The 115,343-nt window shown below is 55.0% G+C and carries 94 protein-coding genes and 1 riboswitch (2 of these 95 only partly in view); of the genes, 37 read left to right on the forward strand and 57 right to left on the reverse strand.

Annotated features, from left to right (window positions below):
• The 31 genes from ABIB18_RS10355 to wbaP all read right to left on the reverse strand — a co-directional run.
• Positions 1-725, reverse strand: partial view of an ABC transporter permease gene (locus tag ABIB18_RS10355; RefSeq protein WP_354474107.1) — the 5' portion only. The gene continues 76 nt to the left of window position 1, outside the view; 725 of the gene's 801 nt are visible here — the first part of the coding sequence; it begins with the start codon at positions 723-725; its stop codon lies off the left edge, out of view.
• Positions 726-861: 136 nt separating this feature from the next.
• A complete protein-coding gene (locus ABIB18_RS10360; RefSeq protein WP_354474108.1) occupies positions 862-1,182 on the reverse strand; it encodes a hypothetical protein in 321 nt (106 codons plus the stop codon).
• Positions 1,169-1,891 (reverse strand): glycosyltransferase family 2 protein, encoded by a 723-nt coding sequence (locus ABIB18_RS10365; RefSeq protein ID WP_312055501.1) that lies wholly within the window; start codon positions 1,889-1,891, stop codon positions 1,169-1,171. The genes ABIB18_RS10360 and ABIB18_RS10365 overlap by 14 nt, the downstream gene beginning before the upstream one ends.
• Positions 1,888-2,517 carry an HAD family hydrolase gene (locus tag ABIB18_RS10370; RefSeq protein WP_312055500.1) on the reverse strand — a complete coding sequence of 210 codons (630 nt, stop codon included), beginning with the start codon at positions 2,515-2,517 and terminating at the stop codon, positions 1,888-1,890. Before ABIB18_RS10370 ends, ABIB18_RS10365 begins: the two co-directional genes overlap by 4 nt.
• Positions 2,514-3,149: a PI-PLC domain-containing protein gene (locus ABIB18_RS10375; RefSeq protein WP_354474109.1), complete on the reverse strand. Its 636-nt coding sequence runs from the start codon at positions 3,147-3,149 to the stop codon at positions 2,514-2,516. Before ABIB18_RS10375 ends, ABIB18_RS10370 begins: the two co-directional genes overlap by 4 nt.
• Positions 3,136-3,906, reverse strand: coding sequence for a glycosyltransferase family 2 protein (locus ABIB18_RS10380; RefSeq protein ID WP_354474110.1), 771 nt, complete (start codon positions 3,904-3,906; stop codon positions 3,136-3,138). Before ABIB18_RS10380 ends, ABIB18_RS10375 begins: the two co-directional genes overlap by 14 nt.
• An 82-nt stretch (positions 3,907-3,988) precedes the next feature.
• The gene (locus ABIB18_RS10385; RefSeq protein ID WP_354474111.1) at positions 3,989-5,191 is read right to left on the reverse strand and encodes a hypothetical protein; all 1,203 of its coding nucleotides are present in this window, start codon (positions 5,189-5,191) and stop codon (positions 3,989-3,991) included.
• Entirely contained in the window at positions 5,188-6,555 is a 1,368-nt protein-coding gene (locus ABIB18_RS10390) for a glycosyltransferase (protein ID WP_354474112.1), read from the reverse strand. The genes ABIB18_RS10385 and ABIB18_RS10390 overlap by 4 nt, the downstream gene beginning before the upstream one ends.
• A gap of 181 nt (positions 6,556-6,736) precedes the next feature.
• Complete coding sequence (gene gnd / locus ABIB18_RS10395) at positions 6,737-8,146, reverse strand: NADP-dependent phosphogluconate dehydrogenase (protein WP_354474113.1); 1,410 nt, start codon at positions 8,144-8,146, stop codon at positions 6,737-6,739.
• Between the two features lie 134 nt (positions 8,147-8,280).
• Positions 8,281-9,396 carry a glycosyltransferase family 4 protein gene (locus tag ABIB18_RS10400; RefSeq protein WP_354474114.1) on the reverse strand — a complete coding sequence of 372 codons (1,116 nt, stop codon included), beginning with the start codon at positions 9,394-9,396 and terminating at the stop codon, positions 8,281-8,283.
• The gene (locus ABIB18_RS10405; protein ID WP_354474115.1) at positions 9,393-10,556 is read right to left on the reverse strand and encodes a glycosyltransferase family 4 protein; all 1,164 of its coding nucleotides are present in this window, start codon (positions 10,554-10,556) and stop codon (positions 9,393-9,395) included. Before ABIB18_RS10405 ends, ABIB18_RS10400 begins: the two co-directional genes overlap by 4 nt.
• Positions 10,532-11,434, reverse strand: coding sequence for a GDP-mannose 4,6-dehydratase (locus tag ABIB18_RS10410; RefSeq protein WP_354474116.1), 903 nt, complete (start codon positions 11,432-11,434; stop codon positions 10,532-10,534). The genes ABIB18_RS10405 and ABIB18_RS10410 overlap by 25 nt, the downstream gene beginning before the upstream one ends.
• Before the next feature lies 1 nt (position 11,435).
• A complete protein-coding gene (gene gmd / locus ABIB18_RS10415) occupies positions 11,436-12,476 on the reverse strand; it encodes a GDP-mannose 4,6-dehydratase (protein WP_354474117.1) in 1,041 nt (346 codons plus the stop codon).
• A 48-nt stretch (positions 12,477-12,524) separates the two neighbouring features.
• Positions 12,525-13,907: a phosphomannomutase CpsG gene (cpsG, locus tag ABIB18_RS10420; protein WP_354474118.1), complete on the reverse strand. Its 1,383-nt coding sequence runs from the start codon at positions 13,905-13,907 to the stop codon at positions 12,525-12,527.
• 14 nt (positions 13,908-13,921) lie between these two features.
• Positions 13,922-15,337, reverse strand: a complete 1,416-nt coding sequence (locus ABIB18_RS10425; RefSeq protein WP_354474119.1) for a mannose-1-phosphate guanylyltransferase/mannose-6-phosphate isomerase — start codon at positions 15,335-15,337, stop codon at positions 13,922-13,924.
• A 550-nt stretch (positions 15,338-15,887) separates the two neighbouring features.
• Complete coding sequence (gene galE, locus ABIB18_RS10430; RefSeq protein WP_031375338.1) at positions 15,888-16,901, reverse strand: UDP-glucose 4-epimerase GalE; 1,014 nt, start codon at positions 16,899-16,901, stop codon at positions 15,888-15,890.
• 42 nt (positions 16,902-16,943) lie between these two features.
• Positions 16,944-17,846: a UTP--glucose-1-phosphate uridylyltransferase GalF gene (gene galF / locus ABIB18_RS10435; protein ID WP_031375337.1), complete on the reverse strand. Its 903-nt coding sequence runs from the start codon at positions 17,844-17,846 to the stop codon at positions 16,944-16,946.
• 278 nt (positions 17,847-18,124) lie between these two features.
• Positions 18,125-19,465 carry a lipopolysaccharide biosynthesis protein gene (locus ABIB18_RS10440; RefSeq protein ID WP_031375336.1) on the reverse strand — a complete coding sequence of 447 codons (1,341 nt, stop codon included), beginning with the start codon at positions 19,463-19,465 and terminating at the stop codon, positions 18,125-18,127.
• Positions 19,462-20,685, reverse strand: coding sequence for a glycosyltransferase (locus tag ABIB18_RS10445; RefSeq protein ID WP_069729013.1), 1,224 nt, complete (start codon positions 20,683-20,685; stop codon positions 19,462-19,464). Before ABIB18_RS10445 ends, ABIB18_RS10440 begins: the two co-directional genes overlap by 4 nt.
• A 4-nt stretch (positions 20,686-20,689) precedes the next feature.
• A complete protein-coding gene (gene wcaK, locus ABIB18_RS10450) occupies positions 20,690-21,952 on the reverse strand; it encodes a colanic acid biosynthesis pyruvyl transferase WcaK (RefSeq protein WP_031375334.1) in 1,263 nt (420 codons plus the stop codon).
• Positions 21,953-22,126: 174 nt separating this feature from the next.
• Complete coding sequence (locus ABIB18_RS10455) at positions 22,127-24,343, reverse strand: phage tailspike protein (protein ID WP_031375333.1); 2,217 nt, start codon at positions 24,341-24,343, stop codon at positions 22,127-22,129.
• 88 nt (positions 24,344-24,431) lie between these two features.
• Positions 24,432-25,466: a glycosyltransferase gene (locus ABIB18_RS10460; protein WP_069728959.1), complete on the reverse strand. Its 1,035-nt coding sequence runs from the start codon at positions 25,464-25,466 to the stop codon at positions 24,432-24,434.
• Positions 25,467-25,512: 46 nt separating this feature from the next.
• Positions 25,513-26,265 (reverse strand): glycosyltransferase family 2 protein, encoded by a 753-nt coding sequence (locus tag ABIB18_RS10465; protein ID WP_089561739.1) that lies wholly within the window; start codon positions 26,263-26,265, stop codon positions 25,513-25,515.
• A 76-nt stretch (positions 26,266-26,341) separates the two neighbouring features.
• Positions 26,342-27,259 carry a glycosyltransferase family 2 protein gene (locus ABIB18_RS10470; RefSeq protein ID WP_031375330.1) on the reverse strand — a complete coding sequence of 306 codons (918 nt, stop codon included), beginning with the start codon at positions 27,257-27,259 and terminating at the stop codon, positions 26,342-26,344.
• 75 nt (positions 27,260-27,334) lie between these two features.
• On the reverse strand, positions 27,335-28,513 hold the full coding sequence (locus ABIB18_RS10475; RefSeq protein ID WP_046288214.1) for an acyltransferase family protein: 1,179 nt from the start codon (positions 28,511-28,513) through the stop codon (positions 27,335-27,337).
• A 35-nt stretch (positions 28,514-28,548) separates the two neighbouring features.
• Entirely contained in the window at positions 28,549-29,253 is a 705-nt protein-coding gene (locus ABIB18_RS10480; protein WP_031375329.1) for an SGNH/GDSL hydrolase family protein, read from the reverse strand.
• A gap of 17 nt (positions 29,254-29,270) precedes the next feature.
• Positions 29,271-30,410: an EpsG family protein gene (locus tag ABIB18_RS10485; protein WP_031375328.1), complete on the reverse strand. Its 1,140-nt coding sequence runs from the start codon at positions 30,408-30,410 to the stop codon at positions 29,271-29,273.
• A 280-nt stretch (positions 30,411-30,690) separates the two neighbouring features.
• On the reverse strand, positions 30,691-32,868 hold the full coding sequence (gene wzc / locus ABIB18_RS10490) for a tyrosine-protein kinase Wzc (RefSeq protein ID WP_046288213.1): 2,178 nt from the start codon (positions 32,866-32,868) through the stop codon (positions 30,691-30,693).
• A 12-nt stretch (positions 32,869-32,880) separates the two neighbouring features.
• A complete protein-coding gene (locus tag ABIB18_RS10495) occupies positions 32,881-33,315 on the reverse strand; it encodes an arsenate reductase/protein-tyrosine-phosphatase family protein (RefSeq protein ID WP_046288212.1) in 435 nt (144 codons plus the stop codon).
• A 9-nt stretch (positions 33,316-33,324) separates the two neighbouring features.
• A complete protein-coding gene (locus ABIB18_RS10500) occupies positions 33,325-34,464 on the reverse strand; it encodes a polysaccharide export protein (protein ID WP_031375327.1) in 1,140 nt (379 codons plus the stop codon).
• Positions 34,465-34,754: 290 nt separating this feature from the next.
• Positions 34,755-36,188, reverse strand: coding sequence for an undecaprenyl-phosphate galactose phosphotransferase WbaP (wbaP, locus tag ABIB18_RS10505; RefSeq protein ID WP_031375326.1), 1,434 nt, complete (start codon positions 36,186-36,188; stop codon positions 34,755-34,757).
• A 787-nt stretch (positions 36,189-36,975) separates the two neighbouring features.
• Here wbaP and ABIB18_RS10510 point away from each other — a divergent pair.
• Entirely contained in the window at positions 36,976-38,547 is a 1,572-nt protein-coding gene (locus ABIB18_RS10510; protein WP_354474120.1) for a TerC family protein, read from the forward strand.
• A gap of 13 nt (positions 38,548-38,560) precedes the next feature.
• Here ABIB18_RS10510 and asmA read toward each other — a convergent pair whose 3' ends face one another.
• The 3 genes from asmA to udk form a co-directional block, all read right to left on the reverse strand.
• Entirely contained in the window at positions 38,561-40,384 is a 1,824-nt protein-coding gene (gene asmA, locus ABIB18_RS10515) for an outer membrane assembly protein AsmA (RefSeq protein WP_354474121.1), read from the reverse strand.
• 15 nt (positions 40,385-40,399) lie between these two features.
• Positions 40,400-40,981 (reverse strand): dCTP deaminase, encoded by a 582-nt coding sequence (gene dcd / locus ABIB18_RS10520; RefSeq protein ID WP_031375323.1) that lies wholly within the window; start codon positions 40,979-40,981, stop codon positions 40,400-40,402.
• Between the two features lie 83 nt (positions 40,982-41,064).
• Positions 41,065-41,706, reverse strand: coding sequence for a uridine kinase (gene udk / locus ABIB18_RS10525; RefSeq protein WP_031375322.1), 642 nt, complete (start codon positions 41,704-41,706; stop codon positions 41,065-41,067).
• 273 nt (positions 41,707-41,979) lie between these two features.
• Between udk and ABIB18_RS10530 the strand changes: the two genes are divergently transcribed.
• From ABIB18_RS10530 to yegD, 3 genes are all read left to right on the forward strand, one after another.
• Positions 41,980-42,594: a phosphatase PAP2 family protein gene (locus tag ABIB18_RS10530; protein WP_256150927.1), complete on the forward strand. Its 615-nt coding sequence runs from the start codon at positions 41,980-41,982 to the stop codon at positions 42,592-42,594.
• A 155-nt stretch (positions 42,595-42,749) separates the two neighbouring features.
• A complete protein-coding gene (locus ABIB18_RS10535) occupies positions 42,750-46,085 on the forward strand; it encodes a diguanylate cyclase (RefSeq protein ID WP_354474122.1) in 3,336 nt (1,111 codons plus the stop codon).
• A gap of 75 nt (positions 46,086-46,160) precedes the next feature.
• Positions 46,161-47,513, forward strand: coding sequence for a molecular chaperone (gene yegD, locus ABIB18_RS10540; RefSeq protein WP_354474123.1), 1,353 nt, complete (start codon positions 46,161-46,163; stop codon positions 47,511-47,513).
• Positions 47,514-47,573: 60 nt separating this feature from the next.
• On the opposite strand, the gene ABIB18_RS10545 is transcribed toward yegD, so the two are convergent.
• Complete coding sequence (locus ABIB18_RS10545; protein ID WP_031375318.1) at positions 47,574-48,917, reverse strand: carbohydrate porin; 1,344 nt, start codon at positions 48,915-48,917, stop codon at positions 47,574-47,576.
• 210 nt (positions 48,918-49,127) lie between these two features.
• On the reverse strand, positions 49,128-50,087 hold the full coding sequence (locus tag ABIB18_RS10550; RefSeq protein ID WP_089561732.1) for an aldo/keto reductase: 960 nt from the start codon (positions 50,085-50,087) through the stop codon (positions 49,128-49,130).
• A gap of 240 nt (positions 50,088-50,327) precedes the next feature.
• Here ABIB18_RS10550 and ABIB18_RS10555 point away from each other — a divergent pair, with 240 nt between their 5' ends.
• From ABIB18_RS10555 to ABIB18_RS10615, 13 genes are all read left to right on the forward strand, one after another.
• Positions 50,328-51,563, forward strand: a complete 1,236-nt coding sequence (locus tag ABIB18_RS10555; protein WP_354474124.1) for an MdtA/MuxA family multidrug efflux RND transporter periplasmic adaptor subunit — start codon at positions 50,328-50,330, stop codon at positions 51,561-51,563.
• On the forward strand, positions 51,563-54,685 hold the full coding sequence (locus tag ABIB18_RS10560; RefSeq protein WP_354474125.1) for an MdtB/MuxB family multidrug efflux RND transporter permease subunit: 3,123 nt from the start codon (positions 51,563-51,565) through the stop codon (positions 54,683-54,685). The genes ABIB18_RS10555 and ABIB18_RS10560 overlap by 1 nt, the downstream gene beginning before the upstream one ends.
• The gene (mdtC, locus tag ABIB18_RS10565) at positions 54,682-57,756 is read left to right on the forward strand and encodes a multidrug efflux RND transporter permease subunit MdtC (RefSeq protein ID WP_094106146.1); all 3,075 of its coding nucleotides are present in this window, start codon (positions 54,682-54,684) and stop codon (positions 57,754-57,756) included. Before ABIB18_RS10560 ends, mdtC begins: the two co-directional genes overlap by 4 nt.
• A 67-nt stretch (positions 57,757-57,823) precedes the next feature.
• The gene (locus ABIB18_RS10570; protein ID WP_354474170.1) at positions 57,824-59,230 is read left to right on the forward strand and encodes an MFS transporter; all 1,407 of its coding nucleotides are present in this window, start codon (positions 57,824-57,826) and stop codon (positions 59,228-59,230) included.
• Complete coding sequence (gene baeS / locus ABIB18_RS10575; RefSeq protein WP_159223566.1) at positions 59,227-60,615, forward strand: envelope stress sensor histidine kinase BaeS; 1,389 nt, start codon at positions 59,227-59,229, stop codon at positions 60,613-60,615. The genes ABIB18_RS10570 and baeS overlap by 4 nt, the downstream gene beginning before the upstream one ends.
• A gap of 6 nt (positions 60,616-60,621) precedes the next feature.
• Positions 60,622-61,329 carry an envelope stress response regulator BaeR gene (gene baeR, locus ABIB18_RS10580; protein ID WP_031377173.1) on the forward strand — a complete coding sequence of 236 codons (708 nt, stop codon included), beginning with the start codon at positions 60,622-60,624 and terminating at the stop codon, positions 61,327-61,329.
• A gap of 126 nt (positions 61,330-61,455) precedes the next feature.
• On the forward strand, positions 61,456-62,838 hold the full coding sequence (trhP, locus tag ABIB18_RS10585) for a prephenate-dependent tRNA uridine(34) hydroxylase TrhP (protein ID WP_354474126.1): 1,383 nt from the start codon (positions 61,456-61,458) through the stop codon (positions 62,836-62,838).
• Positions 62,839-63,059: 221 nt separating this feature from the next.
• A complete protein-coding gene (gene yegS, locus ABIB18_RS10590) occupies positions 63,060-63,959 on the forward strand; it encodes a lipid kinase YegS (protein ID WP_031377174.1) in 900 nt (299 codons plus the stop codon).
• Positions 63,960-64,104: 145 nt separating this feature from the next.
• Positions 64,105-65,319 carry a D-mannonate dehydratase ManD gene (gene manD, locus ABIB18_RS10595; RefSeq protein WP_031377175.1) on the forward strand — a complete coding sequence of 405 codons (1,215 nt, stop codon included), beginning with the start codon at positions 64,105-64,107 and terminating at the stop codon, positions 65,317-65,319.
• Positions 65,320-65,329: 10 nt separating this feature from the next.
• Positions 65,330-66,340, forward strand: a complete 1,011-nt coding sequence (locus ABIB18_RS10600; protein WP_031377176.1) for a Zn-dependent oxidoreductase — start codon at positions 65,330-65,332, stop codon at positions 66,338-66,340.
• Positions 66,341-66,420: 80 nt separating this feature from the next.
• On the forward strand, positions 66,421-67,704 hold the full coding sequence (locus tag ABIB18_RS10605) for an MFS transporter (RefSeq protein ID WP_031377177.1): 1,284 nt from the start codon (positions 66,421-66,423) through the stop codon (positions 67,702-67,704).
• 67 nt (positions 67,705-67,771) lie between these two features.
• A complete protein-coding gene (locus ABIB18_RS10610) occupies positions 67,772-69,235 on the forward strand; it encodes a mannitol dehydrogenase family protein (RefSeq protein WP_354474127.1) in 1,464 nt (487 codons plus the stop codon).
• A 100-nt stretch (positions 69,236-69,335) separates the two neighbouring features.
• Positions 69,336-70,022, forward strand: a complete 687-nt coding sequence (locus ABIB18_RS10615; protein ID WP_031377179.1) for a GntR family transcriptional regulator — start codon at positions 69,336-69,338, stop codon at positions 70,020-70,022.
• A gap of 51 nt (positions 70,023-70,073) precedes the next feature.
• Here ABIB18_RS10615 and thiD read toward each other — a convergent pair whose 3' ends face one another.
• A complete protein-coding gene (gene thiD, locus ABIB18_RS10620) occupies positions 70,074-70,874 on the reverse strand; it encodes a bifunctional hydroxymethylpyrimidine kinase/phosphomethylpyrimidine kinase (protein ID WP_046288206.1) in 801 nt (266 codons plus the stop codon).
• The gene (gene thiM, locus ABIB18_RS10625; protein WP_089561768.1) at positions 70,861-71,658 is read right to left on the reverse strand and encodes a hydroxyethylthiazole kinase; all 798 of its coding nucleotides are present in this window, start codon (positions 71,656-71,658) and stop codon (positions 70,861-70,863) included. The genes thiD and thiM overlap by 14 nt, the downstream gene beginning before the upstream one ends.
• A gap of 34 nt (positions 71,659-71,692) precedes the next feature.
• Positions 71,693-71,793: riboswitch (TPP riboswitch) on the reverse strand.
• Positions 71,794-72,115: 322 nt separating this feature from the next.
• On the opposite strand from thiM, the gene ABIB18_RS10630 reads away from it, so the two are divergent.
• Positions 72,116-72,313 carry a hypothetical protein gene (locus ABIB18_RS10630; protein WP_031377141.1) on the forward strand — a complete coding sequence of 66 codons (198 nt, stop codon included), beginning with the start codon at positions 72,116-72,118 and terminating at the stop codon, positions 72,311-72,313.
• A gap of 98 nt (positions 72,314-72,411) precedes the next feature.
• Positions 72,412-73,371, forward strand: coding sequence for an AEC family transporter (locus ABIB18_RS10635; RefSeq protein ID WP_316552639.1), 960 nt, complete (start codon positions 72,412-72,414; stop codon positions 73,369-73,371).
• A 53-nt stretch (positions 73,372-73,424) separates the two neighbouring features.
• Here the strand turns inward: ABIB18_RS10635 and ahpF are convergent, their stop codons facing one another.
• Positions 73,425-74,993, reverse strand: coding sequence for an alkyl hydroperoxide reductase subunit F (ahpF, locus tag ABIB18_RS10640; protein ID WP_031377139.1), 1,569 nt, complete (start codon positions 74,991-74,993; stop codon positions 73,425-73,427).
• A gap of 71 nt (positions 74,994-75,064) precedes the next feature.
• Positions 75,065-75,628: an alkyl hydroperoxide reductase subunit C gene (gene ahpC / locus ABIB18_RS10645; RefSeq protein WP_010617942.1), complete on the reverse strand. Its 564-nt coding sequence runs from the start codon at positions 75,626-75,628 to the stop codon at positions 75,065-75,067.
• Between the two features lie 237 nt (positions 75,629-75,865).
• Between ahpC and ABIB18_RS10650 the strand changes: the two genes are divergently transcribed.
• Positions 75,866-76,321, forward strand: coding sequence for a GNAT family N-acetyltransferase (locus ABIB18_RS10650; RefSeq protein ID WP_031377138.1), 456 nt, complete (start codon positions 75,866-75,868; stop codon positions 76,319-76,321).
• Here ABIB18_RS10650 and apbC read toward each other — a convergent pair.
• Positions 76,318-77,430: an iron-sulfur cluster carrier protein ApbC gene (gene apbC, locus ABIB18_RS10655; RefSeq protein ID WP_354474128.1), complete on the reverse strand. Its 1,113-nt coding sequence runs from the start codon at positions 77,428-77,430 to the stop codon at positions 76,318-76,320. The two genes, ABIB18_RS10650 and apbC, sit on opposite strands and share 4 nt — an antisense overlap.
• A gap of 177 nt (positions 77,431-77,607) precedes the next feature.
• On the opposite strand from apbC, the gene metG reads away from it, so the two are divergent.
• From metG to sanA, 6 genes are all read left to right on the forward strand, one after another.
• The gene (gene metG / locus ABIB18_RS10660; RefSeq protein WP_031377137.1) at positions 77,608-79,641 is read left to right on the forward strand and encodes a methionine--tRNA ligase; all 2,034 of its coding nucleotides are present in this window, start codon (positions 77,608-77,610) and stop codon (positions 79,639-79,641) included.
• A 228-nt stretch (positions 79,642-79,869) separates the two neighbouring features.
• A complete protein-coding gene (locus tag ABIB18_RS10665) occupies positions 79,870-80,262 on the forward strand; it encodes a CidA/LrgA family protein (protein WP_031377136.1) in 393 nt (130 codons plus the stop codon).
• Positions 80,255-80,947, forward strand: a complete 693-nt coding sequence (locus tag ABIB18_RS10670) for a CidB/LrgB family autolysis modulator (RefSeq protein ID WP_031377135.1) — start codon at positions 80,255-80,257, stop codon at positions 80,945-80,947. Before ABIB18_RS10665 ends, ABIB18_RS10670 begins: the two co-directional genes overlap by 8 nt.
• Before the next feature lie 120 nt (positions 80,948-81,067).
• Positions 81,068-81,958, forward strand: a complete 891-nt coding sequence (gene cdd / locus ABIB18_RS10675) for a cytidine deaminase (protein WP_354474129.1) — start codon at positions 81,068-81,070, stop codon at positions 81,956-81,958.
• A gap of 269 nt (positions 81,959-82,227) precedes the next feature.
• Positions 82,228-83,925 (forward strand): NAD-dependent malic enzyme, encoded by a 1,698-nt coding sequence (locus ABIB18_RS10680; RefSeq protein ID WP_031377133.1) that lies wholly within the window; start codon positions 82,228-82,230, stop codon positions 83,923-83,925.
• Between the two features lie 134 nt (positions 83,926-84,059).
• On the forward strand, positions 84,060-84,779 hold the full coding sequence (sanA, locus tag ABIB18_RS10685; protein ID WP_354474130.1) for an outer membrane permeability protein SanA: 720 nt from the start codon (positions 84,060-84,062) through the stop codon (positions 84,777-84,779).
• A gap of 299 nt (positions 84,780-85,078) precedes the next feature.
• On the opposite strand, the gene mglC is transcribed toward sanA, so the two are convergent.
• The 7 genes from mglC to ABIB18_RS10720 all read right to left on the reverse strand — a co-directional run bounded on the left by mglC (position 85,079) and on the right by ABIB18_RS10720 (position 93,331).
• Complete coding sequence (gene mglC / locus ABIB18_RS10690) at positions 85,079-86,089, reverse strand: galactose/methyl galactoside ABC transporter permease MglC (protein WP_354474131.1); 1,011 nt, start codon at positions 86,087-86,089, stop codon at positions 85,079-85,081.
• Between the two features lie 19 nt (positions 86,090-86,108).
• Complete coding sequence (mglA, locus tag ABIB18_RS10695) at positions 86,109-87,629, reverse strand: galactose/methyl galactoside ABC transporter ATP-binding protein MglA (protein ID WP_354474132.1); 1,521 nt, start codon at positions 87,627-87,629, stop codon at positions 86,109-86,111.
• A 68-nt stretch (positions 87,630-87,697) separates the two neighbouring features.
• Entirely contained in the window at positions 87,698-88,693 is a 996-nt protein-coding gene (gene mglB, locus ABIB18_RS10700) for a galactose/glucose ABC transporter substrate-binding protein MglB (protein WP_031377130.1), read from the reverse strand.
• A 320-nt stretch (positions 88,694-89,013) separates the two neighbouring features.
• A complete protein-coding gene (gene galS / locus ABIB18_RS10705; protein ID WP_046288200.1) occupies positions 89,014-90,054 on the reverse strand; it encodes an HTH-type transcriptional regulator GalS in 1,041 nt (346 codons plus the stop codon).
• Positions 90,055-90,201: 147 nt separating this feature from the next.
• Positions 90,202-91,362: a DUF418 domain-containing protein YeiB gene (gene yeiB, locus ABIB18_RS10710; RefSeq protein WP_031377129.1), complete on the reverse strand. Its 1,161-nt coding sequence runs from the start codon at positions 91,360-91,362 to the stop codon at positions 90,202-90,204.
• A 50-nt stretch (positions 91,363-91,412) separates the two neighbouring features.
• Positions 91,413-92,078: a GTP cyclohydrolase I FolE gene (gene folE / locus ABIB18_RS10715; RefSeq protein ID WP_031377128.1), complete on the reverse strand. Its 666-nt coding sequence runs from the start codon at positions 92,076-92,078 to the stop codon at positions 91,413-91,415.
• Between the two features lie 125 nt (positions 92,079-92,203).
• Complete coding sequence (locus ABIB18_RS10720; RefSeq protein ID WP_069728971.1) at positions 92,204-93,331, reverse strand: YbfB/YjiJ family MFS transporter; 1,128 nt, start codon at positions 93,329-93,331, stop codon at positions 92,204-92,206.
• Positions 93,332-93,448: 117 nt separating this feature from the next.
• On the opposite strand from ABIB18_RS10720, the gene ptrR reads away from it, so the two are divergent.
• From ptrR to fghA, 3 genes are all read left to right on the forward strand, one after another.
• On the forward strand, positions 93,449-94,360 hold the full coding sequence (gene ptrR / locus ABIB18_RS10725) for a putrescine utilization regulator PtrR (RefSeq protein ID WP_031377126.1): 912 nt from the start codon (positions 93,449-93,451) through the stop codon (positions 94,358-94,360).
• A gap of 225 nt (positions 94,361-94,585) precedes the next feature.
• Positions 94,586-95,710 (forward strand): S-(hydroxymethyl)glutathione dehydrogenase/class III alcohol dehydrogenase, encoded by a 1,125-nt coding sequence (locus ABIB18_RS10730; RefSeq protein ID WP_031377125.1) that lies wholly within the window; start codon positions 94,586-94,588, stop codon positions 95,708-95,710.
• A gap of 12 nt (positions 95,711-95,722) precedes the next feature.
• On the forward strand, positions 95,723-96,568 hold the full coding sequence (gene fghA, locus ABIB18_RS10735; protein ID WP_354474133.1) for an S-formylglutathione hydrolase: 846 nt from the start codon (positions 95,723-95,725) through the stop codon (positions 96,566-96,568).
• A 73-nt stretch (positions 96,569-96,641) separates the two neighbouring features.
• Here the strand turns inward: fghA and ABIB18_RS10740 are convergent, their stop codons facing one another.
• The 5 genes from ABIB18_RS10740 to ABIB18_RS10760 all read right to left on the reverse strand — a co-directional run bounded on the left by ABIB18_RS10740 (position 96,642) and on the right by ABIB18_RS10760 (position 101,696).
• Positions 96,642-97,430, reverse strand: coding sequence for an ABC transporter ATP-binding protein (locus tag ABIB18_RS10740; RefSeq protein ID WP_031377123.1), 789 nt, complete (start codon positions 97,428-97,430; stop codon positions 96,642-96,644).
• Positions 97,430-98,506: a FecCD family ABC transporter permease gene (locus tag ABIB18_RS10745; protein WP_031377122.1), complete on the reverse strand. Its 1,077-nt coding sequence runs from the start codon at positions 98,504-98,506 to the stop codon at positions 97,430-97,432. The genes ABIB18_RS10740 and ABIB18_RS10745 overlap by 1 nt, the downstream gene beginning before the upstream one ends.
• 355 nt (positions 98,507-98,861) lie before the next feature.
• On the reverse strand, positions 98,862-100,328 hold the full coding sequence (locus tag ABIB18_RS10750) for an amino acid permease (protein WP_031377121.1): 1,467 nt from the start codon (positions 100,326-100,328) through the stop codon (positions 98,862-98,864).
• 117 nt (positions 100,329-100,445) lie between these two features.
• Complete coding sequence (gene yieE / locus ABIB18_RS10755; RefSeq protein WP_031377120.1) at positions 100,446-101,312, reverse strand: DNA-binding transcriptional regulator YeiE; 867 nt, start codon at positions 101,310-101,312, stop codon at positions 100,446-100,448.
• A gap of 18 nt (positions 101,313-101,330) precedes the next feature.
• Positions 101,331-101,696 carry a YkvA family protein gene (locus ABIB18_RS10760; RefSeq protein ID WP_069728973.1) on the reverse strand — a complete coding sequence of 122 codons (366 nt, stop codon included), beginning with the start codon at positions 101,694-101,696 and terminating at the stop codon, positions 101,331-101,333.
• 106 nt (positions 101,697-101,802) lie between these two features.
• Between ABIB18_RS10760 and ABIB18_RS10765 the strand changes: the two genes are divergently transcribed.
• Positions 101,803-102,858 carry a YeiH family protein gene (locus ABIB18_RS10765; RefSeq protein ID WP_354474134.1) on the forward strand — a complete coding sequence of 352 codons (1,056 nt, stop codon included), beginning with the start codon at positions 101,803-101,805 and terminating at the stop codon, positions 102,856-102,858.
• Positions 102,859-102,912: 54 nt separating this feature from the next.
• The gene (gene nfo / locus ABIB18_RS10770) at positions 102,913-103,758 is read left to right on the forward strand and encodes a deoxyribonuclease IV (protein WP_031377117.1); all 846 of its coding nucleotides are present in this window, start codon (positions 102,913-102,915) and stop codon (positions 103,756-103,758) included.
• Between the two features lie 667 nt (positions 103,759-104,425).
• Here the strand turns inward: nfo and fruA are convergent.
• The 4 genes from fruA to ABIB18_RS10790 form a co-directional block, all read right to left on the reverse strand.
• Positions 104,426-106,129 (reverse strand): PTS fructose transporter subunit IIBC, encoded by a 1,704-nt coding sequence (gene fruA / locus ABIB18_RS10775; RefSeq protein ID WP_354474135.1) that lies wholly within the window; start codon positions 106,127-106,129, stop codon positions 104,426-104,428.
• Positions 106,130-106,145: 16 nt separating this feature from the next.
• Positions 106,146-107,084, reverse strand: coding sequence for a 1-phosphofructokinase (gene fruK / locus ABIB18_RS10780; protein ID WP_031377223.1), 939 nt, complete (start codon positions 107,082-107,084; stop codon positions 106,146-106,148).
• On the reverse strand, positions 107,081-108,211 hold the full coding sequence (gene fruB, locus ABIB18_RS10785) for a fused PTS fructose transporter subunit IIA/HPr protein (protein WP_031377224.1): 1,131 nt from the start codon (positions 108,209-108,211) through the stop codon (positions 107,081-107,083). The genes fruK and fruB overlap by 4 nt, the downstream gene beginning before the upstream one ends.
• A gap of 271 nt (positions 108,212-108,482) precedes the next feature.
• Positions 108,483-108,737 carry a zinc/iron-chelating domain-containing protein gene (locus ABIB18_RS10790; RefSeq protein WP_031377225.1) on the reverse strand — a complete coding sequence of 85 codons (255 nt, stop codon included), beginning with the start codon at positions 108,735-108,737 and terminating at the stop codon, positions 108,483-108,485.
• 163 nt (positions 108,738-108,900) lie between these two features.
• On the opposite strand from ABIB18_RS10790, the gene yeiP reads away from it, so the two are divergent.
• The 6 genes from yeiP to ABIB18_RS10820 form a co-directional block, all read left to right on the forward strand.
• Positions 108,901-109,473: an elongation factor P-like protein YeiP gene (gene yeiP, locus ABIB18_RS10795; protein WP_031377226.1), complete on the forward strand. Its 573-nt coding sequence runs from the start codon at positions 108,901-108,903 to the stop codon at positions 109,471-109,473.
• 81 nt (positions 109,474-109,554) lie between these two features.
• Positions 109,555-110,529 carry a CobW family GTP-binding protein gene (locus tag ABIB18_RS10800; protein WP_069728975.1) on the forward strand — a complete coding sequence of 325 codons (975 nt, stop codon included), beginning with the start codon at positions 109,555-109,557 and terminating at the stop codon, positions 110,527-110,529.
• Between the two features lie 44 nt (positions 110,530-110,573).
• Positions 110,574-111,281, forward strand: a complete 708-nt coding sequence (locus tag ABIB18_RS10805) for a phosphatase PAP2 family protein (protein ID WP_354474136.1) — start codon at positions 110,574-110,576, stop codon at positions 111,279-111,281.
• 514 nt (positions 111,282-111,795) lie between these two features.
• Positions 111,796-112,371: a bifunctional murein DD-endopeptidase/murein LD-carboxypeptidase gene (gene mepS / locus ABIB18_RS10810; RefSeq protein ID WP_031377229.1), complete on the forward strand. Its 576-nt coding sequence runs from the start codon at positions 111,796-111,798 to the stop codon at positions 112,369-112,371.
• Positions 112,372-112,595: 224 nt separating this feature from the next.
• Positions 112,596-114,158: a cyclic di-3',5'-guanosine monophosphate phosphodiesterase PdeN gene (gene pdeN / locus ABIB18_RS10815; protein WP_354474137.1), complete on the forward strand. Its 1,563-nt coding sequence runs from the start codon at positions 112,596-112,598 to the stop codon at positions 114,156-114,158.
• A gap of 39 nt (positions 114,159-114,197) precedes the next feature.
• Positions 114,198-115,343: the 5' portion of an extracellular solute-binding protein gene (locus ABIB18_RS10820; protein WP_354474171.1), read on the forward strand. The gene runs 663 nt beyond the window's last position; the window shows 1,146 of its 1,809 coding nt (coding positions 1-1,146); it begins with the start codon at positions 114,198-114,200; its stop codon lies off the right edge, out of view.

Raw genomic sequence — 115,343 nt, forward strand, 5'->3', positions numbered from 1 at the left:
ACCAGACAGGTAATCCAGCTGGAGGTGGCTGGAACCTGACCCAGTAAGGGCGCACGGACGATTTCCATTAAGTGGTAAACGGGATTAAGCCCAAGAATATATTCTCCTGCACGCTGAGGCACCAGATGAGGCATCCACATAATCGGTGTAAAATAGAAAATAACATTGATGATGCTGGTAACGATTTGAGGTAAATCTCTGTACCGGGCACAAAGAATGCCCAGCATCAGCGCAATCCAGGAAAGATTTAGCGTTACCAGTAAAAATCCCGGTATGACTAAAAAAATAGTAAGAAAGACAGGTTTTCCTACCGCCAGGAATACAAGAGGTAGAATAATCAGATTGTGGACCAATATAATTATATTTCTCCAGATTATTCTCATGATGTGAACGAAAAGCGGTATAGGTAACTGTTTGATAATGCGTTCTGCATTAATAAAGCCTACACAGCCTTCATTGGTCACGGTTGTAAAGAAAGACCATAAGATCATACCGGAAGCAAGGAACGGCAAAAATTCCTCTAAGGAGGTTTTGAATATTGAACCAAATACTATACCAATTGTACCTATCATTACACCCATGCTGATTGTTAACCAGAATGGGCCTAGAGCTGAGCGACGATAGCGTTGCTTAACGTCCTGCCAGCCCAACATACCAACTAATGAATAACGATTTATTGCCCCGAAAATATCTTTTAAGGCAACTTTAGCTGAACTACCTTGCATTATTTTATTCCATCATTGAAATTCAGACATTCTAGAGCCAAAGAGCTCACAGTCAAGCCCAACTCCAGCTTGTGGCCATCCAAAAGAGTTAAATTCAGACTAGTATGATAATAATGATCCATCATCAGCCTTTTCATTAAACATTATACTTATCGTTCAATGCGCCCGGTAGTTTGACGACGGTTGTAACGGCATCAGTCAGGGCTTCAAACGAAGTAATATCGCCAGGTGATAACACAATAATGTCACCAGCAGTCCAGCGTTTTTCACACATAATGACTTCACCAGAAACAATACAAGTTATTTCAGTAGCAATTTTATGAAAATGCGCGCCCTCTCGGTCCCCTGCTTTATAATGCTTAACGGCAACTTCACAATCTTGTGTACTAAAGGCAGTCGGGTCAAATCCGCCGACAATCCAGCCCCTTTTCATATTAGAGAGTTTATAGCTTTTCATTATTGCCTTTCCGGGTTTCAAATTGTGAAGCAGATTTCAGTGGGTGATACTGAGAGATGTCAATTTTTTGGACAGAAATTTTCATACCGGACAATATAAGTTCATTAAATGAAGGACAAATATAGAACATATCATCAATACGCGCATCCTTCCTGATCATTTGTTTCACCGCCTCGGTGAAAAAGGAGGTTTTCTTGAACCAGTAAACCCCAGCAGTCGCATTACGGCTAATAGGATTTTTTTCAGAAGCTTCTACAACGAGTTCATTTTCTAAAACTACATAAGAGTATCGGGGATGTACAGAATCAAAAATGATTGTGCCAGCATCATGCCCTGAGTTCTGCATATGTGAAGTAAATACCGCGTAGTCTATATCGACATACTGATTTGCACTAACTATCAGTAGCGGCTCATCCTGATTCAGACTAACCACACCGAGCAAAGCGGTACAGGCAGCACCAGCAGTGTTTTCAGGTACAGAAATAGAACTAAAGTTGCCATTAGAGAGCAGACGAACAATATTATCAAGACGATATTTTTTTATATGTTTATCCTGAAAAAGAAAGACGGAATGTCCTTTATTAAAAGCTATTTGCTCAGAAATAAGCTGAATTAAAGGCTTGCCTAAAAACTCAGAGAGACAGAAAGGATAATTTTTATCGTCGCTATCAATGTAATTTTCACCTGCAGCAAGTACTAAAATATTCATGCTTTAGTTTCCTCTACAGATTGAATGAAAGTCTTGATGTTGCGATAAATGACATCATGAACTTCACTAACCGCCAGTACATGCGTACCTGCAGCCTTAGCAGCACGAATACCATTTTCATTATCTTCGACAACTACACACTCTTCCGGTTTTAACCCTAACAGTCCGATAGTTTTTATATACATTTCTGGATCGGGCTTACCTTTTTTTACGTCCTCATTTGAAATCATCAGATCAAGGTAGGGAGTCAGAGCAGCTTTTTCCATCATAGTCGTAACAGTATTTTTGACAGAGTTTGAAGCAACTGCCAACTTGTAACCTTCCATCTTTAATCTGGATAAAGCAAATTCATGAATAAAAAGTGGCTTACATTTCGTATGTACAATTTCCATTGTATAGCTTTGCTTCATTTCATTGATAAATGAATGCAGTTCATAAGGTAAATTGTACTCAGTCGATAAGATATTAAGTTTATCTTTTGTAGGCAGACCATCAAACTTTGTTAGATGATCAAAGCGGCTGATGTTATATCCAAATAAATTTAGTGATTTATTTAAAGCTTCATAGTGCCAGTCTTTTGCTTCAATCAAAACTCCATCCATATCGAAAATGACGGCCTTTATCATTTTTTATCCTCGAAATATCTTTGCGCTTCTTCAGGAACATCGGTGCACAAAATAAGATTTTCATATTGTGTTAAATCAGAGTTTTTAAGCATAGTCCAAAGAGAATGGTAATCCCCACGCTTGTGAAGTTCTGAAGAAACGATACAGACTTTTTTGCCTGCCTGAAGGATATTTTTGATATATTCGGCATCGTACCAGGTTGACTCAAAAGCGTCCAACCAGACGCCATGGCACGATTCATAAAGCGAAATGACGGGTTCATATTCGCTCGCACGAGAGAAAAAATGAATACGACCATCACGAGAGAATGTTATCTGATCCGGAACAGACATATCGAAAACAAAAGCTTTTTTTATATTAAATTTAGCAAGTTGCTCGGCAAGAAGTTTGACTAACCCATCTGATTTGATATTAAGCGCAAGCGAGAAATCTTTCCCTTCAGCTAAGGATAGCAAATCATGCAGGGTCATTTCATGACCAGAAGGAATATCGTGAGATATGACTAATTTGCCATTGTAATCTCTAACATCAGTTTCTGTTCCGAAGCCGAGGTCAAACGATCTTTTAAAAGCAACAGCACTGTTTTTTTCTTCTACTGTATGCCAATAACCACGATGACTAATTATTTCCATTTTGCATTCCTTGCGTAGCGTGTTTAGAGAGCTCAAGGTTTAAGAAAATCTCTAAATCAGCAGGAATACCTAAGCCATACATACCATTAGCTTCAGATCCTATATTGTAAATGCCAATTTTCGCACCTGAAGCAATCAGATAGTTATAGGCAGGTGCGACATAAAACTCGTTATTAACCCTGTCGTTCTTTTCCAGCATCTCTTCGGCTGCGTGTACGAAATCTGAGCCTTTAGCAAAATTATAAATACCAACCGTGGCTTCATCAGAAATGACTTTTTTTTCAACAACCCGGTTAACATTACCATCATCATCAAAGCCGACAAATGACCACTTAGGATCGTTTGCCTTCATAGTCATGATAATGCCCTGGTAGTTATTGTCTTGCATTGTTGCAAGATAGTCATCGATTTGACAATCGACATACTGGTCACTATTTGCAATCATCAGCGGTTCATCATTATCAATTAAATCTTTAGCTAATAGAACGGTACAGGCTGCACCCTCGGTTAGTCCATCTGCATAGACGACTTCACAGGACGGCTCCCATTCTTTAAGCAATGAAGTTAAACCATACGTTTTATCATGAGCGCGCTGGATAATGAATATAAACCTGTGAGGCTGAGTTGGTTTTAAATTATTTATAACCAATTTGACCATGGTGACGCCATGAACTTTTATAAGAGGCTTAGGATCAGCATACCCTGCTTTAGCGAAGCGGCTTCCAGCCCCGGCCATGGGAATTACGATATTCATCATTTAAAACCTCATTAATAACACTTGCAGCCTAAACATCAGGAAAATTAATTAAAAATATTGCATTAATCCTGTCCTTAACGTCCTATCCTGCCCTATTTTTCAATCGATTTTTTATCGTCGAATAAAGTAACAATGGATCTGACAGGAGCAATTTTACATTGCGTTTTAAGAAAGCTCGGTATCTATCAACACGAGCATGTGGCCCCTGGAAAAGATCAATATGATGATAAAAGTTGTTAAGATCTGGTTTTTTAAAGTCAGCGATAATTTCTTTTCTTAACTGAAGAACTCTGGCGATGGTTTTTGTGTTCAGCCGGGGAAGGTAATCAGCTGACATCAGCCGTTGAGAAAGCTCGACATCCTCCGCCATATTCCATGTTCCCAGATCATTAAAGGGGAACGCAGTCAAAACATGCTTCTTGCCGATGACAAGCCCTCCGGGAACATAAAGATAAGGAGAATATTCGCCATAATTCAGCAAATAATTCGCAGTAAGACGCTGATCAGAGGCTTGCGAAACCCAGTCGGGAACTCGCTCGCCCGTGTCATTCAATATCTGCTTAACCACGCAAATATCAAAGTCATGATTAATGCGATCGAATGCCTTGATAAAATTTGCATCTAGTTTATATCTGTTGTGTGCAATGCAAATATTTTCAAATTTAGCCTGGCTTATGATGATATTTTTCTTTCTGGAAATATTGGCATATTTCTCTGTATCGTTGTCAGCCTCTACGATCGTATGATCCAGCGCTATCTCAAAAGTTGGTCGTGGACCACAGATAATTATCTCCGTTAATGCGCCTGAGTTAGCTAAATTCGCTACACTATCAACGTAGCTACGAAGATATTCCTCATTTTTCCCGTCCCATAAAATGCCGAATGACCAGTTTCTGCCAACATCAAAGCGTCGCCGCGTTGCCGTGAAGGTTACGATGAAGCCGTCATTTTTTTCAGCACGCTCAAGGCTTACAAACTCTACGCTACCTGCTGAAAGGTTATGAATTTGCTTATAAAACTTAGGTGTTGAGAAAACAGGTGAGGAAACACGGAAACGAATCTTGAACGTCGTCTTTCCTTTAGATAATTTGAATAACTCGTCAATTATAAATGGCCAGTTGCCATAATTTGATATTGGCGCTTCAGTAAATACTACTTCTGAATATTTGCTGTAATGCTCTGATGATAAACGCGTATCCGGATTGTTAATAAAATGAGTACTTAAACAAGTAAATTTCTCTGGCGCATTCTTTCCAAACCATATAGCTTTATCAGCTTCACTCATTGAATTTCCTCTTCATGAATAAATATTTTCTTTATATCTGTCGAGAAATCCTTCCAGCTGCGAAGTTTGTCCTTATTAGCTGCAATATGATTAACTTGCTCATAATAATAGGCGTCATCGCTCATTAACCTATTGAACTCTAGATTGAATTTTTTATAGTCTGGATAATCTACTGCAACCGTCAAACCATACCCTGCTTCTTTCAAGGAAGACGTATCAAAGTGTAAGCAAGGTTTTCCTAAAGCTAAAGACTCACCTAGCGGCAGACCCCATCCTTCATAATGTGACGGATAAACTGTAAAGCGACAATTACGATAAATCTCGCCGATTTCGGCGTCTGAAGCATCCTGCATAACAATGACGCTGCCAAAAACGTTTCCAGAATGATGTAACTGATGCGCGAATTCTTCAGTATCCCAAAGCCATTTTCCAGCAATAACCAATTTTTGATTTGCATACTCTGGAGAGTTAAAAAATTTAATCCAGGTCAGTATTAAATTAACATGGTTTTTCCTGGACTCAATTGAGCCCACGCAAAATGCGTACTGTTCATTTTTTAATTTTCTTACGCGCAACGGAAATTCATAATCACTTTCTTCCGGTATTTTTGCCGCGCCTTCAGGCAGTTTATGCGATAGATGAACGACCTCGATGACGGGTACGTCCGTGCCTCGCTCAAGGCAATATCTGGTTAGATCGTTTTTACAGCTGTGAGAATTGACGATGATTTTATCTGCATGTTCCAGTACAAAAGGAATATACTTTTTGAACATTGCCTTAAGTTCATCAGGCACATAAGGTGATACGATTGGGATCATATCGTAAACCATAAAAATTTTACGAAGATCGTACCATTTCCTTTCTATCAACTCCTGATACTTGCTCTGAAAATTCCACACACCACCAAATAATGCGACAGAAGCATTATCTTCAAATTTCTCAATTTCAGATACGGAAAGTCCCGGGTAAAGCGCAAGGCGATTTTTTAAATATCTGAAGATGGCTTTATGACTACTCTTTTTAATAACTGGAACTTTCGATAAAAGAAAATAGGTATCGCTAACCACTTTTTTCTTGCGACCAAGCGTCCGGATCTTCTCAAAGTATTTATCTATATTACCGCTAGATTTTGAAATGTAGATATCAGAATAGATCCAAAGGTTAATAAATGGCGTCAAATCATTAAGCTCGATATTTTCCAGCCCGTCGACTTTATAAGTACGGCCAGTAATAGGGCTCATGAAAAATATTGTATAATCACCATCAAGTCCTTTCAGTCCCTCAAGTACAACACGTTGAATCCCGCTAACCTTGGTCGAAAACTTTGAGTGATTAATAATATCGGTAATATCGTAGTAAATCATTTCTCGTCCTTTGCAAGCAATAGTAAGGCTATAACCTTTACTATTACGTTTTATCATCCAAACAGTAGATTCAAAGCATTAATTAAAATGAGGGTTTCGATGGAGAAAAGAATAAAGCACATCATTGATGTGCTTTTCTTTATTCAACGCTAAAATATTTCCCAGATATAATGATTATCGATTAATCAAGCCATTCTGTATGGAACACACCGTCTTTATCAATGCGCTTGTAGGTATGCGCACCAAAGTAGTCACGCTGCGCCTGAATCAGGTTGGCAGGCAGCACTTCTGAACGGTAGCTGTCGTAGTAAGCAATTGCTGCAGAGAAGGTTGGCGTTGGGATACCGTTCTGAATCGCGTAAGAAACAACATCACGCAGCGCCTGCTGATACTGATCGGCGATATCTTTGAAGTACGGTGCCAGCAGCAGGTTAGCGATGCTTGCATCTTCAGTGTAGGCATCGGTAATTTTCTGCAGGAACTGAGCACGGATGATGCAGCCAGCACGGAAGATCTTGGCGATTTCACCGTAGTGCAGATCCCAGTTGTTCTCTTCTGAAGCCGCACGCAATTGTGAGAAGCCCTGCGCATAAGAGACGATTTTACCGAGGTAGAGTGCGCGACGCACTTTTTCGATAAACTCAGCTTTATCACCGGTGAAGGCTTGAGCCTGTGGGCCGCTCAGAACTTTGGAAGCCGCAACACGCTGGGTTTTCAGCGAAGAGAGGTAGCGAGCAAACACTGATTCAGTGATCAGTGAAAGTGGCTCGCCCAGATCCAGTGAACTCTGGCTGGTCCATTTACCGGTACCTTTGTTGGCCGCTTCATCCAGAATCACATCAACCAGATAGTTACCTTCATCATCTTTCTTAGTGAAGATATCTTTGGTGATGTCGATCAGGTAGCTGCTCAGCTCGCCGTTGTTCCACTCGGTGAAGGTTTCTGCCAGCTCTTCGTTGTTCAGACCCAGCGCACCTTTCAGCAACGCATAAGCTTCGGCGATCAGCTGCATATCGCCATATTCGATGCCGTTGTGCACCATCTTCACGTAGTGACCCGCACCGTCCGGACCGATGTAAGCTACGCAGGCTTCGCCATCTTCTGCACGTGCCGCAATCTTGTCCAGAATTGGAGCAACCAGCTCATAGGCTTCTTTCTGGCCGCCCGGCATGATAGATGGGCCTTTCAGCGCGCCCTCTTCACCGCCGGATACGCCGGTACCGATGAAGTTGAAGCCCTGGTCTGACAGCTCTTTGTTACGACGAATGGTGTCTTTATAGAAGGTGTTACCGCCATCGATCAGAATGTCGCCTTTATCGAGGTGTGGCGTCAGTGAGGCGATGGTTTTGTCGGTCGCTTCCCCTGCCTGAACCATCAGCAGGATACGACGTGGTTTTTCCAGCGATTCGACAAACTCTTCAACGGTGTAAAAAGGAGCAAGCTTCTTGCCCTGATTCTCCGCGATGACTTCATCCGTCTTTTCGCGTGAACGGTTAAAGATAGAAACAGTGTAACCGCGGCTCTCAATGTTAAGAGCCAAGTTGCGGCCCATCACTGCCATACCTACAACGCCGATCTGTTGCTTGGACATTACATACTCCTGTCTGTGGTCTCGCATGGTGTTACCAGTAACACCACTTTATAAGTGAACACTATGTTAACTCAGGATAGCTGATAAAAGGTAATGAATGGTGCGATAGTCAGATGAAATTATCTGAAAAAAAATCACATTCTTAACAATGACTTATAAAGATTTGTGTAGCTACTAATCATTTTTTCAGCGGTAAACAGCGACTCGAAACGTTCAAGAGCTGCTGCACCATAACTGCGGGCTAGTGGTGGATTGTTCCATATTTCATCCATCGCTTTACGCAGAGCAACAGGATCTGACGGGGGAACGACTAAACCGGTTATCCGATCAATATTGATAAAGGTTGTACCTGTACCTATCTCGCTTGATATGAGCGGCTTAGAGTACAGAGCCCCTTCCAGTAGCGAGATTCCAAAAGCTTCTGAACGCAAATGTGATGGGAATACCAGACAGGTAGATAGTTGAAGTAAGGCAGACTTTTCACTGTCTTCTAGCGCACCCAGGAAATGGATATTATCTACACCTAACTGTTGTGCCTGAGATTTTAACTCAGCTTCAATCGGACCTGCGCCTACCACTACGATAGGATAACGGCTATTCTTCGCCGCCTCTATCAGGATATGCAGGCCTTTGTAATAACGGAACGTGCCAATGAAAAGAAAGAAGCCGTCAGGAAATTTTGTCTGCCATTTTTGCAATACGGCAGGATCATTATTTTTATAAAACTTTTTATCAAGACCGTACGGGATTACTTCAACTTTATCTTTAAATTGTTGCAGCACCGGGCTACTCTCAACATAGTTTGGAGAAGCAGCAACAATTCTGTCTACACTGGAAAGAAAGCAATTCATTAACGGAGCATAAAGTTTCAATAATAACTTTTGTTTGACAATATCGGAATGATAGCTCACTACTGAAGGTTTTTTTATTCTTGCTGTAAAATGCATCAAATCCATAAAAGGATAAGGAAAATGATAATGGATGATATCTGCTTCCTTTGCCAGCTTTTTGAATTGACTTATTGCTGCAAAAGAAAACGGTGTCGATGCATATTCACACTGCGTTTTGACCCGATAAATAAGATGGTTATCGAGCTGCTTTTTTTTCTCTATAAAATCCGGGCTATGAGTAAAAACCACCGATTGGATATTTTCCTTGATGCCACCTTCCGCGAGCTGGTATATAACTTGTTCAATGCCGCCAAAAGTATCGGGATAGTAGGTTTTATAACAGTGTAAAACTTTAATCATATAAATTTCGCGACCTGCTCGTAAGCATCAATGGTTTTATCTGCACAAAATGACCATGAAAATTGGCGGGCGCGAGCTAGCCCCGTATCTATCATGCGTTGCTTTTCATAAGCATTACCGATCATCATTTGGATAGAAGTGGTTAAGGCATCGACATCTTTTGGATCATGCATTAATGCTGCATCACCTGCAACTTCTGGAAGCGATGTTGCATTAGAGCAAATTACAGGGGTACCTGAGGCCATTGCTTCGAGTACGGGTAAGCCGAATCCTTCATAGATTGAAGGAAAAACAAAACTGGTAGCAGCGCTGAACAAGCAAGGCAGTTCTTTACCCGGCACAAAGCCTAAATATTTTAGCCAGCCCTCTCTTTCACCCTTATCAAAAAGCCTGTACAGTTGCTCGTTTTCCCATCCTTTATAACCGCTGACAACGAGAGGAAAAGTCGCTTTTTCATTAGGGGTTAAACGATCATAAGCTTGCAATAATGTCAGTATGTTTTTTCTGGGTTCTATTGTACCGGTATAAAGTAAATATTGACGCCAGTGAAGATTGTATTTCTCAAGAACGCTTTTGACTTCAATTTCATTCCGTGGATGAAACTCTGCATTGCAGGCCAGAGGGGCCACGGCAATTTTATTATCTTCAATACTAAAGAAATCAATTAACTCGTTCTTAGTATAATAAGAATCAGTGATAAGCATTGATGCTCGAGAAACTGTATTTCTTAACTCTTTTTGCATCAGGTGAACACGGCCAGCCGGATGAAACTGCGGCCAGTGGAATACCGACAGGTCATGAAATGTTGCAACACAGTGGTTCACGCGAGGAGGTAAGTAATAGTTTGGGCTATGATATATATGGTTCTTAAAATTCCTCAACGCCATCATTTTCATCACCGGGAAAGTAAGGCGATATATTTCACTTACAATTTTACTTTTTTGTAATTTGCGTTTAATAGATTGAACTGATTGAGCTGACTCACTGGCAACTGCCAGTGAGTCGCGTATATTAGTACCATGAAGAAACGTCAGCGCGACGTTTTCTCTTTCCTGAAGCTGTTTAGCAAGCTCAAACGCATAACGGCCAATACCGGTTAAAGGATATTTAATACAGTCCGTAGAGTAAACGACGTTTATTGCTTTGCTTCCAGCATCCATTTCAGGGTATCTCTAAGAGGAATTTTAGACGAAGTCTCACCGACTAAGCTACTGAGCAAAGTGATATCGCCACACAGTTCTTTAATTTCATTTGGCCGGACAAAATCAGGATTAACTTCAATCTTAATATCATGGCATGTCAAGGTTTTACAGAGATCAACGACTTCTCTTAATGAGTACATATTACCTGAAGCGACATTGACAGTCTGACCAAATGAGCGGGAATGAAGTAACGCTGAATAACATTTAACGATGTCACGTACATCAGAAAAGTCACGCCATACATCTATGTTTCCCAACTCAATGACTTCTTTTCTCTCACGAAAATGTTTGACGATTTTCGGGATCAGGAAATTTTCTGCCTGACCGACGCCTGTGTAATTGAATGGCCGGGTAATAATAACCGGCAATTTTTCATAAAACAGACTGGTCATATACTCCATGGCCAACTTGCTTACCGCATAGTCATTTGAGGGTCTGGCAGGAACCGACTCTGCTAATTTCCCCGGAGTATTATTACCGTAAACATTAGCACTGCTGGCAATCAAAACTGCATCTGGCATCTTTGCTGATTCGCTAAGAACCTGTAACAGGTTACGCGTACCGCAAAGGTTTACATTATAGAACGCGTTCGGGTCAGCATGCCCAACAAAAGCAATTGCAGCGAGATGAATGACAACGTCGGGTTGAATACTGTCTACAGCATTCTTTACCTGTTGTGCATTAGTCAGATCAACCTGAAAATAGCGTAAGGTATTCTGGGCGAGGGTTGAACCGAAGCCATAAACTTCATATCCGGCAGCGGATAATTCCGCTGCCATATATTGGCCGGTAAAGCCCTTGATCCCAGTGATCAATGCTTTTTTGCCATTATTCATATCAGAAGGAGAATCCTTGTTTATTGCGGCGTAGATCTTCTTCTACCATCATCGCGCACAACTCTTCGAGCGTGGTTTTAGGTTCCCAGCCCAGAATGTCTTTCGCACGCTGTGGGTTTCCAATCAGCAATTCTACTTCAGCAGGACGATAGAACTTAGGATTGACCTTAACAACCACTTTATTAGTGGCTACATCGATTGCAACTTCCTGGTCATCTTTGCCTTCAAAGCGCAGTTCAATGCCAGCCGCTTTGAACGCCATTGAAACGAAGTCGCGGACTGTTTCTGTGCGGTTGGTTGCCAGGACAAAAGTATCTGGCTCATCAGCCTGCAGCATGCGCCACATGCCTTCAACATACTCCTTAGCAAAGCCCCAGTCACGCTTGGCGTCCATGTTACCTAACTCAAGCACATCCAGCTTGCCGAGCTTAATTTTCGCTACTGAATCGGTGATCTTACGGGTTACAAACTCCTGTCCACGCAGTGGTGATTCGTGGTTAAACAGAATGCCGCTTGATGCGAAGATGTTGTAGCTCTCACGGTAGTTAATGGTCATCCAGTGGGCATACAACTTGGCAACGCCATACGGACTACGCGGATAAAATGGCGTGTCTTCTTTCTGTGGGATGGCCTGCACTTTACCAAACATCTCTGAAGTCGATGCCTGATAGAAGCGAATTTTAGGGTTAACAATGCGAATAGCTTCTAACAGGTTTACCGGACCAATACCTGTAATTTCAGCGGTGGTCAGTGGCTGGTCAAAAGAAACACCTACAAAGCTCTGAGCCGCAAGGTTGTAAACTTCGGTCGCTTTGCTTTCCTGAAGTAAACGAATGCTTGATGACAGGTCAGTCAGGTCATATTCGACGAGATGCAAAGAGGGGTTTGATTTGATACCCAACTCTTCAATACGCCAGAAGTTGACCGAACTGGTACGGCGATAGGTTCCATAAACCGTATAGCCTTTATCTAAAAGTAATTCAGCAAGATAAGCGCCATCCTGCCCGGTAATTCCTGTAATAATTGCAATCTTATTCGTCATTCTTAAACCCATCATTTGGAAAATTAATATTATCAACTATAGGTAAAATTAAACTGTCGTAGCTTTAATAACGGAGTCGATTTCTTTCAATATTTTACTTAAGGCTTCAATATTACCTTCAGTTTCGACGTTGAGTCGCAGTAAAGGTTCCGTATTGGAAGTTCTTACATTGAATCTCCAACCCTGGCAGTCAAGGCTAATGCCGTCGGTATTATCTTCGGTTATTGCACTACTAAGATATTTTTCTTTCAACGCCACGATAACTGACCTTGCATCAGACACTTTGTAGTTAATCTCACCACTGCAAGGAAACGCCTTCATTCTTTCCGAAACCAGTCCGGAAAGTGTCTCCCCTTTCACCGCCAGCAGTTCAGCCACCAGCAGCCATGGGATCATGCCGCTATCACAATAGGCAAAGTCTCGGAAATAGTGGTGCGCACTCATCTCGCCGCCATAGACCGCATCTTCTTCACGCATGCGCTCTTTGATAAAAGCGTGGCCGGTTTTGGACATCACCGGAATGCCGCCCGCTTTGGTAACCACATCAATAGTGTTCCAGGTCAGACGTGGATCATGGATAATTTTCGCGCCAGGCTCTTTCTTAAGAAACGCTTCGGCTAACAGGCCAACGATGTAATAGCCTTCGATAAAGTCTGCATTCTCATCAAACAGGAAGCAACGGTCAAAGTCTCCGTCGAAAGCAATCCCCATATCGGCCTGACTTTCTCGTACTGCATCAGAGGTATCTTTACGGCACTCTGGCAGCAGTGGATTAGGAATACCGTTCGGGAAAGTTGCGTCGGCCTGATGATGCACCTTAATAATGCTCACCGGCGCATTCGCCTGCTGGAAGCGTTTTTCAATCTCATCTATTACGTGGCCAGCAGCACCATTACCAGAGTTAATCACCAGCTTCATTGGTTTAGTGAAGTTGTTCAGGTCGATATAGCCCATCAGATGATCGACATAGGCATTCAGGACTGAAATCTGCTTGTAGCTACCGCGTTTGCTCTCGTCAACCGAAGCAAAGTCGTTGGCTTCAGCCAGTCGCTGGACATCACGTAGTCCGGTATCTCCGCTGATTGGACGCGCACCTTCCCGCACTAACTTCATGCCGTTATAGTTCATTGGGTTGTGGCTGGCGGTGACTTCAATACCGCCATCAATCCCTAAATGAAAAGTCGCGAAGTAGATCTCTTCCGTTCCGCTCATACCGATATCCAGCACATCGGTACCCGCATCCCTGAGTCCATTTGCCAGCGCCAGCTTGAGTGATTCGCTGGTCTGACGAACATCACCGCCGACTACTATGGTCTTTGGTCGGATAAATTCACCATAGGCCCGGCCAATGCGGTAAGCGATGTCTTCATTGAGTTCAGTGCCCAGCTCACCACGAATGTCATAAGCTTTAAAACAGGTCAGTGATGCCATGATCTTGTCTGTCCTTACTTACTTGCAAACTGTTGTTTAATCAAAATGAGATCGTCATCGCCAAGATAAGAACCCGACTGGATCTCCAACAGCTCTAATGGAATTTTGCCTGGGTTTTCTAAGGTATGCGGATGACCAATAGGGATAAAGGTTGACTGGTTCTCGGTTAGCAGCAGGGTTTTATCCTGAATGGTCACCTTTGCAGTACCTGACAGGATGACCCAGTGCTCAGTGCGGTGATAGTGCATCTGCAACTCAAAGGCTTCACCTGGTTTAACCGTGATGCGGTTGACATTAAATCGACCGGTGTTCACCACCAGATCACAACGTCCCCATGGCCAGTAGGTTTCACGGTGGCGACGGTATTCGCTGCGGCATTCGCCCTTCAGGAACTCGACTACACGTTTCACATCCTGAACCTGATCTTTACGCGCGACCAGCACTGCATCCTTGGTGTTAACAATTACCAGGTTTTCTACTCCGATTGCCGCAACCAACTGGTCTTCACTGTTGATGTAGCAGTTTTTGGTGTTGTGCAGGAAGGTGTCGCCTTTAAGCGAATTGCCGTAAGTATCTTTATCATTCACTTCCCACAGCGCTGACCAGGAACCGACGTCACTCCATCCCGCAGCCAGTGGAACCACCACAGCAGCATCAGTTTGTTCCATTACCGCATAATCAACCGACTCGTCCGGACAGGCGATAAAATCATCTTTATCAATACTGATGAAGTCATCGCCTTCCTTTACGTTAGCCATTGCACGACGGCAGGCTTCAAGGATATCCGGACGAAATTTTTCCAGTTCCTGCAGATAGCGCTTCGCCCGGAACATAAACATGCCGCTGTTCCAGTAGTACTCACCGGATTTAAGGTACTCTTCAGCGGTGCTCTGGTTTGGCTTTTCGACAAAGCGCTGGACCTGATAAGGGCCGTTCTCAGCGCCTGGCAATGCTTCACCCCGCTGGATGTAGCCATATCCGGTTTCCGGACCGGTCGGCACGATACCGAAGGTCACCAGCTTGCCCTGTTTGGCGTGCGCGGTCGCTACCTTAATAGCCTGATGGAATGCAGCTCGATCTTCAATGACGTGATCGGCGGCCAGTACCAACAGCACCGGATCATCGCCCTGCTCTACAGCATTGAGTGCGGCAAGCGCAATGGCGGGCGCGGTGTTACGCCCGACCGGCTCAAGAATAATGTTATGGGATAGCTTTTTAATTTGTCGCAACTGCTCGGCGACCAGAAAACGGTGCTCTTCATTGCAAATCACCAACGGTGCGCGAGCTTCAACGCCCGTCAGACGGTTAACTGTCTCCTGCAGCATAGAATGCTCGCCGTGCAGACAGATGAACTGTTTAGGATAAAGTTCGCGGGAAAGAGGCCATAAGCGACTGCCGGTTCCTCCGGCCATGATTACGGGAAGTAACATTCCACATCCTCTAACAAATTTAAGCATGCTATTGCATATAAAGCGGGTCAATTTTTATTCATTATGAATAATCAGCCACGCTACCGCCCTTGGCTTGCAGCAACCAATATGCTGTGTGATGGGATTCTTGCCATCACAGGTTAGCTTGTCGATGCGCTGATGATATTTTATTCAATCGCATACGGGTTCTGAGACCACCGCAAATAGTACAATTTGTGCGACAAAAATAATATGCCTATTCTTTCATTGTGCCAGGCAAAACTTAAGTTTGACTAAACATTGATCCAGATGCATTCCGGCTAAGCTAATCTTTAGTAAAACGACATAGTAGCACCGTGCTCACCGTGCCTTGCGTCTCTTCAGGCCGTCGTCCAGCGCTCTATAGTGTTTCAATTGAGCAGATGACACGCCAGGATAAATCCGTATTAAACCTACTGGTAGCCAGTAATGAATCGGTAACGGGCTAATGTTTAGCCTATATATGCAATTCTGCTAAACGCAGACATAAAAAAACCCGGCCGGAGCCGGGTTTTTTGCATTTCATCGCAGTTTACTTAAACCCATTCGGGTTCTTGCTCTGCCAGTTCCAGGTATCACGCATCATCTCGTCGATGCCGCGCGTCACGCGCCAGTCGAGTTCACGGTTGGCTAGCGAGGCGTCGGCCCAGAAGGCCGGCAGGTCGCCATCGCGACGCGGTTTGATCTCGAAAGGAATCGCTTTGCCTGACGCCTTCTCAAACGCTTTGATCATCTCCAGCACCGAGAAGCCTTTACCGCCGCCGAGGTTGAAAGCGGTATAGCCTTCAACCTTGCTCAGATGGTCCAGCGCCTTCAGGTGCCCTTCTGCCAGGTCGACCACGTGGATGTAGTCACGCAGGCAGGTACCATCTGGCGTATCGTAATCACCGCCAAACACACCCAGCTTCTCCAGACGGCCAATCGCAACCTGAGCAATGTACGGCAGCAGGTTGTTCGGGATGCCGGCAGGATCTTCACCGATTTCACCCGACTCATGCGCGCCGACCGGGTTGAAGTAACGTAAGGCGATCGCCTTGAACTTCGGTTCGGCTTTGGCGAAGTCACGCATCACCAGCTCGATCATCAGCTTGGAGGTGCCATAAGGACTGGTGGTGCCGCCAATCGGCGTGGTCTCAACGTACGGTACCGGCGCATCTGCACCGTATACGGTCGCGGAAGAGCTGAAGATAAAGTTCCAGACGCCCGCTTCGCGCATCTCTTCCAGCAGCACCACGGTACCCGCAACGTTGTTCTCGTAATACTCGAGCGGCATGCGGGTTGATTCACCTACCGCTTTCAACGCAGCGAAGTGGATCACGGCAGAAATGCTGTTTGAGGCGAACAGGTCACGCAGACAGGCGCGATCGCGGATATCACCTTCAACGAAGGTCGCTTTCTTACCCGCCAGCTTCTCGACGCGGTTAATAGCTTCCCGCGAGGCATTGCACAGGTTATCCAGTACCACAACGTCATCACCGCGCTGCAACAGCGCCAGCACCGTGTGGGAGCCGATGTAACCCGCTCCACCCGTTACTAAAATAGCCATGTGAACTCCTTTCTCTCTGCCGCGGGGTGCGCGGCGAATCTGTTAGTGTTGTTTGGCGAGAATCTTCTGAATCGCTTCGCGGAAATCACGGCCCTGAGCGTTGCTGCGCAGTCCGTAAGAGACAAACGCCTGCATGTAACCCAGTTTACGACCGCAGTCGAAGCTGTGGCCGGTCAGCAGCGAGACATCTACCGTTTTGTGCTTGCTCAGGCTGGCGATCGCATCGGTCAGCTGGATACGGCCCCACGCGCCTGGCTCAGTGCGCTCCAGTTCTGCCCAGATATCAGCAGAAAGCACATAGCGGCCCACGGCGGCCAGGTCAGAGTTCAGCTCAGCAGGATGCTCTGGCTTCTCAACAAAATTAGTGATGCTGCTGATGTCGCCTGGGTGATCAATCGGCTCTTCAGTGGTGATCACCGAGTACTCAGAGAGATCGGAGGTTGGCATGTGCTGCGCCAGCACCTGGCTGTGGCCGGTCTCTTCAAAACGGGCCACCATCGCCGCAAGGTTATAACGCATGTGGTCAGCGGTGGAATCATCCAGCAGCACGTCTGGCAGCACTACCACAAATGGATTGTCGCCAATCATCGGGCGGGCACACAGAATAGAGTGGCCAAGGCCCAGCGGCTGTGCCTGACGCACGTTCATGATGGTCACGCCTGGCGGGCAGATAGACTGAACTTCGCTCAGCAGCTGGCGCTTCACGCGCGCTTCAAGCAGCGCTTCCAGCTCGTAGGTGGTGTCGAAGTGGTTTTCCACCGCATTTTTAGAGGCATGGGTGACCAGCACGATCTCTTTAATGCCTGCAGCCACACACTCGTCAATGATGTACTGAATCATCGGTTTGTCGACGACAGGCAGCATCTCTTTCGGAATGGCTTTAGTCGCAGGGAGCATATGCATACCGAGACCCGCAACCGGGATTACTGCTTTAAGCTTGGTCATATTTATTCCGTTTAATAAAATGAAGATGTGGGTCGATTATGCAGGATCGGCCAGAACAGCAAGTATAATCTTTATCTGAAAATCGGACACTAACTCTCTGTCACACCATGGAAATTCGGCATTTTGCCCATTGCCAGCGACAGCAGAAACTGAATAAAGACAACCAGTAAACGTGATCGGCGTCGGCTGTTTCGGCTGTCGTTGCGCAACCGGCTGAGACCAGCGATAAATGAAAACGGGCGACCCTGAGGTCGCCCGTTACTGTCACTGCTGCTGGCTTACAGCCAGCCTTCAAACCACTCAGGCATCACGAACAGATTGAAGTGATTGACCAGCATCATTACGCCGACAAACACCGCTGAAACTGCGACCCACTGGCGGGCATACGGCATAAACCGAATGCCAATCACCGGCTTGATAAAGAACGGATGCGCCAGCGCCGAGATCAGAATCTGCGAGATGGAGAGCGTCAGCGCCACGTAGAGCACGTTCGGCCAGATAAAGGTGGTCGCCAGCACCGCCAGTACCACCAGGCTTGCCACGATGTTCCAGTAGAACTCGACGTTGGTGCGCCCGTTAGCCTGCGAAATCGCCCCGGTCAGGCCACCCATCGGCCGCAGCATGCCAAACAGCAGCATCAGCGGAATCAGGTGATAGACCTGCTCATGCGCCGGTCCATACAGCACCCGGACAATCACCGGTGAGAAGATGCCAATCACCAGGTACATCGCGCTGCTGAACAGCATGATCCCCAGCGTGCCTTTGAGGAACAGTTTCTTCAGCTGTTCGGCATCGTGCTGTTTCTCGGCGAAACGCGGCAGCGCCAGGCGGTTAATCACCGGCGTGACCAGCTTCAGCGGTTGCAGCACCAGCTCTTTCGCCAGCGAGTAGACACCCAGCATTTCAGCGCCCATTACCTTACCGACCACTAACGCATCGGCCTGGGTACGCAGCTGATTAATGGTCTGCGAGCCGAGCTGGTAGCTGCCGTAACGAATGGCACCAAAGAAGGTCGCTTTATCGAACTCCCAGGTCGGACGCCAGGACTTCTCACCCAGCGCAATCATGCACAGGATGCGGGTAAAGGCGTTGATAAACAGACCCAGAATCGCCGCGGCCACCGTCAGTGAGGTGAACTCCAGCATCGCCACCACGCAGAGAAAGGCAAACAGCTTGGTGCCCATCTCAATCTTCGCCAGCGAGACCATCCGCTTGGTTTTGATGTAGTGCGCCTGATACTGCGACAGATGTCCCAGCACCAGGAAGTTGAGGCTGGTCAGCATAATCAGTCCGACCAGTTCAGGCAGATGATAGAACCAAGCGACCGGGAAGGCGATCAGCAGCATGATCAGACCGGTACACAAACTCAGCGAGACATTGACCCAGTAGATGGTGCTCTGCTCGCGGCGGGTGATGTTCTGGCGATGCACCAGATAGCTGCTCATCCCCATATCCTGCAACACGCCGGCCACCGCCAGAATGGCGTTGATAATCGCTAACAGCCCCAGCTCGTGGGTTTCCAGTTTGCGGGCGAGAAAACTGAGCTGTGCCACCTGCAGCACCGCAGAAAAGCAGGTGCTGCCGAACAGCCAGATCGCCTGTGACTTAAATCCACTCACGCCAGTCGCTCCAGAATCTGTGCCAGTTCGCCGTAGGCGATATGCTGATTGAATTCAGTTTCAACTTTATGGCGCGCCGCCGCGACCACCGGGGCGACGTCAACTTCACCCTGCGACAGCTTCAGCAGCGTTTCGGCCAGCGCCTCAGGATCGTCTTCTTCCACCAGCCAACCGGAAACGTTGTTCTCAATCAGCTCCGGGATACCGCTGTGGAAAGTCGAGACCACCGGCAGACCAACCGCCATCGCTTCCATCAGCGCCACCGGGATGCCTTCCATATCGCCATCGGCCGCAGTTTTGGACGGCAGCAGGAAGATATCCGCTTCACTTAAGGCGCGGCGGATTTCGTCCTGCGGCTTGAAGCCCGGCATGCTGACGCAATCTTCCATCCCCTCGCGGGCGATGAAATCACGCATCATCTCATCCTGATCGCCGTTACCAATAATGGTGTACTGGAACTGACCGCCCCGCTGTTTCAGGATCGCACTGGCTTTCACCGCCACATCCAGCCCTTTCTTCTCGGTCAGACGAGCCACCGAGACGATACGCAGCGGTGAGTGAAACGCCTGGCGCGGCTGGAAGTTAAACTTCTCCGGCTCAATCCCCATGCGCGTAACGTGAATTTTTTCCGGCGGACAGCCCATCTCGATCAGTTTGTTCTGCCACAAATGGCTGATCGGTAACATCAGCTCACTCTGGCGGAACAGATTAACGTAATCGAGCTTGTGCTCTTCCAGGATGTGACGACGGGAAATGTCCGCCCCATGAAACACGGTCGCCTGCTTGCCCTTCAGCACACCCAGCTCACGCAGCTTGTTCGCCAGCGCGCCGGCATAGCCGAAGTGCACCAGGAACACGTCCGCGGTAAAGGTCTGGGTGGCGTTGGCGACGATCGATGGCAGCAGCAGCTTGCTCGACTGTGCGCCATAGCGGCGCACATTAAGCGAACGAAGCAGCGACGGCTTAGTGACCTTCGGCAGCACCAGCCGCAGACGCTGGTTCAGCTTATCGACAATCGAGACCTTCTCTTCCGGCAGCAGATAGTGCGTCTTTGCCGCCAGGCCATACTCATCAAAGGCGGCATGCCGGTTGACTAAATCACCGGGAAACACCGAAATAATCTCCACCTCGTAACCAGCATCAATAAAATGGGTCACCTGATTTAGTACGAATGTCTCAGAGGCAACCGGGAAACGCATGGTGAAAAAAGTCAGTTTCATCACATTACCCTAATACTTTGAGAATCTCTGCAGTGATCCGGTTGCCAATTTCCCTTTCATTCGCAACGGCCGTGTCGACCTTTTGCTTGATGTTGTCGTAATCGGCAAGGACCGTCTGGACCTTGTCGATCAGCGAGCCATCCATCAGGCTTTTCACATCGGTTGCCATCTGCGGCAGACCTAACTGGTTCATCACACCCATCGACTTGTGCTCGTAGTTAATCGCCACGGCCGGGGTGCCAAAGTTCATGGAAATAATCGCGGAGTGCAGGCGGGTACCGATGGTCAGATGACAATGACTCAGCAGGATGCCCAGCTCCAGATCGTTAAACTCGTCCATGATGACATGATAATGCTCAGGTTGTGCCACATGGTCACGCAGCGTCAGCGCCACCATACGGTCATCCTTAGCGTAGCTGTCGATGCCGGTACAGGTCGAGAAGGCGACCACCTGATAGCCGTCGGCGATCATCGCATTGATCACCCGGCCAAAGGCGGCTTCGTACTCTTTCTGGGTGACGCCCAGACGTTTATCAAACGGCGCCAGTTCACGCACGGTGATGGCGATGGTTTTGCGACCGCTGATAATGCCCTGCCAGTGCAGCAGGTTATGGCTTGGGTTTTCCACTTCACGCGCCCGTACCAGGAAGGCGGTATCCACCCCGGCGGCCACTTTAGAGCTGGTGACGCCATCGCGCTTCATCAGATCAAGGCTGACTGACTCACGCAGCACCAGGCTGTCGACGCGATCGAACACGAAGTTGGCCAGCGCATTAACGCGTGGGTTCTGGAACGGGCCGACGGAGTGACCAATCAGGTAGATCGGTTTTTTCGCCATCAGCGCACACAGCGCGTGGTCAAACTGGGTCACACCGTACAAATCGACGAAGAACGACCCGCCAACCTGAATAATCGCATCATACTTCGCCAGGCTTTCGGTAAACGCTTTCAGATGTGGCGGCACGGCGAACGACTTATACAGGCCGCCCTTGCCCAGATGCGCCATCATAATGTCGGGCATCAAGCGGTTCGCCACTTTACGCTTAAACGAACCGACCAAACCTTTGGCTGACTTGCTATTGTGCAGAAACAGCGAATCCTGCTGAATATCCTGCTGGAGCAAATAACCGGAGCTGGTTGGATAACGGCTAATCACATCAATGTCTAAATCACTGCGAGCAGACTTCATTGAATCAATCAGTCCACGAAGAATCGCGCCATCCCCACGATTCCCACACGTATGGTTACCCACCAATAAAATTTTCATAACAACTCCGAATGAATTTTTTTAATTCTGCAAGCCGCCCAGATCCGCAACGGGCAAAATGAACTCTGTTTAAATAACTGCAATACGGGATAACGCACCCAAAGGGTCCTGCTCCTGTTAAGACCGGCCGCCTCCTTTATGGCGGCCGTCATGCATCGGTGATAACTGAATCTGTTACGACTTGATGGCGAAGTAAGGCAGCGCAACCTGTTTACCGTTGATCACCACCGAGACAAAACCTTCCGGCTTGCTGGTATCAACCTGATCGGCCGACAGCGGCCGCGACGCCATCAGCAGGTCGCCCTGCTCGTTGGCACCGACGCCGGCTTTGCCGTTGTGCAGGCTGAAACGCTGCGGTGCCCGTTTGGTGGCATCGCCGGCTGGCGGATTACCTGGCTGCATCCGGGCATTCACCCGCGCGCAGCGTCCGGTGACAAAACGGTCTTTACCGGTGGTTTTCACCAGCACCGCGGCCGCCGGGGTCCAGCCCGCCAGTTTGATAAAGATCCGTACGTCGGTGTCATGCTCAGCCACATAGCGCACGTCGACCACCGGCGAACTGCCTTCGGCAGACCAGCTCGCTTCCGAGCGCCCTTTCTTGCGCTGAACGTGGATCACCGCGCGGCCACCGGTGGTTTTGTCGCTGATCAGGTTCATCAGCGGCTGATCGCCACTGCCGTTGCTGAACTGCGCCTGACCAAAAATTTCAATCTCCCACGAATCACCCACCGTCGGTGAGTAGAGGCTGCCGAGATCGAACCAGGTTTCCTGATTAGTGTTGTTCTCTAACCGCCAGCGCGAGGTGATGTAGTTGTACTTCAGGCTGCCATCCAGCGCGACGCCGTACGACTCAACGCGGGTTGAGCCCATCTCCCAGATGCTGAGCAGACGATCGCCCTGGCTGGAGTTGTCAATCCAGCTGCCTGACTGCAGGCTGGTCTGACGCATATTGAGTCGGGTGTTGTGCGCGATCAGCGGATTCTTACAATCCTCAAGGCTCAGCGCATCGACGATCCACTGACCGTTCGAGATGTCGCCCGGGTTGTCGCAGTGCTCAATCCAGCCGTTGTGAATAATCGACTGACCGCAGCGCGGCAGGTTCAGTACTTTACCGCCACGGCAGTGCTGGGCATTGAAGTTAGATAACTCAATCGCGGTACTGTGGTCCCACTTGCCCTGCTTCTGCCCTGACCAGCCGGATTTGATCACGTCGCCGCTGCAGCGCGAGGCGTACCACTGGTCGATTTTACAATCCAGCGTGTCCTGCAGGCTGATGGCGGTGCCGCCGACAAAATTGAAACGCAGGCAGGCGCCACGGAAGTACTGACCGCCAGGACAGGTATTGTGGAAGAAGCCCTGTTTGTTCGGGTTCTTGTCACTGTTACCGTTGAAAATCAGGTTGGAAAGCTCAACCCGGCGCGCATTCATCGAGAAGATGAACTCTGACTTACCGTCAGAGACCACGGTAGTGGCCGGGAAATAGCCGAAGTTGACCATCGCGCCTGACACGCGGAAGAAGTTGAGATATTTATCGCCAAAGTCGCAGACTGAGACAAAAAAGGTCCCGGCCGGGAACTGGACGCAGATTTGCTGGTTAGCCTGCTGCGACCAGGTAAACATCGCCATGATCGCCGGCGCGGTGTCGGTTTTGCCGTCGGCAATCGCACCGAAATCAAACAGGGTTAAGCGGTTGAAATCCTCAACCACCCGACGCCAGTGGAAACCCTGGCCGGCAAAGTTAACGCCGCCATCATCCTGCGCTGGCTGGAAGCTGCCGACAAACTCGCCGCCGCCGACTTCGAAGCCGTCGTGCCAGCTTTTCAGCTTCACTTTGGCCCCTTCGAACAGCGGACGGGTTTTACGTAACTCTTCCACTGACGGGATTTCACCAATCAGCTGGTAACCGGCCGGCTGCGCCAGACGCTGGCTGAAATCAGCCGCGCCAGGACGGCTGACGTCGGTGATGTTAAACAGCATCTGGCCGTTATTGTCTTCAACCGCCATCGAGTGCGACGGATCGGCGATCAGTGCCGCATTGTCTTTAATAAACTGCGAAAAATTGCCTTTATTCAGCGCCACCGGCTGGGCGATCTGCGACACGTTGCCGCTGGCATCGCGCAGGTAGACCGGGATCTGGTTGCCCGGTTTGCTGGCGTCGGTGCCAGCTTTACCGATCCACAGTTTGCCTTCAAAGCCCTGCCAGAACTGCGGCGGCATGGCGTAAACGTTTTCCGGCGTCAGGATCGGCACATCACCTTTCGGTACATCGGTGGCATCGACCGGCTTCAGGGCGATACCGTTACTTTTAGCAGCGTAGCTGGAAAAGGTGCTCACGGAGAGAGCCCCCACCAGAGCGGAGGCGGCGGTCTGTAAAACTTCTCTTCTTTTCATGCATCAATTCCCGTAGTCAATAAGGCCGGATAATCGGCCATGGCGGTGTCCCTGAGGCACGTCGCAAGGGTGCTTTTCCAGCACCGAATTACACCAACGCCAGCCAGCTTTGCTTGATTTGATTACCGTCGAATTTCAGCGCGGTCTGTTTTGTTTTTTCGCTCATGGCATAGAACAGGGCGTCATCGCTGGCGAGTTGTTCCATCCGCGCCAGAAAGGTGCTTTTGTCATTCATCGGCACCAGGAAGCCATCTTCACCGTGATTGATGATCTCCTGCGGTCCGGTCGGGCAGTCATACGCCACCACCGGCAAAGACCAGGATTTGGCTTCCAGCAGCACCAGCGGCAGGCCTTCATAGCGTGAGGTCATCAGCGCCATGTCGCTGTCGCGGTAGTAATCGTTAATGTTGCTGACCTTGCCGACAAAGTTCACGCTGTCGGTAATGCCCAGCACCGCAGCCTGATCGTGCAACTGCTGACGCAGTTCGCCGTCACCAGCAATCACCAGCGTCCAGTCAGGATGGGAACGGGAAAAGTCGCGCCAGATATCCAGCAGCAAATCGAAGCCCTTCTGGTTATCCAGACGTCCCACGGCCAGCGCCTGACGATGACGCGTCTGGCGTTGATAACCTTTGTAGACCACCGGATTCGGGATTTGCTTGCTGGGAATGCGCCAGCGGTTGAACACCTGATGATCTTTATCGGTCAGAACAATCACGCGGTCGTAGTAGCGCAGCAGCAGAAACTTGAGGAACTTGATCGGTTTGCTGAAGGAGTTAATGGCGATATGTTCGCAGGCGTAGGCTTTGCCACGCTTTTTCTTCATCGCCAGCAGGTTCCAGAAGGCGAACATCACGCTGAGGCGACCCATGCTGATCAGGAAAACGGTGTCGAAACCCTCTTCATGAATGCGGGCCACCGCGCTCTTAATCGGGTTGCTCTGCCCTTCAAAGCTGACGATCTGTTTGACGTGCTCAAACGGATAGAAGGTTTTTCCGCTGCCTTCCAGCGAGTAAATGGTGACGTCGTGCGTTTCGCCAAGACATTCTGACATGAAGTTACAGATGTTCTCGGTGCCCGCATACGAGTAGGCATCTTTGATCACCAGGACGATTTTTTTCATGAAACGCTATCCACCTCAAATAATAAAGACAATCCTGCCGATTGGCTTAACGATGCTTCAGGGTAAACAGCACGCCATTCACCATATACCAGCCGTAATAGTAATAGATTTTTAAAGGATTGTTTTTATAGATAATTCTTAATAATTCGAGGTGCCATTTCGCCGCTTTGTTCTTATTGCGGGAAAGGGAATCACCTAATTCGTAATAATTGACCAGAATGGTCTGAATCACGCGTGCCTGCTGATAGCGGGTGAACAGCTCATACAGGAAAAGGAAGTCTTCGTGACCCTTACGCTGGAAGAAGATGCCCTCTGGCGGACGACGGAAACAGACCGACGAGAAGCAGACGCGATACTGCTTCTTAACGAAGTTCTCCTGCTGCAGATAGGGCTTGCTGTAGGTAATATCGTGCTCAGCGTTGCGGGTTTTGTAGTGATATTCGGTGATGACAAAGTTGTCACCCGCGGCGATTGCCGCCACCTGCTGCGCCAGCTTGTCAGCGTGCCATTCGTCGTCACTGTCGAGAAACGCGATGATCTCTTCGCTGGCGGCCCGCAGCCCGACGTTACGGGTTTCGGCGGCGCCCATGTTGACGGCGTTGTCCAGAATGGTAATGCGCGGGTCCTGACACTGTTCCCGCACCCAGGCGAGTGAATCGTCGGTCGACTTATCGTTGATCAGGTAAAGGTGCCAGTCGGCATAACTTTGATTGATAACCGATTGCACGGCGCGTAATACCGTCTGACGTGCGTTATACATAGGCATGACAATGCCGACGGTTCCAACGTGATTATTCATCTTTAACCCAGAATAATAAGCAAAATAGAGAGAGAGCTGCTCCTGGCATCAGGAGCAAAGAGAAGCTGGCTGCGCATCAGGAGAGCGCTTTTTCACCGCCAAAACGCGCCCGGACCTTGTCTTTGACCCGGTTCATAAAGTAAGCGCGATTGTCCTGGTTGGTGAGGAAGAAGTAGCGGGCAAAGGTCAGGCTCGCCATCAATCCCTTGCCGTCCATCTTGTAGCGCAGCGGCAGCTTAAAGGCTTTGTAGGTGTGGATGTCACGCGGGGTCAGGTGCGGTTTCATTGCGTCGAGCCAGAACATCGAGTAATTCACCGACTCGCCTTTGTGTTTCGAGCCGAACTTCGTCACCAGATGGTAGTTGGCCAGCGGCGCAGCGATCATCACGAACTCATAGCCCATGCGATCGGCACGAATGCAGAAGTCGTAATCCTGATGGCGGATATAGCGGGTATCGAACTGAATTTTTGCCGCATCTTCGCGCTTCAGCACGATGGTACTGGTCTGGATAAAGCCGTAGCAACCGAACAGGTACTCTGCCACGGTTTCATTTTTACCCGGTGGCTGCATCGGCATCACTTTCAGAAAAGCGCCATCCTGATAGATGTTCACCTGGCTGAAAATCACCACGTTCTGCTTGCCCTGGGCCTCCAGCTGAGCAATTTTTTCGCTCACCTGACGCAGCTTATCGGCGTGCCACTCATCATCGGCGTCGAGGAAACTGACGTAATCGCCGGTTGCCAGCTCAATACCTTTGTTGCGCGCGCCTGCGCCGTTGAGTTTAACCTCGGAGAGCACCAGGTTAATGTTCAGGTCCTGATAGCGCTCGCTGCGCACCACTTCAGCCAGAGCGGCCGCATCGGCGGACTTATCATCAACGATGATCACTTCAAAATTGCGATACGTCTGCGCTTTAACGCAATCCAGCGTCGTCACAATCGATTCTGACGCATTATAAGCAGGAATTACGATGGAGAAGCGAATGTCCTTCATTGCCAGCACCTCATTAAAAACAGTTCCAATTTCAAAGATATAACGTTTGGACGTAGCAGGGTAACCGGTGATGTCCTAATTTGTCGGCGAGGTTTCGATCGCCACTTTTTTCTTATTGCTGCTGCCGATGAACGGTTTTTCCACATACAGATAAGTCAGCTTCGCCACGTAAAACGACACCACAAAAAACAGCGTGGAAAGCGCGGTATAAAGAACAAAATCGTGCTGCAGCGAAGGCAGCGGCAGCTGCTTAATAAAATAGAGCACCACGCCGTGCATCAGATAGAGGCTATAACTCACTTCGCCAACCGACATCAGGGTCTTATTTTCCAGCAGGCCAAAAAGCGCATTGCCGCTGCTGACGATAAAAAACACCAGCGCCAGGCAGCAGAGAAAGATCAGGTAGAAGAACTCGCTGCTGGTAAAGAACAGCGCCACCACGGCGAGCACAATCGCCAGCCCCGCAGCCCGAGCTGAGTTGCGGCCCGCTACCCAGCGGTCGCGGTACTGCCAGGCCAGATAGCCCATCGCGAACCCGAGCACCGGACGGGGATCGGTATAGGCGGTGCCCCACAGCCGCAGCGCCACCGCAATCACAAAAATCACCCCAATCGACCCGAGGATCAGCAGCGTTTTGTAGCGGCCGCCGGTCACGCGGTTAAGCAGGTAATTCAGCGGAATCGACAGATAGAGCAGCCATTCCAGCCGCAGCGTCCATTCGACGCCAGAGTTAACATTGGCGGTCATAAACGACCCGATGTGGTAATTGCCGACAAACAGCAGCCACAGCATCGCCTGCTTCAGCGACGTCAGGTCCGGCACCAGGTCGCCCTGTAACCAGCCAATCGTCATCACTACCAGTCCCGAAAACCAGAACATCGGCACGATGCGGCGCAGGCGCGATTTCATCAGTTTGTGGGTCAGCTCGCCGGGCGTCAGACCGTCGTTATCCAGCCAGCGGTAAAACAAAAAGGCGGAGATCATAAAAAACAGCGCCACGCCAAACTTGCCGCTGTTGACAAAAAAGTTGCCCTGCGAAATCAGGGAAAAATAGTCTTTATCAAATATCCAGTCATGATCGCGTGCGTAGACATAATGCGCGAAGTGCGAAAAAGCCACGATGCTGGCCAGCAGCGCACGCAATCCGGAGATGCTTTTAATCCCGCTTTCGTTGTAAATGCCACGATGGAAAGAGAATGCGCGCAATACCAGCAGCGCCAGTCCCAGTGAAAGCACCATCATCAGTACGTACATTCCGCCCTGCTCCTGAAGTCCATAAAATCATTAAGTTAGCTGGTGGTTTTAAACACGCTGTCAAATTGCTGGCTTAGCAGCTCAAAAGTTTGTTCAGCTTTCTTTTTATAAAGTGTTTTGGTCGGGTGAATACAGTCGGCAGACATTTCGCTGCGCCAGTCATCCTGCTGCTTAATCAGCTGATACTGACGAACAATCGGCACCTGCTGCTGCTGCGCCACCTGGTTCAGCTGCCAGACGTAAGGCCAGACGTTCCAGCGCTCGGCCCGTCCACACAGCGGATTCGGCTGTTGCAGCACCACCTGCTTATGATGCGCTCGGGCGGTTTTAATCAGGCTGGTCAGGGTACGATTAAAATCCTCAGGACTTTCTGCCCCGGCCGGCCGGTTTTTCGCCGAGTAGATGCGCGCATCGTTAATGGCGTAATTGATCAGGATGATACGCGCATCGGACTGCGCCATGCGCTGCTCCCAGCTGACCGGCGACCTGATCAGCTCAGTGAGCTGGGCACCGGGCGAGCCGTGATTCTCGATGCGCACCGCCGGACCATATTTCTGCTGCAACATCTGCTGCAGGTAGCTGATTTCGTTCTCTTTGCTGATGATATTGCGGCCGCCTGACGAGGTCACACCGGCGGTGGTGGAATCGCCATAGGCCGCGATAACAATCGCGGCCGGCGCGCTCGCCGCCTGTACCAGCAGCGGCGAAGCGATCAGCAACAGCGGCAGACAGCGTTTCATCGTCAGCCCCCGTTTCATCAGTGAACCAGTTTAAATTCACGTGCCACCTCGTACCCCACCACAGCCTGTTTCAGGGAGATGGTGTTGTAGTAGAGGTAGTACATCTGGAAGAAGACAAACATGGCAAACATCGCCGGCTTCCAGACCCGTTTCGACTGGTAGATCAACAGCGTCAGAATAATCGGCTCCACCTGCAGCAGGTAGTTCGACAGACGCGCGCCGGAGGAGTAGTTGTAGAAGAAGATCCTGATGCCGCCGCCGATGGCAAAGGTGATGATCAACAGGTAGTTCATCCGCCAGGCATCGTAGTTATCGCGCTTGAGCTGGTTGCTCAGCATGAAATAAACAAAGATGAACACCAGCGCGACGTTTTTCAGGTTGGAGACCGAGAAAACGCTACCGGTGGTGGCCGCGGACGAGTTGTCGTTGTTGTAGTTGGCTGCCCTCTCCCCGAGTGCCCCGAGGTGACCGGCGATGATCGAGACGAAGCCCATTCCCCCGACTTTGGAGGCCGGAATACTCAGCACGATAATCACAATCGGCCACCAGCGGCGTTCACGCATGAACAGGAACGGGATCAGCGTCACCACCATCACGGCGGTGTTGTGACTGAGGAATGACAGCACAAAGAAGCCGGTCGCCAGCCAGTAGCGCTTCAGGTAGAGCGCCCAGATCACCCCAAGGAACAGGGCCGAGCTGAGACCAAAGCGAATCTGGTTCATATCTTTGTTAATGAAGATATGCGCCGAGTAGAGCGCCAGCGCCATCACCGGATACGGCGACATCTTTTTAAAGAAGATCGCGTTGGTGCCCACCGCCAGGATCGAAAAAACGAACAGGAAGGTGCTGGCGTTATGGGAAATCAGGCTGGTCAGGGTGGCGATAGCAAAAATCAGCGGCTCGTAGCGGAAGAACGCCACGGTATTGAAGAAGCCGTTGACCTGAATACGCCGGATAAAATCTTCAAAGAAGTTGCGGTATTGGTAGTCATCCATCCCGGTGCCGAGACCGCGTATGCCGCCGAACACAATCAGCGTTACGGTCGCGATGCAGAGCAGATACGTCAGAAGATGGTTGGTTCGTTCGTCTTTTTTCAGCAGGAGTTCAACCAGCGAAATCACCAGTAAAAACCCTGATACATACCAATATGGAGCCATGGTGTGATTCCTTAATTCCACAAGTTCTCATGCCAACAGTCGGCGACGCTGATTGCCTTCCCGGCTGACGTCTCAGCGTGCCCGGCGCGCCGGCCCTTCAGGGCGTGCGACAGGCTGATGCCATGCTGGTGATGAATTCTGTTGAGTGACGCTCGCCATGCGATTTATACCTTCATCGCTTTTGTTGGTTATATACAGAATCACCTGTGTAAATTGATGCGTGTCGTCATTCAAAGGTGCGATAAAAAGGGGCGGTCAGACCGCCCCTGCAACTCAGTGATTAGCTTTTGGTTGGTTTACCGTATTCGTAATCGTAATAGTCATAACCATAGCCATACGCATTGGCTGCTTTACGCACCACGGCGTTGAGGATCACACCTTTAATCTCAATACCGTTCTGGGCAAAGCGTTTGAAGCTGACATCCACTTCTTTGGTGGTGTTGGTTTCGAAACGCGCCACCATCAGCGAGGTGCCGGCCAGCTTACCGATAATTGACGCATCGGTAACCGCCAGAATCGGTGGCGTATCGATTAACACCAGGTCGTAGTTCTTGCTCGCCCAATCCAGCAGCTCACCCATACGACGATGCATCAGCAGTTCAGACGGGTTCGGCGGAACCTGGCCACGAGGCAGGAAGTCGAAACCGTAAACGCCCTGCTGAATCAGCGCCGGGCTGAACTCAGTTTTACCGGACAGCACGTTGGAGAGACCCGATTTGTTTTCCGCGCCCAGCAGTTCGTGGGTATAACCACGACGCATGTCGCCATCGATAAACAGCACGCGCTGACCCGCTTTCGACACCAGAGTCGCCAGGTTGGCACAGATAAAGGTTTTACCAATACCCGGGCTGGCACCGGTGATCATCAGGATGTTGTTTTTGGCTTCCATCATCGCGAAGTGCAGGCTGGTACGCAGGCTACGAATCGCTTCGATGGAGAGGTCAGTCGGGTTACCCAGCGCCAGCAGCGTTTCGTGCGGATCGGTTTTCACCTTGTTACCGCGACGCGCCAGGGCTTCGGTGTCCTTCTTACGCTGCCACTCTGACAGAGGAACGCTGGCGTAGACATTCATGCCCAGCTCTTCCAGCTGATCCGGGTTTTCAATGCCGTGATGCAGCAGCGCTTTCAGCAGTACCAGGCCGACCGACACGAACAGACCTAACAGCAGGCTGGCGGCGATAATCAGCAGTTTCTTCGGTGCTACCGGCGAGTTAGCGGTTTCGGCGCCATCGATGATGCGAACATCACCTACGGTGCTGGCTTTGCTAATGCCCAGCTCTTGCTGACGGTTCAGCAGCTGCATGTAGATCTCCTGACCGGACTGCACGTCACGGGTCAGACGCAGGATTTCCTGCTGAGTCTGTGGCATACCAGAGATTTTCTTGTTCAGCTGTGCCTGCTCACCTTCCAGCGTTTTGCGTTTTTCCAGCAGCGCGCGGTAAGTCGGGTGATCTTTGGTAAACAGCTGAGACACTTCGGCTTCACGGAACGTCAGTTCGTTCAGCTGGCTCTGCACGCTGACCGAAGAGTCGAGTGCTGATTTCGCTTCCAGTGACAGGTCAACCGATTCGTTCTGACGACGGAAGGTGTTCAGCTTGTCTTCCGCTTCATCCAGTTTGGCGCGAACCTGCGGCAACTGGGTGCGTAAGAACTCCAGGCTCTTCTCTGCCTGCTCAGACTTGCGCTCAACGTTCTGCAACAGATAGTTGTTGACGATCTGGTTCAGCACTTTGCTGATCTGCTCTGGATCTTCACCCAGATATTCCAGGCCCAGCACGCCAGTGTCTTTACCTTTGTCAGCAACGGTCAGGTTAGACAGGACCGAACGGATCGCCTGCAGGTTGTTCAGCTTGGTCACGGTGAAGCTGGTGCCTTCATCGGCGTGAATCTCGCTCACCAGCATGGTGATGTCGCCGTGCGACTCCAGCTGACCCACTTTACCTTTGAACAGCTCATCGCCATCTTTCGACACGGTGTAGCTGTCCGGACCGGTTACTTCCAGTTCAACGTTACGCTTGTCGATAGTGCGTGGGATTTCCAGCCGCGAAATCGCGATGTTTGACGGCTTGTTGCCCATCAGGCGTGACAGACCTTTACCGATTACCGGGAAGTAGTTCTGCTCAACCACGGTATCCAGACCCAGATCGTCAACGGTTTTGCCGATCACCATGCGCGATTCAAGAATCTCGATTTCAGTATCTGAAGCAGGTGTCGGTGGCAGAATGCTGTCCAGTTCGTTCAGAACGGTGCTGGCATTCTTCTGCTCAACCTGGACTAAGGCATCGGCGCTATAAATCGGTGTCGCAAACAGTGTGTAGAGCGTGCCCGCCAGCATAAAGAAAGCGGTGACGGCAACAATGATCCAGCGATGATCAATAAGCTGTCCCACAAGATGCGCCAGATCCCATCCATTCGAATCCTCTCCCGGCGCGGTTCTAACCTTGTTTTTTATATTCATGGATAATCCCAACTATCGGCTTAATACGTTGACCCATTTCTGGGTAGCGTTTTCCAGTAACCCGTAAACCTCTTCAAAGGCCTCACGGCTTTTTCTGTACGGATCCGCAATTTCTTTCTGATTGAGCCAGTGCCCAAGCAGCATGGTTTTGCCACGCGCGGCCGGGTCAATGCGGTTCACCTGTTCAATCTGACGCTTCTCCATCACCAGAATCAGGTCAACGTTGCGGCACATTTCTGCCGTCAGCTGTTGTGCCTGATGTCCTTCCAGCGACAGGCCATGTGCGGCCGCTACGTCGCTGGCGGTCTGATCGGCCGGACGCCCTACCAGGGCACCCAGACCGGCAGAACTGACCCGGATATTGGGAAGCGCGCGTTTAAACAAGCGCTCTCCGGTTGGAGAGCGGCAGATGTTGCCGACGCAAACGACTAACACGGACGTAATCATGGTGAAACCTTAGTTTGACCAGTTGCGGATACGCAGTGCGCTCTCGCTCACATCGTTGATACCCGCAATGGTTGGCAGTAATTGCGAGATCACACGGTTCCAGCGCGTAAGCGGCGTGGAGGTGACATAGACGATGTCGTACGGTTCCAGTTGGAATTCAGTACCCATGACCATTGATGCCGCATCTTTGGTATTCAACTGATAGATGTTGGCAATCTTGTTGCGATCGGTGCCGCGCAGTGGACGGATAACGAACACGCCGGTGGCGTCAGAGGTGGTTTGATCCATCCCGGCCGCATTGCCCAGCGCTTCAGCCAGCGTCATGCCGCTGCGATCCATTTTCAGGGTCGCCTGCTGCTTCACTTCGCCCATCACAAACACTTTCAGATCGTCATTACGCGGAACGTAAAGGATATCGCCTGGATAGAGCAGATGGTTCTGGCTCAGATCGCCGTTCTGCATCAGAGCCTGCAGTGAGACGCGCTGTTCGCGACCGTTGTGCGTCAGCACCACGTTGCGCCAGTCTGCATCCGCTGCCAGACCGCCTGCGGCGTTGATGGCATCCAGAATCGTCAACGGTACGTTGGTAATCGGCTGCTGACCTGAAGTGGTCACCGAACCGGTCACGTAGGTCTTCTGCGATTTGAACGAGGCGATGCTGACATCCACCTGCGGGCTTTCGATGTACTGCGCCAGGCGACGGGCGATTTCGTTACGCACTTCACCTACGGTACGGCCAGCGACGCGGACTTTACCAATGTATGGGTAGAAAATCGTACCATCGGAATGTACCCAGTTACCGGTGTCGCTGGCGCTACGGTACTGACCGGCCGGCGTGGTTAACTCAGGGTGATCCCAGACGGTCACGGTCAGCACGTCGCCGATGCCGATACGGTATTCATAGTTCTGAATTTCGTTCTGCAGAGAAGGGTTCGCCTGAGCCACCAGAGGCTTAGGACGCATTTTCTCTACCAACGTTGGGGTTAACGGAAAGACGTTGACGTACTTATCGATGTCAAAGTTGCTGTCCTGCTGCTCGATGACATCTTTTCCCGATGTGGAAAGGCGCTGACCTGGTTCGATCGTACACCCGCTAAGAAAAGTGGCAGATACCAGCAAGGGTATCAATTTCATTTTGATTGTAATCATTTAGATCTTCGCTATCAGTTATTGATTGATAGAGGCGAATACGCCGCTGTGTAAGCGTCCAACAAAAAGTAAAACTAACTTAATTAAGCACTGAACCTGTCGTTCATTATCCTTTGCTCCAATTGTTATAAGTAGTAACCATCCATCAGGGCGGAATAACAGTAGCAGAGGATTACGCAACGGTAATGACAATCTACTTTCTCCCTGACGATGGCCGCTAACAACGACACGCCTGACAACGGCACCGAACCACGAGAGCGCGCGGTTAACGCGCTCTTATCGCCTCACAATCAATACGCACCGTCTCGCTTCAACACCACACCGACTGTTTTAAACAGAATGGCGATGTCATTCCACAGTGACCAGTTTTTCACGTACCACGAGTCGAAATAGACGCGGGTTTCGTAGTCAACATCATTACGACCGCTGACCTGCCACAATCCCGTCATGCCTGGCTTTGCCATCAGGTAATAATCAACATCACCGGCATAACGACAGAGTTCATCTTCAATAACCGGACGGGGACCGACCAGGCTCATGTCGCCGCGCACCACGTTCCACAGCTGCGGCAACTCATCAAGGCTGGTTTTACGGATAAAATGGCCCACTTTGGTGATGCGCGGATCATTTTTCAGTTTGAAATCTTTGTCCCACTCCGCGCGCGCCACCGGGTCGGTACGCAGCACTTCTTCCAGCACTTCTTTAGAATTAATCACCATCGAGCGGAACTTCAGGCATTTGAATTTACGGCCATTCATGCCAACACGCTCGTGTCCATAAATCGGTGGTCCACCGTCACGGCCGACCAGGAAACCCAGTACCAGCAGCGCCGGCATCAGCATCAGAATAATCGACAGGGCACCGACGATATCAAAGGCGCGCTTCAGGAAACGCGAGGTGCGTTTCGCCAGATTGTTCTGTACGCGTAAAATCATCACTTCGTGACTGAAGATATACGCCATATCGGTGCCATACAACGGCACGCCGCGTAATGTCGGGATGACCGATACCGAACGACAATTGTGCATCGCCAGCGATTTCAGCCATTTATCACGGTACTGGCTCTGCTCGAACTCTACCGCCACGATAAACTGGGTTTCGCTGTTGGTCAGGCTCCACAGCTCCTGCTCATCACGCAACACCGGTACGCCGTCGAGAATGCTCTGCGGACAGGTGCCATCCACGTCGTAGAAGGCGATAACGTCAAAACCCATCACCTCTTCGCTCTGCAGAGCCTGCCAGGCTTCGTGGGCATTTTTGCTGCTGCCGATAATAATGGTTTGCTTTTTCCACATCCCGTAATGGTTAAGCACCCGCTTAGAAAGCGCGCGGCAGGTCGGGATGAAAATAAGCGCCAGTACCCAGGTCAGTAACCAGACAAAACGCGACATCTGCCACTGCGACAATGCGGTAATCGACAGATCAATAACCGAGAATATAAGAATGGTACGAAAAATTTCTTTTAATTCGAACCAGAAAGGTTTGCGGTATGTATAGTGGCGCAGCCTTACCCAGAACCAGCCAATACAAATTACTGACAGGCAGATGTGGGTGGCAATTTTTAAATTCATTTCTTTTTCAGAAATATCTGCCAGTGGCGAATCAGACTGCATATTAATTAGCATCATCGCCACAAAGAACGCTGCGTTGAAACAAATTAAGTCTGAGCAAGCCAGCATTAATTTGGTGATAAGACTTTTAAACGTAAATTCTGTATCGCGCATATTTAACTCTTTATTTTATTTCCTTAAACCCGCCACGTCTCTCACCTGTATATTTATTGAGCGGTATAAATTCTCAGGGCTGAGCCGTTTCTGAGGGGAGCTCCTGCGGCCTTTACGCCAACGATCTTAACCATAAAACCAGCATTATTGTGATTAATTCCAACAGATTACTCTGACTTTAATCGACCTTAACGGCGCTCATTTAATAAACGATAAACGCGATTCAGGCACGCTACCGCCCTTGGCTGTCGCTGCCAATACCGCTGTCATCATTCATATTGCTCTGCACGGGGCGTCGTATTGACGCTTAATGCATCAGTTATCGGACGAGATCACAATTCACAACATTTGACGTCGATGGGTCACGCGAATTACGACATGGGCGCAGACTTTTGCAAACTCGTTGCTATACTAGTTATTACTGGCTTGTTTACAAGTAGGCCCCGCCATCCCTGGACTATTTTAGGAAAAAGACTACCAGCCATTAGTATTGACGCCACAGCAGCAGTGCAATCCTTTCTTCATAATTCAGATTAATGCCATGTCGCCATTAGGATAAATCGCATAAGCAATACAGCGGGATATCCCTGCATTTGAAAATATTACCCGTCATCTGTGCTGCTAACTCAGTGTGGATTTAATCAGATCATCTTCAACGCAGAGACAAAATTATTGCGGCTAAATTGCTGCCAGCGGTTGCTCACCGCCGGTTCCGGCATTTGTACCGGGCGTCACACTCCACTATCATCAGACAAAATTCAATTAAAGACATTCAGGTGAATAACGCATGCTGGAGGTTATTGCAGATCCGTCGCTGTGGGCAGGATTAGTCACGCTAATCGTTCTTGAACTGGTTTTGGGCATCGATAACCTGGTGTTCATCGCCATTCTGGTTGAGAAGCTGCCTGCGACGTTGCGCGACCGTGCCAGGGTGATTGGCCTGCTGCTGGCGCTGGTCTGCCGTTTACTGCTGCTGGCCTCGCTCTCCTGGCTGGTTACGCTGACCCAACCGTGGGTGACGCTGGCCGGTCACGCGTTTAGCGCGCGCGATCTGTTACTGCTGTCAGGCGGGATTTTCCTGCTGTTTAAAGCCACAACGGAGTTAAATTCGCGCCTAGAAGGCCATGATGATGACGCCGGTCAACAAAAAGGCGGCGCTAAATTCTGGCCAGTGATAGCGCAAATCGTGGTTCTGGACGCCATTTTCTCGCTCGATGCGGTGATTACGGCAGTCGGAATGGTGAATGATTTACCGGTGATGATGATTGCGGTGACCATCGCCATCCTGCTGATGCTGCTGGCCAGCAAACCCATGACCCGCTTTGTCAACAGTCACCCGACCATTGTCATCCTCTGCTTAAGCTTTTTACTGATGATCGGCTTCAGCCTGGTGGCGGAAGGCTTTGGCTTTGCGATTCCGAAAGGCTACCTCTATGCCGCCATCGGCTTCTCGGTGCTGATTGAGGCGCTGAATCAACTGGCGCAGTTTAACCGTCGTCGGGTGCTCTCGGCTGGCCGGCCGTTACGTCAGCGCACTGCCGAAGCGGTACTGCGACTGCTGCGCGGCGAGGCGGAACCGGCAGAGCTGGATGTCAAAACCTCCTCACTGATTGCCGACAGTGACGCCACGATGCTGTTCAACCGCCAGGAACGGGTGATGATTGCCCGGGTGCTGGGACTGGGACAGCGCCACGTTAACAGCATTATGACTTCGCGCCACGACGTTGAGCATATCGACCTGAGCGACGATCCGGCTGAGATCATGGCGCGCCTTGACCGTAATCAGCATACCCGGATTCTGGTTACCGACCACTCCAGCGAACCGCTCGGCGTGGTTCACGTTATCGATCTGCTGCATCAGTCGCTGCATAACAACTCCCTCGATTTGCGGGCGCTGATTCGCCAGCCGCTGGTGTTTCCTGAACGCCTGACGCTGTTGCAGGCGCTGGAGCAGTTTCGCCAGGCGCATACCCATTTTGCCTTTGTGGTGGATGAGTTTGGATCGGTTGAGGGGGTGGTCACCCTGAGCGACGTGATGGAGACCATTGCCGGTAATCTGCCGAATGAGGCGGGCGAAACCGACGCGCGCTACGATATTCAGGTTCAGGGCGAAAACCACTGGATCGCCAACGGGCATATGCCGCTGGATGACCTGGCGCTGTATGTGAAATTACCGCTGGAAGCACAGCGGGATTACCATACGCTGGCTGGCTTACTGATGGACCGGCTGCAACATATTCCGCAGGAAGGGGAAGAGGTGCAGCTGGGTGACTATCTGTTGCGGACGCTGCAGGTAGAAAATCACCGGGTGCAGAAAGTTGAAATTCTGCAACAGCCGGCGATGGACTATCAGGTCTGAGGCGCTGCGCCGGTTACGGGCGCAGCAGCTTCTGCATATTCTGTTTATTGTCGCTTTCCGGCTGACGCTCGATCCATTTGTCTAACCGCGACTTCGCCTCGTTCTGCAGCCGGTCGCGCAATACCTCATCCACCGGCAATGAATATTGCAGATCGTTCCAGCTGCCGTACATCCGCAGCGGGATTGGTTGATCGGAGAGCGCGGCCACCAGCTCTTCATCGCCTTTCCAGCCGCTGATCTTCAGCCCCAGCGTCACGTCGAGCTGCTGCTGCACCATGTTCACTTTGCCCTCTCCCTGCAGCGCCAGATGCTGACCGTTGCCGCTCAGCTGGCTGAAGCTGAGTTCGCCGCGGTTCAGCGCCAGCTGGCCGCTGATCTGATCGATGCCCTGATCCGGCTGGTCGTCGCTGCTGACGCGATTACTGGCCCGCGCCACCGCGCGGCGCACCATCTGCTGCAGATTGAGCTGTGCCAGTTTGAGATGGCTGGCGCTGATCGCCGCCCTGCCCTGCCAGCTGCGCTTCGCCTCTGCCACGCTCAGCGTGTCACCCGCCAGGTTGCCGTTCAGGCTCACCGTTCCCTGCAGGCTTTCCGGCAGTTCAAAGGCTTTAAGCAGCGGCTGAATGTCAATCTGACTCAGCGCGGGCTGCAGACTGATGTGGGTCACTGGCTGACGGATATCAATGCTGCCCGGAATCGAGAAACTCCCCTGCCCCAGACTGCCTTTCAGGGTGTTAAGCGTCATCAGGCCGCGTTGATTGGTGGCATCAATGGCCAGCCCGGTCAGTGGTAATCCGCGCCACAGCGCCTTATCGGCCTGCACTTTGAGCGCCAGGTCAAGGCTGTTAAGGGGTGAATCTGCGTTACTTGTCTCGCGCGGCTGCGCAATCACCGGCGAACGGGCTACCGTCGCCCGCTGTGCGCCCGGCGCGTCAGCGATCGGCGTATCGGTCAGTAAATTGTCCAGATTCAGGTTACTGGCTTTGAGGTCGAGCGCCAGCCGCTGCGGCATTGCCAGGCGACCATCGGCCTGACCGGTCAGGGTGCTGTCGTTGGCGGTTAGCTGCAGATTGCGCAATGCGAACTGCTGGTTATCGGCGTTCCAGTCAGCCTGGACACTCAGCGTACCTTTGATCCCCTGCGCCGGCATATCCGCACCGGAGAGGGTGTAATCGAGCTGCTCTATCTGACCGCTGAGGCGGTGCGGATACTGCGCCGCATCCAGCTGGCCTTTCAGGTTAACGGTGGCGTTGCGCTGATTGCGCGTCAGGCTGGAACTCAGGGTCAGCGTGGCTTGCTTACGCGCATCCTGTTCCAGATTGAGATTGAAATCGCGGAAGTTATATTCGTCGCCGCCCGGCTGCTGCCAGATCAGCAAACTGTCGGCTACCCGCAGCTGGGCGATATCAAAAGACCAGCCGGTGGACGGCGCAGAAGGCTCGGCGTTACGCGGTCCCTGCGGGGCGTTTTTCGCCGGTTGCGCGGCGCTGTCGGGCGTAACCCGCACCACCGCATTTTTCAGCATCACCTGCGTCACGCTCAGCTGATGTGACAGCAGTGGCCAGAGATCGACATCCAGTCGCATATTGTCCGCCGTCACCAGCGGCTGGCTGGCACCGGGCGCGGTCAGGCTCATGCGGCCGGCCAGAATGCTGAGCTGCGGCCAGACGTGCCAGCGCAGATCGCCGCTGACCTGAAGCTGATAACCACTGCGTTGTTCAACCTGTTGCACCATGTAGGCACGAAAGTCGTTGGGATTTACCAGCAGCACCAGTGCGGTCATTCCCGCTACGACCACCACTGACAGGATGGCCAGCGTGGTTATCACTCTCTTCATTACATCCTCAGTAAATCAGTCTTTGTCGATACGGCTCGCGTCAGCGCCCTGCTGACCACGGTATTTTGCATCTTCACGCCGGTTATAGGGACGCGCCGCCGGCCCGGAAAGCGGTTCGAAGCTCAGCGCACCGATTAACATGCCAGGACGCAGCGCCAGCGGCAGTTTACCTGAGTTATAGAACTCCAGCACGATGCGCCCCTGCCAGCCGGGATCGATACGGTGCGCGGTGACATGCACCATCAGACCGAGTCGCGCCAGCGAAGAGCGTCCATCCAGCCAGCCAACCAGATCGTCCGGCAGCGTGACCGACTCCAGCGTGACCGCCAGCGCCAGTTCACCGGGATGCAGGAAAAAGGCTTCGCCGTCCGGCAGCACGATTTCATCGCTCATGACCCGGTCCAGCGCCGCGCTCACTTCATGTTTCGGACCACTGAGATCGATATAAGCCGCAGTGTGGCCGCTGAACGTACGGAACTGATTGCCCAGCCGCACATCGACCGTGGCACCATTAATCCGCTCGACGGGCGGGCGTGGCTCAATGGCCAGCTTGCCATTATCCAGCCAGGCTTCAATATCGCGGTCGCATAATCTCATTGCGCTAACTCCATGACGTAAGTGTAGCGAACAGGCGCCATACTGCGTGCCGCCTGTGCGCATCACATCCAGACAGACGTGAATTATTCAAAAAACTGATTGATTTTGGCTTTAAGAATATCAATAGCAATGCGGTTTTTCCCGCCGCGCGGCACAATGATATCGGCGTACTGTTTTGATGGCTCGATGAACTGCAGGAACATCGGACGCACGGTTTTCTGGTACTGGCTCATCACCGAATCCATCGAACGGCCACGCTCATTCACGTCACGCTTCATGCGGCGCATCAGGCAGATGTCGAGCGGGGTATCAACGAAAATCGAGAAATTCAGTTCCTGACGCAGACGCGCATCGGTTAACAGCAGAATGCCTTCAAGGATAATCACCTTTTTCGGCTTCAGGTGCAGGGTTTCTGCGGTGCGGGTATGTTCAACGTAACTGTAGACCGGTAACTCAATATCCTGGCCGGCTTTAACCGCCTGCAAATGCTGTAACAGCAAATCATGATCCATCGCGCTTGGATGGTCATAATTGGTTTTAACCCTCTCTTCCATGGTGAGGTGACTTTGATCTTTGTAATAAGCATCTTCCGGGATAACCCCGATATGCTCGTCACCTACCTGATCACGGATTTCACGATAGAGCGTGCTGGCAATTAAACTTTTACCGGATGCGGAAGCGCCGGCAATGCCTACAATCACGCACTGATGAGACTTGTCAGTCATACTTTTTTAAGACCTGATAACTGGAGCCTGCCACTGGTCACGCATTACGCGTCCAGATGACGGGCCGAAATGGAGAGGGTGTGTTCGCGCTAAGTATAGGGATTTCGGCGTTTTGATGCCAGAGAAATGGCGCGGGTGACTTTTCAGACTTTCTCCTTTGGACGTCACTCATTTCACCGATAAACTAAGCACACACTGTAATATAAATAAAACCGCCTGTGCGGCGCGCTCAACGCGTGTCTGCCGGGTACGATCGATCCCATCAGGAGTTGTATGCTCTGGAAGACTTTGACCTATTTTGGCGACAGCATGCTGTTGATTCCGACAGCGGTGCTTATTGCGCTGATTTTGCCGTGGAAGAGTGATAACCGCCGGACGGTGCTCTATTGGGTGGTCGCCTTTGGCCTCGCCGGACTGCTGGTCAGCCTGTCAAAAATTTTGTTCCTCGGCTTTGGTATTGGCAGCGCACGCTTTAATTTTACCGGCTTCAGCGGCCATAGCGCGATGTCCGCCACCCTGTGGCCGGTGATGCTGTGGCTGATTTCGGGCCGCTGGTCCGCCCTGTGGCGCGGCGCTGCCATTGCCGTCGGCTATATGATCCCGCTGATGGTGGGCTTCTCGCGCCTGGTGATCCACGCCCATTCCAAAAGCGAAGTGGCGACCGGCCTGCTGCTCGGCTTCACCCTGAGCACCGTCTTCCTGATTTCGCAGCGTCGTACCGCGCTCAAAGGGTTCAGCTGGCCGCAGGTTGGCGCCGCGCTGTTAGTGCCGTTTGTCCTGTTAAGTCATGGCCGGGTAGCCACCACCCAGCAGTTCCTCGAACGTTTTTCCGCCAGCCTGGCCGGCCTGGAAAAGCCTTACACCCGCGCTGACCTTTTCCGCCAGTAATCAAAGGCTAACTTTCTCTGCCCGTCAATTCGCCGAATAACGGGCAACTTTGATTTCCCCCCTTTTTTCTTGACTGAATGTGCTAGCATGCTGAAAGAGAATGACTGGTGCATATTTCGCCGTTGCGGAACCCCTGCACCCTGCCGGACGTCTGCATGACCATAGAGATCCCCTACCTGCACAATCGACCGAACAAGCGCTGGATCTCTGCGCTTTTACTCGGCTGCTCGATGTTTGTCCTGACGCTGTTCTGCCTTGAACTGATCGTGGTCAGCGGTAAAATTTCGCCCCTATGGTTTCCGACTGCCGCCATGACGGTGGTGGTTTTCCGCTGCCCGTCACGCCAGCTCCCGCTCTACCTGGCGGCCTGCGTGCTCGGCACCGCCTGCGCCAATGCAATCATCATCGGTCCGGCTCTCTCCAACATCAAATTTGCCCTGCTGAACCTGCTGCAGGCGGGTCTGGGCGGAATACTGCTGCGGGCGTTACTCGATCGCCGTGCGCCACTCAGTTCACTGCATGACTGGGCGCGACTGGTGCTGTCCGTGGGGATCGTTACGCCGGTGATCGGCGGGCTGATGGCGCTGTGGGTGCTGCAGGTCAGTGGCCACGCCTCGTTTCCCTTCTTTTATACCTGGGTGATCTCCGAGATTATCGGCATGCTGGTGCTGGGTCCGATGCTGCTGTTGCTGCCGTGGCCGGTGCGCCGTACCCAGCTGCGCGAACTGCGTCTGACTGAATTCTTCCTGACGCTGGCGGTGACGCTGGTGGCCAGCTATCTGGCCCTGCGCTATCTGCCGTGGCCGTTCACCTTTATTGTGGTGATTCTGTTCTGGTGCGCCGTCCGCCTGCCTAAGCTGCAGGCGTTTGTGCTATTTTTCCTGAACGCCAGCTTTATGTCGATGCTGCTGGCCTTTGGCCTGGTCAGCGTGGTGAACAATAACAGTGCGCTGGGACCGGTCTCCAGCTGGCTGCCGTTCCTGCTGGTGCTGATCCCCAGCCACATCATGTCGCTGGTGATGGATGCGTTTCGCCGTGAGAAGAATCACATCAGCGAGAGCGAAACCCGCTTTCGTCACGCGATGGAATATTCGGCGATTGGCATGGCGCTGGTCTCCCCTCAGGGCGGCTGGCTGCAGGTGAACCATTCGCTCTGCCAGACGCTGGGCTATCCGGAAGAGGAACTGCGGCGACTGACCTTTCAGCAGATTACCCATCCTGACGACCTCAGCAACGATTTGCAGCAGCTCAGTAAGCTGCTCAGCGGTGAGATCTACACCTACACGCTGGAAAAACGTTACTTCCGCAAAGATGGCGAGATTGTCTGGACCCGGCTGACGGTGTCGCTGGTGCGCGATCCCGCCCATCTGCCGCTCTACCTGATTGCCCAGATCGTCGATATCTCCGAGCTGAAACAGAGCGAGCAGGTCAACCGCCGGCTGATGGAGCGCATCACGCTGGCCAATGAGGCGGGCGGCATTGGCGTATGGGAATGGAACCTGCTGACCGGCGAAATGCTCTGGGACAAGCGGATGTATGCGCTGTTTGGCCTGGCACCGCACGAGTCACCCAGCTACGATTTGTGGATCCACCTGCTGCATGCTGGCGATCGGGAACATGCGGCGCTGACGGTGCAGCAGGCGATTGAACTGCGCAGCGCCTTCCATATGGAATACCGGATTGTTAACGACGACGGCCAGCGCTGGGTGCGTACTCAGGCCAACCGCATCCTGAGTAAAGAGGGACGGATTGAGCGGATGCTGGGGATTTGCCAGGACATCACGCCATTACGCAACCTGAACGAGGCGCTGTTCCAGGAGAAAGAGCGGATGGCAATCACCCTCGACTCAATCGGTGAGGCGGTGATCAGCACCGATGAAGCGATGCGCGTCGCCTTTATGAATCCGGTGGCCGAAAAGATGAGTGGCTGGACGCAGCAACAGGCGGCTGGCAAACCCCTCAGCGAGCTGCTGCAGATCACGCAGGGCCGCAACGGACCAGAGATAGACACTCTGCTGCTGTGTCAGCTACCGCGTGAGAAAATCACCCCGGATCTGGATCAGGATCTGGTGCTGCATACCCCGGATGACGGGCATATCGACATCCATTACAGCATTACCCCGCTGCGCTCTGAGGCCGGACTGGAACAGGGTGCGGTCATGGTCATTCAGGATGTCAGCGAATCGCGCCAACTGATGAAGCGCCTGAGCTACAGCGCGCTACACGATACCCTGACCCGCCTGCCGAACCGCGCCAGCTTCGATCATCAGCTAAAACGGCTGCTGTATGATGCAGCAGAACATCAGCATCACCACGTGCTGGTGTTTATCGATCTCGATAAATTTAAAGCGGTCAACGATAGCGCCGGTCATGCGGCGGGCGATGCGCTGCTGCGGGAACTGTCAGACCTGATGCTGCATCATCTGCGCAGCAGTGATTTCCTGGCACGGCTGGGCGGCGATGAGTTTGCGTTGCTGATGCCCGACTGCCAGGTTGAGCAGGCGTGCGAAGTGATTCAGCGCATTGTCACCACGGTCAATGATTACCGCTTCCAGTGGCTGGGCCGCCTCTATCAGGTCGGGGCCAGCGTCGGCGTCACCCAGATTTCGCCGGACAACTGCCAGAGCAGCGATGTGCTGTCTCAGGCCGATATTGCCTGTTATAACGCCAAACGCAGCGGACGTGGCCGCTATGTGGTTTATGAGCAGCACCGGTTGCCGCTGGCGGGCAATCATCAGGGCCTCGACGCCGCGATGATCGATTCGCTGCAGATAGAGCTGCCGGCCTGGGCTGTCGCCCCGCCGAATACGCCACAGTCAGCCTTTCTCTGGCTGCTGGAAGTGCAGCTGTTAACCCCGGATGGCCTGCTGATTGATGAAACGCTGCTGCGCAATAATCTGCCGGATGAAGGACTGCGGCGTCAGCTGGATAATAAAATCCTTGAGGCCTTCTTCCAGCACGATGTGCAGGGGCTGAATGAAAAAGGCATTGCGGTGGTTCTGGCGCTTAGCGCCCAGGCGTTGCTCGATGCCGATTTTATCCAGCAACTGTGTCGCCGTTTTGTGGCGGCCGGCCTGAGTGACAGCCGCTGTGGCTTCGCCTTCCCGGCTGCCAGCGTGTTAACTCAGGGCGATCGGCTGCACAGCGCACTGCTGCAGCTGCGTCAGAGTGGCTGCCGCATCGTGCTGCAGCACTTTGGCCGTAACCTCGACGCCTTCAATCAGCTCAGCGATGAGTGGGTCGACTGTCTGGTGCTGGCACCTGAACTGGTCTCCAATGTGCATAACAATCTGATGGATGAGATGTTGCTGACTATCATCCAGGGCCAGGCGTCGCAGCGCAACATTGCCCTGCTGGCCGGTCCGGTTTCGGTTCCGGCGGTGCTGACTACCCTCGCCAGCCTGGATGTGGATGGCGTCTGGGGCAGCGCGGTCGCCGAACGTCAGCCGCTGAGCGTACTGGCCGAGGCGCGCTTTTTTGCCATCCGTTAAATCCACCGTTGAGCGCTTGCTACCCTGCTAAAGCTGCGCTAAAGTCGCCCCCTTTTTTCCGGCATGGGGGCAAAAATGTTCATAGGATTCGATTACGGCACGGCTAACTGTTCCATAGCCGTCAGTGAAAATGGCGCGCCGCGTCTGTTAACGCTGGAAAACGGCCAGCGCCTGCTGCCGTCGATGATCTGTGCGCCTACCCGTGAGTCGGTCAGTGAATGGCTCTATCGTCATCATCAGGTGGCGACGCCCGACAGTGAAACCACCGCTCTGCTGCAGCGCGCCCTGCGTTTTAACCGCGAAGAAGATATCGACGTACAGCCCAACAGCGTGCAGTTTGGTCTGACCGCGCTGCAACAGTACATGGTCGATCCGGAAGATGTCTGGTTCGTAAAATCCCCCAAATCCTTTCTCGGTGCCAGCGGCCTGAAACCGCAGCAGATCGCCCTGTTTGAAGACCTGGTCTGCGCCATGATGCTGCACATTCGTCAGCAGGGCGAAAGTCAGCTTGATGAACCGATCGATCAGGCGGTGATTGGTCGTCCGATTAACTTCCAGGGCTTAGGCAGTGAAGAGGCCAACCAGCAGGCACAGGGTATTTTACTGCGTGCCGCGCAGCGGGCCGGCTTCCGCGACGTGGAGTTTCAGTTTGAGCCGGTAGCGGCCGGTCTGGATTTTGAAGCCACCCTCCAACAGGAGAGCCGGGTGCTGGTGGTTGATATCGGCGGCGGGACCACCGACTGTTCGATGTTACTGATGGGACCGACGTGGCGCGACAAAGCCGATCGCCGCGAAAGCCTGCTGGGCCACAGTGGCTGCCGCGTCGGCGGTAACGATCTCGACATTATGCTGGCGTTCAAAACGCTGATGCCGCTGCTCGGTCTCGGCGGTAATACCCAGAAAGGCATCGCCCTGCCCGCCCTGCCGTGGTGGAATGCGGTTGCGATCAACGATGTTCCGGCACAAAGCGAATTTTACAGCGCCGCCTGCGGTAAGTTACTGCGCGATTTAGTCCGTGACGCGGAACAGAGTGAGGTGGTCGCGCGCCTGCTGAAAGTGTGGCAGCAGAAGCTGGGTTATCGTCTGGTGCGGGCTGCCGAAGAGAGCAAAATCGCGCTGTCAGATCGCGCGGAACATGCGGCGTCGCTCGACTTTATTGCCGGATCGCTGCAGGCCGATCTCAGCGTCAACCTGCTGCAGGAGGCGATCAATCAGCCGCTGGAGAAAATCCTTGAGCAGGTCCAGCTGGCGCTGGCCACCAGCCAGATCAAACCTGACGTGGTCTACCTGACCGGCGGCAGTGCCCGCTCGCCGCTGCTGCGTGCGGCATTGCAACAGGCGCTGCCTGACACGCCGATTGCCGGCGGCGATGATTTCGCCTCGGTGACCGCAGGCTTAGCCCGCTGGGCAGAAGTGATGTTCCGCTAAGCGTGATCGCGCAGCAAAAAAAACGGCGCCCAACGGCGCCGTTACTGTTTTGACTGCGGATCAGAACGCGATATTGGCGCTGATGCCGCCGATAAACGCATCTTTCACTTCGCTGACCGCGCCAGGCGCCACCACATATTGCAGATTCGGGCGCAGCGACATCCAGTTGGTCACTTTGGCGTTGTAATAGACCTCGTAGTTATACTCCGAGCCGTCCTGAATCGGCAGATAGGTCGGGCTGTCAAAACTGCTCTCGCCGTTGGCCTGATTCTGCTGACGCAGCGAGCGGGTGTAGTCGCTGTTGACATGAATACGCGCCGCGCCTACGCCAATTTCATCATCAGGACGCGCATCAAACGGCCCTTTCCAGGTAAAGGCGATCGACTGATAGTTGTCGGTTTTGGAGGTTTTGTGATCGTTCATCACCGCCTGAACCCGCACGCCCAGACCGCGATTCACATCGCCATCCTGCGCCGTCAGCTGTTGCTGCAACAGCAGGTAGCCGCCATAGGCGTGATCCTGATCCTGATACGCGCCGTTGCGCCAGCTGCCATAGACATCGCCATTGGCTGAAGAGTAGTAATAGCCGATGCGGTAGTTACCCGGCAGCTTTTGCGCGCCCAGCGTCGGTTTCCAGCCCAGTTCGACCGGCACCAGATTGCCTTCAGAATTGCTGGTATCCAGACGGAAGCCGTCGCCGCGATCGTAGTTAGCCCGGTTCTGGTTATAGAATCCCACCTGGAAGAAAACTTCCGGGGTGATATTCAGTTTGATCCGGCCGCCCCACTGGGATACCGGCCAGTTAAACCAGCGGTCACCACGCCAGTTACCCGCCTGACCGCTGCCCAGCGCCAGGTTCTGGAACAGGTTGCCGTCGAAGTTATCAAAGTCCTCACCAACCGTCACCCGGCCAGCTTTCAGGTCGACCACATCGTTAAACAGCCCTTTGCGCAACCAGAACTGGGTCAGACGCCAGGTCTGGCCACGACCATACACTTCCTGCACCGAAGAGAGCATGCCGGTGCGCTTGTCCGCCACCTGTTCGGACAGGTTTTGTCCGTCACGGTTGGTGATAGTCATCTGGAATTCCGCATCCTGCCAGTCCAGCAGTTTTTCCAGATCGAAATTGGTGCCGAAGCTCCACTGATCGCTGTAACGCATGGTGGTGTTGGTATCGGCCCCGCCGCCTAAGTTGGCCGCGCTTTCCATGGTGTAATTTACGTCAAATTTAATGCCGTCGTTCTGCAACTGCGTTCGGTAACCACCCCAGTCACCAAACATCCACTCTGAATCAGCGCTCAGCGCGTCAGCGGCCATCGCATGACCGGTTAACATCGCCAGGATCAGGGTGCCGGTTGCCACACGGCGCAGCGGAAAACGCTGCTCTGCTTGTTTATTTTTCATCATGCTTATTCTTATGTGAGTTACGGGGGAATGACCCGCAGAGAATAGTGCTGAGAAAAGTTCAATTTTTGTAAATACGTGCGCACGATTAGTCAACTAACCAGTTTATTCGCGCAAATGTGAGCTGGATCTCAGAGTGGTTACTCTTGCAGCAGTGGAGGCGAAGCGTGAATGGATGGGGGCGAAACGGGGCGCAGCGGCCCCGTTCTGTTAGCGGCTGGCGTCGGCCAGCTGTTCAATCTGTTCCGGCGTCAGCGTCAGCCGGGTTGCCCCGACCAGATCGTCGAGCTGGGCCAGCGAGGTGGCACTGACAATCGGCGCGGTGATGCTGGGACGGGCAATCTGCCACGCCAGCGCCACCTGCGTCGGTGAAACCTGATGCGCTTCAGCGATTGCATCCAGCGCTGCCAGGATCTTCAGGCCGCGCGGGTTGAGGTATTTTTCCACCACGCCCTGCCCGCGCTGACTTTTGCTGGCATCGGCCGGCTGGCGGTATTTACCACTCAGGAAACCGCTGGCCAGTGAGTAGTAGTTAATCACCCCTAACCCGTGGTGGCTGACCACCGGCTCCAGCTCTGATTCGTAGGGCTGGCGATCGTAGAGATTGTATTCTGGCTGCAGGGTTTCATATCGCGCCAGCCCTTCCGCTTCGCTGATTTCCAGTGCCTGCTGCAGGCGAGCCGCACTGTAGTTGGAGGCACCAATTGCCCGCACTTTGCCCTCTTTAATCAGGCCGTCAAAGGCGCTCAGCGTCTCGGCCAGCGGCGTGTCCTGATCGTCACGGTGCGCCTGATAGAGATCGATATAATCGGTTTGCAGCCGACGCAGTGAGTCTTCCACCGCCTGGCGGATATACTGCGGTTTCAGTCCGGTTTTCTCCGGCGAAAGCTCCATCCCAACCTTGGTGGCCAGAACGATACTGTCGCGTTTGCCGCTTTTCTTCAGCCATTCGCCGATAATGGTTTCTGATTCACCGCCTTTATTTCCCGGTGCCCAGCGTGAATAAACATCGGCGGTATCAATAAACCACAGCCCTTTTTCCACCAGCGCGTCCAGCAGCGAAAACGAGCCAGGCCGATCCACGGTCCAGCCAAACACGTTGCCGCCAAACGTCAGTACCGGCACCGAAATGCCGCTGTCGCCTAACTGTCGGGTTTCATTCTGACTCATCATCTGCTCCTTAGTGGTGTATCGAAACGGTCTGTCACTGAGCATAGCAAAGCGAAACGGTTTCTTTATGACGATTGTGGTGTGATTAATGCCAGAAAAGGCATACTTACCCGGCCCTGACAGATATCCTTATTTCCTTCAACTTTTGCCCGTCAGAGGCGACTACAATCTGACGTTTGCAGGCTACCCGTTTGATGCCTGCGCCTGGGACTACATCACTGCTGGAGAGCAAGCAAAATAATGAGCACCCGACATCCTGTTATGAAAAAGAGCCTGATTGTGCTGGTGGTGATTGCCGCGACCGTCGGCGGATATTACTGGTGGCAGCACGCTGCTGAGCCGCAGACCGACCAGCAGAGTGGCGCACGCACGCCGCGCGGCAAAGGCGGCGCTGACGGCGCCCGTCGTCCTCTCGCCCCGGTTCAGGCCGCCAGCGCCACCAGCCAGAGCGTCCCGCAGTACCTGAGCGGATTAGGCACCGTCACCGCCGCCAATACCGCGACGGTGCGCAGCCGGGTTAATGGCGATCTGGTGGCGATACACTTTACCGAAGGCCAGCAGGTTAAGGCCGGCGATTTGCTGGCAGAAGTCGATCCGCGTCCGTATCAGGTGGCGTTAACTCAGGCCGAGGGCCAGCTGGCAAAAGATCAGGCCACGCTGGCGAACGCCCGCCGCGACCTGGCGCGTTTCGAAAAGCTGGCGAAAAGTTCGCTGGTGTCACAGCAGGAGCTGGATACGCAGCGCTCGCTGGTCAGCGAAACCCTCGGCACCCTGAAAGCGGACCAGGGCAGCGTCGCCAGCGCCCAGCTTAATCTGACCTACAGCCGGATTACTGCGCCGATCGACGGCCGGGTCGGTCTGAAGCAGGTGGACGTCGGCAACTACGTTACCAGCGGAGACACCACCGGCATTGTGGTGATCACCCAAACCCAGCCGATTGACGTGGTGTTCACCCTCGCCGAAAACAACATCAGCCAGATTCTGAAGGCGCAGAAAAGCGGTGAGCCGCTGCCGGTCGAAGCCTGGGATCGCAGCAATCAGGCGCTGATTGCCAGCGGTAAACTGCTGAGCCTCGATAACCAGATTGATGTCACCACCAGCACCATTAAGATCAAAGCGCGCTTCGATAATCAGGACGGTGCGCTGTTCCCCAATCAGTTCGTTAACGTCCGGCTGAAGGTCAATACCCTGCAGGATGCGATTGTTATTCCGGCCGCCGCGCTGCAGATGGGCAATGAAGGCCACTTCGTCTGGGTGGTCAACAGCGATAATAAAGTCAGCAAGAAAAGCGTGATTGCCGGCCTGCAGGATAGCCAGAAAGTGGTGATCAGCGCCGGGCTGGAAGCGGGCGAACGGGTGGTGACCGATGGTCTGGATCGCCTGACCGAAGGCGCGAAAGTTGAGATTGTCGCGGCGCAAAGTACCGCACCGCGCAGTAGCCGTGCGGCGCTGCCGTCGAAGGGAGAGCGTGAGTAATGCAGGTAATGCCTCCCGATCACAGCGGTGGACCGTCGCGCCAGTTTATTCTGCGTCCGGTAGCCACCACGCTGTTGATGATTGCCATTCTGCTGGCAGGCGTGCTGGGCTATCGCTTCCTGCCGGTTTCGGCGCTGCCGGAAGTTGATTATCCGACCATTCAGGTGGTTACCCTCTATCCGGGTGCCAGTCCGGATGTGGTCACCTCATCCATTACCGCGCCGCTGGAGCGTCAGTTCGGCCAGATGTCGGGCCTGAAGCAGATGGCGTCGCAGAGTTCGGGCGGCGCATCGGTGGTGACGCTGCAGTTCCAGCTCAGCCTGCCGCTCGACGTGGCGGAACAGGAAGTGCAGGCGGCGATTAACTCCGCCACCAACCTGCTGCCCAACGATCTGCCTAATCCGCCGGTCTACAGCAAAGTGAACCCGGCCGATCCGCCGATCATGACGCTGGCCGTTACCACCCGCAGCATGCCGCTGACCCAGGTTCAGGACATGGTGGAAACCCGGGTGGCGCAGAAAATTTCTCAGGTCAGCGGCGTCGGGCTGGTGACCTTGTCCGGCGGTCAGCGTCCGGCGGTGCGGGTCAAAATGAATGCCCAGGCGCTGGCGGCGCTTGGCCTGACCAGCGAGACGGTGCGTACCGCCATCAGCGACGCCAACGTCAATTCGGCTAAAGGCAGCCTGGATGGGCCGACGCGCTCGATTACCCTGTCGGCCAACGACCAGATGAAATCGGCGGAAGATTACCGTCAGCTGATCATCAGCTACAACAACGGTGCGCCAGTGCGGTTGGGTGACGTCGCCACCATTGAGCAAGGCGCAGAGAACAGCTGGCTGGGTGCCTGGGCCAACCGCGACGCCGCGATTGTGCTCAACGTGCAGCGTCAGCCGGGTGCCAACATCATTGCTACCGCCGACAATATCCGCGCCATGCTGCCCGCGCTGACGGCGGCGTTGCCAAAATCGGTCGAGGTCAAACTGCTGACCGACCGCACCACCAATATCCGCGCCTCGGTCAGCGATACCCAGTATGAGCTGATACTGGCGATGGCGCTGGTGGTGATGATCATCTACCTGTTCCTGCGCAATGTGCCCGCCACGCTGATCCCGGCGGTTGCGGTGCCGCTGTCGCTGATCGGCACCTTTGCGGCGATGTATTTTCTCGGCTTTTCGATCAACAACCTGACCTTAATGGCGCTGACCATTGCCACCGGGTTTGTGGTCGATGACGCGATTGTGGTGATTGAGAACATCTCCCGCTACATCGAAAAAGGGGAAAAACCGTTAACCGCGGCGCTGAAAGGCGCAGGCGAAATCGGTTTTACCATCATCTCGCTGACCTTCTCACTGATTGCAGTGCTGATCCCGCTGCTGTTTATGGGCGATGTCATTGGCCGCCTGTTCCGCGAGTTTGCGGTGACGCTGGCGGTGGCGATTCTGATCTCGGCAGTGGTCTCGCTGACCCTGACGCCGATGATGTGCGCCCGGATGCTGAGCGCCGGGTCGCTGCGTAAGCAGAACCGTTTCTCACGCGCCAGCGAAGCGATGTTTGAGCGCATCATTGCCGTCTACGGTCGCGGGTTACGCCGGGTGCTTAATCATCGGTGGCTGACCTTATCGGTCGCGCTCGGTACCCTGGTGCTGACCGTCCTGCTGTGGATGATGATCCCGAAAGGCTTTTTCCCGCAGCAGGACAACAGCATTATTCAGGGCACGCTGCAGGCGCCGCAGTCCGTCTCATACGCCAGCATGGCCGAGCGTACCCGCGATGTGGCTTCAATCATCATGAAAGATCCAGCGGTGCAGAGCATGACCTCATTTGTCGGGGTGGACGGCACTAATGCCGCGCTGAACAGCGCCCGGCTGCAAATCAACCTCAAGCCGCTCGACCAGCGTGAAGATCGGATCCCGGTGATTCAGCAACGGCTGCAACAGCAGGTGAGCCAGATTCCGGGCGTGCAGCTGTGGCTGCAGGCGGTACAGGATCTCACCATTGATACCCAGGCGAGCCGCACGCCCTATCAGTTTACGCTGCAATCGGGTTCGCTGGCTTCACTCACCACCTGGGTGCCGGCGCTGCTGACCGAGCTGAATACCCTGCCGCAACTGCGGGATGTCAGCAGCGACTGGCAGGATCAGGGACTGGAAGCCTATATCAATGTCGATCGTGCCAGCGCCAGCCGGCTGGGTATCAGTATGGCGGACGTGGATAACGCGCTGTATAACGCCTTTGGTCAGCGCCTGATCTCTACCATTTATACCCAGGCTAATCAGTATCGTGTGGTGCTGGAGCAGGACAACCGCGCCACGCCGGGCCTGCAAAGCCTGGAGAGCATTCGTCTGGCCAGCAGCGACGGCGGCAGTGTGCCGCTGAGCACCTTTGCCCGTATTGAACAGCGTCATACACCGCTCAGTATCAACCATCTCGATCAGTTCCCGTCGGCGACCTTCTCGTTCAACGTGGCTGACGGCTATTCGCTGGAAGATGCGGTCAAAGCGGTATCGCAGGCAGAAGCGCAGCTCGGTATGCCCGCCGAAATGATGACCCAGTTCCAGGGCAGCACGCTGGCGTTTGAAGCGGCGCTGAGCAGCACCGTCTGGCTAATTGTGGCGGCGATTGTAGCGATGTATATCGTGCTCGGGGTGCTGTATGAGAGCTTTATCCATCCAATCACCATACTGTCGACGCTGCCAACCGCGGGCGTCGGGGCGCTGCTGGCGCTGATGCTCAGCGGCAACGAGCTGGATATTGTGGCGATCATCGGCATCATTCTGCTGATCGGTATCGTGAAAAAGAACGCCATCATGATGATCGACTTCGCGCTGGCGGCTGAGCGTGAACAGGGGATGCAGCCTTACGATGCTATCTATCAGGCCTGCCTGTTGCGTTTCCGGCCGATTCTGATGACCACGCTGGCGGCGCTGCTCGGCGCATTACCGCTGATGCTCAGCACCGGGGTCGGCGCGGAACTGCGTCACCCGCTGGGGATTGCGATGGTCGGCGGTCTGATTGTCAGTCAGGTGCTGACGCTGTTCACCACGCCGGTGATCTACCTGCTGTTTGATCAGCTGGCGCACGCCACCCGCCGTCGCCTCGGCCGCACGGAGGCCGCAGAGTGAAGTTTTTTGCCCTGTTTATTCATCGGCCGGTCGCCACAACCCTGCTGACGCTGGCAATTGCGCTGGCTGGCATCCTCGGTTTTCGCCTGCTGCCGGTGGCACCGCTGCCGCAGGTCGATTTTCCGGTGATCGTGATTTCGGCCTCGCTGCCAGGTGCCGCGCCGGAGATTATGGCGTCGTCGGTCGCCACGCCACTCGAGCGCTCGCTGGGCCGCATCGCCGGCGTCAGTGAAATGACCTCAACCAGTTCACTCGGCAGCACCCGCATCATTCTGGTATTTGATTTTGATCGTGACATCAACGGAGCCGCGCGCGATGTTCAGGCCGCGATTAACGCGGCGCAAAGCCTGCTGCCTACCGGGATGCCGTCGCGCCCGACGTATCGCAAAGTGAACCCTTCAGATGCGCCGATTATGATCATGACGCTGACCTCGGACAGCTACAATCCGGGTCAGCTGTATGACTACGCCTCGACGCAGCTGGCGCAGAAACTGTCGCAAATCGAGGGCGTCGGCGACGTCACCGTAGGCGGCAGCTCGCTGCCTGCGGTCCGCGTGGCACTGAATCCACAGGCGCTGTTTAATCAGGGCGTATCGCTGGATGCGGTGCGCACCGCCATTTCCAACGCCAATCAGCGACGGCCGCAGGGTGCACTGGATGATTCGCAGCAGCGCTGGCAGTTGCGTACCAACGATGCGCTGCAGACCGCCACTGAGTATCAGCCGCTGATAGTGCATTACAACAACGGCGCGGCGGTCAGGCTGTCGGACGTGGCGACAGTCGAAGACTCGGTTCAGGACGTGCGTAATGCCGGGATGTCACGCGGTAAACCGGCGGTGCTGCTGCTGATCCGCAAAACGCCTGAAGCTAACGTCATCGATACGGTGGACCGCATCCGCGCCGAAATGCCGCTGCTGCATGAGGTGATCCCGGCCGCCATCGACCTGCAGATCGCTCAGGATCGCTCACCCACCATTCGTGCCTCGCTGCATGAAGTGGAGCAATCGCTGGTGATCGCCGTGGCGCTGGTGATTCTGGTGGTGTTTGTTTTCCTGCGCTCGGGTCGCGCCACGCTGATCCCGGCGGTGGCGGTGCCGGTTTCACTGATTGGCACCTTCGCCGCGATGTACCTGTGCGGCTTTAGTCTCAACAACCTGTCGCTAATGGCGCTGACCATCGCCACCGGCTTTGTGGTCGATGATGCGATTGTGGTGCTGGAGAACATCGCCCGCCACGTCGAGGCGGGCATGAAGCCGTTGCCCGCAGCGCTGAAAGGGGTACGTGAAGTCGGCTTTACCGTACTGTCGATGAGTCTGTCACTGATCGCGGTCTTCCTGCCGCTGCTGATGATCGGCGGGCTGATTGGCCGCTTCTTCTCCGAGTTTGCCATCACCCTGTCGGTGGCGATTGTGATCTCGCTGTTTATCTCGGTAACCCTGACGCCAATGATGTGTGCATATCTGCTGAAACCGTCGGCACCCGGCAGCCAGCCCCGTCGGCATGGATCGGGCCGGCTGCTGCTGGCGATTCAGCAGGGCTATGGCCGCTCGCTCAATGTGGTGCTGAACCATGCCCGCTGGGTGCTGCTGCTGTTTTTCGCCACCATCGCCCTCACCGTCTGGCTGTTTATCAGCATCCCGAAAACCTTTATGCCGGAGCAGGACACCGGCCGGCTCTCCGGTTTTATCTCGGCCGACCAGAGCATTTCGTTCCAGGCGATGCGCAGTAAGCTGCAGGATTTTATGGAGATCGTCGGTGCCGATCCGGCGGTAGAGAGCGTGGTCGGCTTTACCGGTGGGATGCGCACCAACAGCGGCTCGATGTTTATCTCGCTGAAACCGCTGTCAGAGCGCAAAGAGAACGCGCAGGCGGTCATCGCCCGGCTGCGGGTTAAACTGGCAAAAGAGCCGGGTGCTAACCTCTACCTGAATGCGGTGCAGGATCTGCGGGTCGGCGGCCGTGAATCGAATGCCGGTTATCAGTACTCGCTGCTGTCGGACAATCTCGACGACCTGCGCAGCTGGGAGCCGAAAATCCGTCAGGCGTTCGCCGCCCTGCCGCAGCTGGCGGACGTCAACTCCGATCAGCAGGATAAAGGCAGCGAAATGGCCCTGACCTACGATCGTGAAAGTATGGCGCGACTCGGTATTAACGTCGCTGAAGCGAATGCCTTGCTGAATAACGCCTTTGGTCAGCGCCAGATCTCTACTATTTATCAGCCGCTTAACCAGTACAAGGTGGTGATGGAGGTCGATCCACGCTATACCCAGGATATCAGCGCCCTGTCGCAGATGTTTGTTATCAACAGCGAAGGCAAAGCAATTCCACTGTCGTGGTTTGCGCACTGGCAGCCCGCCAACGCCCCGCTGTCGGTCAATCATGAAGGGCTTTCTGCCGCCTCGACCATCTCGTTTAACCTGCCGGAAGGCGTGTCGCTGTCGCAGGCATCCGAGGCAATTGAGCGCACCATGACCTCGCTCGGGGTGCCTTCCAGCGTACGCGGCAGTTTTGCCGGTACAGCGCAGGTATTCCAGCAGTCGCAGAGCAGCCAGCTGTGGCTGATGCTGGCGGCCATTGGCGCGGTCTATATCGTGCTGGGGATGCTGTATGAGAGCTATGTCCATCCGCTCACCATTCTGTCGACGCTGCCGTCGGCCGGGGTTGGCGCACTGCTGGCGCTGGAATTGTTCGATACGCCGTTCAGCCTGATTGCGCTGATCGGAATTCTGCTGCTGATCGGCATCGTGAAAAAGAACGCTATCATGATGGTAGATTTTGCCCTTGAGGCACAACGCAACGGCCAGCTCAGCGCGCGCGAGGCGATTTTTCAGGCCTGCCTGCTGCGCTTCCGGCCGATTCTGATGACCACGCTGGCGGCGCTGTTTGGCGCGCTGCCGCTGGTGCTGACCAGCGGTGACGGCGCGGAACTGCGACAGCCGCTCGGCATTACCATCGCCGGCGGTCTGGTGATGAGCCAGTTGCTGACGCTCTACACCACGCCGGTGGTCTACCTGATGATGGATAAACTACGGCGTAAAAAGCGTCCGCTGGCGCTGGCGCAACAGCAATAACGGGGTGTGCGACGCCGCAGCGTCGCGCGAGGTGAAGAACGAAGCGACGCGATTTCGGGACTGAATGATGAGTACACAGAGCGCAAACGTCCGCTGGCAATTATGGATAGTCGCCATCGGCTTCTTTATGCAGACGCTGGATACCACCATTGTCAACACCGCTATACCGGCGATGGCGCACGATTTAGGCGTCAGTCCGCTGCATATGCACTCGGTGATTGTCTATTACGTGCTGACGGTGGCGGTCATGCTGCCGGTCAGCGGCTGGCTGGCAGATCGCTTCGGCGTGCGTAACATCTTCTTTAGCGCGATTGTGTTGTTCAGCCTCGGATCGCTGCTGTGCGCGCTCTCTACCACCCTCGACCAGCTGGTGCTGTCGCGGGTAGTGCAGGGAATTGGCGGCGCGATGATGGTGCCGGTCGGTCGCCTGACGGTGATGAAAATCGTGCCGCGCGAGCAGTACATGTCGGCGATGACCTTTGTCACGCTGCCGGGGCAGATCGGGCCGCTGCTGGGTCCGGCGCTGGGCGGCGTGCTGGTGGAGTACGCCAGCTGGCACTGGATTTTCCTGATCAATATTCCGGTCGGCATTGCCGGTGCCGTCGCGACCCTGATGCTGATGCCTGACTACGCGATGCAGACCCGACGATTCGACTTCACCGGCTTTATCCTGCTGGCGGCTGGCATGGCGACCTTAACCCTGGCGCTGGATGGTCAGCGCAGCAGTGGCGGTTCACCGTTGCTGCTCGGGGCGATGATCCTGATCGGCATGTTCTCGCTGCTGTTCTATCTGATGCATGCGCGCAGCAATGACAATGCGCTGTTCAGCCTGAAGCTGTTTGATAACCGCATCTATTCGATTGGCCTGCTCGGCAGCTTTACCGGCCGCATCGGCAGCGGCATGCTGCCGTTTATGACGCCGATTTTCCTGCAGGTCGGCATGGGCTACAGTCCGTTTCACGCCGGGCTGATGATGATCCCGATGGTGCTCGGCAACATGGGGATGAAGCGCATTGTGGTGCGCATCGTTAACCTGTTTGGCTATCGCAACGTGCTGGTGGTTTCGACCATTGCACTGGCGCTGGTGGTGCTGCTGTTCCCGCTGGTGGCGATCATGGGCAGGGTCTGGCTGCTGCCGCTGGTGCTGTTTCTGCAGGGGATGGTCAACGCCATTCGCTTCTCCTCAATGAATACCCTGACGCTGAAAGAGTTGCCCGATGAACTCGCCTCCAGCGGCAATAGCCTGCTGTCGATGATTATGCAGCTGTCGATGAGTATCGGCGTGACGCTGGCGGGCTTACTGCTGGGTGCGTTTGCCCAGGATGCCGCCAGCGACAGCAGTGCGGAACACCAGATGTTTATTTATGCCTACCTGTGCATGTCGCTGATCATTATCTTGCCCGCGCTGGTGTTCTGGCGTGTTCCGCAGCAGGTAAGTAAAAACGTCGACTTACGACGCCGGAGAAAGTCATGAGGGTTAACCTGCGCCTTGGCATTGGCGCCAAACTGTTTATGGCGATCTTCTCGACCTGCATGCTGGTATTGATCACCATGCACTGGGGCGTCCGTCTGAGCTTCGAGCACGGCTTTGTTGACTATATTAAACGCGGCAACGAGCAGCGGTTAAGCCTGCTGAGTGACGCGCTGGCCGATCAGTATCAGCAGCACGGCAACTGGGATTTCCTGCGCCACAACGATCGGCTGGTATTCAATATTCTGCGATCGCTGGAGCAGAATCCCGACAGCAATAATCAGCTACCGCCGCACGGCTGGCGCACCCAGTTTTGGATCCTCGATCAGCAATATAAAGTGATGGTCGGCCCGCGCTCACCGGTTCCGCCCGAGGGGTCGCGGCGTAATATCACCACCAGCACCGGCAAAGTAGTTGGCTGGGTGATCGGATCGCCGCCGGAGCGGCTGACGCGCAGCACCGACATCAACTTTGATCAACAGCAGCGGCGTACCAGTTGGTATATCGTCGCGCTGTCGACGCTGCTGGCCGCGCTGGTCACCTGGCTGATGGCGCGCGGCCTGCTGGCACCGGTCAAACGGCTGGTTGACGGCACCCATCACCTGGCGGCCGGTAATTTTGCGACCCGGGTTGAGGTGGGCAGTCAGGATGAACTCGGCCAGCTGGCCGGTGACTTCAACCTGCTGGCCAGTTCGCTGGAAAAGAATGAAAGCATGCGCCGCGCGTTTATGGCGGACATCTCGCACGAGCTGCGCACCCCGCTGGCTATTCTGCGCGGCGAGCTGGAGGCGATGCAGGATGGCGTGCGTAAACTGACGCCGGAAGCGATCGCCTCGCTGCAGAGCGAAGTGGTGGTGCTGACCAAGCTGGTGGACGATCTGCATCAGCTGTCACTCTCTGATGAGGGCGCCCTCGCCTACCGCAAGCAGGCAACCGATCTGGTGCAGTTGCTGGAGGTGACCGCCGGCAGCTTTGCTGAACGCTATCGCGCCTACGGCTTAAGCCTGAAACTCAACTTACCGGATGAAGCGCCGTTCTTTGGCGACCCTGACCGGCTGATGCAACTGTTCACCAACCTGCTGGAAAACAGCCTGCGCTATACCGACAGCGGTGGCCGGGTCGAGGTTAAACTCTGGTATGAAGCCCCTTACTGGCGCATCGATCTGGAAGACAGCGCGCCTGGCGTTGACGGTGAACATCAGAGCCAGATTTTTGAACGCTTCTTCCGCACCGAAGGGTCACGTAACCGCGCCAGCGGCGGGTCGGGACTGGGGCTGGCGATCTGTAAAAACATCGTTGACGCACACGGCGGGCGCATCGCTGCAGAGCACTCTGATTTAGGTGGACTGAAAATCGCGCTACACTTGCGCTACGTTCCCTCTGTGTAAGCGCTTATGAGCCAGGAAAACCACGACCCGCTGATTCTGGTGGTCGAAGACGAACCCAAACTGGCGCAGTTAATGATCGATTATCTGCACGCCTCTAACTATCGCACTCACCATATTGCCGATGGCAATGCGGTACTGGACTACGTTCGCCAGTCGCCGCCCGATCTGATGCTGCTGGATTTAATGCTGCCCGGCACCGACGGGCTGACGCTGTGCCGCGAGATCCGCCGTCATTCTGAACTGCCGATCATCATGGTTACCGCCCGTACTGAAGAGATTGATCGGCTGCTCGGGCTGGAGATCGGTGCAGATGACTATATCTGCAAGCCGTTCAGCCCGCGCGAAGTGGTGGCGCGGGTGAAAACTATTCTGCGACGGGTTAAACGCGCCACGGAAGCGGTGCCGGACAGCTCTCTGCTGACGGTTGATGAGGGCCGTTTCGTGGCCAGCTGGCGCGATCGGCCGCTGGATCTGACGCCGGCGGAATTTCGCCTGCTGAAAACCCTGTCGCTGGAGCCGGGCAAAGTCTTTTCGCGCGAACAGCTGCTCAACCACCTGTATGACGACTATCGGGTAGTGACCGATCGGACCATCGACAGCCACATTAAAAACCTGCGCCGCAAGCTGGAGAGCCTCGACAGTGAACAACCCTTTATCCGCGCCGTCTACGGAATGGGTTATCGCTGGGAAGCTGACGTCTGTCATTTGATCTAGTTTGATCCCGATCAATTTACTTCCGTTTTCTCCCTGCCTACAATTCCGCACCTTTAGCAGGGCCATCAACCGGCCCTGCCGCTGTCGCCTGAGGCGGCATACTGACCTGACATCAGTGAGAACCCGATGAAACCCGAACTGCTTTCCCCTGCCGGCACGCTGAAAAACATGCGTTACGCCTTCGCCTACGGTGCCGATGCGGTCTACGCTGGCCAGCCGCGCTACAGCCTGCGGGTGCGCAACAACGAATTCACCCATGAAAATCTCGCCAAAGGGATCGATGAAGCGCATGCGCTGGGCAAAAAGTTTTATGTGGTGGTCAACATTGCCCCGCATAACGCCAAGCTGAAAACCTTTATTCGTGATTTAACCCCGGTGGTGGCGATGCAGCCCGATGCACTGATCATGTCCGATCCGGGCCTGATCATGCTGGTGCGGGAGGCCTTTCCACAGATGCCGATTCATCTGTCGGTACAGGCCAATGCGGTTAACTGGGCGACGGTAAAATTCTGGCAGCAGATGGGGCTGAGCCGGGTGATTCTCTCTCGTGAACTGTCGCTGGAGGAGATTGCCGAAATCCGTCAGCAGGTGCCGGAGATGGAACTGGAGGTGTTTGTCCACGGCGCGCTCTGCATGGCCTATTCCGGTCGCTGCCTGCTCTCCGGCTACATGAATAAGCGCGATCCCAATCAGGGTACCTGCACCAACGCCTGCCGCTGGGAGTATAAGGTGGCTGAAGGCCAGCAGGATGATGTGGGTAACATCGTCGGTATTCACCAGCCGATCCCGGTGCAGGATGTGACGCCAACCCTCGGCGTAGGTCAGCCGACGGATAAAGTCTTTCTGCTGGAAGAGAAGATGAAACCGGGCGAAGTGATGAGCGCCTTCGAGGATGAGCACGGCACCTATATCATGAACTCCAAAGACCTGCGCGCGGTGGCACACGTCGAGCGTCTCAGTCAGATGGGCGTTCATTCGCTGAAGATTGAAGGCCGCACCAAGTCCTACTATTACTGCGCCCGCACCGCTCAGGTCTATCGCCGGGCGATTGACGATGCCGCCGCCGGTAAACCTTTCGATCCCTCACTGCTGGAGACGCTGGAAGGGCTGGCGCATCGTGGCTATACCGAAGGCTTTTTGCGTCGCCATACCCACGACAGCTACCAGAACTATCAGCAGGGCTTTTCGGTCTCCGATCGTCAGCAGTTTGTCGGTGAATTCACCGGTGAACGACGGGATGCCTGGGCGGAAGTGGCGGTGAAAAACAAGTTTATGCTGCACGATACGCTGGAGATCATGACGCCCGCCGGGAATCTGTTGTGCCAGCTCGATGCGCTGCAAAACGGCCGCGGCGAGGCAATTGACGTTGCGCCGGGCGACGGCCACCGCGTCTGGCTGCGGGTGCCGGAGGAGGTTGATTTGCGTTTCGGCCTGCTGCTGCGCAACTTCGATCACGGTCAGGACACCCGCGATCCGCATGCAAATCGTTTACCACCTGAAACATTTTGACGAAGTTAGAACAGGATCACAGACCCCTGCGCGCCACTGCCTTATAGTCCCGCCTGCTGCTAACGAGTAACAATAATCAGCAGGTTATTACTGGAACCACCTCATTCACCCGCCCGGCTCCCCCGTGCGGGTTTTCTTTTTTCTCACTTTCGCCAATAATTTTCAGCTGTCAGCTGTGTTATAACCCCCCTCTCACTCTGGTGATCTTCAAGGAACAGATAATGGATAAAAAATCGCTTACGCTGCTGATCCTGAATGGAAAAGGCGCAGGCAATGACGATCTGCGTGCCGCGATCGGCTCGCTGCGTGAAGAAGGCTTTGATATCGCAGTGCGCGTGACCTTTGAAAAAGGGGACGGCGACCGCTACGTCAAAGAGGCGATTGCGCTGCAGGCAGAGACCGTAGTCGCGGGCGGCGGTGACGGCACCATCAATGAAATCGCCACCGCGCTGGCGGCGTCTGAGGCAGACCATCGTCCGGTACTGGGCATTCTGCCGCTCGGCACCGCCAACGATTTCGCCACCAGCGTCGGCATTCCCGAAGAGATGGAACCGGCGCTGCGGCTGGCGATCCAGGGCAAAGCCAGCACCATCGATCTGGCACGGGTTAATCAGACTCACTACTTCATTAATATGGCGACCGGCGGTTTTGGCACCCGTATCACCACTGAAACGCCGGAAAAGCTCAAGTCCGCCCTCGGTGGCGTTTCCTACTTTATTCACGGTCTGATGCGGATGGATACCCTGAAGCCCGATACCTGTGAAATCAGCGGACCTGACTTTCAGTGGCAGGGGGATGCGCTGGTGATCGGTATCGGCAATGGCCGTCAGGCGGGCGGCGGACAGCGCCTCTGTCCGTCGGCGCTGATCAATGATGGCCGGCTGGATGTCAGCATCGTTACCGCGCAGGAGTTGCTGCCTACCCTGCTGCATTCGCTGACTGGTGATGATGACAATCCGGGTATCGTCACGACCCAGCTGGAGTCGCTGACCATCCGTTCGCCGCATGAAATGACCTTTAACCTTGATGGCGAACCGCTGTCCGGGCGCGAGTTCGTGATTGAAGTGCTGGCGGGCGCGCTGAGCTGTCGCCTGCCGCCGCAGTGTCCTCTGCTGGCCTGATACGCAGACAAGGGGGCGAAAGCCCCTTTTTTTGGGCAAATGTAAATGCTTTGTGATTGCCTTCACAACTCTGCCCGGCCAACTTGTATGGTAGTATTAAAGCGCGTATTTTTTCATCATTGAATGCTGACTGAAGGCTACCAGGATGAAAATTGTTAACGCTGAAGTATTTGTTACCTGCGCAGGCAGAAACTTTGTCACCGTCAAAATCACCACCGATCAGGGCCTGACCGGGATTGGTGATGCCACGCTGAATGGCCGCGAATTACCGGTCGCCTCCTACCTGAAAGATCACGTTTGCCCGCAGCTGATTGGCCGCGATGCGCATCAAATCGAAGATATCTGGCAGTACTTCTATAAAGGCGCTTACTGGCGTCGCGGTCCGGTCACCATGTCAGCCATTTCGGCGGTGGATATGGCGCTGTGGGATATCAAAGGCAAAGCCGCCAACATGCCGGTTTACCAGCTGCTGGGCGGCGCATCGCGCACCGGCGTTATGGTCTATTGCCACACCACCGGTCATTCGATTGATGAAGTGATGGACGACTACGCGAAGCACAAAGAGCTGGGATTCAAGGCGATTCGCGCCCAGTGCGGCGTGCCAGGCATGAAAACCACCTACGGCATGGCCAAAGGCAAAGGTCTGGCCTACGAGCCGGCGACCAAAGGCAACTGGCCGGAAGAGCAGCTCTGGTCCACCGAGAAATACCTCGATTTCACGCCAAAACTGTTCGCAGCGATCCGCGACAAATTTGGCTTCGATGAACATCTGCTGCACGACATGCACCATCGCCTGACGCCGATTGAAGCGGCGCGTTTCGGCAAGAGCGTGGAAGATTATCGCCTGTTCTGGATGGAAGATCCGACGCCGGCTGAGAACCAGGAGTGCTTCCGCCTGATCCGTCAGCACACCGTGACGCCAATTGCGGTCGGTGAAGTGTTTAACAGCATCTGGGACTGTAAACAGCTGATTGAAGAGCAGCTGATTGACTATATCCGCACCACCATCACCCATGCGGGCGGCATTACCGGCATGCGCCGCATCGCAGATTTCGCCTCACTTTACCAGGTGCGCACCGGTTCACACGGTCCGTCCGATCTCTCGCCAATCTGCATGGCGGCGGCGCTGCACTTCGATCTCTGGGTACCGAACTTCGGTGTGCAGGAGTACATGGGCTTCTCTGAGCAGATGATGGAGCTGTTCGAGGCGAACTGGACCTTCGATCAGGGCTACATGCATCCTGGCGATAAACCGGGTCTGGGCATTGAGTTCAACGAGAAGCTGGCTGCGAAATATCCCTATGAACCCGCCTATCTGCCGGTGGCCCGTCTGGAAGACGGTACGCTGTGGAACTGGTAAGGAGAGCCTGATGAAAAGTGTGGTGATTGAACAACCGGGCGAGCTGGTGCTGGCTGAACGTCCTCTGCCGCAACCGACGGCCGGTGAAGTCCGGGTCAAAGTGGCCTATGCCAGCATCTGCGGTTCTGATGTGCATATCTGGCACGGCCACAACCCGTTCGCTAAATATCCGCGGGTGATTGGTCATGAGTTTTTCGGCGTGATTGATGCGCTGGGTGAAGGCGTCGATCCGGCCCGGCTGGGCGAGCGCGTGGCGGTCGATCCGGTGGTCAGCTGCGGTCACTGCTACCCCTGCTCGGTGGGTCGCCCCAACGTCTGTACCTCACTGCAGGTGATTGGCGTGCATCGCGACGGCGGCTTTAGCGAATATGCGCTGGCGCCGGCCAGCAACGCTTATCATCTGCCGGATGCGATCCCCGACCGGCTGGCCAGCCTGGTCGAGCCGTTCACCATCGCGGCTAACATCACCGCTTTCCTGCAGCCGCAACCGCAGGATGTGGCGCTGATTTACGGGGCCGGTCCGATGGGACTGACCGCCATCCAGGTACTGAAGGGCGTTTACAACGTCAGAGAGGTGATGGTGGTGGATCGTCTGCCGGAACGGCTGGAGCTGGCGCAGCAGAACGGTGCCGATCGGCTGTTTAACAACAGCGAGATCCCGCTGGCGGCGCAGCTGGAAGGCATTCAGCCGACGCTGATTATCGACGCGGCCTGCCATCCCACCATTCTGGCAGAAGCGGCTGCCCTCGCCTCTCCGGCGGCGCGCATCGGTCTGCTGGGCTTTTCCGGCGAACCCTGCAGCATTACCCAGCAAAGTCTCACCAGTAAAGAGTTGTCGCTGTTTACCTCACGTCTCAACAGCCACCGCTTTCCGCAGGTGATTGACTGGATGGAAAAAGGGTTAATCCAGCCAGAGAAGCTGGTCACCCACTATTTCCCGTTGCAGGAGATTGAACGCGCCATGACGCTGTTCGAAAAAGATCCGCGCACCTGCTGCAAAGTGATCCTTCAAATGGGTTAATGCCCACTGAACACCAGGTGTCCTCAGCCGGTGCGTACCCGCCGGCTTATTACAAAGAGAAAACAGATCACGGAGTTTTTATGTTCAAGAATCTGCGCTGGACCCTCGTTTTGCTGTTGTTCCTGGTTTACATGATCAATTACCTCGATCGTGTTGCCCTGTCACTGACGGTGCCGCTGGTGGAAAAAGATCTGGCGATCAATGCTGAGCAGTTCGGCATGATTTTTGGTAGCTTCTTCTTCGGTTACGCGCTGTTTAACTTCGTCGGCGGTCTCGCCACTGACCGGTTCGGCCCGAAAATCGTGCTGGCCGTCGCGGTAGGCGCCTGGTCTATCTTCTGCGGCATGACTGCGCTGGCGACCGGCTTCTGGTCGCTGCTGATCCTGCGCGTGCTGTTCGGCATGGCTGAAGGCCCGATCTGCGCCTCGGCGAATAAAGCGATCAACGGCTGGTTTCCCAAAAAACAGGCAGCCACCGCGATGGGCTTACTCAGCGCCGGTTCGCCACTGGGTGGCGCGGTTGCCGGTCCGATCATCGGTTATCTGGCGCTGGCGTACGGCTGGCGTCCGGCCTTCATCATCGTCTGCTGCATCGGTCTGGTGTGGATGACCTTCTGGCTGTTCTTTGCCGCGGACAACCCGGCGAAAAGCAAACGGGTCAGCGAAGAGGAACGTCTCTTAATTGAACGCCTGAAAGCGGCTAACCCTAACGATGAAGCCGATCTGTCAGAAACTGCCCATCCGTTTGGCTACTACCTGCGTCAGCCAATCATCCTGGTGACCGCCTTTGCCTTCTTCTGCTACAACTACATCCTGTTCTTCTTCCTGAGCTGGTTCCCGGCCTATCTGGTGCAGGCCCATGGTCTGGATATTAAGTCGATGAGCATTACCACCATGATCCCGTGGATTGTGGGTTTCGTCGGCCTGGCGCTGGGCGGCTGGATCTCCGATAAAATCTTCAACATCACCGGCAAACTGTTGTTGTCACGTAAAATTGTGCTGGTGGTCTCACTGCTGGCGGCGGCAATTTGTGTGGCGCTGGCAGGTACGATAAAAGAGGTGGTTCCTGCGGTGATGATGATGTCGGTATCGATCTTCTTCCTCTACATTACCGGCGCGATCTACTGGGCGATTATTCAGGATGTGGTGCACAAGAGTCGTGTCGGCAGCATCAGCGGCTTTATCCACCTGGTCGGCAGCCTTTCCGGCATCATCGGACCGATTGTGACCGGCTTTATCGTCCAGCATACCGGTAAGTTTGACAGCGCCTTTGTGCTGGCCGGCGCTGTCGCTGCGCTGGGTGCCTTCCTGGTGCTGTTTGTGATCCGCAGCCCGAAGACCCAGGATAAGCCAGTTTCGGTGTAATCCTCATCACGCAACATGATCACTGATTTCGGGGCGCCTCGCGCCCCGTTTGCCATAAGGACGGACTATGTTACAGATCGATCGCCTGCCCGCTGAGATCCAGCGCCCTGCCTATGACCGGGCCCAGCTTAAAACCCGTATGGTACATATCGGCTTTGGTGCCTTTCACCGCGCGCATCAGGCGCTGTGCAGCGATAAGCTGGCCGCCGAACACGGCAGTGACTGGGGTTACTGCGAAGTTAACCTCAACAGCGGCGAACTGATTCAGGCGCTGCGTGAACAGCAGTTGCTCTATACCCTGACCGAAATGGCGAATGATTCGCTGCAGACCCGCGTGATCGGCGTGATTACTGCGGCGCTGCACGGCAAAGGCGACGGCATTGAGGCGGTGATCAACGCCATGTGTCAGCCCGAGGTGGCAATTGTTTCGATGACCGTGACCGAGAAAGGCTATTGCCATCAGCCAGCCAGCGGCAATCTGAACCCGGATCATCCCGATATCGTGCATGACCTCGACAATCCGCAGACGCCGCGTTCGTTGCCAGGCCTGATTCTGGCCGCCATTAATCGCCGTCGGCAGCTCGGCCTGCCACCCTTCAGCGTGATGTCGTGCGATAACATGCCGGAGAACGGCCACGTCACCCGCAACGTGATTGTGCAGCTGGCACAACGGCAGGATGCGGCGCTGGCGGAGTATATTCAGCAGCAGGTGACCTTTCCCTCAACCATGGTTGACCGGATTGTGCCGGCGATGACGGAGGCGGCGTTTGACGCGCTGGCCGGGCGGCTCGGCTCCCGTGACCCGGTAGCGGTTGAAGCGGAACCGTTCTTTCAGTGGGTCATCGAAGATAATTTTGTCAGCGGTCGTCCGGCGTGGGAAAAGGCGGGAGCAGAACTGGTCAGCGACGTATTGCCGTATGAAGAGATGAAACTGCGCATGCTGAATGGCAGCCACTCGTTTCTCGCCTACCTTGGCTACCTTGCCGGCTATCAGCACATCAGCGATTGCATGGCCGATCCGCACTTCCGCGCCGCTGCCCGTTCACTGATGGTCGATGAGCAGGCACCCACCTTACGCACTCAGGGCGTGGACCTTGAAGCCTATGCCGATTCGCTGATCGCCCGCTACGAAAACCACGCCATCAAACATCGTACCTGGCAAATCGCCACTGACGGATCGCAAAAATTACCGCAGCGCCTGCTGGACAGTCTGCGCTGGCATCTGAGTAATAACAGCCGCTGTGAACTGCTGCTGCTCGGCGTGGCTGGCTGGATGCGCTATGTCGGGGGGACCGACGAACAGGGTCAGCCGATTGAGGTTCGCGATCCGCTGAAGACGACGCTGGCAGAATGCGTGGCCAGCAGCGAAGAAGGTGAAGCGCGCGTGCGTGCGCTACTCGGCCTGCGCCAGATCTTCGGCGACGATCTGGCAGACAACGCCGATCTGGTCGCCCGGCTGACCGCCTGTTATCAGCAGCTGACTACCCAGGGTGCGCGTGCGACGGTGCAGCAGTACATGACCCGCGCCTGATGCGATGATGACAAAGCACTGGCGCAGACGCAGCGTGCTGATTAGACTGACCCTTTCCCTTCGGGCTGGCACCAGCCAGCCGTAATATGGATATTGCTGCATGTCGATCGCCTATACCATTACCACCAGCGAACCGGTGAATCAGCAGATTTACCGGTTTTTGCGCAAAGATATCGTGACCTGTGTGATTCAGCCGGGTTCGCTGCTGTCGGAAAAAGAGGTCTCTGCGCGTTTTAACGTCTCACGCCAGCCGGTGCGCGAAGCGTTCATCAAGCTGGCCGAAGCCGGACTGGTACAGGTATTGCCGCAACGCGGCACCTTTGTGCGTAAAATTTCCGCCAAACGGGTGGCGGACGGCCGCTTCATCCGTGAAGCGGTGGAGGTTTCCGTGGTGCGCCGTGCGGCGCTGGAGATTGGCGACCCGGCGCTGATGATGCTGGAACACAACCTGCAGCTGCAACGCATGGCGGCTGAGCGGCATGACAGCCAGGCGTTTCTCAGCCTGGATGATGAGTTTCACCGGCTGATTGCCGAAAGTATTGATTGCAAGCTGGCGTGGGAAACCGTCGAGAACATTAAAGCGGCGATGGACCGGGTTCGTTTTCTGACCCTGAGTGAGGTTTCACCGCCGGAAAGCCTGATTCAGCAGCATGAGGAGATTTTTGCAGCGTTGAAACATCACGACGCAGACGCCGCCGAAGCCGCGATGCGCCGTCATTTGCAGGAGATGATTTTCTCAATTACCCCTATTGCCGAGCGCAACAGCGCATGGTTTGAAGCACCCTGACCCGGCAACGGTGCCGTCCCGCCGCCTCAGCGCGGGATGGCACATCCACCGCTACCACCACTGATGAAAATGGTGCACCGGCCCGATTCCCGTACCGACCTCCAGTGAATCCGCCTGTAACAACGCCTGCTGCAGCCAGGCTTTCGCTTCGGTGATCGTATCAGCCCAGTCGGCGTGACGCGGACGCAAAGCCGCCAGCGCCGCTGACAGCGTGCAGCCGGTGCCGTGAGTATGACGGGTATTGACCCGCGGCGTGCTGAACCGCTGCTGGCCCGAAGGGGTGATCAGCCAGTCCGGGCTGTTATCAGCCGTCAGGTGACCGCCCTTGATCAATACCGCCTGACATCCCGCCGCCAGCAACGCCTCGCCCTGCGCCCGCATCTGCGCTTCGCTCTCCGCCACCGCGCACCCCAGCAACGCTGCTGCTTCCGGCAGATTCGGCGTAATCAGCGACACCTGTGGTAACAGCAGTTCGCGGACGCTGGCAATCGCATCGGCGGATAACAGCGGATCGCCGCTTTTCGCCACCATCACCGTATCCAGCACCACGAAAGGAATCGCGCTACGTCTCAGCCGGGCCGCAACCTGCCCGACGATGGCGGTTTCTGACAACATGCCAATTTTCGCGCTGTCGATACGCACATCGTCCAGCACCGAATCAAGCTGGGCGGCCACAAAGTCAGCATCGATTCGGTAGACCGACTGGACGCCATGGGTATTTTGCGCCACCAGCGCGGTGATCACGCTGGTGCCATACGCGCCCAGCGCGGAAAAGGTTTTCAGATCGGCCTGGATCCCTGCCCCGCCGCTGGGATCGGTCCCGGCGATGGTCAGTGCATTAATGCGTTTCATGGTCCACCTCCAGCGTCCAGAGCGCATCAAGAAACGCCGTGGCAAAACTGCCGGGGCCGGCTGAGCTTGCCGCCGCCTGTTCACCGGCCCGCGCCATCACCTGACAGGCACTGGCGACGTTGAGCAGCCGATCGCCGCTCAGACTGCTGAAGCCAGCCACCACCGCCGACAGCGCACAGCCGGTACCGACCACCCGCGTCATTAACGGGCTGCCGCCGCGAATGGCAAAGGTGCGCTGACCGTCGGTGGCGTAGTCTACTTCGCCGGTCACAATCACCAGCGTCTGATAGTCGCGGGCCAGCTGCCGGGCGGCCTCCAGCGCTGCATCCGCCTGATGCAGGCTATCCACTCCGCGTCCGCCGCTGGCCTGTTGCGCCAGCGCCAGGATCTCTGAGGCGTTACCGCGGATCACCGCTGGCTGCTGGCTCAGCAGCCGCTGGCAGAAGGTGGTGCGCAGCGTCAGCGCTCCGACCGCCACCGGGTCCAGTGTCCAGGGCGTTCCCGCCTGCCTGGCGGCCGTGACCGCCGCCTGCATCGCCTGCTGGCGCTCAGCGGTCAGCGTCCCGACGTTAATCAGTAAGGCATCGGCAAAGCCGCTGAACTGCGCGGCTTCCTCCGCATCAATCACCATCGCCGGTGAAGCGTTGAGCGACAGCAGCACATTGGCGGTGAAGTTTTGTACCACGTCGTTAGTCATGCAGTGCACCAGCGGTGACTGACGGCGGAAACGGTGCAGAATGGGCGCGAATTGCGCAGCAGAAAGGCGTTGAGATTGATCTGTCATCATAGCTCCCAACCGGCGAATAAGAAGGCGAATGCGGTCAGGCATCAGACTTCCCTACGCTGGCATTATCCAGTTCAGGTCAGCGGGTTTTTCTCAGCCCTTTCCTGACGGAAAGCGGCACCCCGAGTCGTGTTACAGCCTGCAGCATAAGGAGGTGGCGTCGCGAAAGCAAGCCAGAGCTGCGTCAGCCATCCTCGCGCTGGTGACACTTCACATGATCCTGATCAATTCTCGCCGCAGCAAAAACAGGCTTAATGCTGCGGGCCATAAAACTACCCCTTTCGAGGTAGCCATTTAAGCCAGAGATCAGGTGCTGCCGATCGCGGCATCGGTTTCCACCCTTAAACGGTAGCCAGCCATAATAATAAGCCTGCTTACAGCATCGCCGAAAAAAACACCTCATTTCATGGAGTTAAACTACTCCAGGAGCGGAACTTCATACTATTCAGGATGTATGATGCGATTGTCAGCGCTTATTCCTCACCGCCATCGATGGCAGGACATTACTATCGAACGTCACGGTGCTATCGCACCAAATGGCAGACATTATCTTTCCACCTATATTTCCGCCCGCTGTCTGCGCTGCGGCAAAATAATTCATCGTGTCTATTACCGGGATATCAGCGATCAACAGGCGCGCCGCTGGCTGGGATAACTGTCCTGACGGCGAGCGGTTCAGACACCGTTAAAGTTAACAGTTAGTTAGCAATTTGTTAGTCTGGTAATTAATCATCGTCTGACCAGACTCTCTCTATGCCACTGCTGTTTGAAAGCTTAAGCCATCAAATCTATCTGTCCGCACCGCTGTTTATTCTGATCCTGCTGGGCTACGGCCTGACGCGACTGGGTAAATGGCCTGCCAGCATCAGCGAAGGGATGAACCGCTTCGTGTTCAACGTCGCGCTGCCCTGCATGCTGTTTGGCGTGATGAGCCATTTTTATCAAAGCCCGCCGGTTGATGCGCGGCTGCTGCTGGCCTTCTTTGGCAGCTGCCTGCTGGTGTTTATCGTCGGCCGGATAGTGGCCAAAAAGCTGTTTAAGCTGGATGGCGTTGCTGGCTCGGTCTTCGCGCTGGGCGGCATCTTTTCCAATAACGTGATGCTCGGCATTCCGGTGGCGACGGTACTGCTGGGGCCCGCGTCCCTGCCCTCGGTGGCGCTGGTACTGGTGTTTAACAGCCTGATCCTCTGGACCCTGCTGACGGTCTCGGTTGAGTGGGCGAAACAGGGCAGCTTTTCGCTGCAGGGGCTGGGGCGCACCGCGATCGGCGTGCTGAAGAACCCGCTGATTATTGGCATTCTCAGCGGTACCGGCTGGAGTTTTTTGCAGCGTCCGCTGCCGCTGCTGGCTGCTGAACCGCTGCGGATGCTGGGATCGATCGCCGCCCCGCTGTCGCTGGTTACCCTTGGCATGAGCCTCGCCCATTACCGGGTGCGGGAAGGACTGAAAGAGAGTTATACCCTCTGCCTGCTCAAGCTGGTGCTGCAACCGATGACGGTGTGGGCCATTGCCTGGCTGACCGGCCTGCCGCCGCTGGAGAGTAAAGTGGTGGTGCTGCTGGGATCGATGGCGGTCGGGGTCAACGTCTACCTGATGTCGCAGAAGTTTAATGTGATTACCGGCCCGGCTGCCGCCAGCATGCTGTTTTCGACGCTGTTTGCTGCGGTGACGACGCCGCTGTGGATGATGCTGATGACACTGGCGGGATATTAAAAAAAAAGCCCCTCAACATCAGTCGAGGGGCTGTTGCGTGGCTATCGCAAAACTTATTCAGCCGCTTTGGTACGAATCAGGTAATCAAAGGCGCTCAGTGAGGCTTTCGCACCCTCGCCGCTGGCGATGATGATCTGCTTGTACGGAACCGTGGTGCAGTCACCCGCCGCGAACACGCCTTTCAGGCTGGTTTCGCACTTGGCATCAATGATGATTTCGCCCATTTTGTTGCGCTCAACCGCGCCTTCCAGCCATGGGGTGTTAGGCAGCAGACCGATCTGAACGAAAATGCCGGACAGCGCCAGTTCGTGTGTAGTCTGGCTGGTACGATCGATATACTGCAGACCGGTTACCTTGCTGCCGTCACCTTTCACTTCGGTGGTCTGGGCATTCAGGATGACATCCACGTTTTTCAGGCTGCGCAGTTTATCCTGCAGCACCTGATCAGCGCGCATTTCACCGGCAAACTCCAGCAGCGTCACATGTTCAACGATACCGGCCAGGTCAATCGCCGCTTCAACGCCGGAGTTACCGCCGCCGATCACTGCGGTGCGCTTGCCTTTAAACAGCGGGCCATCACAGTGTGGGCAGTAGGTGACGCCTTTGGTGCGGTACTCTTCTTCGCCCGGCACACCCATGTTACGCCAGCGTGCGCCAGTTGCTAGGATGATGCTGCGTGACTTCAGTACCGCGCCGGAGGCAGTTTCAACCGCATGCAGGCCACCCACAGCAGCCGCCGGGATCAGCTTGATCGCGCTCTGGCTCTCAATCACATCGACATTGTAATCATCGACGTGAGCGCGCAGTGAGCCCGCCAGTTTTGCCCCTTCGGTTTTCGGCACAGAAATATAGTTTTCGATATCAACGGTGTCCAGCACCTGACCGCCAAAACGCTCGCCCATCAGACCGGTGCGAATGCCTTTACGGGCAGAATAGATGGCTGCTGCTGCGCCCGCCGGGCCGCTACCGATAATCAGCACGTCGTATGCGTCACGCTTGTTCAGCTCTTCTGCGGCACGTTTATCGGCGTTAGTGTCAACTTTGCTGACGATTTCCGCCAGGCTCATGCGGCCCTGACCAAACTCTTTACCGTTGAGGTAAACCGCCGGCACGCCCATCACGTTGCGTTCCTGAATTTCATTCTGGAACAGGCCACCGTCAATCGCGGTGTGGCTGATGCGTGGATTCAGCACCGCCATCAGGTTCAGCGCCTGTACCACGTCAGGGCAGTTGTGGCATGACAGCGAATAGTAGGTTTCGAAATGGAAATCGCCATCCAGCGCGGCAACCTGATCCAGCAGGCTCTGCGCTTCTTTTGACGGATGCCCACCGGTCTGCAACAGCGCCAGCACCAGTGAGGTAAATTCGTGACCCAGTGGCGAACCGGCAAAACGCGGACCGCTGTTCGAGCCTGGGTTAGTGATTAAAAACGACGGCTTGCGGACCTGACGATCGTTCTCTTCGCGGAAGCTGACTTTATCAGACAAGCCTGCGATGTCGACCAACAGCTCACGGATCTCGGTTGATTTGGCACCCTCGTCCAGAGTGGCAATCAACTCAACAGGTTTGGTTAATTTCTCAAGGTAGGCCTTGAGTTGCGTCTTCAAATTTGTGTCGAGCATAGTGATATCCTGGTCAAAAAATCGGGTGCCGTGGCACCCGATGAGAGAAAGATCGAAAGGCCGAAGCGGGATTAGATTTTGCCAACCAGGTCCAGAGATGGAGCCAGTGTTGCATCACCTTCTTTCCATTTCGCCGGGCACACTTCGCCTGGGTGAGAAGCAACGTACTGTGCCGCTTTCACTTTACGCAGCAGGTCAGAGGCGTCACGGCCGATACCTTCAGCAGTGATTTCGATCGCCTGGATGATACCTTCCGGGTCAACGATGAAAGTACCACGGTCAGCCAGGCCTTCCGCTTCACGCATGATTTCGAAGTTACGGGTCAGCGCGCCAGTCGGGTCGCCGATCATTGCGTACTGGATCTTGGCGATGGTGTCTGAAGAACCGTGCCAGGCTTTGTGGGTAAAGTGGGTGTCAGTTGAAACGGAGTAGATATCTACGCCCAGTTTCTGGAACTCTTCGTAGTGATCGGCCACGTCGCCCAGTTCGGTCGGGCAAACGAAAGTGAAGTCAGCCGGGTAGAAGAAGAACACACTCCATTTACCTTCAACGTCTTTCTCGGTTACGTCGATGAACTCGCCGTTTTTGAATGCTGCGTTTTTGAACGGCTTGATTTTGGTATTGATAATAGACATCTGATGGCCTCCGTTGAATTATGTGATGTACGTTACAGAATTTTCGGGCCAACATCTAATATGCAGTCGTTATCAATCAAATAAACGAAAGCTATCAAACGCGGAAAGCGGGATGCTCTCTGGCCCGCGAGGCAGTGTACAGGGAATGCCGGGACAATTAACCCGCTTTATACTTTTCAAATCTTTTCGGCCAATCGCTGCTAGCTTTGTAAGACCAGAGATAAAGGGAGCTGACTTGTGGAGATTCGTCCGTTTACTGAAGCCGATCGGCCTTTTTTGCGTACGCTGTTTCTGGCGGCGCGGCGGCATAACTGGCGCTGGCTGGATGGCAGCGACTGGCAGCTGGAAGATTTTGATGGCGTTATCCTCGGTGAAACCGTACTGGTAGCCGACTGTGACGGGCAGCGCGTCGGATTTGCCGGCCTGCTGGAGAATGATAATTTCCTGCATAGCCTGTATGTCGACCCCGACTGGCAGGGCCGCGGTGCAGGCAGTGCCTTGCTGGAAGCGGTTCAGGCGCGCTTCACCTCGACCGGCGCGCTGAAGTGTCTGACGATGAACAAAGCGGCGCAGGCATTTTATCTGAAGCATGGCTGGAAGATGATTGCGCAGGGCGAAGGGGAACAGGGAGGCTATGTGCTGATGCACTACCCGCTGGCGTCTGAATACACCAGCGGGTCGGGTCGGGCTTAAAGTGCGCGGAAGGCGATGTCGCCAGGAATGACCTCGCCCTGCCAGTAAAGCTGGGCGGCGACCCGTCCGGCAAGCTGGCGGTAGAGCGCGGTGAATTCACTGTCCGGCCGGCGGATTACCGTCGGCTGGCCCGCATCCAGATCTTCACGCAGGTTAATGTGCAACGGCAGCTGGGCCAGCAGCTGCGTGTGGTAATCAGCCACCAGCTTTTGCGCCCCGCCAGTGCCGAAAATCGGTTCGTGGAAGCCGCACTGGCTGCAGATGTGCAGGCTCATGTTCTCGACTACGCCCAGCACCGGCACGCTGACTTTTTCAAACATCACGATGCCTTTACGGGCGTCGATCAGCGCAATATCCTGCGGCGTGGTGACCACCAGCGCGCCGGTCACCGGAACATTCTGCGCCAGCGTCAGCTGGATATCGCCGGTGCCCGGCGGCATATCCAGCACCAGATAATCCAGCTCCGGCCACATCGTCTCGTTCAGCAATTGCATCAGCGCTTTACTGGCCATCGGCCCGCGCCACACCATGGCGTTATCGTCAGTCACCAGATAGCCAATCGAGTTAGTGGCCAGCCCGTGCGCCATAATCGGTGCCATATGGGTCCCATCGGGCGAGGTAGGACGTTCATGTTCGGTGCCCAGCATGTTGGGCACCGACGGGCCATAGATATCGGCGTCGAGGATGCCGACGCGCGCGCCCTCTGCGGCCAGCGCCAGCGCCATATTGACGGCGGTACTGGATTTGCCCACGCCGCCTTTACCGGAGCTGACGGCGATAATATTTTTCACGCCGTTAACGCCAGGGTGGTTTTTCACCCGCTTCAGGGTGGCGATATCATGGCTTAAACGCCAGTCAATCGCGCGCGTGCCGGTCAGGCGCAACAGCTCTGCGCTGGTCTGCGCTTTCAGTTCTTCAAAGGCGCTGGCCCAGGCGAACGGCATGATCAGTTCGATATGCAGCTTACCGTCCAGCTGTGCCACGTGATGCAACGCTTTCAGCGCAGTGAGATTCTGTTGCAGCGTCGGATGCTCAAAGCCTCTCAGTACGCCGACCACGATGGCGCGCAGGGCTTCAGGCGTATGCGGTTCCCGGGATTGTACTGTCATCCCCCACTCCTTTTTTATGCTGTTCTTACGCTGTGCTTCAGCGATGTATTTTCAATGATATCAGATGGCCACTGTTTCGCGGCGACTGCCGGTGGCGAATCCCTTGTGTTTACGCCAGCGGAGCCTTCGGTTACCATCTAAGCCCGTTTTTTCAATCAACAGAAAGCTACGCAAACTATGACTCAAGTCGCTAAAAAAATTCTGGTAACCTGCGCGCTGCCTTACGCGAACGGATCAATCCATCTCGGCCATATGCTCGAGCATATCCAGGCAGACATTTGGGTGCGTTACCAGCGAATGCGTGGCAATCAGGTTTACTTCATCTGCGCTGATGACGCGCACGGCACGCCGATTATGCTGAAAGCACAGCAGCTGGGCATTGCGCCAGAGCAGATGATTGCTGAAATGAAACAAGAGCATGAAGCCGATTTTGCCGGTTTCAACGTCAGCTATGACAATTATCACTCGACCCACGGTGATGAGAACCGCCAGCTGTCGGCGCTGATTTACGGTCGCCTGAAAGAGAACGGTTTTATTAAGAACCGCACCATTTCTCAGCTCTACGATCCGGAAAAAGGGATGTTCCTGCCGGACCGTTTTGTTAAAGGCACCTGCCCGAAATGTAAGTCTGCCGATCAGTACGGTGATAACTGTGAAGTCTGCGGCGCGACGTACAGCCCGACCGAACTGATTGATCCGAAGTCGGTGGTCTCCGGTGCGACGCCAGTGCTGCGCGACTCGGAACACTTCTTCTTTGATTTGCCATCGTTCAGCGCCATGCTGCAGGCCTGGACCCGTTCCGGTGCGTTGCAGGATCAGGTCGCTAACAAGATGCAGGAGTGGTTCGAATCAGGCCTGCAGCAGTGGGATATCTCACGTGACGCGCCCTATTTCGGTTTTGAAATCCCGGATGCGCCAGGCAAATATTTTTACGTCTGGCTGGATGCGCCTATTGGCTACATGGGCTCGTTCAAGAACCTGTGCGACAAGCGTGGCGATATCGACTTCGACGAATTCTGGCGTAAAGATTCCACCACCGAGCTGTATCACTTTATCGGTAAAGATATCGTCTACTTCCACAGCCTGTTCTGGCCGGCGATGCTGGAAGGCAGCGACTTCCGCAAACCGAACAACCTGTTTGTCCACGGTTATGTGACGGTCAATGGTGCCAAGATGTCGAAATCACGCGGCACCTTTATTAAAGCCAGCACCTGGCTGCAGCATCTGGACGCTGACAGCCTGCGTTACTATTACGCGGCAAAACTCTCTTCGCGCATCGACGACATCGACCTGAACCTGGAAGATTTCGTTCAGCGCGTCAACGCTGACATCGTCAATAAAGTGGTTAACCTGGCATCACGTAACGCCGGCTTTATCACCAAACGCTTTGACGGCAAGCTGGCGGCTGAACTGGCCGATCCGGCGCTCTATCAGACCTTTGTTGATGCGTCTGAGAAGATCGGTGAAGCCTGGGCGAGCCGCGAATACAGCCGCGCAATCCGTGAAATTATGGCGCTGGCCGACCTGGCAAACCGCTACGTTGATGAGCAGGCACCGTGGGTAGTCGCGAAGCAGGAAGGCCGTGACGCCGATCTGCAGGCAATCTGCTCAATGGGGATTAACCTGTTCCGCGTGCTGATGACCTGGCTGAAGCCGGTGCTACCGTCGCTGAGCGCGCGCGCAGAAGGCTTCCTTAACTGCGAACTGAGCTGGGATGCGATTCCACAGCCGCTGCTGGATCATCAGGTTGCGCCGTTTAAAGCGCTCTACAGCCGGATTGAAATGGCGAAGGTCGAAGGCCTGATTGAGGCGTCGAAAGAGGATGCCGCAGCGGCCAGCGCCCCGGCGGTTAGCGGTCCGCTGGCGGATGCACCGGTTGGTGACACCATCACCATCGACGATTTCGCCAAAGTCGATATGCGGGTAGCGCTGATTGAGCAGGCGGAGCTGGTCGATGGCTCAGACAAGCTGTTGCGTCTGCAACTCGACCTGGGTGGCGAGAAGCGTCAGATCTTCTCCGGCATTCGTGCGGCCTATCCCGATCCGTCCGTGCTGGTCGGCAAGATGACCATCATCGTTGCTAACCTGGCGCCGCGTAAAATGCGCTTTGGCATCTCCGAAGGGATGGTGCTGTCGGCGGGACCGGGCGGTAAAGATCTGTTTGTACTGTCGGTAGACAGCGGTGCGGTACCGGGCATGCCGGTTAAATAATCCCTCATGCTTCACTCCCCTTACGCCAGGTTGCCGGTGTAAGGGGAGATTCTGCTTTATCTCTGCGATTTCAGCCGTCACGTTTTCCCCCGCGCCGCTTCCCCCTGCTTTGCTGATGTCCCGCTAAACCTGCTGATCCGGGCATCGGTCTGTCGGGCTTTTATGTGATCGCTAGCACGCTAAGCGGTTAATGCGTATGATGAACAACAGTGAAAACAGGAGCCTGTCATGCTCACCGTGCTGTCTGTCTGCGGGCGCTACCTTCGTGCCTTTATCATCATTTATCTCTGCTTATACAGTGGCAACGGCATCGCCTCGCTGCTGCCGATCACTATTCCTGGCAGTATTCTCGGGATGCTGATTCTGTTTGCCCTGCTGGCGTCGCAAATCCTGCCGGTCAACTGGGTGAAACCGGGCTGCCATCTGATCATCCGCTATATGGCGCTGCTGTTTGTGCCAATTAGCGTCGGCGTCATGAGCCATACCGATATTCTCAGCGCCCAGTTTGGTCCGATCGTCATCTCCTGCGTCGTCAGTACCTTTGTGGTGCTGGCGGTGGTCGGCGTCAGCGCCCACCAGTTGCACAGCCGTCGTCCGCTCCGGGAGCCAAACGATGAGTGATATCTGGTGGTCTCTGCCGCTGACCCTGGCGGCGTTCTTTCTGGCGCGCAAGCTGGCGCTGACCCTGAAAATCTCGCTGCTCAATCCACTGCTGGTGGCGATGGCGATTATCATCCCGATCCTGCTGCTGCTGCAGTTGCCCTACTCGCGCTACTTTGCCGGCAGTCAGATTCTTAACCAGCTGCTGCAACCGGCGGTGGTCGCCCTGGCGCTGCCGCTGTACGAGCAGATGCATCAGATTCGCGCCCGCTGGAAGTCGATCATTGGGGTCTGCTTTATCGGGAGCCTGACCGCCATGATATCGGGCACCGCTATCGCCCTGTGGCTGGGCGCCACGCCGGAAATTGCCGCTACCATTATTCCCAAATCAGTCACCACGCCCATCGCAATGGCGGTCTCCGGATCGCTGCACGGCATCCCGGCGATCAGCGCCATCTGTGTACTGATCGCCGGCGTGCTGGGGGCGGTGTTTGGGCATATGCTGCTGAACCTGCTGGGCGTCAAATCGAAAGCGGCGCGCGGTCTGGCCATCGGTAACGCCTCCCATGCCCTCGGAACCGCCCGGGCGGCTGAAGTCGATTATCAGGAAGGGGCGTTCAGTTCACTGGCGCTGGTGATTTGCGGCATCATTACTTCTTTGCTGGCACCGTTTATTTTTCCGCTACTGCTGCACTGGTTTGGCTAAAACTTTGCGATAGATCTCGCAAAGTTGAAATATGCAACACAGGTTGCATTGTCAGAGCGACGGGGATCACATATAAACCGGTGACTGGCATATCGTCCTGCTGAATTTAATGAGGCTCTCATGCATTCACGTTTCCTCTCCGCCTTCGAGGCGTTGCCGTCAACTCTGCAAACCGCGCTGGCTCCGCTGCTGGACGCGCCTGACTTTCAGGCAGTGCTGCGCGCCGACCAGATCGCATCGCTGCAGCAACAGACTCAGATGGACGCCGATGCGCTGGCGCTGGCGCTGCTGCCGCTGGCAGCAGCCTGTGCGGTGGCCACGGTGTCGCACTTTAACGTCGGGGCGATCGCCCGCGGCACCAGTGGTAACTGGTACTTCGGCGCCAACATGGAATTTGTCGGCACCCCACTGCAACAGACGGTGCACGCTGAGCAGAGCGCGATTACCCACGCCTGGCTGCGCGGCGAACGCCAGCTGGAAACCATCACGGTTAACTACACCCCGTGCGGCCATTGCCGTCAGTTTATGAATGAACTCAACAGCGGTACCGGGATTCGTATTTCGCTGCCGCAGCGCGCCATCAGTACCCTGGCCGATTATCTGCCAGACTCCTTTGGCCCGCGCGATCTCGACATCACAACCCTGCTGATGGATGCGGTCGACCACGGTTACAGCGCTGAGGGAGATGCGCTGGTGCAGGCCGCCGTGGCCGCCGCCAATGCCAGCCACGCGCCGTACAGCCAGTCACACAGCGGCGTAGCGCTGGAAACCGAGTCCGGCACCATTGTGACCGGTCGCTATGCTGAGAATGCCGCGTTTAACCCCAGCTTTCCGCCGCTTCAGGCCGCGCTGGTGCTGCTGAATATGCAGGGCGGGCACAGTGGTCAGATAAAAAGAGCGGTGCTGGCAGAAGTAGAAAATGCCACGCTGAGCCAGTTTGCCGCCACGCAGGCAACCTTACAGACTTTTGGTTGCAGTGAGCTGCTGTCGGTGAGATTGCACAAAGCATAACCCACTGTCAGAAAGGCCACAGTTTTGTGACCTTTTATGAACAAATGCTGTACTTCTGCGGGAAATTTCATAGGATCTGGCGCCAGAATTCACGTCATGACAAATTACTCTGAATAATTCGGGTTGCAGGATGGCAGCAAGTACGTGAATGATTCGCAGCGGTGACCTGCCGCTGCACTGCTCCTGCAGCCTGAGCTATAACGGGTAAGTAAACTGGCGCTACCTTTCCGGCGTGACGCCAGACAACACTGCAACCGGAGCATCACTGCATGGAACTCGACTACGAAAGTAAACGTCCGCTCTACATCCCTTACGCTGGCCCGATTTTGCTGGAATTCCCCCTCCTCAACAAAGGCAGTGCCTTTAGCATCGAAGAACGTAACGAATTTAATCTCAATGGTCTGCTGCCGGAAGCGGTAGAGTCGATTGAAGAACAGGCGCAGCGTGCCTGGCGTCAGTTCCAGGACTTCAAAAACAATAACGATAAGCACGTCTACCTGCGTAACATCCAGGACACCAACGAAACGCTGTTTTATCGCCTGCTGGACAACCATCTCGAAGAGATGATGCCGATCATTTACACCCCAACCGTCGGCGCCGCCTGTGAACACTTCTCTGAAATCTATCGCCGGGCACGCGGGGTGTTTATCTCTTACCCGAACCGCGACCGCATCGAAGATATGCTGCAGAACGCCACCAAACAGAACGTGAAGGTCATTGTCGTCACCGATGGCGAGCGCATCCTGGGTCTGGGTGACCAGGGCATCGGCGGCATGGGCATCCCGATCGGTAAGCTGTCGCTCTACACCGCCTGTGGCGGTATCAGTCCGGCTTATACCCTGCCGGTGGTGCTGGATGTCGGTACCAATAATCAGCAGCTGCTGAACGATCCGCTCTACATGGGCTGGCGTCATCCGCGTATTACCGGCGAAGAGTACGACGCTTTCGTTAATGACTTTATTCAGGCGGTTAAACGTCGCTGGCCGAAAGTGCTGTTGCAGTTCGAAGACTTCGCCCAGAAGAACGCCATGCCGTTGCTAAACCGCTACCGCGATGAAGTCTGCTGCTTTAACGACGACATTCAGGGCACCGCCGCGGTTACCGTGGGTACGCTGATCGCCGCCAGCCGCGCAGCCGGTAGCCGCCTGTGCGAACAGAAGGTGGTGTTCCTCGGTGCCGGTTCCGCCGGCTGTGGCATCGCCGAACAGATTATTGCCCAGATGAAATCGGAAGGCCTGAGCGATGAAGAAGCGCGCAGCCGGGTGATGATGGTGGATCGCTTTGGTCTGCTGACCGACAAGCTGCCTAACCTGCTCGACTTCCAGAGCAGACTGGTGCAGAAGAGCGAAAACCTTCAGCACTGGGATGTCACCAGTGACGCGATTTCGCTGCTCGACGTGGTGCGCAACGCCCATCCGGATATTCTGATTGGGGTATCGGGTCAGCCAGGGCTGTTCACCGAAGAGATCATCCGCGAGATGCACAAACACTGCAAACGCCCGATTGTGATGCCGCTGTCGAACCCGACGTCACGCGTTGAAGCCACGCCAGCCGATATCATTGCCTGGACCGACGGTGCAGCGCTGGTGGCTACCGGCAGTCCGTTCTCGCCGGTCAGCTGGAACGGTAAAACCTACCCGATCGCCCAGTGCAACAACTCCTACATCTTCCCGGGAATTGGTCTGGGTGTTATCGCGTCAGGCGCCAGCCGCGTCACCGACACCATGCTGATGACCGCCAGCCGGGCGCTGGCCGACTGCTCGCCGCTGGTGAATGATGGTGAAGGTCCGGTACTGCCGGAAATCAAAGATATCCAGGGCGTGTCGAAAATCATCGCCATGGAAGTCGGCAAAGCGGCGCAGCTGGCGGGTGTCGCCGTCGTCACCTCCGAAGATGTGCTGTCGCAGGCGATTGCCAACAACTTCTGGCTGCCGCAATACCGTCATTATCGTCGTACCTCGATCTAATTGTGCGCTGCCGGACCGATTCTGGTCCGGCAATGCTCAAAAAGAGACCAGCCAACCGGCACTAACTTGCTTCGCTGCGGCGGCTCAAGTAGCCTTGTGCCATCTCAAATTTCTGACATCGAGTCTCCAGGCGCATGCTGAAACGCGTTTTCATTGGACTGCTTTTCATCATCCTGCTGATGGTGGCGACGGCGCTTGGCCTTGATCGCTGGATCAGTTGGAAAACTGCGCCCTTTATCTACGAGCATGTCTCTTCGCTGCCGCACCGCCAGGTGGGTGTGGTGCTGGGCACCGCTAAATATTATCGTACCGGGGTGATCAATCAGTATTACCTTTATCGGATGCAGGGCGCGCTCAACGCCTATAACAGCGGCAAAGTGAACTATCTGCTGCTGAGCGGTGACAATGCGCTACAAAGCTACAACGAACCGATGACCATGCGTCGCGATTTAATCAAGGCAGGCGTCGATCCGGCGGATATTGTGCTGGACTATGCCGGTTTCCGGACGCTGGATTCGATTGTTCGCACCCGCAAAGTGTTCGATACCAACGACTTCATTATCATCACCCAACGCTTCCACTGTGAGCGGGCGCTGTTTATTGCCCTGCAGCTCGGCATTCAGGCGCAGTGCTATGCCGTGCCTTCGCCGAAAAACATGCTCAGCGTGCGTTTCCGTGAGGTCGGTGCGCGGCTGGGCGCGCTGGCTGACCTGTTCCTGCTGAAGCGAGAGCCACGCTTCCTTGGGCCGCTGGTGCCGATTCCGGCGGTGCGTGAAGTGCCGGAGGATGCACAAAGTTATCCGGCGGTCACGCCGGAACAGCTGCTGGAGCTGGAGCAGAAGCTGCGTAAATAGCTCACGCACTGCGGGCTTGTTTATGCTGTGCTGACACTTGTTACTCCAATGCTGTGGTCTGGTAGTCACGCGCCTGGCTCAGGGAGCAGTTTCAGACGCTCAGAAAGTCGCTTCAGACGGCTGCCAGACCTGATCCAATTTCAGATTTGCCCTTGTTCCCTGAGCAGCCCCGGTCTCACCGCTGAGCAGGCTTCAGGCAGCATACGCCTGCCGCTAAGACGCAACAACGCCAGCACTTTTTCCCATAAAAAAAGCGACCCGAAGGTCGCTTTGTTTTTTCTGACGTTATCGCCTGCACATTATTTTTTGCGCGAATATTTCAGCGAGTCGAGCGCCACGGCGAAGATGATGATGCCGCCTTTGATGATGTACTGCCAGTAAGGGTTGACGCCGATATAGGTCAGGCCGTAGTTGATTACGGTGAAGATCAGTACACCGGTCACCACGCCCGCCACGCTACCGACACCGCCGGTGAAGGAGACGCCGCCGACCACACAGGCAGCAATCGCATCCAGCTCATACATAAAGCCGAGGTTGTTGGTTGCCGAGCCGATACGACCCGCTTCCAGCATCCCGCCGAAGGCGTAGAACACACCAGACAGCGCATAGATCATGATCAGGTTCAGTGGCACGTTAACGCCGGACACTTTCGCCGCTTCCGGGTTACCACCGATAGCAAAAATGTTTTTACCGAAGCGGGTTTTGTTCCACAGCACCCAGACAAACACAATCGCAATCACCGCGTAGAAGGTGATGAAAGAGAGCTTGAAGTCACCGAAGCGTAAAAAGCCCTGAGCGAATTTCGAGAAACCGGTATCAAAACCGGCAATCGGTGATGCGCCAACGAAATCGTAATAGAGCGAGTTGATGCCGTAGACGATGATCATGGTGCCCAGAGTGGTGATAAATGGCGTCACCTTGAGGTAAGCAATGATCACGCCGTTCACCAGACCAATCACGCCGCCGATGATGCAGACGGTGAGGATCACCAGTGGAATTGGCACCGTATCCAGCGTCGGGAACACCTTGTTAGCGTTGTCCATCGCCTGCAGCAGCGTGGCCGCGACCACCGCTGCCAGACCGACCTGACGACCGGCCGACAGGTCAGTACCCTGGGTAACAATCAGCCCCGCCACACCCAGTGCAATAATAATGCGCACCGAAGATTGGGTCAGAATGTTACTCAGGTTCATTAAACTTAAAAATGAGGGGTCCTGGAAAATAATAATAGCCAGCAATACCAGCAGAACGACATAAATGCCGCCCTCTTTTAACCAGGTTAGCGCATTCTTTTTTGTAGTCGCTTTCATGTTAACAGCCCTTGCTTCATTAAAGGTGTAATGACGCTAAACGCAATATTTCGTTCTGCGTGGTGGTTTTGGTATCAACAATGCCGGCTACCAGACCATTACTCATCACCAGAATACGGTCGGTAATGCCTAACAGCTCCGGCATTTCGGAAGAGATAATAATGATGCCCTTTTCTCTTTTCGCCAGCTCAGCAATCAGCTGGTAAATTTCGAATTTTGCCCCGACGTCAATCCCGCGTGTCGGTTCATCAAGCATCAGGATTTCAGGCTGGGTCAATAACCAGCGACCAATAATCACTTTTTGCTGGTTACCACCCGAAAGCGAACCAATCTGCGTATGATGGCCTGGCGTTTTTACCCGCATTGAATCGATAACCCATTGGGTATCACTCTTCATGCGTTTATTATCCAGCAGCCCCATACTGTTTTTATATTTTTTAATATTGGAAATAAGCGAGTTAAAACCAATATCCAGAAAAGCATAAATCCCGGTCGAACGACGTTCTTCCGTTACCAGCGCAAAACCGTGGTTAATGGCTTCGTTGGCGCTGTGATTATTAATCGGTTTACCGTGCAGTTTAATGGTGCCGCCCGATTTTTCGCGAATGCCAAACAGCGTTTCGACGATATCGGTACGTTTGGCACCCACCAGCCCGGCAATGCCGAGAATCTCCCCTTTACGCAGATCAAACGAGATGTCGCGAATCGATGGCTGACGCAATGACGTCAGGTTACGCACCTCAAGAATGGTTTCACCCGGCACGTTGGTGCGGTCCGGAAAACGCTGGTTCAGTAAACGGCCGACCATCATCGAGATGATCTTGTCCATATCCAGCCCGTCCAGCGGCTGAGTAGTGATCCACTGTCCGTCACGCAGAATGGTAATTTCGTCACACAGCTGGAAAATCTCTTCCATCTTGTGCGAAATATACACAATGCCGCAGCCGCGATCTTTCAGTTTACGAATAATAGTGAACAGATGATTAACCTCTTTCTCGGTTAACGAGGAGGTTGGCTCATCCATAATCACAATTTTCGCGTCATAAGAGAACGCTTTGGCAATTTCAATCATCTGCATTTGCGACACGGAAAGATGCGCCACTTTGTCGCGGGGATCGATATCGATATCCAGCTCGTCAAAGATCGCCTTGGTGTCGTTATACATTTTATCCTGATCGACAAAGAAGCCTTTACGGGGATAACGCCCCAGCCACATGTTGTCCATCACGGTACGCTGCAATACCAGGTTTAATTCCTGATGCACCATCGACACGCCATTTTCCAGCGCCTCTTTGGAGCTTTTATAATCGATCTCTTTACCCTGAAACAAAATACTGCCGGTATCTTTCTTATAAATACCAAACAGACATTTTAATAAAGTGGATTTACCGGCGCCGTTCTCGCCCATTAATGCATGAACAGAGTGAGGCCGCACTTTTAAATTCACATTATCTAACGCTTTAACGCCGGGAAATGATTTACTGACATTGGTCATTTCCAGCAGATATTCTCGCTGCGCGGTCGTATTATCACTGGCCATAATTTACCTGGCTAAAAAACGGTGGTGACGTAAAAAAGGCGCGACACTCGCCGCGCCCGTAATCGATATTATTTCTGGAACTGTGAGAGGTTTTCTTTATCAACCGGTACGTAAGGTACGCGGACGATTTTGTCGACCATCTTGAAGTTAGTACCTTCGGTGGCGGCTTTGCCGTCAGCCAGGTTTTTCGCCATATCCAGCGTCGCTTTCGCCTGGTTTTCCGCATCGTTCAGCACGGTACCGGCCAGTGCGCCCGATTTCACCAGCGCCAGCGCTTCTGGCAGTGCATCGACGCCGAACACCGGGATGGAGCTCATGTTGTGCGCTTTCAGCGCTTCAACCGCACCCATCGCCATCGCATCGTTGTTGGCAATGACCACTTCGATTTTTTTGGCGTTCGGGCCTGACAGCCAGGCATCCATCTTGTCTTTCGCCTGCGCGGTATCCCACATCGCTGTGTCCATCGCTAACTGCTGAGTTTTCAGGCCATCTTTGTTCAGGGTATCGATAACATATTTGGTACGCGCTTCAGCGTCCGGGTGGCCCGGCTCGCCTTTCAGCAGCACGAACTGAATCTGACCATCTTTGTTCAGATCCCAGGCCGGGGTCGCTTTCCAGTGCTTCTCAATCAGCTGACCCTGGATGATGCCGGACTCTTTAGAATCGGTACCGACATAATAGGCTTTGTCATAACCGGCCAGTACTTTGGCGTTCGGCTCTTTGTTGAAGAACACGACCGGCACATCATTTGCGCGCGCTTTGTCTACCACTACCGCTGCTGCAGCCGGGTCAACCAGGTTAATCGCCAGCGCTTTCACGCCTTTCGCCATCAGCACGTCGATCTGGTCGTTCTGTTTAGACTGGTCATTCTGCGAGTCATTCATCAGCAGCTGAACGCCACCGATGGTTTTCGCTTCTTTCTCGATGTCTTTGCGTACCATCGACATGAAGTTATCATCATATTTATAAATGGTCACGCCGATACGGGTGTCAGCTGCGTGAGCGGTTGCACCAAACATCATGCTGGCAACCAGTGCTGTGAGCGTGAAAACCTTCTTATTCATGGTATCTCCGGTTTTTTTATGCAGGGTCTTTTTAGCTCTGCCGCGCTTCAGAGGCGGGAGAACAATCGGTAAAACTGATCGGCGACGCGGAATAGACACAACGTTACGCTAAGCCGCTGGACCGCCGTCCAAAATCTGACTTCCCTGTACGCAAACGCTTCCGTGAATATAAATATGTTGTGAACCATTTCATCCAGCGACTGAGACGGTGCCTGATGCGGTTAAGCGGGCGTTACATAATGTTTCAGTCCGGTAAGACGTTGCCATCATAGTGAGGGCAATGTTAATTAACTGTGAATGTAATCACAGATTGAAAACGGTTACATGGCTGAATCGCCTGAATTAGTGACGGACTCCACATTTTGCCGTTGCGCCACTGAATGACGGCGCACCAGCGTCGGCATAAAGATGTGCGTTGCGGTGTCATCCAGCAGCCCTGCCGCGCCCTGCAACGCCAGCTCTGTCGCCAGTTTTGCCATTGAAACAATGGGATAGCGAACGGTGGTCAGTTGTGGATCGGTGTAACGTGAAATCGGGATGTCATCAAAGCCAATGACAGAAAAATGCTGTGGAACCTGAATGCCGTTGTCTTTCAACGCAGTGAGTGCGCCCGCTGCCATGCCGTCGTTATAGGCAAACACCGCGCTCAGATTGAGGTTACGTCCCAGCAGTTCGACCATGGCGGCTTCACCGCCCTGCATATCTGGCTCGGCGCTGGCGATCCAGCTCTCCTGAGGCCGCATGCCCTGCTCCGCCATCGCCTGCAGCCAGCCTTCGCGGCGCTGGGCGACATCTTCAATCGGGTGGCTGGAACAGAGGTAGCCGATCCGGCTATGTCCCTGTTGTAACAGGGTTCTTGAAGCCATCAGCGCCCCGGTAACGTTGTCGAGGCTGACGCTGCGATGTTCAAAACCCGGTACTATACGGTTGATTACCACCATGCCCGGTACATGTTGCATAAACTCAGCCAGCTCCTGGTCTGAAAGCGTTTTCGCGTGCACCACCAGCGCACTGCAACGCTGGCGGATCAATACCTCAATCGCGTGGCGCTCTTTTTCTTCCTGATGCCAGGAGTTGCTGATTAACACATGCTTGTGCACGCGCTGCGCCACGGTATCGACCGCTTTGACCAGCGCGCCGAAGAAGGGATCGGAGACATCCATCACCACCACGCCGATGGTATCGCTGACCTGGGTGGCCAGCGCCTGGGCATTGGCGTTTGGACGATATCCCAGTGCATCAACGGCCTGTAACACGGCGTCACGGGTATCAGAGGTGACGGCGCTACTGTTATTGAGTACGCGCGAGACGGTCGCCACCGACACGCCAGCCTGACGGGCAACATCACGAATCGTTATCATGCAGCAGTTCCACAGAGGAAGAATAAGGCATCACGCCGGGTTGAACACCGGCGCTATTTTGTCAGGGGCGGGAGGCAGGCAGCGTGAATTGCGTCACATCAATGAAAACGGTTACATACAATTCTGCAACCTTTGTGATGGCGGTCATTATCTGGCGTTGTCAGTAACCGCTGGTTTACCGGCGGCCAGCAGCGTCAGGCGCCGCCATAGCCACTCCAGCGGACCCTGGGCAAAGTAATGTAACCAGATGAGTGAAAACAGAATGTTAATCAGCCATACCGCGGGTACCATCATCACCAGCTGCAGGCGAGTGAAGTGCATGAACAGCCCAAAGCGATAGAACAGCGTGGTACAGATCAGGGTCTGTAGCAGGTAATTGGTTAACGCCATGCGGCCAACGCACTGAATCGCATAGCTAATACGCCAGCGACTAATCCGCGACCAGTAACCGAGACAAAGCGCGGCATAGCCCAGGCTGATCAGCGGGCTGGCCAAATCGCGCGGGGTTTGCAGATAAAAGCCGGTCCAGCGAAACTCCCAATGTAACAGCCATTGCGCCGCGACCCCGGCCACCGCAATCGATAGCCCCATTGTCAGCAGCAGCGCTGCCGCCTGACGGTAATGCTGCGCTGAAAATTCGCCCGTCAGCCAGCCGCTGCGTAGCAGTGCGCCGCCAATCATCATCAGGCCGGCCAGCTGCCAGCCGTACTGCGCTGCCAGCGCCATCAGACCTGACGAGAGATGGTCGAGCCGGTTACTCACCGCTTCCCAGCCGCCGGTCAGTTTCCAGTATTGTTCATATTGCAGATCGGCCGCGCCCGGCAGCCAGGATCGGGTCGCCTGATGATCGGAAATCGATCCGAACACCAGCAATACGCCACAGCCCACCAGATAGAGCAGAATACCGGTATTCATCAGGCTGCGGGTCGAAGGCACATCCCGCAACACCCGCCACACCACCAGGCCGATGATGCCGTAATCCAGCAGGATATCGCCTTCCCACAGCAACACGCCGTGCAGGAAACCGATAAACACCAGCAGCGTCAGGCGTGCCGTCAGCCAGCGACTGCCGCGCGGCAGCTGCATTTGCAGGCCCGCACCAAACAGCAGCGCAAACAGGGTCAGGAATTTGAGTTGTGCCAGCGCGTCAGAAACCGCCCATGTCCAGGCGTCGGACAGCGTGACGCTGCCCTGCCAGGCAGGATTCAGGTAGGCGGCTGACGGCAGACCGAAACCGACAATATTAAGCAGCAGGATGCCGAGAATGGCACATCCACGTATGAAATCCAGCGCAAGATAGCGTTGCATGCGGCACCCTGAATTGACGATGCGGGCCGCTGATTGCGCCCGCCGTTGACTCAACTATGGCGTACCGCGCGCAGAAATTCCTGGCGGGTGTTTTGACTGGACTTGAACAGACCACCCAGCGAGGTGGTCGTGGTGGCGCTGGTGGCATCTTTGACGCCGCGCGCTTTTACGCAGTAGTGCACCGCGTCAATCGATACCGCGACGTTGTTGGTACCCAGCAGCGTTTGCAGCGCGACCAGTACCTGCTGCGTCAGACGCTCCTGCACCTGCGGGCGCTGGGCAAAGAACTGCACAATGCGGTTAATCTTCGACAGACCAATCACTGTATCTTTCGGGATATAAGCGACGGTCGCTTTGCCGTCGATGATCACGAAGTGATGTTCACAGGTGCTGGTCAGGGTGATATCACGCACGGTCACCATCTCATCAACCTTCATTTTGTTTTCAATGACGGTGATTTTTGGGAAGTTGGCGTAGTCGAGACCGGAGAACACCTCATCAACGTACATTTTGGCAATGCGGTGCGGGGTTTCGATCAGGCTGTCATCCTGCAGATCGAGATTCAGCAGCTGCATAATTTCGGTCATGTGGCCTGCAATCAGGCTTTTACGCGTTTCGTCATCGAGGTCGCGCGTCGGTGCACGTAACGGCGTTTCCAGGCCACGCGCTAACAGCGCTTCATGGACCAGGGCAGCTTCCTGACTTAAGGTGCTCATCGTACTCTTCTCCGGCTGGTGTTGCGCCCGCCGGTTAATGCCAGCGGGCCCTGTTACTGAGCGCGTATTGTGAAACTTTCTTTGCGGGGAATCCAGCAATCAATCAGATTGGTGATCAACCCGCATCAGGCTGCACGTCGCCAGACCAGCAGGCCGGCCCATACCAGACTGGCTCCGGCTACCCACAACGCCGGTTCCAGCCGGTGCAGCAGCGCAGTGGACAGAAACGACAGCAGCGGGCCGACCAGCTGCCCGACCGCATAACCGGTGGTCAGTAAACCGGCCATGTAACGCAAATGCTGCGGCGCCAGTTCACGTGCATAGAGCAGCGACAGCTGCACCACGCTGAGAAAGCCACCACCGACCAGCAGCGCGCCGATCAACAAGCCACTGAAGCCCGGCAACAGCGCTGCCGCCAGTACGCCCAGCGCCTGCGCCCACAGCACCAGCGCCAGCCGTGCATGGCTGCTACCCCAGCGCCGCGTCATAATGCCAATCACAATCCCGACCATCGCCGCTCCGCCGAATATCGGCCAGACGAACTGCGCGAATGCCCCATCAGGAAAGCGTGCCGCCGCCATCTGCGACAGAAAGGTGGCAGGCAAAATGTAGCCGAAGCCCGCCAGGCTGTAGCTCAGCACCAGCCGTTTCAGATTGCGGTTCAGCACCAGCGGTTCAGGTGCCTGATCCGGACGATGCAATTCGCCCCGACGCGGCAGATTACGGCTAATCAGCGCAATCAGCAGCAGCGCCAGCACGCCGTAAGCGGCCCATGCCAGCGACGCTGATACCTGGAAGCTGTGTAGTACCACTGCCAGTAGCCCGCTGACAAAAATACCGCAGCCGGGACCGGCAAACACCGCCGCCGATAAGCCGGCCCGGCCATGCCGGTGCAGCTGCTCATTGCTCCAGGCGGCCACCAGCACCATCGCCCAGCCGCTGGCCCAGCCAATCAGGAAGCGAATCGCCCCATGCAGCCAGGGACCGCTGACGCAGGCCGAGAGCAGCGTCAGGATCACCGCTCCCCAGACGCCAGCCAGTAACCGCAGTTCTACCCGGCGGTGCGCGCGCATCGCATCGAAGGAACCACACAGGTAACCGAGGTAGTTTAACGCCGCCACCAGGCTGGCACTGGTCAGCGTCAGCTGGTGCTCCTGAATCATCAGCGGTACCTGTGGCGTAAAGGCGAATCGCCCGATGCCCATCGCCACAAATAAGGTTAAAAATGCGCTAAGCGCGACGCGTACCGCCATTGCTGAACTCCTGTCGTGATGGCCTGGGATCTTTTCTGACTTGCTTACAGCATGCAGGATGTTTAAACTCACGGAAAGTGAATAATATTAACCAAGTTGTTTACGGTAAGAGAAGATATGGATTTAGTTCAGCTACGTATGTTCTGTTCCGTCGCCGAAAGCGGTTCGCTGGCGCGCGCGGCAGAACAGCTGCATCGCGTGCCCTCTAATCTGACCACGCGGCTGCGTCAACTGGAAGAAGAGTTAGGCGTTGATCTGTTTATTCGTGAGAAGCAACGCATTCGCCTGTCGCCAATGGGTCATAATTTCCTCAATTATGCGCAACGTATCCTGGCGCTGAGCGACGAAGCGATGAGCATGACCCGCACCGGCGAACCGGCCGGTAACTTCGCGCTCGGCTCCATGGAGAGCACTGCCGCCACGCGGCTGCCCGGCCTGCTGGCAGCCTATCACCAGCGGTTTCCGAAAGTGGCGCTGTCGCTGATCACCGGCACTTCTGGCGAGATTATCGATCGGGTGCGTGAAGGCACCTTAGCGGCAGCGCTGGTTGACGGTCCGGTTTCGCATGACGATCTCAACGGTTGTATCGCCTTTCGCGAGGAGATGGTGCTGATTACCGGTCTCGATCACGCGCCGATTAACAGCGCACGCGACGTGCAGGGTGACACGCTGTTTGCCTTTCGCAACAGCTGCTCCTATCGGGTGAAGCTGGAGACCTGGTATCGCGACAGCCAGACCGCGCCCGATAATGTGATGGAGATTCAGTCCTATCACGCCATGCTGGCCTGCGTGGCGGGCGGCGCGGGGGTGGCGATGATCCCGGCCTCGGTGCTGAAGCAGATGCCGGACCGCTCACGGGTGCAGGCGCACACGCTGCCGCCGGGCTACCGCGATACGGCAACCTGGCTGATGTGGCGACGCGACGCGTTCACCCCGAACGTTGAAGCTCTGAAGTACCTGATCATTGAACAATTTGACGATCGTCCGCTCAACGACGAACTGATCCACCCCTTAGCGGCGGCGGAATAAGCGTTCCGCGCTATGTTTAAGAGCCTGGTGAGCCAGGCGTAATTGTTGCAGGCAGCCTGAACACGGACAGCGCGGAACAACCGGAGCGTACACGGAGTACGTGAGGATTGTGAGCACTGCCCGGGTTCAGACTGGCAAATAAGATAGCCTGGTGAGCCAGGCTCTGAATCATCACCACCAACCGGACGCCCCTGCGCGTCACAATCTGACTGGAAGAGGGATTGCATGAATATGATCAAAACCCGTGCCGCTGTTGCCTGGGCTGCTGGCGAACCGCTGAAAATTGAAGAAGTGGATTTAATGCCGCCGCAGAAAGGTGAAGTGCTGGTACGTATCGTGGCGACCGGCGTTTGCCATACCGATGCCTATACCCTGTCCGGCACCGATCCTGAGGGCGTTTTCCCGGCGATCCTCGGCCATGAAGGTGGTGGCATCGTTGAAGCCGTCGGCGAAGGCGTCACCAGCGTCGAAGTCGGCGACCATGTGATTCCGCTCTACACGCCGGAGTGTGGCAAATGTAAATATTGCCTGTCTGGCAAAACCAACCTCTGCCAGGCGATTCGTACTACCCAGGGCAAAGGTCTGATGCCCGACGGCACCACCCGCTTCTATAAAGACGGTAAGCCGATTTTCCACTATATGGGCACCTCCACGTTCTCTGAATACACGGTGATCCCGGAAATTTCACTGGCGAAAATCAGCAAAGAAGCGCCGCTGGAAGAAGTCTGCCTGCTGGGCTGTGGCGTTACCACCGGCATGGGCGCGGTGATGAATACCGCCAAAGTGAAGGAAGGCGATACCGTGGCGATCTTCGGTCTCGGCGGCATTGGCCTGTCTGCGGTCATCGGTGCCAAAATGGCGAAAGCCGGTCGCATCATTGCCATCGACATCAACACCAGTAAGTTCGATCTGGCGCGCAAGCTGGGTGCCACCGATCTGATTAACCCAAAAGATTACGATAAGCCGATTCAGGAAGTGATCGTCGAGCTGACCGATGGCGGCGTCGATTATTCGTTTGAATGTATCGGTAACGTCAACGTGATGCGCTCCGCGCTGGAGTGTTGCCACAAGGGCTGGGGCGAATCCGTGATTATCGGCGTGGCCGGCGCGGGCGAAGAGATCTCGACCCGTCCTTTCCAGCTGGTGACCGGTCGCGTCTGGCGCGGTTCGGCGTTTGGCGGCGTTAAAGGCCGTTCACAGCTGCCCGGCATCGTGCAGGATTATCTCGACGGCAAGTTTGCGCTGAATGATTTCATCACCCACACCATGCCGCTGGAACAGATTAACGACGCCTTTGATTTGATGCACGAAGGAAAATCGATCCGCTCGGTAGTGCACTTTAACAAGTAATCAGGAGGCGTTATGGCATCCACTCTGGAGCTTCTGGAAGAACATCGCATTTTTGGCGGCTGGCAGCAGCGCTGGCGTCATCAGTCGGCGGTGCTGAACTGCCCGATGACGTTCAGCATCTATCTGCCGACCCCGCACGGCGATGCGCCACCGCCGGTGGTCTGGTTTCTGGCAGGGCTGACCTGCAATGATGAGAACTTCACCACCAAAGCCGGGGCGCAGCGGGTTGCCGCCGAACTGGGCCTGGTGCTGATCATGCCGGATACCAGCCCACGCGGCGATCGGGTGGCAAATGATGAGGGCTACGATCTCGGTCAGGGCGCGGGCTTTTATCTCAACGCCACACAGCAGCCGTGGGCCAGCCATTTTCGCATGTTCGATTATCTGAGCAGTGAGCTGCCGACGCTGATCGCTGATAACTTCAAGGTCAGCGAGCGTCAGTCGATTATGGGTCATTCGATGGGTGGACATGGCGCGCTGATGCTGGCGCTGCGTCTGGACGGCCGCTTTGCCTCGGCATCCGCCTTTGCGCCGATTGTGAATCCAATGGATGTGCCGTGGGGACAGAAAGCGTTTCAGGCTTATCTGGGCGACGATCGCGCCGCCTGGCGTGAATATGACAGCTGTCAGCTGATGGCGCAGGTCTCGCATCGGCTGCCGATGCTGATCGATCAGGGCGACAGCGATCAGTTCTTAGCCGATCAGCTGCAGCCGGAGCGGCTGGAGTCGGTGGCGCAGGAGACGGGCTTCCCGCTGACCCTGCGTATTCAGCCGGGTTACGATCACAGCTACTTCTTTATCGCCAGTTTTGTTGAAGATCACCTGCGCTTCCACGCGCAGCATCTGCTGGCTCGCTAATCTTCACCTCATCTTCCCGCGCCGGGAGGATGAGGTGCTTCTCCCTTGCTGCTGACCGCCCTCTCGCACCTGATTACACCAGCGCGTCGTGCACCAGTCCGTCGATCATCACCTGCGGCATTCCGCGACTACAGTGCTCAATCCGTCCTTCAACGCCATACACCTGAGCCAGCGTGGCCGGTGTAATCACCCGATCCGGCTGACCTTCGGCGACCAGGCTGCCCTGTTTCAGCATTAACGCATGCTGAGCGTGACGCAGCGCGATATTGATGTCGTGCACCACCACCACCGTGACCATGTTGCGCAGTGCGGTTTCGCGCCGCACCAGATCCATCACGTGGAACTGGTAATTCAGATCGAGCGCGCTAAGCGGTTCATCCAGCAGCAGTAGCGAGGGGCGACGGATCAGTGACTGCGCCAGCCCGACCAGCTGCTTCTGCCCGCCCGACAGCTGATCGAGGTAGCGCATCGCCAGATGGGCAATCCCCAGCTGTTGCAGCAGATGCATCACTTCCGCTTCGCTGTTAGCGCTGTGCAGGCCACCGGAGGCGCGTTGCGCCACAATAATCGACTCCAGCACGTGCAGATGCACCCCGGCCGGCAGCGACTGCGGCAGATAGACCACATGCTTTGCCCGCTGTGCAAACGGCTGGGTCATCAGGTTTTCGCCGTTGAGCCACATTTCGCCACGGCCTTTATTCAGGCCGGCCAGCGCCCGCAGCAGGGTCGATTTGCCGCAGCCGTTTGGCCCGAGCAGCACGGTAATCTCACCGCGCGGCAGCGGCGCGATATTCAGGTTTTCAATCACCTTGTGTTTAGGATAACCGGCGCTAAAACCGCGTAAGGTCAGACCCTGTTGCATCAGACTGTCCCCCGATGACGCAAAATAATACTCAGGAAGAACGGCACGCCAATCAGCGAAGTGACAATGCCGACCGGAATGATCACGCCGGGGATCAGGTTCTTCGAGGCGACTGACGCCAGCGACAACACCAGCGCCCCCACCAGCGCACTGGCCGGCAGATAAAAGCGGTGATCCTCACCGAACATCATACGGGCGATATGCGGTGCCACCAGGCCAATAAAGCCGATCGGGCCGACAAAGGCCACCGCCAGCGCAGAGAGAATACTGATGCGCAATAAGGTCGCCAGCCGCAGGCGGCGCACGTCAATGCCAAAGCTCACCGCGCGGTCTTCGCCTAAGCGCAGCGCCGTCAGCTTCCAGCTGCTCAGCAGCGAAAACGGCAGCAGGATGGCCAGCGCCACGGTCAGCACGCCCAGTTTCTCCCACGAGGCACGCGCCAGGCTGCCCATGGTCCAGAACACCAGACCCTGCAGCGTATCTTCGCTGGCGATAAACTGCATCATCGAGACCAGCGCATTAAAGGTGAATACCAGCGCGATACCGAACAGCACCACACCGGCTGACGACACCTGCGTCCAGCGGGTCACCGCATCCAGCATCAGGGCGGCAAACAGCGCAAACACGAAGGCGTTGGCGGAAATCAGCCACTGATCCGGGACGCCGGGAATACCGATGCCGAGAATGATTGCCAGCGCGGCACCAAAGGCTGCCGCAGACGAGACGCCAAGGGTAAACGGGCTGGCAAGCGGGTTATTCAGGATGGTCTGCATTTCTGCCCCTGCCAGGCCGAGTGACAGGCCGACCACGATCGCCATCAGCGCATACGGCAGACGAATGTCCCAGACGATAACCCGGGTTCCGGCATCGACGCTCTCCGGGCTAAGCAGGGTGTTCCACAGCGTTTGCAGTGACAGGCCCGCCGGACCGAGGGTGAAGTCGAGGATCAGAGAGGCGAGAATCGCCAGCAGCAGCACGCCAATCCACATCATGCGACGCCGCAGTACCTGATGATAGTTTTGCACGCTGTGTTCAGGCGATTCAGTGCCTGTCAGCAGCGAAGATTCTGTCGTCATGTTTAACCCTGTTGTGACTATCCGGTCAGAAAACGCAGCCACAATAGTGCAGGTGATAATAATTATCAATTCGTGAGCATAAGCGAGGCGTGAAAAAAGCAGAAAAAAGCGCGCTAACAGGCAGGATACTGACTCAGGGAAAATACGCCTTTCGCAAAGACGCCAAAGCGCCATCCGTGGCAGGCTCAGCGCGCGCGATTACGCACCTCATCCCTGAGGTGCGCCGGTAGCCGGGCCAACGCGTTGCGTTTTTGTCCCTGGCCCGCGCTGCTTTGTTACAGGCGTATGCTCCCGTCGCATTACGTTTTACTGCGGTCATCCAAAACGACGGAAGGCACCACGCTTCAGCGCAGCATTAATCTTTATGGATCGGGAATTCCATTTCGCTGTACTTCACGAAACGGCTGCCGCGCGTCAGCTTGTAACCGAACCAGATAATCAGGAACAGCGGAATACCGATGTAGGTCGCCGCCACGCCGTACCAGTCGATGCGATCATTGAGGAACGCCTGGTAGTTCTGACCGAGGGTAATGATCAGGCAGAGCACAAAGGCGAAGATCGGACCCAGCGGGAAGAAGCCGGAACGGTAAGGCAGCGCGTTCACGTCATGCCCCTGCGCCACATAGCCGCGACGGAAGCGGTAATGGCTGATGGCGATACCGAGCCAGGCGATAAAGCCGGTCATGCCCGAGGTGTTTAGCAGCCAGAGATACACTTCCTGGTTGCCAAATTTTGAGGTCAGGAAGCACAGCCCCGCCACCACGGTGGTGGCCCACAGTGCATTGCGCGGCACGCCGCCTTTTGACAGCCGGGCAAAAATCCGCGGCGCTTTGCCTTCGCTCGCCAGGTTGTAGAGCATGCGGGTGGAGGCATACATGCCGGAGTTACCGGCTGACAGCACCGCCGTCAGGATCACCGCATTCATCACCGCCGCCGCCGACAGCAGACCGGCATTACGGAACACCAGAGTGAACGGGCTGACGCTGATATCGTTGATATCATTGTGCAGCAGCTGCGGATCGGTATACGGCAGGATCAGGCTGATAATCAGGATGGCGAACACATAGAACAGCAGGATACGCCAGAAAATCTGCCGCACCGCCCGCGGGATGTTTTTGGCCGGATCTTCAGATTCGCCCGCCGCGATACCGATCAGCTCGGTGCCCTGGAAGGAGAATCCGACAATCATCGCCACGCCAATCATCGCCGCAAAGCCGCCGGCAAACGGTGCGTCACCGACCTGCCAGTTCTGCCAGCCTGCGTGCTCTGCACCGCGCATGATGCCGGTGATCATCAGCACGCCCACCACGATAAAGATGATCACGGTCGCTACTTTGATCAGCGAGAACCAGTATTCCGCCTCGCCAAAGCCCTTCACCGAGATGTAGTTCATCAGGAACATCAGGCAGAGGAACAGCGCACTCCAGATCCAGCCAGGCGTGTCGGGGAACCAGTAGTTCATCACCAGTTGCGAGGCGACCAGGTCAACCGCAATGGTCACCGCCCAGTTGTACCAGTAGTTCCAGCCGAGCGCGAAACCAAAGCCCTCTTCAACGTACTTTGCGCCGTAGGTGGCGAACGAACCTGATACCGGCATAAATGCCGCCAGTTCACCGAGGCTGGTCATCAGAAAATAGACCATCAGTCCGATCAGGATATAGGAGAGCAGCGCGCCGCCAGGACCTGCCTGAGCAATGGTCGCGCCGGACGCGACAAACAGGCCGGTACCGATTGAACCGCCAATGGCGATCATCGTCAGATGACGCGCTTTTAACGCACGTCGTAACGCAGGTTGTTGTGTTGTATTTGAGTCATTATGCATGTGTAAACGCTACGCTGGGTAAAAATGAGGCGCGATTGTAGCAGCTAAGCCTGCGCTGTATAGCGAATGCCGCGCTGTTATAAGTTACGTTCATGATCGCGCCAGAATTATTAGTAATCACTCGCGACAATAGGATAAAAAACGCGTCAGTGCCTTCGAGATATGTTTTTGCCGGTGGTGAATGCGGTACAGAGTGCGGGTCAGACGCGGCAGCGGCAGCGCCAGTTCGACCAGCGTGCCGGCGTCCAGCAGATCGCTAATCACCCGTCGTGACAGGCAGCTGATGCCCATTCCGTGGCGCACCGCATGTTTGATCGCCTCGGAGTTGCCCAGCTCCATGCCCAGCTGAAAGGTCGGCAGATGCGACAGCAGCAGATAATCCACAATTTCACGGGTGCCGGATCCGCGTTCACGCAGGATCCACGGCGCTGCCGCCAGCGTTTCCAGCGTCACCGGCTGTTGCAGAATCGCCGCATCCGGTGCGGCAAACACCACCAGCTCATCCTCCAGCCACGGTTCGCTCACCAGTTCGGTCATGTGGCAGGGCCCTTCAATCAGCCCGACATCAACCCGGAAATCGGATACCGCATTGATCACATCCTGACTGTTGCCGACGCTCAGCTCCAGCGGCAAACCGGGAAAATCACGCCGGTAGGCCGCCATCATGCCGGGCAGCAGATAGTTGCCGATGGTGCTGCTGGCAAAGATGCGAATCGCCCCGTTGTCCTCTTTGAACAGCTGCTCAATTTCACCCGCCTGCTCCAGCAGACCCACCGCGCGCGGATAGAGCAATCGCCCATGCTCATTCAGCACCAGCCGCTTGCCTACCCGATCAAACAGCTGTACCCCGAGCTGGTTTTCCAGATCGGCCAGCGCGGCGCTGACCGCCGACTGCGATAGCGCCAGCAGTTGCGATGCCTGGGTGGTCGATCCGCTTTTTAACACTTCCGTGAACACTTCTATCTGCCGCAACGTAATGTGCATCGGCACTCCTTAAGTCATTTATTGCCTGATGAGATAGATCACCACCGCCAGCCAGATCAGCGCAATCAGCGCAATCCCGCCAGCAATCTTTTTGCCGCGCGAACGCTGGGTTTGCGCCCGCTGGCTGCTGCTGATACGCACCTCACGCGGCAGCAGGCGCAGCAGAATCATTACCCCGGAGGGAATAATCACCGCATCATCCAGTAATCCGACAAACGGGATCACATCCGGAATAAGATCGATCGGGCTGATGCCATAGGCAACCAGTCCCAGCATCGCCAGTTTGTTCCACCACGGGGTACGCGGATCGCGAAAGGCAAACCACAGCACCACCACGTCCCGTTTGATCAGCGTCGCCCATCGGCGCAGACGCGAAAATAGCATGATTGCCGCCTTATCGTTTATTCTGGTCAATTATAAATATATTATCAATTTCACTTTTAAGCCAGTCAGCGCCATGATCGGGTCTCAATCAGAGGGAGGGACCACTATGGCTGATCTGAGCATGACTAAAACCCACAATCCGATTCCGCGCTGGCTGCCTGGTTTGCTACTGACCGCGCTGATTGCCGCTGCGGCCAGCGGGCTGGCTGGCCAGCCGGCGATTGCCTCGTGGGGGCTGGGATCGCTGACGCTGGCAATTGTGCTGGGCATCATCATCGGCAACAGCGTCTACGCGCCGCTGGCCGCACGCTGTGACACCGGGGTGGTGCTGGCCAAGCAGAAACTGCTGCGGCTGGGGGTAATTCTGTTCGGCTTCCGCATTACGCTGCAACAGATTGCTGACGTCGGCGTCAGCGGTATCCTGATTGATGCGCTGACCCTGAGCAGCACCTTCTTTATTACCTGCCTGCTGGGGATGCGCCTGCTGAAGCTGGATCGCGATACCGTCTGGCTGATTGGTGCCGGTAGCAGCATCTGTGGCGCGGCGGCGGTACTGGCGACCGAACCGGTGGTCAAAGCGGCACCGTCAAAAGTCGCGGTCGCCATCGCGACGGTAGTGCTGTTTGGTACCCTGGCGATTTTTAGCTATCCGCTGCTGTGGCCGCTGGTGAATACCCTGCTGCCTGGTGTTGATCAGGCGCAGTTCGGCGTATTTACCGGATCGACCATTCATGAAGTGGCTCAGGTGGTCGCGGCCGGACACAGTATCGGCCCGGATGCCGAGAACAGCGCGGTGATTGCCAAAATGCTGCGGGTGATGATGCTGGCCCCGTTCCTGCTGTGTCTCAGTGGCGTGCTGCGCCGCCAGAGCCCGGCGGCGACCGCATCGCGTCCGGTGACCTTCCCGTGGTTCGCGCTGCTGTTCATTGCCGTCGCGCTGTTTAACTCGCTGCACCTGCTCCCCGCTGGCCTGGTAGCGATGCTGAATCAACTGGCTGGCTTGCTGCTGGCGATGGCGATGGCTGCGCTGGGATTAACTACCCGTTTCAGCGCGTTACGTGAAGCGGGCGTGAAACCGCTGCTGCTGGGTGCCATGGTCGCTGTCTGGCTGATCGTCGGTGGCGGTGCCATCAATCTGCTGGTGCAACATTTCATGGGCTAACCGCATCGGGTATCATGCCTGCTCGTCAGTGCATAGCCCCTTCAGGAGAACGGCATGAAATATATCGGCGCACACGTCAGTGCGGCAGGTGGTGTGGATCAGGCAGTCATTCGCGCCCATGAAATAGACGCCACCGCCTTCGCCTTGTTTACTAAAAATCAACGGCAGTGGAAAGCCGCCCCGCTTTCCACTGAGGTGATTGATGCCTTTCGCGCCGCCTGCGAGAAATATCACTTCAGCTCGCAGCAGATCCTGCCGCACGACAGTTTTCTGATCAACCTCGGCCACCCGGTGGCCGAGGCGCTGGAAAAATCCCGTGCCGCCTTTATTGATGAGCTGCAACGCGCCGATCAGCTCGGCCTGACGCTGCTGAACTTCCATCCGGGCAGCCACCTGCATCAGATCGATGAGCAGGCCTGCCTGAAACGCATCGCCGAATCGATCAATATCGCCCTCGACCAGAGCCGTAACGTCACAGCGGTGATTGAAAATACCGCTGGTCAGGGTAGCAACCTCGGTTTCCGCTTTGAGCATCTGGCGGAAATTATCGACCAGGTTGAGGATAAGAGCCGCGTCGGCGTCTGTCTGGATACCTGCCACGCCTTTGCCGGCGGCTATGATCTGCGTACCGAAGCGGACTGCGTCGCCACCTTTGCTGAATTTGAGCGCATTGTCGGCTTTCGCTATCTGCGCGGCATGCACCTCAACGATGCGAAAAGCACTTTTGGCAGCCGTGTCGACCGCCATCACAGCCTTGGTGAAGGCAACATCGGCAAAACCGTATTTAGCTGGATGATGAAGGATGCGCGTTTTGACGGGATTCCGTTGATTCTCGAAACCATCAACCCGGATATCTGGAAAGATGAGATTGCCTGGCTGAAGTCAGAACAGCAGGGATAAAAAAGGGAGCCTGCTGGCTTAATGCCGATCGGTTAAGGGACCGGTGATAACGCAGTCTGGTGCAGGCAGGGGCTGGCGGTCCTCGCGCCTCTGCGCGGTCCATTCACTTCATTCCTCTGCCTGACGGACCGCTGGGGATGGCACATCCTGTGCCGCCCCGCCTTTCGCCCGCGTCCTGCGGGCTCTCCTGGCCGACTCATTCTGTTCAGCGCTGCGGATTGTCTGCCCCTGCCCGAACCCAGCCTGCTTAAAAGGGCACGAGAGTAGAGGCCTGAGCGCCTCTGCTGCTGAAAGGGCTACCCGCAGCGCAGCGGCGCGAGGACTGCCCGGCAGCAGCAGAGGCGCTCAGGCCCGCACTCCGGCACGCTCGCGTAGAAAAAAAGCTGCCACGTTTGACCGCGACAGCCTTTGCAAATTTAACCTTAACTGCCGAACATCAGTCGCGCAGGCGCCCCTTTTTTGCTTATTGCTATGCGACGCTATACTGCCTGAACCAGGCCAGTTTCCGGGCCAACGCTTTACGTTGTTCAAAAAACGCTCCCGGCGTTTTATCCCGGCGGCGCAACGCTTTACTCCAGGCGTATTCATCCATCGCTTTAACATTATTCACCGTCTGAAAAAGCAAACAGGGAGCCAGATGGCTCCCTGTTTATTTAACGTCAGCAAATCAGGCTTTCGCCAGCTGCTCTTCCGGACGTTTCAGTACCGCATAGCTCAGACCGGCAATCGCCGTACCGACCACAATCGCCACCAGATAACCGACCACCGGCGTAATCGCACCCGGGATCAGCAGGACAAACAGTCCACCGTGTGGTGCCATCAGTTTGGCCCCCACCGCCATTGAGATAGCGCCGGTGGTCGCGCCGCCGATGATGCAGCAAGGCAGAACGCGCATCGGGTCACGGGCCGCGAACGGAATCGCACCTTCAGAGATGAAGCACAGGCCCAGTACCAGCGCCGCTTTGCCCCCTTCCTGCTGACCTTTGTTGAATTTACGACGGGCAACCAGCGTCGCCAGACCCATCGCCAGCGGTGGCACCATACCGGCCGCCATAATCGCCGCCATCGGCGCATAAGTCTGTGAACTCAGCAAACCGACACCGAATGCGTAAGCCACCTTATTGACCGGGCCGCCCATATCGGTACACATCATGCCGCCCAGAATCGCGCCCAGCAGCACCGCATTAGCGGTACCCATGTTCGCCAGCCAGTGCGTCAGGCCGTTCATGATGCCGGCAACCGGTTTACCCACTACATAAATCATCAGCAGGCCGGTGATCAAACTGGCAAACAGCGGAATGATCAGTATCGGCTTCAGCGCTTCCATACTCTGCGGCAGTTTCACTTTGCCGCTGATCAGCTTCGCAGCGTAACCGGCGATGAAACCAGCGATGATCCCGCCGAGGAAACCGGCGTTAATGCTGGTGGCGATCATGCCGCCAATCAGGCCTGGGGTCAGACCTGGACGGTCAGCAATCGAGAAGGCGATAAAGCCCGCCAGTACCGGCACCATCAGCGCAAAGGCGCTGCCACCCCCGATTTGCATCAGCGCGGCAGCCAGCGTGCCCTGCTCTTTAAATGCGGTGATACCAAAGGCAAAGGAGAGCGCGATACTCAGACCGCCCGCTACCACCATCGGCAGCATGTAAGAAACACCGGTCAGCAGGTGACGATAAGCGCCTGCGCCCTCTTTCTTCTCATTCTGGTTGTCGCTGCTCTGTCCACCCGCTGCTTTATACGGTTTCGCTTCAGCAACCGCTTTATCCAGCTCCTGAGCGGTTTTCTTCAGCGCCAGGCCGGTTGAGGTGCGGTACATCGGCTTACCGGCGAATTTCGCCAGGTCGACTTCGATATCAGCCGCCACGATCACCAGATCGGCAGCTGCCACTTCTTCAGGGGTGATGGCGTTACCGGCACCGACAGAACCGCGGGTTTCAACTTTTACCCACCAGCCGCGACGGGTCGCTTCAGCCTGAATCGCCTCTGCGGCCATAAAGGTATGCGCCACGCCGGTCGGACAGGCGGTAACCGCAACCACACGTTTCTGCGCGCCAGCCTGAGCTGACGCAGGCGCACCTGCTGGTGCCGCAACCGGCACGGCGGCCTGCCACGGTTTAGCCTCGGCTTTGGCGCGGTTGAGGAAGGTTTCTGGCTCACGGATCGCCAGCTGAACATCGCCCTGCCACAGCGGTTTGCCATTCAGCGCCGCGTCGTCCGGTACGTTTTTCCCCAGCACGATGATCTGCTCGGCCTCGGCGGGATGATCAGTCAGCGTCAGGCCAGCCGCCGCAGCGGCGGCAGCCAGGCGCTGTTGCGCCATATAAGCGGAAGCCAGTCCCAATGAAGGATCTTTTATCAGCAGCGTTTTCATTATCGCTCTCCTGCTGTCAGTTAACGGGTTGTAAGTCGACGCGCGCCATCATTGCGGCCAACTGGGTACGATCGGAAACGCCAACGTTGCTCTGGCTGACGGCCATTGCCGCCACTGCCGTGGCAAGACGCAGCGTGTGTTCACTGGATTCACGCATTAACAGGCCATAAATCAGCCCGCCGACCATCGAGTCGCCGGCACCCACGGTGCTGACCACTTCGCACACCGGCGGTTTGGCAATCCATTCACCTGAGGCGTTGACCCACAGCGCACCTTCAGCACCCAGCGAGATCACCACGTGGGCGATGCCCTGCTCACGCAGCTGGTGCGCAGCATCAATCACATCCTGCAGGGTCGGCAGTTTGCGACCGGCCCAGATTTCCAGTTCACGACGGTTGGGTTTAACCAGCCAGGGCGCGGCTTTCAGCCCGGCCACCAGCGCGTCGCGGCTGCTGTCAAAAATAATGCACGGACAATGGGTACGCAGCTCGGTCATCCAGCGGGTAAAGGCGTCAGGATCGACGCCTTCCGGCAGGCTGCCGCTGACGCAGACCATATCGAACTGGCCCAGCCAGGTGAGTGAGTCGCTGGTAAAGCGATCCCAGTCCTGACCGTTGACCTGAAAACCAGAGAAGTTCAGGTCAGTGACATCGCCGGTCTGCTCAGTCAGTTTGACGTTGATTCGGGTACGGCCCGGCACCACCTGAAAACGGTTAGCAATGCCCAGCTCGCTGAACAGCTGTTGAAAGCCATCCTGGTTCTCTTTGCCGAGGAAGCCGCCGACGGTGACGTCGATGCCCAGATCCTTCAGCACTTTCGCAACGTTAATACCTTTGCCCGCCGCGTGCAGACCGGTGGTTTTCACCAGATTGACTTCGCCGCGTTCAATTTCAGGGGTATAGCCCACCAGGTCATACGCCGGATTCAGCGTGATAGTCGCGACACGTCTGCTCATGCTGCCCCCTCGCCAAGTCCGCTGGTGATTGCTTCTTCAATCGCATTCAGCGCCTGTTGTGCATCTTCACCGCTGGCGGTAAAGCGCAGGCGATGGCCTTTCTTCACGCCGAGCGCCACCACTTTCATCAGGCTGCGGCCGTTAGCGGGTTTGCCGCTGCCATCGAGGTTGGTGACGGTAATGTCGCTGTTGAACTGCTTGATCACGCTGACCAGCGCGGTGCCCGGACGGGCATGCAGACCGTGTTCGTTACGGATGGTGAACTCGGCGGTCAGCACCTCGGCCTGCTCGTCAACTTCACTGGTGAGCAGCGCATAGACGCCTGCGGCATCGGCTTTCAGCAGACGGTCTGCTTTGCCTTGCTGCAACAGGGCGCTGAGGTAACCCAGCACCTCCAGCGGACGTTCATCGACGGCGGCGACGCTGATTAACAGCGCAGCGGATTCGCCCTGATGGTCAAACGGATGGGCCGCCCGGCTAACGGCGACGCCGCTGCGCAGGTTGCCGAGGCTGCTGTCGCTCAGCCAGATCCCCTGCCCGAGACTCAGCGGCGCGTTAGAGACCACGTCAGCGACGTAGCTGGCATCAACCACGCCCGCTGACTGCAGCCGACCGGCGTTCATCGCCTGTAAGGTGATCAGGTCGCTGGCGGCGACATTCAGGGTAATTAATGAGGTGTCGAAGCTGAATTCGGCGGCCTGTTTCTCGCCCATCAGCAACGCACGGAGATCTTCAGCAGAGGCAGTTTTAAGCTGTTCAGCGATGCTGTCATCGCTCAGAACGTGGGTTAACTGACGCAGCAGCGCCAGATGCTCATCCGATTTGGCGGCAATCCCGATCGCCACATAAGCAGTCTGATCGTCACCCCAACTGATGCCCTGTGGAAACTGGAACACCTGGACGCCGGTTTTCAGCACCAGATCGCGGGTATCGGTGGTGCCGTGCGGAATCGCGATGCCGTTGCCAAGAAAGGTGGAGGTTTGCTGCTCACGCGCCAGCATACCGTTGACGTAGCCTTCGGACACATTACCGGCAGCGGTCAGCGCTGCGGCAACCTGGCGAATGGCCTCTTCTTTGTTCTGGGCGCTGGCTCCGGTATGGATGGCCTGCAATTCGAGCTGGAACATAATTCTCCTCGCTTGCTGAGATTGAATCGTTTCAGCCAGTGGGGAAATTATTACGCCATCTGTCGCAAAACAGGTGGCGTGGTCACCGCTGAAACGTTTCAAGGATTGTGGTACAGCACCTTTCAGCAGGCAAGAAAATGCGCAAACGGCGTAGCAGATTTTTGATGTTACGCACATTTCATCGACATTTTAAGATTTTGCTGCCTGCCAGCTGACGCGGTTGCTGTAAGCCTGGGATAAACTTAGTCAGCATTTCAGCAACGTCAGCGCGTCAGGGCGCGGTGTCCGCTTCCAGCTGCAATAGATAGATCATCGCCTGCTGGCGCGAATCGCCGCACATGCTGTGCGACGGCTGCAGGCCGGCACAGACCGCGGGACGCAGGTCAGAGCCAAACAGTTTGCAGCGTAAGGCGTCGTCGAGCTGAACGCAGGGCGTGTTGGCGGGTTTGCCGTTGGGCATGCCGGGAATCGGCGAAGAGATGGAGGGCGCCGTACAACAGGCACCGCAGTGGCTACGGCATTGCATGCTGCGCTCCAGCAGAGAAAGTCGCGGCGACAATAGCAGTCCGCCGCCACAATTACCACGTCTGCCGCCGCCCGGGCTAAAATTTCATTCTCGCCATATTGCCAGTTTTCACCGGCGCGAGTAACGTGGCGCGCACTTCACTTCAGAGATAGCGAGAACAGCAATGCCAAAAGCGAATGAAATCAAAAAAGGAATGGCCGTTACCCACAACGGAAAACTGCTGCTGGTTAAAGATATTGATGTCCAGAGCCCAAGCGCACGCGGTGCCGCCACCCTGTATAAGATGCGCTTCACCGATGTACGCACCGGTATGAAGGTCGAAGAACGCTTCAAGGGCGATGAGATTATTGATGCGATTTCGCTCAGCCGCCGCAGCGTCACCTTTTCTTATATAGACGGTGACGAGTATGTCTTTATGGATGACGAAGATTACACCCCTTACAGCTTCAAAAAAGAGCAGATCGAAGAGGAACTGCTGTTCATTCCTGAAGGCGGCATTCCGGGCATTCAGGTGCTGACGATGGAAGGACAGGTGCTGGCGCTGGAGCTGCCACAGACCGTCGACATGGAAATTGTCGATACGTCGCCTGGCATCAAAGGTGCCTCGGCCAGCGCCCGCACCAAACCGGCAGGCATGAGTACCGGCCTGGTGGTTCAGGTACCTGAGTACCTCAGTAACGGCGACCGCATCCGCATTCATGTCGCTGAACGCCGTTATATGGGCCGTGCCGACTAACCGCACTTCCTGAACGTTGCCGTGGCGCTGACTGTTATAAAGTAACATCTTCCACGGCAAATACTGACAGGAGCCTGATTGATGACGCGGGTAAATCTGATAACCGGATTTCTGGGCAGCGGCAAAACTACGCTGTTATGCCATCTGCTGGCCGCAAAGCCCGCTAACGAACAGTGGGCGGTGCTGGTGAATGAATTTGGTGAGATTGGGGTCGATGGCGCGCTGCTGGCCGATCGCGGTGCCATCCTGAAAGAGATCCCCGGCGGCTGCATGTGCTGCGTCAATGGCCTGCCGATGCAGATCGGGCTGAACCGGCTGTTGCAGAACAAGCCCGATCGGCTGCTGATTGAGCCGACCGGGCTGGGCCATCCGCGCCAGTTGCTGCAGCTGTTAAGTTCGCCGACCTACCACGCCTGGCTACAACTCAACGCTACCCTCACCCTGCTGGATGCGCGCCAGCTTGCCGATCCGCGGGTCGTCGCCAATGAAAATTTCCGCGATCAGCTGGCGGCGGCTGACATCATTATCGGCAACAAGCAGGATCGCTGGCAGCCGGAAGATCATCAGCGACTGGCGGACTGGCAGCGTGATGCGCTGGATCAGCGTCCTTTTATCGCCACCGAATTTGGTCAGATTCCGCTGGCGCTGCTCGATACGCCGCGCGGTCAGCCGCGTGAGCTGCCGGTGCCACAACATCATCACCCAGCCGCCGTACCGACCAGTGGCGTAGCGGTCATGCGGCTTGATCATCCGGCGCGCTGGCGTCGGGCGCTGAATCAGGGACAGGACTACAGCGCCTGTGGCTGGCTGTTCGACGCCGAAACGCAGTTTGACCGGGCGGCGCTGCTGGAATGGGTGCGCCAGGCGCCGGGCGATCGAATTAAAGGGGTAATGCATATTGAGGCAGGATCGCTGACGATTAATCGTCAGGGCGACGATCTGCAAATTGAAACGCGATCGCAGCCGCCCGCCGACAGCCGTATTGAGATCATTGATTCGCAGCAGGCTGACTGGAATAGACTACAATCGGCGTTGTTGAAGTGCCGTTTACGCTGACAAGGGTATTGTCGGCGGTTATTTTTTTAATCATGAGTTTAACTATGCGCGTAACTCGCCTTATTACCATCCTGCTGCTTAATGCATTGGGTGTGGTGCTATTCCTGTCGTGGTATCTGCCGCCTGAACATGGTTTCTGGTTCGGTATCGATAAAGCGATTTTCTTTGGCTTTAATAGTCAGATGATCATTCACTCCGGCTTTGCGCTGCTGGTGGCGATCACCAACTATCGTGGTTTTGATGCCGTCTCGCTGCTGGCGATGGGCCTGCTCTATCTGTCGATCTGGCGCGGTGAAACCCCGCAGGCGCGGCGTCGTATGCTGGCTATCGGCATCACCATGCTATTAACCGCGGTGGTCCTTAACCAGCTCGGTCACCTGCTGCCGGTGAAACACTCCAGCCCGACGCTGTTCTTCGAAAACGTACATCGGGTCAGTGAGCTGACCGGTATTCCGGCTAAGGATGCATCGAAAGACAGTTTCCCTGGCGACCACGGCATGATGCTGATGATCTTCGCCTGCTTTATCTGGCGTTATTTTGGCTTCGGTCGTTTTTTAATTGCGGCGGCGATTGTGGTTATTTTCTCGCTGCCTCGCGTTATGGCTGGCGCGCACTGGTTCACCGATATTGCCGTGGGTTCACTGTCGGTAGTATTAGTCGGATTAAGCTGGTGGTTATTAACCCCGGCCAGTGAGGCGCTGGTAAATTGGTTTTATCGCAAATTACCGGGCAAATATAAGCCGCTAAGCTGAATGATAAGCGCGGGCGTAATAATGGCGTTATTCTTAACCGCCCGCGCTTATAAAAAAAGCCAGTACATTATTAGCATGCTAATTAAATCCATTAAAAGAAAAGGTTATGACCGGCTTGATTGGTTAAATAACCGCCACTTCTGATTGTCCATAAAGAAAATTCCCAAACAGCAGGCTATAGGCGGAATTAGCGCCCTTTTCACCCCCTGCTCTCACCATCATTTCCCCACAATTGTTGCTAAAGTAGTCAGTGTGTTAAGGTTTGATTTCACATCAGAAAAACCTATAAGAATTTAACGGAAAGCACTCGCCACGGCGTCTGTAATCGGTTAACCTCAGTCGCTGTGGGGTAACAGCAGCAGCAAATTCGCTTTTTTTTACAGTAAAAATGTGTCCATTAACACATTTTAGTAATTAAGGAATTGTCTTAGTCTGTTTCGCTTATTAATCTCCCTGTTTTGTCATCTGGCTGGCGACAATCTTGTCGTAAGGACATCGAAGGAAAACCCGAATAATGGTCAAGTCTCAACCAATACTGAGATATATCTGGCGAATCGTGCCTGCAGTGGCACTGGCAACTCTCCTCTCAGCTTGTAGCAGTACCCATAACGGTCAAAACGCGAATAACGAGAATCATGAAGTTAACAACCACAATGGTTTTTTACTTCAGGCGTCTCAGGATGAGTTTGAAGAAATGGTGCGTAACGTTGACGTTAAGTCACGCATCATGGATCAATACGCTGTCTGGAAAGGCGTGCGCTATCGCCTGGGTGGCGATACCAAACGCGGTATCGATTGTTCCGCCTTTGTACAACGCACCTTCCGCGATCAATTTGGCTTAGAACTGCCGCGTTCTACCTCAGAGCAGCAGGGCACCGGTAAAGAGATTTCACGCACTAAACTGCGTCCTGGCGATCTGGTACTGTTCCGCGCCGGCTCCACTGGCCGTCATGTTGGCATCTATCTCGGTAATGATAACTTCGTTCACGCTTCCACCAGCAGTGGTGTGATGATCTCCAACCTGAACGACGATTACTGGAAAAAGCGTTATCGTGAAGGGCGACGCGTATTAAGTCGTAACCCGACCTGATTACCGACTTTGATCTCCTTCTCAGCCAGAGAATATGAAACGCTGCTTACGCAGCGTTTTTTTTCGTCTGTTGCCATTGCCCGCCTCAGACTGATGGCTTAAAAACCATTGCCTTTCAGAAGAATAACGAGACATTCCCCGCCTTCTCGTTATATTCTCGGTCGCTTACACCGAAGCAGTCGTGCGCAATAACATAATAATAATTTTATCAGAGGAAGCACCTCATGCCACTGTCGGGGGCGCTGATGCGCCATGCAACCTATCCTCGTCGAATCGCATGGAGTAGCGCGATGGTCGGCTGCCTGTTCTTTTTACTCTTTACAGCGCTGTCGTTTAACCATCTCTGGCATAAGCGCGATCGACAGCACCAGCAATTAGTAGAGAATAGTCGAACGGCCCTGCAGCAAACGCTCTCTTCTCTGATTAACAGCACGCTCAGCCCTCTGCTTCCGTTTACGCAAACTCCCTGCCAGACCATCAACCGTGAACTGACCTCACGCGCCGCTTTTGCCGGTAATCTGCGCGCCATTCTGCTGATTAATGACGGTAACGCGTTTTGCTCCTCTGCCACCGGCAGCTTTAGCCTGCCGCTCAGCGTTATTGCGCCGCAGAGTGATACGACGCGCGACATCGATCTGCAACTGATGCGCGGCACGCCGCTGCAGCCCAATAAACCGGCGCTGGCGCTGTGGATCAGGAATCCTGGCAGCGTTCAGTCCGGGGTGTTCGCCACCCTCAATATCACACTGAATCCCTATCTGTTGCTGGCGTCGCGCCAGCCGGAGATTACCGGCATGGCGCTGGTGGCGCAGCGCACGGCGTTAACCAGCTGGCAGCCCGGCGTGGTGGAAAACCACGGGCTGCCACCGCCGTTACTGCAGCAGTCCCTGGCCGGTTACCCGCTGCAGTTTGTGTTATATGGCTCGACCCTGTCGCTCAGCGATTATCAAAATATTCTGTTAAGCAGCCTGCTGCTCTCCCTGCTGGTGACCGGCTGCTGCTGGCTGCTGCTGTCAGCCTATCAGCGCCCCGGAAAAGATCTGATACAGGGGATGAAGCGTGGCGAGTTTCATATTGAGTATCAGCCGCTGGTGACCTCACATGATGGTCAGCCCTACGGCATGGAAGCGCTACTGCGCTGGACTCACCCGACCGAGGGGCCGATCCCGCCGGATGTGTTTATCAGCTACGCCGAAGCGCAAAACCTGATTATTCCGCTGACCCGCCATCTGTTCCAGCTGGTGGCGCGTGATGCCCACCTGCTCTGTCACACCATTCCCCGCCATGCCAGCCTCAGCCTGAATATTTCTCCGCTGCACCTGGCGGATAGCTGTTTTCGTCAGGACGTGCTGCGCTGGCTCGACACCATGCCCGCGGCCCACTTCACTTACGTATTTGAAATCACCGAGCGTGCGATGGTGCGCGATGAGAATGTCGGCGAACTGTTTGACTGGCTGCATCAGCAGCAGATTAATATTGCGATTGATGATTTCGGCACCGGACACAGCGCGCTGATCTATCTGGAGCGCTACACGTTTGATTACCTTAAAATCGATCGCGGTTTTGTGCAGAGCATCGGGACCGATACCCTGACCTCACCGGTGCTGGATACGGTGTTGCAGCTGGCGAAAAAGCTCAATCTGAAAAGCGTGGCGGAAGGCGTCGAAACCGGAGAGCAGGCCGCCTGGCTGATCAATCGTGGCGTGACGCATCTGCAGGGTTACATTTTTAGCCGTCCGCTGCGTCCTGAAACGCTGATAGACTATTTTCAGCGTCACAATGCCTGACGCGCGGAATCGAAAAAATCACAGGAGAGCGTAAACGTGGTGCTGCTTCGTGCTGGATTATTATTGCTATGCGGCGTCCTGAGCGGCCCGCTGCTGGCCGCCAGCATTCAACAGAGCTTTGCCTTTACGCAGGCCGGCGAAGCGAAATATCCGCCGGACTTCAGCCATTATGATTATGCCGATCCGCAGGCACCCAAAGGCGGTAGCATCACCATGGCGGTGGTCGGTACCTACGACAACTTTAACCGCTATGCCTCTCGCGGTAATCCGGGCATCTACACTGAAGCCTTGTATGACGGGCTCTATACCAGCTCGGATGATGAGCCCGGCAGCTACTATCCGCTGATTGCCCACTCTGCCCGCTACGCCAGCGACTTTAGCTGGATCGAAGTCCGCCTTAAACCGCAGGCCCGCTTCCAGGATGGCAGCCCAATCACCGCTCAGGACGTGGCCTTTTCCTTTGGCAAATTTATGACTGAAGGGGTGCCGCAGTTTCGCGTCGCCTATCGCGGCGTGACCGTAAAAGCGCTGGATCGGCTGACGGTGCGAATTGATGCGCAGCAGCCGGACAAAGATCGGATGCTGGGATTACTGACGCTGCCGGTGCTGGCTGAAAAATTCTGGCACGATAAGAAGTTCAACGAACCCCTGAGTTCGCCGCCGCTGTCGAGCGGCCCTTATCGCATCACTAAATGGAAGCTCGGCCAGTTCATTGAATACAGCCGGGTAAAAGATTACTGGGCAGCCGATCTGCCGGTTAACCGCGGACGGTTTAATTTTGATCGTATCCGCTACGACTATTATCTGGATGACAACGTGGCGTTTGAGGCTTTTAAAGCGGGCGCGTTCGATTTACGGGAGGAAACCTCCGCCAAAAAATGGGCCACCCAGTATCGCGGCCGCCATTTCGACGATCGCAGCATAGTGAAAGAGACGTTGCCCAATCAGGCCGCGATTGATACCCGCTGGCTGGCGTTTAACAATCAAAAACCGCTGTTTCACGATCGCCGGGTCCGCCAGGCGCTGACGCTGGCGTTTGATTTTGAGTGGATGAACAAGGCGCTGTTCTATGGTGCTTATCAGCGCGCCAGCAGCTATTTCCAGAATACCGGGTTTGCCGCCAGCGGGGTGCCCGATGCGCAGCAGCAGGCATTGCTGGCTCCGTGGCGGGCGCAGTTGCCGCCT

Source organism: Pantoea sp. UYEF8 (genome assembly GCF_040546285.1).
GTDB classification, from domain to species: domain Bacteria; phylum Pseudomonadota; class Gammaproteobacteria; order Enterobacterales; family Enterobacteriaceae; genus Pantoea; species Pantoea brenneri.

Excerpts from the sequence above, each read along its gene's own strand:
- ABIB18_RS10360 (WP_354474108.1), bottom strand. The coding sequence starts at position 1,182 with ATGAAAAGCTATAAACTCTCTAATATGAAAAGGGGCTGGATTGTCGGC.
- ABIB18_RS10365 (WP_312055501.1), bottom strand. The coding sequence starts at position 1,891 with ATGAATATTTTAGTACTTGCTGCAGGTGAAAATTACATTGATAGCGAC.
- ABIB18_RS10370 (WP_312055500.1), bottom strand. The coding sequence starts at position 2,517 with ATGATAAAGGCCGTCATTTTCGATATGGATGGAGTTTTGATTGAAGCA.
- ABIB18_RS10375 (WP_354474109.1), bottom strand. The coding sequence starts at position 3,149 with ATGGAAATAATTAGTCATCGTGGTTATTGGCATACAGTAGAAGAAAAA.
- ABIB18_RS10380 (WP_354474110.1), bottom strand. The coding sequence starts at position 3,906 with ATGATGAATATCGTAATTCCCATGGCCGGGGCTGGAAGCCGCTTCGCT.
- ABIB18_RS10385 (WP_354474111.1), bottom strand. The coding sequence starts at position 5,191 with ATGAGTGAAGCTGATAAAGCTATATGGTTTGGAAAGAATGCGCCAGAG.
- ABIB18_RS10390 (WP_354474112.1), bottom strand. The coding sequence starts at position 6,555 with ATGATTTACTACGATATTACCGATATTATTAATCACTCAAAGTTTTCG.
- gnd (WP_354474113.1), bottom strand. The coding sequence starts at position 8,146 with ATGTCCAAGCAACAGATCGGCGTTGTAGGTATGGCAGTGATGGGCCGC.
- ABIB18_RS10400 (WP_354474114.1), bottom strand. The coding sequence starts at position 9,396 with ATGATTAAAGTTTTACACTGTTATAAAACCTACTATCCCGATACTTTT.
- ABIB18_RS10405 (WP_354474115.1), bottom strand. The coding sequence starts at position 10,556 with ATGGATGCTGGAAGCAAAGCAATAAACGTCGTTTACTCTACGGACTGT.
- ABIB18_RS10410 (WP_354474116.1), bottom strand. The coding sequence starts at position 11,434 with ATGAATAATGGCAAAAAAGCATTGATCACTGGGATCAAGGGCTTTACC.
- gmd (WP_354474117.1), bottom strand. The coding sequence starts at position 12,476 with ATGACGAATAAGATTGCAATTATTACAGGAATTACCGGGCAGGATGGC.
- cpsG (WP_354474118.1), bottom strand. The coding sequence starts at position 13,907 with ATGGCATCACTGACCTGTTTTAAAGCTTATGACATTCGTGGTGAGCTG.
- ABIB18_RS10425 (WP_354474119.1), bottom strand. The coding sequence starts at position 15,337 with ATGTTACTTCCCGTAATCATGGCCGGAGGAACCGGCAGTCGCTTATGG.
- galE (WP_031375338.1), bottom strand. The coding sequence starts at position 16,901 with ATGGCTATTTTAGTAACGGGTGGAGCGGGTTACATCGGCTCCCACACG.
- galF (WP_031375337.1), bottom strand. The coding sequence starts at position 17,846 with ATGACCAAGCTTAAAGCAGTAATCCCGGTTGCGGGTCTCGGTATGCAT.
- ABIB18_RS10445 (WP_069729013.1), bottom strand. The coding sequence starts at position 20,685 with ATGAAACTGACTTTTTTCACCATGCGTTTCCCGGTTGCCTCTGAGACA.
- wcaK (WP_031375334.1), bottom strand. The coding sequence starts at position 21,952 with ATGAAAATTTTATTGGTGGGTAACCATACGTGTGGGAATCGTGGGGAT.
- ABIB18_RS10455 (WP_031375333.1), bottom strand. The coding sequence starts at position 24,343 with ATGAAAAGAAGAGAAGTTTTACAGACCGCCGCCTCCGCTCTGGTGGGG.
- ABIB18_RS10460 (WP_069728959.1), bottom strand. The coding sequence starts at position 25,466 with ATGAAAAAAATCGTCCTGGTGATCAAAGATGCCTACTCGTATGCGGGC.
- ABIB18_RS10465 (WP_089561739.1), bottom strand. The coding sequence starts at position 26,265 with ATGAATAATCACGTTGGAACCGTCGGCATTGTCATGCCTATGTATAAC.
- ABIB18_RS10470 (WP_031375330.1), bottom strand. The coding sequence starts at position 27,259 with ATGAAGGACATTCGCTTCTCCATCGTAATTCCTGCTTATAATGCGTCA.
- ABIB18_RS10475 (WP_046288214.1), bottom strand. The coding sequence starts at position 28,513 with ATGTACGTACTGATGATGGTGCTTTCACTGGGACTGGCGCTGCTGGTA.
- ABIB18_RS10480 (WP_031375329.1), bottom strand. The coding sequence starts at position 29,253 with ATGAAACGCTGTCTGCCGCTGTTGCTGATCGCTTCGCCGCTGCTGGTA.
- ABIB18_RS10485 (WP_031375328.1), bottom strand. The coding sequence starts at position 30,410 with ATGGCTCCATATTGGTATGTATCAGGGTTTTTACTGGTGATTTCGCTG.
- wzc (WP_046288213.1), bottom strand. The coding sequence starts at position 32,868 with ATGAATATAAAAAACAAGGTTAGAACCGCGCCGGGAGAGGATTCGAAT.
- ABIB18_RS10495 (WP_046288212.1), bottom strand. The coding sequence starts at position 33,315 with ATGATTACGTCCGTGTTAGTCGTTTGCGTCGGCAACATCTGCCGCTCT.
- ABIB18_RS10500 (WP_031375327.1), bottom strand. The coding sequence starts at position 34,464 with ATGATTACAATCAAAATGAAATTGATACCCTTGCTGGTATCTGCCACT.
- wbaP (WP_031375326.1), bottom strand. The coding sequence starts at position 36,188 with ATGCGCGATACAGAATTTACGTTTAAAAGTCTTATCACCAAATTAATG.
- ABIB18_RS10510 (WP_354474120.1), top strand. The coding sequence starts at position 36,976 with ATGCTGGAGGTTATTGCAGATCCGTCGCTGTGGGCAGGATTAGTCACG.
- asmA (WP_354474121.1), bottom strand. The coding sequence starts at position 40,384 with ATGAAGAGAGTGATAACCACGCTGGCCATCCTGTCAGTGGTGGTCGTA.
- dcd (WP_031375323.1), bottom strand. The coding sequence starts at position 40,981 with ATGAGATTATGCGACCGCGATATTGAAGCCTGGCTGGATAATGGCAAG.
- udk (WP_031375322.1), bottom strand. The coding sequence starts at position 41,706 with ATGACTGACAAGTCTCATCAGTGCGTGATTGTAGGCATTGCCGGCGCT.
- ABIB18_RS10530 (WP_256150927.1), top strand. The coding sequence starts at position 41,980 with ATGCTCTGGAAGACTTTGACCTATTTTGGCGACAGCATGCTGTTGATT.
- ABIB18_RS10535 (WP_354474122.1), top strand. The coding sequence starts at position 42,750 with ATGACCATAGAGATCCCCTACCTGCACAATCGACCGAACAAGCGCTGG.
- yegD (WP_354474123.1), top strand. The coding sequence starts at position 46,161 with ATGTTCATAGGATTCGATTACGGCACGGCTAACTGTTCCATAGCCGTC.
- ABIB18_RS10545 (WP_031375318.1), bottom strand. The coding sequence starts at position 48,917 with ATGAAAAATAAACAAGCAGAGCAGCGTTTTCCGCTGCGCCGTGTGGCA.
- ABIB18_RS10550 (WP_089561732.1), bottom strand. The coding sequence starts at position 50,087 with ATGAGTCAGAATGAAACCCGACAGTTAGGCGACAGCGGCATTTCGGTG.
- ABIB18_RS10555 (WP_354474124.1), top strand. The coding sequence starts at position 50,328 with ATGAGCACCCGACATCCTGTTATGAAAAAGAGCCTGATTGTGCTGGTG.
- ABIB18_RS10560 (WP_354474125.1), top strand. The coding sequence starts at position 51,563 with ATGCAGGTAATGCCTCCCGATCACAGCGGTGGACCGTCGCGCCAGTTT.
- ABIB18_RS10570 (WP_354474170.1), top strand. The coding sequence starts at position 57,824 with ATGAGTACACAGAGCGCAAACGTCCGCTGGCAATTATGGATAGTCGCC.
- baeS (WP_159223566.1), top strand. The coding sequence starts at position 59,227 with ATGAGGGTTAACCTGCGCCTTGGCATTGGCGCCAAACTGTTTATGGCG.
- baeR (WP_031377173.1), top strand. The coding sequence starts at position 60,622 with ATGAGCCAGGAAAACCACGACCCGCTGATTCTGGTGGTCGAAGACGAA.
- trhP (WP_354474126.1), top strand. The coding sequence starts at position 61,456 with ATGAAACCCGAACTGCTTTCCCCTGCCGGCACGCTGAAAAACATGCGT.
- yegS (WP_031377174.1), top strand. The coding sequence starts at position 63,060 with ATGGATAAAAAATCGCTTACGCTGCTGATCCTGAATGGAAAAGGCGCA.
- manD (WP_031377175.1), top strand. The coding sequence starts at position 64,105 with ATGAAAATTGTTAACGCTGAAGTATTTGTTACCTGCGCAGGCAGAAAC.
- ABIB18_RS10600 (WP_031377176.1), top strand. The coding sequence starts at position 65,330 with ATGAAAAGTGTGGTGATTGAACAACCGGGCGAGCTGGTGCTGGCTGAA.
- ABIB18_RS10605 (WP_031377177.1), top strand. The coding sequence starts at position 66,421 with ATGTTCAAGAATCTGCGCTGGACCCTCGTTTTGCTGTTGTTCCTGGTT.
- ABIB18_RS10610 (WP_354474127.1), top strand. The coding sequence starts at position 67,772 with ATGTTACAGATCGATCGCCTGCCCGCTGAGATCCAGCGCCCTGCCTAT.
- ABIB18_RS10615 (WP_031377179.1), top strand. The coding sequence starts at position 69,336 with ATGTCGATCGCCTATACCATTACCACCAGCGAACCGGTGAATCAGCAG.
- thiD (WP_046288206.1), bottom strand. The coding sequence starts at position 70,874 with ATGAAACGCATTAATGCACTGACCATCGCCGGGACCGATCCCAGCGGC.
- thiM (WP_089561768.1), bottom strand. The coding sequence starts at position 71,658 with ATGACAGATCAATCTCAACGCCTTTCTGCTGCGCAATTCGCGCCCATT.
- ABIB18_RS10630 (WP_031377141.1), top strand. The coding sequence starts at position 72,116 with ATGCGATTGTCAGCGCTTATTCCTCACCGCCATCGATGGCAGGACATT.
- ABIB18_RS10635 (WP_316552639.1), top strand. The coding sequence starts at position 72,412 with ATGCCACTGCTGTTTGAAAGCTTAAGCCATCAAATCTATCTGTCCGCA.
- ahpF (WP_031377139.1), bottom strand. The coding sequence starts at position 74,993 with ATGCTCGACACAAATTTGAAGACGCAACTCAAGGCCTACCTTGAGAAA.
- ahpC (WP_010617942.1), bottom strand. The coding sequence starts at position 75,628 with ATGTCTATTATCAATACCAAAATCAAGCCGTTCAAAAACGCAGCATTC.
- apbC (WP_354474128.1), bottom strand. The coding sequence starts at position 77,430 with ATGACAGTACAATCCCGGGAACCGCATACGCCTGAAGCCCTGCGCGCC.
- metG (WP_031377137.1), top strand. The coding sequence starts at position 77,608 with ATGACTCAAGTCGCTAAAAAAATTCTGGTAACCTGCGCGCTGCCTTAC.
- ABIB18_RS10665 (WP_031377136.1), top strand. The coding sequence starts at position 79,870 with ATGCTCACCGTGCTGTCTGTCTGCGGGCGCTACCTTCGTGCCTTTATC.
- ABIB18_RS10670 (WP_031377135.1), top strand. The coding sequence starts at position 80,255 with ATGAGTGATATCTGGTGGTCTCTGCCGCTGACCCTGGCGGCGTTCTTT.
- cdd (WP_354474129.1), top strand. The coding sequence starts at position 81,068 with ATGCATTCACGTTTCCTCTCCGCCTTCGAGGCGTTGCCGTCAACTCTG.
- ABIB18_RS10680 (WP_031377133.1), top strand. The coding sequence starts at position 82,228 with ATGGAACTCGACTACGAAAGTAAACGTCCGCTCTACATCCCTTACGCT.
- sanA (WP_354474130.1), top strand. The coding sequence starts at position 84,060 with ATGCTGAAACGCGTTTTCATTGGACTGCTTTTCATCATCCTGCTGATG.
- mglC (WP_354474131.1), bottom strand. The coding sequence starts at position 86,089 with ATGAAAGCGACTACAAAAAAGAATGCGCTAACCTGGTTAAAAGAGGGC.
- mglA (WP_354474132.1), bottom strand. The coding sequence starts at position 87,629 with ATGGCCAGTGATAATACGACCGCGCAGCGAGAATATCTGCTGGAAATG.
- mglB (WP_031377130.1), bottom strand. The coding sequence starts at position 88,693 with ATGAATAAGAAGGTTTTCACGCTCACAGCACTGGTTGCCAGCATGATG.
- galS (WP_046288200.1), bottom strand. The coding sequence starts at position 90,054 with ATGATAACGATTCGTGATGTTGCCCGTCAGGCTGGCGTGTCGGTGGCG.
- yeiB (WP_031377129.1), bottom strand. The coding sequence starts at position 91,362 with ATGCAACGCTATCTTGCGCTGGATTTCATACGTGGATGTGCCATTCTC.
- folE (WP_031377128.1), bottom strand. The coding sequence starts at position 92,078 with ATGAGCACCTTAAGTCAGGAAGCTGCCCTGGTCCATGAAGCGCTGTTA.
- ABIB18_RS10720 (WP_069728971.1), bottom strand. The coding sequence starts at position 93,331 with ATGGCGGTACGCGTCGCGCTTAGCGCATTTTTAACCTTATTTGTGGCG.
- ptrR (WP_031377126.1), top strand. The coding sequence starts at position 93,449 with ATGGATTTAGTTCAGCTACGTATGTTCTGTTCCGTCGCCGAAAGCGGT.
- ABIB18_RS10730 (WP_031377125.1), top strand. The coding sequence starts at position 94,586 with ATGAATATGATCAAAACCCGTGCCGCTGTTGCCTGGGCTGCTGGCGAA.
- fghA (WP_354474133.1), top strand. The coding sequence starts at position 95,723 with ATGGCATCCACTCTGGAGCTTCTGGAAGAACATCGCATTTTTGGCGGC.
- ABIB18_RS10740 (WP_031377123.1), bottom strand. The coding sequence starts at position 97,430 with ATGCAACAGGGTCTGACCTTACGCGGTTTTAGCGCCGGTTATCCTAAA.
- ABIB18_RS10745 (WP_031377122.1), bottom strand. The coding sequence starts at position 98,506 with ATGACGACAGAATCTTCGCTGCTGACAGGCACTGAATCGCCTGAACAC.
- ABIB18_RS10750 (WP_031377121.1), bottom strand. The coding sequence starts at position 100,328 with ATGCATAATGACTCAAATACAACACAACAACCTGCGTTACGACGTGCG.
- yieE (WP_031377120.1), bottom strand. The coding sequence starts at position 101,312 with ATGCACATTACGTTGCGGCAGATAGAAGTGTTCACGGAAGTGTTAAAA.
- ABIB18_RS10760 (WP_069728973.1), bottom strand. The coding sequence starts at position 101,696 with ATGCTATTTTCGCGTCTGCGCCGATGGGCGACGCTGATCAAACGGGAC.
- ABIB18_RS10765 (WP_354474134.1), top strand. The coding sequence starts at position 101,803 with ATGGCTGATCTGAGCATGACTAAAACCCACAATCCGATTCCGCGCTGG.
- nfo (WP_031377117.1), top strand. The coding sequence starts at position 102,913 with ATGAAATATATCGGCGCACACGTCAGTGCGGCAGGTGGTGTGGATCAG.
- fruA (WP_354474135.1), bottom strand. The coding sequence starts at position 106,129 with ATGAAAACGCTGCTGATAAAAGATCCTTCATTGGGACTGGCTTCCGCT.
- fruK (WP_031377223.1), bottom strand. The coding sequence starts at position 107,084 with ATGAGCAGACGTGTCGCGACTATCACGCTGAATCCGGCGTATGACCTG.
- fruB (WP_031377224.1), bottom strand. The coding sequence starts at position 108,211 with ATGTTCCAGCTCGAATTGCAGGCCATCCATACCGGAGCCAGCGCCCAG.
- ABIB18_RS10790 (WP_031377225.1), bottom strand. The coding sequence starts at position 108,737 with ATGCAATGCCGTAGCCACTGCGGTGCCTGTTGTACGGCGCCCTCCATC.
- yeiP (WP_031377226.1), top strand. The coding sequence starts at position 108,901 with ATGCCAAAAGCGAATGAAATCAAAAAAGGAATGGCCGTTACCCACAAC.
- ABIB18_RS10800 (WP_069728975.1), top strand. The coding sequence starts at position 109,555 with ATGACGCGGGTAAATCTGATAACCGGATTTCTGGGCAGCGGCAAAACT.
- ABIB18_RS10805 (WP_354474136.1), top strand. The coding sequence starts at position 110,574 with ATGCGCGTAACTCGCCTTATTACCATCCTGCTGCTTAATGCATTGGGT.
- mepS (WP_031377229.1), top strand. The coding sequence starts at position 111,796 with ATGGTCAAGTCTCAACCAATACTGAGATATATCTGGCGAATCGTGCCT.
- pdeN (WP_354474137.1), top strand. The coding sequence starts at position 112,596 with ATGCCACTGTCGGGGGCGCTGATGCGCCATGCAACCTATCCTCGTCGA.